The sequence below is a fragment of the Allobosea sp. P4_H5 genome (genome assembly GCF_056400825.1).
This window is the reverse complement of the sequence record NZ_JBFUKM010000014.1, coordinates 1-112,533: the sequence shown is the minus strand read 5'-3', so window position 1 is coordinate 112,533 and position 112,533 is coordinate 1. Positions and strand designations below refer to the sequence as shown.

General features: G+C 66.0%; 104 protein-coding genes and 2 pseudogenes (1 of these 106 only partly in view). 51 read left to right on the top strand and 55 right to left on the bottom strand.

The window, feature by feature from the left end:
* Positions 1-867, bottom strand: partial view of an ABC transporter permease gene (locus AC1DS0_RS25385; RefSeq protein WP_476816999.1) — the 5' portion only. The gene continues 204 nt to the left of window position 1, outside the view; only the first 867 of its 1,071 coding nucleotides appear in the window; the start codon lies at positions 865-867; its stop codon lies off the left edge, out of view.
* A 116-nt stretch (positions 868-983) separates the two neighbouring features.
* The gene (locus AC1DS0_RS25380) at positions 984-2,552 is read right to left on the bottom strand and encodes an ABC transporter substrate-binding protein (RefSeq protein ID WP_476816998.1); all 1,569 of its coding nucleotides are present in this window, start codon (positions 2,550-2,552) and stop codon (positions 984-986) included.
* Positions 2,553-2,830: 278 nt separating this feature from the next.
* Between AC1DS0_RS25380 and AC1DS0_RS25375 the strand changes: the two genes are divergently transcribed.
* Genes AC1DS0_RS25375 through AC1DS0_RS25360 form a run of 4 tightly spaced genes read left to right on the top strand, consistent with a single transcriptional unit; the run spans position 2,831 to position 10,341 of the window.
* Positions 2,831-6,214, top strand: a complete 3,384-nt coding sequence (locus tag AC1DS0_RS25375; protein WP_476816997.1) for a transglutaminase family protein — start codon at positions 2,831-2,833, stop codon at positions 6,212-6,214.
* Between the two features lie 8 nt (positions 6,215-6,222).
* Entirely contained in the window at positions 6,223-8,745 is a 2,523-nt protein-coding gene (locus tag AC1DS0_RS25370; protein ID WP_476816996.1) for a circularly permuted type 2 ATP-grasp protein, read from the top strand.
* A 10-nt stretch (positions 8,746-8,755) separates the two neighbouring features.
* Positions 8,756-9,634 (top strand): transglutaminase family protein, encoded by an 879-nt coding sequence (locus tag AC1DS0_RS25365; protein WP_476816995.1) that lies wholly within the window; start codon positions 8,756-8,758, stop codon positions 9,632-9,634.
* Entirely contained in the window at positions 9,634-10,341 is a 708-nt protein-coding gene (locus AC1DS0_RS25360) for an HAD family hydrolase (protein WP_476816994.1), read from the top strand. The genes AC1DS0_RS25365 and AC1DS0_RS25360 overlap by 1 nt, the downstream gene beginning before the upstream one ends.
* Positions 10,342-10,353: 12 nt before the next feature.
* Here AC1DS0_RS25360 and AC1DS0_RS25355 read toward each other — a convergent pair whose 3' ends face one another.
* Together AC1DS0_RS25355 and AC1DS0_RS25350 are read right to left on the bottom strand one after the other, a co-directional pair.
* Positions 10,354-11,283 carry a BMP family protein gene (locus tag AC1DS0_RS25355; protein ID WP_476816993.1) on the bottom strand — a complete coding sequence of 310 codons (930 nt, stop codon included), beginning with the start codon at positions 11,281-11,283 and terminating at the stop codon, positions 10,354-10,356.
* A 200-nt stretch (positions 11,284-11,483) separates the two neighbouring features.
* Positions 11,484-12,929, bottom strand: coding sequence for an aldehyde dehydrogenase family protein (locus AC1DS0_RS25350; RefSeq protein WP_476816992.1), 1,446 nt, complete (start codon positions 12,927-12,929; stop codon positions 11,484-11,486).
* A gap of 298 nt (positions 12,930-13,227) precedes the next feature.
* Here AC1DS0_RS25350 and AC1DS0_RS25345 point away from each other — a divergent pair, with 298 nt between their 5' ends.
* The gene (locus AC1DS0_RS25345; RefSeq protein ID WP_476816991.1) at positions 13,228-14,592 is read left to right on the top strand and encodes a GGDEF domain-containing protein; all 1,365 of its coding nucleotides are present in this window, start codon (positions 13,228-13,230) and stop codon (positions 14,590-14,592) included.
* Between the two features lie 12 nt (positions 14,593-14,604).
* Here the strand turns inward: AC1DS0_RS25345 and AC1DS0_RS25340 are convergent, their stop codons facing one another.
* Positions 14,605-15,261: a glutathione S-transferase family protein gene (locus AC1DS0_RS25340; RefSeq protein WP_476816990.1), complete on the bottom strand. Its 657-nt coding sequence runs from the start codon at positions 15,259-15,261 to the stop codon at positions 14,605-14,607.
* A 141-nt stretch (positions 15,262-15,402) separates the two neighbouring features.
* Here AC1DS0_RS25340 and AC1DS0_RS25335 point away from each other — a divergent pair, with 141 nt between their 5' ends.
* Positions 15,403-16,617 (top strand): polyhydroxyalkanoate depolymerase, encoded by a 1,215-nt coding sequence (locus AC1DS0_RS25335; RefSeq protein ID WP_476816989.1) that lies wholly within the window; start codon positions 15,403-15,405, stop codon positions 16,615-16,617.
* Positions 16,618-16,626: 9 nt separating this feature from the next.
* Here the strand turns inward: AC1DS0_RS25335 and AC1DS0_RS25330 are convergent, their stop codons facing one another.
* The 5 genes from AC1DS0_RS25330 to AC1DS0_RS25310 all read right to left on the bottom strand — a co-directional run bounded on the left by AC1DS0_RS25330 (position 16,627) and on the right by AC1DS0_RS25310 (position 20,032).
* Positions 16,627-16,779, bottom strand: coding sequence for a hypothetical protein (locus AC1DS0_RS25330; RefSeq protein WP_476816988.1), 153 nt, complete (start codon positions 16,777-16,779; stop codon positions 16,627-16,629).
* Between the two features lie 73 nt (positions 16,780-16,852).
* A complete protein-coding gene (locus AC1DS0_RS25325; RefSeq protein ID WP_476816987.1) occupies positions 16,853-17,548 on the bottom strand; it encodes a phosphatase PAP2 family protein in 696 nt (231 codons plus the stop codon).
* A gap of 8 nt (positions 17,549-17,556) precedes the next feature.
* Positions 17,557-18,540, bottom strand: a complete 984-nt coding sequence (locus AC1DS0_RS25320; RefSeq protein WP_476816986.1) for a diacylglycerol/lipid kinase family protein — start codon at positions 18,538-18,540, stop codon at positions 17,557-17,559.
* A gap of 1 nt (position 18,541) precedes the next feature.
* Complete coding sequence (locus AC1DS0_RS25315; RefSeq protein WP_476816985.1) at positions 18,542-19,429, bottom strand: transglutaminase-like domain-containing protein; 888 nt, start codon at positions 19,427-19,429, stop codon at positions 18,542-18,544.
* Between the two features lie 231 nt (positions 19,430-19,660).
* Complete coding sequence (locus AC1DS0_RS25310; RefSeq protein ID WP_476816984.1) at positions 19,661-20,032, bottom strand: PRC-barrel domain-containing protein; 372 nt, start codon at positions 20,030-20,032, stop codon at positions 19,661-19,663.
* A gap of 318 nt (positions 20,033-20,350) precedes the next feature.
* Here AC1DS0_RS25310 and AC1DS0_RS25305 point away from each other — a divergent pair, with 318 nt between their 5' ends.
* Positions 20,351-20,632 carry a glycine zipper domain-containing protein gene (locus tag AC1DS0_RS25305; RefSeq protein WP_193219587.1) on the top strand — a complete coding sequence of 94 codons (282 nt, stop codon included), beginning with the start codon at positions 20,351-20,353 and terminating at the stop codon, positions 20,630-20,632.
* Positions 20,633-20,740: 108 nt separating this feature from the next.
* Here AC1DS0_RS25305 and hutC read toward each other — a convergent pair whose 3' ends face one another.
* Both hutC and AC1DS0_RS25295 read right to left on the bottom strand, forming a co-directional pair.
* Positions 20,741-21,490, bottom strand: coding sequence for a histidine utilization repressor (hutC, locus tag AC1DS0_RS25300; protein WP_476816983.1), 750 nt, complete (start codon positions 21,488-21,490; stop codon positions 20,741-20,743).
* 125 nt (positions 21,491-21,615) lie between these two features.
* Positions 21,616-22,983 (bottom strand): formimidoylglutamate deiminase, encoded by a 1,368-nt coding sequence (locus AC1DS0_RS25295; protein WP_476816982.1) that lies wholly within the window; start codon positions 22,981-22,983, stop codon positions 21,616-21,618.
* Positions 22,984-23,143: 160 nt separating this feature from the next.
* On the opposite strand from AC1DS0_RS25295, the gene hutI reads away from it, so the two are divergent.
* The 5 genes from hutI to AC1DS0_RS25270 all read left to right on the top strand — a co-directional run bounded on the left by hutI (position 23,144) and on the right by AC1DS0_RS25270 (position 29,044).
* Positions 23,144-24,310 (top strand): imidazolonepropionase, encoded by a 1,167-nt coding sequence (gene hutI / locus AC1DS0_RS25290; RefSeq protein ID WP_476817068.1) that lies wholly within the window; start codon positions 23,144-23,146, stop codon positions 24,308-24,310.
* Positions 24,307-25,833 carry a histidine ammonia-lyase gene (hutH, locus tag AC1DS0_RS25285; RefSeq protein WP_476816981.1) on the top strand — a complete coding sequence of 509 codons (1,527 nt, stop codon included), beginning with the start codon at positions 24,307-24,309 and terminating at the stop codon, positions 25,831-25,833. The genes hutI and hutH overlap by 4 nt, the downstream gene beginning before the upstream one ends.
* Entirely contained in the window at positions 25,830-26,639 is an 810-nt protein-coding gene (hutG, locus tag AC1DS0_RS25280; RefSeq protein ID WP_476816980.1) for an N-formylglutamate deformylase, read from the top strand. Before hutH ends, hutG begins: the two co-directional genes overlap by 4 nt.
* Positions 26,636-28,303: a urocanate hydratase gene (hutU, locus tag AC1DS0_RS25275; protein WP_476816979.1), complete on the top strand. Its 1,668-nt coding sequence runs from the start codon at positions 26,636-26,638 to the stop codon at positions 28,301-28,303. Before hutG ends, hutU begins: the two co-directional genes overlap by 4 nt.
* A gap of 162 nt (positions 28,304-28,465) precedes the next feature.
* Positions 28,466-29,044: a HutD/Ves family protein gene (locus AC1DS0_RS25270; protein WP_476816978.1), complete on the top strand. Its 579-nt coding sequence runs from the start codon at positions 28,466-28,468 to the stop codon at positions 29,042-29,044.
* Positions 29,045-29,188: 144 nt separating this feature from the next.
* Here the strand turns inward: AC1DS0_RS25270 and AC1DS0_RS25265 are convergent, their stop codons facing one another.
* Positions 29,189-30,265, bottom strand: a complete 1,077-nt coding sequence (locus AC1DS0_RS25265) for a citrate synthase/methylcitrate synthase (RefSeq protein ID WP_476816977.1) — start codon at positions 30,263-30,265, stop codon at positions 29,189-29,191.
* Positions 30,266-30,362: 97 nt separating this feature from the next.
* On the opposite strand from AC1DS0_RS25265, the gene AC1DS0_RS25260 reads away from it, so the two are divergent.
* Both AC1DS0_RS25260 and AC1DS0_RS25255 read left to right on the top strand, forming a co-directional pair.
* Positions 30,363-31,502 carry a citrate synthase family protein gene (locus AC1DS0_RS25260; protein ID WP_476816976.1) on the top strand — a complete coding sequence of 380 codons (1,140 nt, stop codon included), beginning with the start codon at positions 30,363-30,365 and terminating at the stop codon, positions 31,500-31,502.
* 162 nt (positions 31,503-31,664) lie between these two features.
* Positions 31,665-32,186 carry a hypothetical protein gene (locus AC1DS0_RS25255; protein WP_476816975.1) on the top strand — a complete coding sequence of 174 codons (522 nt, stop codon included), beginning with the start codon at positions 31,665-31,667 and terminating at the stop codon, positions 32,184-32,186.
* A gap of 20 nt (positions 32,187-32,206) precedes the next feature.
* On the opposite strand, the gene AC1DS0_RS25250 is transcribed toward AC1DS0_RS25255, so the two are convergent.
* The 6 genes from AC1DS0_RS25250 to AC1DS0_RS25225 all read right to left on the bottom strand — a co-directional run bounded on the left by AC1DS0_RS25250 (position 32,207) and on the right by AC1DS0_RS25225 (position 38,995).
* Positions 32,207-33,670, bottom strand: coding sequence for a lyase family protein (locus tag AC1DS0_RS25250; RefSeq protein ID WP_476816974.1), 1,464 nt, complete (start codon positions 33,668-33,670; stop codon positions 32,207-32,209).
* 75 nt (positions 33,671-33,745) lie between these two features.
* A complete protein-coding gene (locus AC1DS0_RS25245; protein ID WP_476817067.1) occupies positions 33,746-34,981 on the bottom strand; it encodes a class I SAM-dependent methyltransferase in 1,236 nt (411 codons plus the stop codon).
* A 195-nt stretch (positions 34,982-35,176) separates the two neighbouring features.
* Positions 35,177-36,583, bottom strand: a complete 1,407-nt coding sequence (locus AC1DS0_RS25240) for a TRAP transporter large permease (protein WP_476816973.1) — start codon at positions 36,581-36,583, stop codon at positions 35,177-35,179.
* A 3-nt stretch (positions 36,584-36,586) separates the two neighbouring features.
* The gene (locus tag AC1DS0_RS25235; protein WP_476816972.1) at positions 36,587-37,165 is read right to left on the bottom strand and encodes a TRAP transporter small permease; all 579 of its coding nucleotides are present in this window, start codon (positions 37,163-37,165) and stop codon (positions 36,587-36,589) included.
* A 62-nt stretch (positions 37,166-37,227) separates the two neighbouring features.
* On the bottom strand, positions 37,228-38,199 hold the full coding sequence (locus tag AC1DS0_RS25230; RefSeq protein WP_476816971.1) for a sialic acid TRAP transporter substrate-binding protein SiaP: 972 nt from the start codon (positions 38,197-38,199) through the stop codon (positions 37,228-37,230).
* A 43-nt stretch (positions 38,200-38,242) separates the two neighbouring features.
* Positions 38,243-38,995: a FadR/GntR family transcriptional regulator gene (locus AC1DS0_RS25225; RefSeq protein ID WP_476816970.1), complete on the bottom strand. Its 753-nt coding sequence runs from the start codon at positions 38,993-38,995 to the stop codon at positions 38,243-38,245.
* Between the two features lie 309 nt (positions 38,996-39,304).
* On the opposite strand from AC1DS0_RS25225, the gene mntP reads away from it, so the two are divergent.
* Entirely contained in the window at positions 39,305-39,877 is a 573-nt protein-coding gene (gene mntP, locus AC1DS0_RS25220; protein ID WP_476816969.1) for a manganese efflux pump MntP, read from the top strand.
* 24 nt (positions 39,878-39,901) lie between these two features.
* Here mntP and AC1DS0_RS25215 read toward each other — a convergent pair whose 3' ends face one another.
* The 4 genes from AC1DS0_RS25215 to AC1DS0_RS25200 are packed head-to-tail and all read right to left on the bottom strand — an operon-like array spanning position 39,902 to position 42,910.
* On the bottom strand, positions 39,902-40,687 hold the full coding sequence (locus AC1DS0_RS25215; protein WP_476816968.1) for an ABC transporter ATP-binding protein: 786 nt from the start codon (positions 40,685-40,687) through the stop codon (positions 39,902-39,904).
* Complete coding sequence (locus AC1DS0_RS25210; RefSeq protein WP_476816967.1) at positions 40,684-41,457, bottom strand: ABC transporter permease; 774 nt, start codon at positions 41,455-41,457, stop codon at positions 40,684-40,686. Before AC1DS0_RS25210 ends, AC1DS0_RS25215 begins: the two co-directional genes overlap by 4 nt.
* Before the next feature lie 2 nt (positions 41,458-41,459).
* Entirely contained in the window at positions 41,460-41,975 is a 516-nt protein-coding gene (locus AC1DS0_RS25205; protein ID WP_476816966.1) for a mismatch-specific DNA-glycosylase, read from the bottom strand.
* Positions 41,972-42,910: an ABC transporter substrate-binding protein gene (locus AC1DS0_RS25200; protein WP_476817066.1), complete on the bottom strand. Its 939-nt coding sequence runs from the start codon at positions 42,908-42,910 to the stop codon at positions 41,972-41,974. The genes AC1DS0_RS25205 and AC1DS0_RS25200 overlap by 4 nt, the downstream gene beginning before the upstream one ends.
* Positions 42,911-43,239: 329 nt before the next feature.
* Here AC1DS0_RS25200 and AC1DS0_RS25195 point away from each other — a divergent pair, with 329 nt between their 5' ends.
* Entirely contained in the window at positions 43,240-44,796 is a 1,557-nt protein-coding gene (locus AC1DS0_RS25195; RefSeq protein ID WP_476816965.1) for an acetolactate synthase large subunit, read from the top strand.
* Positions 44,797-44,875: 79 nt separating this feature from the next.
* On the opposite strand, the gene AC1DS0_RS25190 is transcribed toward AC1DS0_RS25195, so the two are convergent.
* Positions 44,876-45,241, bottom strand: coding sequence for a hypothetical protein (locus AC1DS0_RS25190; RefSeq protein ID WP_476816964.1), 366 nt, complete (start codon positions 45,239-45,241; stop codon positions 44,876-44,878).
* Positions 45,242-45,433: 192 nt separating this feature from the next.
* On the opposite strand from AC1DS0_RS25190, the gene msrA reads away from it, so the two are divergent.
* The gene (msrA, locus tag AC1DS0_RS25185; protein ID WP_476816963.1) at positions 45,434-45,940 is read left to right on the top strand and encodes a peptide-methionine (S)-S-oxide reductase MsrA; all 507 of its coding nucleotides are present in this window, start codon (positions 45,434-45,436) and stop codon (positions 45,938-45,940) included.
* A gap of 148 nt (positions 45,941-46,088) precedes the next feature.
* Here msrA and AC1DS0_RS25180 read toward each other — a convergent pair whose 3' ends face one another.
* The 5 genes from AC1DS0_RS25180 to AC1DS0_RS25160 form a co-directional block, all read right to left on the bottom strand.
* Positions 46,089-47,132, bottom strand: a complete 1,044-nt coding sequence (locus AC1DS0_RS25180) for a histone deacetylase family protein (RefSeq protein ID WP_476816962.1) — start codon at positions 47,130-47,132, stop codon at positions 46,089-46,091.
* 71 nt (positions 47,133-47,203) lie between these two features.
* The gene (locus tag AC1DS0_RS25175) at positions 47,204-49,522 is read right to left on the bottom strand and encodes a putative bifunctional diguanylate cyclase/phosphodiesterase (protein WP_476816961.1); all 2,319 of its coding nucleotides are present in this window, start codon (positions 49,520-49,522) and stop codon (positions 47,204-47,206) included.
* A 59-nt stretch (positions 49,523-49,581) separates the two neighbouring features.
* Positions 49,582-50,181: a TetR/AcrR family transcriptional regulator gene (locus AC1DS0_RS25170; RefSeq protein ID WP_476816960.1), complete on the bottom strand. Its 600-nt coding sequence runs from the start codon at positions 50,179-50,181 to the stop codon at positions 49,582-49,584.
* The gene (locus AC1DS0_RS25165) at positions 50,178-51,353 is read right to left on the bottom strand and encodes an acyl-CoA dehydrogenase family protein (RefSeq protein ID WP_476816959.1); all 1,176 of its coding nucleotides are present in this window, start codon (positions 51,351-51,353) and stop codon (positions 50,178-50,180) included. The genes AC1DS0_RS25170 and AC1DS0_RS25165 overlap by 4 nt, the downstream gene beginning before the upstream one ends.
* A 146-nt stretch (positions 51,354-51,499) precedes the next feature.
* Entirely contained in the window at positions 51,500-51,772 is a 273-nt protein-coding gene (locus tag AC1DS0_RS25160; RefSeq protein ID WP_100961332.1) for a hypothetical protein, read from the bottom strand.
* Positions 51,773-52,115: 343 nt separating this feature from the next.
* On the opposite strand from AC1DS0_RS25160, the gene AC1DS0_RS25155 reads away from it, so the two are divergent.
* Entirely contained in the window at positions 52,116-53,204 is a 1,089-nt protein-coding gene (locus tag AC1DS0_RS25155; RefSeq protein ID WP_476816958.1) for a hypothetical protein, read from the top strand.
* 57 nt (positions 53,205-53,261) lie between these two features.
* Here AC1DS0_RS25155 and AC1DS0_RS25150 read toward each other — a convergent pair whose 3' ends face one another.
* The gene (locus tag AC1DS0_RS25150) at positions 53,262-54,275 is read right to left on the bottom strand and encodes a TRAP transporter substrate-binding protein (protein WP_476816957.1); all 1,014 of its coding nucleotides are present in this window, start codon (positions 54,273-54,275) and stop codon (positions 53,262-53,264) included.
* A gap of 145 nt (positions 54,276-54,420) precedes the next feature.
* Positions 54,421-56,319: a TRAP transporter large permease gene (locus AC1DS0_RS25145; protein WP_476816956.1), complete on the bottom strand. Its 1,899-nt coding sequence runs from the start codon at positions 56,317-56,319 to the stop codon at positions 54,421-54,423.
* A 190-nt stretch (positions 56,320-56,509) separates the two neighbouring features.
* Here AC1DS0_RS25145 and AC1DS0_RS25140 point away from each other — a divergent pair, with 190 nt between their 5' ends.
* The 7 genes from AC1DS0_RS25140 (at position 56,510) to AC1DS0_RS25110 (ending at position 63,305) form a co-directional block, all read left to right on the top strand.
* Positions 56,510-57,361, top strand: a complete 852-nt coding sequence (locus AC1DS0_RS25140) for an IclR family transcriptional regulator (protein ID WP_476816955.1) — start codon at positions 56,510-56,512, stop codon at positions 57,359-57,361.
* Positions 57,358-58,998 (top strand): acyl-CoA synthetase, encoded by a 1,641-nt coding sequence (locus AC1DS0_RS25135; protein WP_476816954.1) that lies wholly within the window; start codon positions 57,358-57,360, stop codon positions 58,996-58,998. Before AC1DS0_RS25140 ends, AC1DS0_RS25135 begins: the two co-directional genes overlap by 4 nt.
* A complete protein-coding gene (locus AC1DS0_RS25130; protein WP_476816953.1) occupies positions 58,995-59,852 on the top strand; it encodes a PCC domain-containing protein in 858 nt (285 codons plus the stop codon). The genes AC1DS0_RS25135 and AC1DS0_RS25130 overlap by 4 nt, the downstream gene beginning before the upstream one ends.
* A gap of 632 nt (positions 59,853-60,484) precedes the next feature.
* Complete coding sequence (locus AC1DS0_RS25125; RefSeq protein WP_476816952.1) at positions 60,485-60,802, top strand: hypothetical protein; 318 nt, start codon at positions 60,485-60,487, stop codon at positions 60,800-60,802.
* Between the two features lie 156 nt (positions 60,803-60,958).
* The gene (locus tag AC1DS0_RS25120; RefSeq protein ID WP_476816951.1) at positions 60,959-62,011 is read left to right on the top strand and encodes a hypothetical protein; all 1,053 of its coding nucleotides are present in this window, start codon (positions 60,959-60,961) and stop codon (positions 62,009-62,011) included.
* A gap of 11 nt (positions 62,012-62,022) precedes the next feature.
* Positions 62,023-62,721, top strand: coding sequence for a C39 family peptidase (locus tag AC1DS0_RS25115; protein ID WP_476816950.1), 699 nt, complete (start codon positions 62,023-62,025; stop codon positions 62,719-62,721).
* Positions 62,722-62,729: 8 nt separating this feature from the next.
* Positions 62,730-63,305 carry a hypothetical protein gene (locus AC1DS0_RS25110; protein WP_476816949.1) on the top strand — a complete coding sequence of 192 codons (576 nt, stop codon included), beginning with the start codon at positions 62,730-62,732 and terminating at the stop codon, positions 63,303-63,305.
* Between the two features lie 69 nt (positions 63,306-63,374).
* On the opposite strand, the gene AC1DS0_RS25105 is transcribed toward AC1DS0_RS25110, so the two are convergent.
* From AC1DS0_RS25105 to AC1DS0_RS25095, 3 genes are read right to left on the bottom strand one after another with little or no spacing between them, the layout of a single operon-like run.
* A complete protein-coding gene (locus AC1DS0_RS25105; RefSeq protein WP_476816948.1) occupies positions 63,375-63,737 on the bottom strand; it encodes a RidA family protein in 363 nt (120 codons plus the stop codon).
* A gap of 2 nt (positions 63,738-63,739) precedes the next feature.
* Positions 63,740-66,076 carry a molybdopterin-dependent oxidoreductase gene (locus AC1DS0_RS25100; protein ID WP_476816947.1) on the bottom strand — a complete coding sequence of 779 codons (2,337 nt, stop codon included), beginning with the start codon at positions 66,074-66,076 and terminating at the stop codon, positions 63,740-63,742.
* A gap of 14 nt (positions 66,077-66,090) precedes the next feature.
* Positions 66,091-66,816, bottom strand: coding sequence for a GntR family transcriptional regulator (locus tag AC1DS0_RS25095; RefSeq protein ID WP_476816946.1), 726 nt, complete (start codon positions 66,814-66,816; stop codon positions 66,091-66,093).
* 285 nt (positions 66,817-67,101) lie between these two features.
* Here AC1DS0_RS25095 and AC1DS0_RS25090 point away from each other — a divergent pair, with 285 nt between their 5' ends.
* The 10 genes from AC1DS0_RS25090 (at position 67,102) to AC1DS0_RS25045 (ending at position 75,271) form a co-directional block, all read left to right on the top strand.
* Entirely contained in the window at positions 67,102-69,027 is a 1,926-nt protein-coding gene (locus AC1DS0_RS25090) for a TRAP transporter permease (RefSeq protein WP_476816945.1), read from the top strand.
* A complete protein-coding gene (locus tag AC1DS0_RS25085) occupies positions 69,024-69,746 on the top strand; it encodes an aspartate/glutamate racemase family protein (protein WP_476816944.1) in 723 nt (240 codons plus the stop codon). Before AC1DS0_RS25090 ends, AC1DS0_RS25085 begins: the two co-directional genes overlap by 4 nt.
* 9 nt (positions 69,747-69,755) lie before the next feature.
* On the top strand, positions 69,756-70,880 hold the full coding sequence (locus AC1DS0_RS25080; protein ID WP_476816943.1) for an NAD(P)/FAD-dependent oxidoreductase: 1,125 nt from the start codon (positions 69,756-69,758) through the stop codon (positions 70,878-70,880).
* Positions 70,855-71,166 carry a (2Fe-2S)-binding protein gene (locus AC1DS0_RS25075; protein WP_476816942.1) on the top strand — a complete coding sequence of 104 codons (312 nt, stop codon included), beginning with the start codon at positions 70,855-70,857 and terminating at the stop codon, positions 71,164-71,166. The genes AC1DS0_RS25080 and AC1DS0_RS25075 overlap by 26 nt, the downstream gene beginning before the upstream one ends.
* Positions 71,163-72,557, top strand: a complete 1,395-nt coding sequence (locus tag AC1DS0_RS25070; protein WP_476816941.1) for an FAD/NAD(P)-dependent oxidoreductase — start codon at positions 71,163-71,165, stop codon at positions 72,555-72,557. The genes AC1DS0_RS25075 and AC1DS0_RS25070 overlap by 4 nt, the downstream gene beginning before the upstream one ends.
* Positions 72,554-72,949 carry a carboxymuconolactone decarboxylase family protein gene (locus tag AC1DS0_RS25065; RefSeq protein WP_476816940.1) on the top strand — a complete coding sequence of 132 codons (396 nt, stop codon included), beginning with the start codon at positions 72,554-72,556 and terminating at the stop codon, positions 72,947-72,949. The genes AC1DS0_RS25070 and AC1DS0_RS25065 overlap by 4 nt, the downstream gene beginning before the upstream one ends.
* Positions 72,950-72,957: 8 nt before the next feature.
* Entirely contained in the window at positions 72,958-73,659 is a 702-nt protein-coding gene (locus tag AC1DS0_RS25060) for an RraA family protein (RefSeq protein WP_476816939.1), read from the top strand.
* Positions 73,660-73,692: 33 nt separating this feature from the next.
* Positions 73,693-74,676 (top strand): TAXI family TRAP transporter solute-binding subunit, encoded by a 984-nt coding sequence (locus AC1DS0_RS25055; protein ID WP_476816938.1) that lies wholly within the window; start codon positions 73,693-73,695, stop codon positions 74,674-74,676.
* 119 nt (positions 74,677-74,795) lie between these two features.
* Positions 74,796-75,005: a hypothetical protein gene (locus AC1DS0_RS25050; protein ID WP_476816937.1), complete on the top strand. Its 210-nt coding sequence runs from the start codon at positions 74,796-74,798 to the stop codon at positions 75,003-75,005.
* A gap of 134 nt (positions 75,006-75,139) precedes the next feature.
* On the top strand, positions 75,140-75,271 hold the full coding sequence (locus tag AC1DS0_RS25045) for a hypothetical protein (RefSeq protein WP_476816936.1): 132 nt from the start codon (positions 75,140-75,142) through the stop codon (positions 75,269-75,271).
* Between the two features lie 219 nt (positions 75,272-75,490).
* Here AC1DS0_RS25045 and AC1DS0_RS25040 read toward each other — a convergent pair whose 3' ends face one another.
* Positions 75,491-75,898 (bottom strand): hypothetical protein, encoded by a 408-nt coding sequence (locus tag AC1DS0_RS25040; RefSeq protein ID WP_476817071.1) that lies wholly within the window; start codon positions 75,896-75,898, stop codon positions 75,491-75,493.
* Here AC1DS0_RS25040 and AC1DS0_RS25035 point away from each other — a divergent pair.
* Genes AC1DS0_RS25035 through AC1DS0_RS25025 form a run of 3 tightly spaced genes read left to right on the top strand, consistent with a single transcriptional unit; the run spans position 75,813 to position 79,755 of the window.
* Positions 75,813-77,186, top strand: a complete 1,374-nt coding sequence (locus AC1DS0_RS25035; RefSeq protein WP_476816935.1) for a glutamine synthetase family protein — start codon at positions 75,813-75,815, stop codon at positions 77,184-77,186. The genes AC1DS0_RS25040 and AC1DS0_RS25035 overlap by 86 nt on opposite strands.
* 16 nt (positions 77,187-77,202) lie before the next feature.
* On the top strand, positions 77,203-78,594 hold the full coding sequence (locus tag AC1DS0_RS25030; protein WP_476817065.1) for an aldehyde dehydrogenase family protein: 1,392 nt from the start codon (positions 77,203-77,205) through the stop codon (positions 78,592-78,594).
* 12 nt (positions 78,595-78,606) lie between these two features.
* Positions 78,607-79,755 (top strand): iron-containing alcohol dehydrogenase, encoded by a 1,149-nt coding sequence (locus AC1DS0_RS25025; RefSeq protein WP_476816934.1) that lies wholly within the window; start codon positions 78,607-78,609, stop codon positions 79,753-79,755.
* Positions 79,756-79,805: 50 nt separating this feature from the next.
* Here the strand turns inward: AC1DS0_RS25025 and AC1DS0_RS25020 are convergent, their stop codons facing one another.
* The 6 genes from AC1DS0_RS25020 to AC1DS0_RS24995 form a co-directional block, all read right to left on the bottom strand.
* Positions 79,806-80,288 (bottom strand): YHS domain-containing (seleno)protein, encoded by a 483-nt coding sequence (locus AC1DS0_RS25020; protein ID WP_476816933.1) that lies wholly within the window; start codon positions 80,286-80,288, stop codon positions 79,806-79,808.
* 17 nt (positions 80,289-80,305) lie between these two features.
* The gene (locus AC1DS0_RS25015) at positions 80,306-80,791 is read right to left on the bottom strand and encodes a hypothetical protein (RefSeq protein WP_476816932.1); all 486 of its coding nucleotides are present in this window, start codon (positions 80,789-80,791) and stop codon (positions 80,306-80,308) included.
* A 20-nt stretch (positions 80,792-80,811) separates the two neighbouring features.
* The gene (locus AC1DS0_RS25010) at positions 80,812-82,218 is read right to left on the bottom strand and encodes a tetratricopeptide repeat protein (protein WP_476816931.1); all 1,407 of its coding nucleotides are present in this window, start codon (positions 82,216-82,218) and stop codon (positions 80,812-80,814) included.
* 70 nt (positions 82,219-82,288) lie between these two features.
* On the bottom strand, positions 82,289-83,485 hold the full coding sequence (locus tag AC1DS0_RS25005; protein ID WP_476816930.1) for an OpgC family protein: 1,197 nt from the start codon (positions 83,483-83,485) through the stop codon (positions 82,289-82,291).
* Positions 83,485-85,131 carry a thiamine pyrophosphate-binding protein gene (locus AC1DS0_RS25000; RefSeq protein WP_476816929.1) on the bottom strand — a complete coding sequence of 549 codons (1,647 nt, stop codon included), beginning with the start codon at positions 85,129-85,131 and terminating at the stop codon, positions 83,485-83,487. Before AC1DS0_RS25000 ends, AC1DS0_RS25005 begins: the two co-directional genes overlap by 1 nt.
* Positions 85,132-85,203: 72 nt before the next feature.
* Complete coding sequence (locus AC1DS0_RS24995) at positions 85,204-86,094, bottom strand: CE1 family esterase (RefSeq protein WP_476816928.1); 891 nt, start codon at positions 86,092-86,094, stop codon at positions 85,204-85,206.
* Positions 86,095-86,242: 148 nt separating this feature from the next.
* Here AC1DS0_RS24995 and AC1DS0_RS24990 point away from each other — a divergent pair, with 148 nt between their 5' ends.
* Positions 86,243-86,818, top strand: a complete 576-nt coding sequence (locus AC1DS0_RS24990) for a sigma-70 family RNA polymerase sigma factor (RefSeq protein ID WP_476816927.1) — start codon at positions 86,243-86,245, stop codon at positions 86,816-86,818.
* A 68-nt stretch (positions 86,819-86,886) separates the two neighbouring features.
* Positions 86,887-87,528 carry an NrsF family protein gene (locus AC1DS0_RS24985; RefSeq protein ID WP_476816926.1) on the top strand — a complete coding sequence of 214 codons (642 nt, stop codon included), beginning with the start codon at positions 86,887-86,889 and terminating at the stop codon, positions 87,526-87,528.
* A gap of 70 nt (positions 87,529-87,598) precedes the next feature.
* Here the strand turns inward: AC1DS0_RS24985 and AC1DS0_RS24980 are convergent, their stop codons facing one another.
* The 4 genes from AC1DS0_RS24980 to AC1DS0_RS24965 form a co-directional block, all read right to left on the bottom strand.
* Positions 87,599-88,597 carry an extracellular solute-binding protein gene (locus AC1DS0_RS24980; RefSeq protein WP_476816925.1) on the bottom strand — a complete coding sequence of 333 codons (999 nt, stop codon included), beginning with the start codon at positions 88,595-88,597 and terminating at the stop codon, positions 87,599-87,601.
* 74 nt (positions 88,598-88,671) lie between these two features.
* Positions 88,672-90,312 (bottom strand): ABC transporter permease, encoded by a 1,641-nt coding sequence (locus AC1DS0_RS24975; protein WP_476816924.1) that lies wholly within the window; start codon positions 90,310-90,312, stop codon positions 88,672-88,674.
* A complete protein-coding gene (locus AC1DS0_RS24970; protein ID WP_476816923.1) occupies positions 90,309-91,367 on the bottom strand; it encodes an ABC transporter ATP-binding protein in 1,059 nt (352 codons plus the stop codon). Before AC1DS0_RS24970 ends, AC1DS0_RS24975 begins: the two co-directional genes overlap by 4 nt.
* Positions 91,368-91,433: 66 nt before the next feature.
* A complete protein-coding gene (locus tag AC1DS0_RS24965) occupies positions 91,434-92,228 on the bottom strand; it encodes an inositol monophosphatase family protein (RefSeq protein ID WP_476816922.1) in 795 nt (264 codons plus the stop codon).
* A gap of 155 nt (positions 92,229-92,383) precedes the next feature.
* On the opposite strand from AC1DS0_RS24965, the gene AC1DS0_RS24960 reads away from it, so the two are divergent.
* Entirely contained in the window at positions 92,384-93,160 is a 777-nt protein-coding gene (locus AC1DS0_RS24960) for a DeoR/GlpR family DNA-binding transcription regulator (RefSeq protein WP_152016702.1), read from the top strand.
* 553 nt (positions 93,161-93,713) lie between these two features.
* Here AC1DS0_RS24960 and AC1DS0_RS24955 read toward each other — a convergent pair.
* The 4 genes from AC1DS0_RS24955 to AC1DS0_RS24940 form a co-directional block, all read right to left on the bottom strand.
* Positions 93,714-94,817, bottom strand: coding sequence for a site-specific integrase (locus AC1DS0_RS24955; RefSeq protein WP_476816921.1), 1,104 nt, complete (start codon positions 94,815-94,817; stop codon positions 93,714-93,716).
* Between the two features lie 45 nt (positions 94,818-94,862).
* The gene (locus AC1DS0_RS24950; protein WP_476816920.1) at positions 94,863-95,297 is read right to left on the bottom strand and encodes a helix-turn-helix domain-containing protein; all 435 of its coding nucleotides are present in this window, start codon (positions 95,295-95,297) and stop codon (positions 94,863-94,865) included.
* Between the two features lie 3 nt (positions 95,298-95,300).
* A complete protein-coding gene (locus AC1DS0_RS24945) occupies positions 95,301-95,501 on the bottom strand; it encodes a hypothetical protein (protein WP_476816919.1) in 201 nt (66 codons plus the stop codon).
* 133 nt (positions 95,502-95,634) lie between these two features.
* Entirely contained in the window at positions 95,635-97,647 is a 2,013-nt protein-coding gene (locus tag AC1DS0_RS24940) for a hypothetical protein (protein ID WP_476816918.1), read from the bottom strand.
* 467 nt (positions 97,648-98,114) lie between these two features.
* Here AC1DS0_RS24940 and AC1DS0_RS24935 point away from each other — a divergent pair, with 467 nt between their 5' ends.
* The 4 genes and pseudogenes from AC1DS0_RS24935 to AC1DS0_RS24920 all read left to right on the top strand — a co-directional run.
* Positions 98,115-99,008 (top strand): hypothetical protein, encoded by an 894-nt coding sequence (locus AC1DS0_RS24935; RefSeq protein WP_476816917.1) that lies wholly within the window; start codon positions 98,115-98,117, stop codon positions 99,006-99,008.
* Between the two features lie 46 nt (positions 99,009-99,054).
* Positions 99,055-100,773, top strand: a complete 1,719-nt coding sequence (locus tag AC1DS0_RS24930) for a DUF4236 domain-containing protein (protein ID WP_476816916.1) — start codon at positions 99,055-99,057, stop codon at positions 100,771-100,773.
* A gap of 15 nt (positions 100,774-100,788) precedes the next feature.
* Positions 100,789-100,980, top strand: coding sequence for an AAA family ATPase (locus tag AC1DS0_RS24925; protein ID WP_476816915.1), 192 nt, complete (start codon positions 100,789-100,791; stop codon positions 100,978-100,980).
* Positions 100,913-101,740, top strand: a pseudogene (locus tag AC1DS0_RS24920) (AAA family ATPase); the annotation flags it as partial. The gene AC1DS0_RS24925 and the pseudogene AC1DS0_RS24920, both read left to right, overlap by 68 nt.
* A gap of 386 nt (positions 101,741-102,126) precedes the next feature.
* Here the strand turns inward: AC1DS0_RS24920 and AC1DS0_RS24915 are convergent.
* The gene (locus tag AC1DS0_RS24915) at positions 102,127-103,743 is read right to left on the bottom strand and encodes a GMC family oxidoreductase (protein WP_476816914.1); all 1,617 of its coding nucleotides are present in this window, start codon (positions 103,741-103,743) and stop codon (positions 102,127-102,129) included.
* A gap of 58 nt (positions 103,744-103,801) precedes the next feature.
* Positions 103,802-104,587: an alpha/beta fold hydrolase gene (locus AC1DS0_RS24910; RefSeq protein WP_476816913.1), complete on the bottom strand. Its 786-nt coding sequence runs from the start codon at positions 104,585-104,587 to the stop codon at positions 103,802-103,804.
* Positions 104,588-104,731: 144 nt separating this feature from the next.
* On the opposite strand from AC1DS0_RS24910, the gene AC1DS0_RS24905 reads away from it, so the two are divergent.
* Positions 104,732-105,229: a MarR family winged helix-turn-helix transcriptional regulator gene (locus tag AC1DS0_RS24905; protein ID WP_476816912.1), complete on the top strand. Its 498-nt coding sequence runs from the start codon at positions 104,732-104,734 to the stop codon at positions 105,227-105,229.
* A 19-nt stretch (positions 105,230-105,248) separates the two neighbouring features.
* Here the strand turns inward: AC1DS0_RS24905 and AC1DS0_RS24900 are convergent, their stop codons facing one another.
* Together AC1DS0_RS24900 and AC1DS0_RS24895 are read right to left on the bottom strand one after the other, a co-directional pair.
* Positions 105,249-106,028 carry an SDR family oxidoreductase gene (locus AC1DS0_RS24900; protein WP_476816911.1) on the bottom strand — a complete coding sequence of 260 codons (780 nt, stop codon included), beginning with the start codon at positions 106,026-106,028 and terminating at the stop codon, positions 105,249-105,251.
* Complete coding sequence (locus tag AC1DS0_RS24895; RefSeq protein ID WP_476816910.1) at positions 106,025-106,354, bottom strand: nuclear transport factor 2 family protein; 330 nt, start codon at positions 106,352-106,354, stop codon at positions 106,025-106,027. Before AC1DS0_RS24895 ends, AC1DS0_RS24900 begins: the two co-directional genes overlap by 4 nt.
* Before the next feature lie 157 nt (positions 106,355-106,511).
* On the opposite strand from AC1DS0_RS24895, the gene AC1DS0_RS24890 reads away from it, so the two are divergent.
* From AC1DS0_RS24890 to AC1DS0_RS24870, 5 genes and pseudogenes are all read left to right on the top strand, one after another.
* Positions 106,512-107,426, top strand: coding sequence for a LysR family transcriptional regulator (locus tag AC1DS0_RS24890; RefSeq protein ID WP_476816909.1), 915 nt, complete (start codon positions 106,512-106,514; stop codon positions 107,424-107,426).
* 607 nt (positions 107,427-108,033) lie between these two features.
* Positions 108,034-108,510, top strand: coding sequence for an HD domain-containing protein (locus AC1DS0_RS24885; protein ID WP_476816908.1), 477 nt, complete (start codon positions 108,034-108,036; stop codon positions 108,508-108,510).
* A 99-nt stretch (positions 108,511-108,609) separates the two neighbouring features.
* Positions 108,610-108,999 (top strand): annotated as a pseudogene (locus tag AC1DS0_RS24880) (NUDIX domain-containing protein); the annotation flags it as partial.
* Between the two features lie 486 nt (positions 109,000-109,485).
* On the top strand, positions 109,486-109,800 hold the full coding sequence (locus tag AC1DS0_RS24875; protein ID WP_476816907.1) for a DUF1236 domain-containing protein: 315 nt from the start codon (positions 109,486-109,488) through the stop codon (positions 109,798-109,800).
* A 474-nt stretch (positions 109,801-110,274) separates the two neighbouring features.
* The gene (locus AC1DS0_RS24870) at positions 110,275-110,625 is read left to right on the top strand and encodes a hypothetical protein (protein ID WP_476816906.1); all 351 of its coding nucleotides are present in this window, start codon (positions 110,275-110,277) and stop codon (positions 110,623-110,625) included.
* An 881-nt stretch (positions 110,626-111,506) separates the two neighbouring features.
* Here AC1DS0_RS24870 and AC1DS0_RS24865 read toward each other — a convergent pair.
* Together AC1DS0_RS24865 and AC1DS0_RS24860 are read right to left on the bottom strand one after the other, a co-directional pair.
* Positions 111,507-111,992, bottom strand: a complete 486-nt coding sequence (locus AC1DS0_RS24865; RefSeq protein ID WP_476816905.1) for a RidA family protein — start codon at positions 111,990-111,992, stop codon at positions 111,507-111,509.
* A gap of 255 nt (positions 111,993-112,247) precedes the next feature.
* The coding region (locus tag AC1DS0_RS24860; RefSeq protein ID WP_476816904.1) for an autotransporter domain-containing protein at positions 112,248-112,533 on the bottom strand (286 nt) is incomplete at its 5' end.

The window sequence follows — 112,533 nt, the reverse complement described above, 5'->3', positions numbered from 1 at the left end:
GAGTGCGATCACGGTGACGAGCGGCACGAGGGCGTTGCCGAGCGCGTGGCCGCAGACGACGCGCCATTCCGACAGCCCCTTCACCCGCGCCGCCACGACATATTGCTGCTGCAGCTCGGTGATCATGAAGCTGCGGGTCATGCGGCTGATATAGGCGACCGAGAGCAGGCCGAGCACGGAGGCCGGCAGGATCAGGTGCCAGAAGGCGTCCACGAACGCCTCCCACTCGCCCTGCATCGCGGCATCGAGCATGACGACGCCGGTCATCGGCGTGACGAAATCCTGATAGGCGATCGAAAGGCGGCCGGGGCCGGCGACCCAGCCAAGCTTGGCGTAGAACAGCAGCAGTCCCATCAGGCCGAGCCAGAAGACGGGGATTGAGTAGCCGATCAGGCCGATCACGCGGGCGATCTGGTCGATCCAGCGCCCCTGGTTGACGGCAGCAAGGATGCCGAGCGGGACGCCGAGCGCTATGCCGATCAGCGTGCCGAGCGTCGCCAGCTCCAGCGTCGCCGGGAACACCGTCTTGATGTCGTCGGTGACTTTCTGCGCGGTCAGCACCGAGGTGCCGAGATCACCGGTGAAGACCTTGCCGATATAGACGGCGAATTGCTGCCAGTACGGCTTGTCGAGGCCGAGGGCGAGCCTGGCCTTGTCGTAGACATCCGCGGGAGCGCGATCGCCGACCACGGCCAGAACCGGATCGATCGGCATGACGCGCGCGATCAGGAAGGTGACCAGCAGCAGGCCGAAGATCGTGATCGCGACCGTGGTCAGCTCGCGGCCGAGGATCTTAGCCCAGCGAACGACACCACTCTTGGCGCGTGGCGGCAGTGCGGGCGGGGTCGGTGCAGTGATGGAAACCATCGTCGGCTCCGTTCTTCTTGTTCTTGGAGGGCGTCGGCCAGATTAGGTCGGGGCCAATGGCGAGAACCCGCCGCAGCCTGATGATGGGCTACGGCGGGTCCTGCTGGGCAAACGCCTCAGTTCTTGGTGATCGGAGCGTAGAAATTGGTGTCGGAGGTCGGTCCGATCACCCAGCCGGCAATGCCCTTGCGGTCGGCAGAGACTTCGACCTGCTGGAACATGATGACGAAGGGCGAGACCTTCTGGTGGTCGCGCTGCAGCTCGCCATAGACGTTGGCGCGCTTGGTCGCGTCGCTCTCCAGGACGTTGGCCTGGGTGAGCTTGGTCATGTCCGGGATATCCCAGGCATTGCGCCAGGCCAGGGTCTTCGACTTGGCCTCCTCGCCATTGTCCTCGTTGATGGCGAAGGTCTCGGCATTGGTGTGCGGGTCGAGATAATCCGGCCCCCACTGGCCAATATAGATGTCGTGGGTGCGGGCGCGGTACTTGGTCAGCGTCTGCTTGCCGTCGCCCGGAAGGATCTCGAGCTTGATCCCGGCCTGGGCCCAGGTCGACTGGACCGCCTGGGCGATGTCGGTGATCGGGTTGACCGAGCGGGTGTCCATGGTGACGGTGAAGCCGTTCGGCAGGCCGGCCTTGGCGAGCAGTTCCTTGGCCTTGGCGACATCGAGCTTGTAGGGCCTGTCGGTGATCGCGCCGAGGAAGCCCTTGGGCAGGAAGCTCTCATGGCCCTTATAGGTGCCCTCGACGATGTTGCGCTCGATCGAGTCGTAGTCGACCAACCACTTCAGGGCTTCGCGTACCTCGGGCTTGGCGAGGTTCGGGTTCTTCTGGTTCAGGCCGAGATAGAGGATATAGCCCTTGTCGCCCTGGACGATCTCGACGTTGGCGTTGCTCTTGACCGCGGCGAGCTGGTCCTTGGAAAGGTTGCGGGCGATGTCGATGTCGCCCTTCTCCAGGAGCAGGCGCTGCGAGGCCGGCTCGGCGACGTGGCGGACGATGACGCGCTTGGTCTTCGGCGCACCCTTGTACCAGCCCTCGTTGGCATCGAGCGCATACTGCTCGTTCGGCCGATAGACGCGGACCTTGTAGGCGCCGGAGCCGGCCGAGGCGAGCTTGAGCCAGCCATTGCCCCAGTCGCCATCCTTCTCATTCGCCTTGACCAGCTTGGAGTCGACGATCGAGGCGACGCCCGAGGTCAGGCAGTTCAGGAAGAAGGTCGGCGCGAAGGGCTTGGAGACGGTGACGGTGACGGTCAGGTCGTCGGTCGCCTTGACTTTCTCCAGCACGGTGTCCTTGTTCAGGCCGAACTGGGTGAGGATGAAGCCCGGCGACTTGTTCAGCGTGACCGCACGCTGGAAGGAATAGACCACGTCGGCGGCGGTGAGCGGATTGCCGGAGTGGAACTTGACGCCCGGACGGAGCTTGAAGGTGTAGGTCAGGTTGTCGGGGCTGACGGTCCAGCTCTGGGCGAGCTCGCCGATCAGGGCGTTGTTGTTCTTGAGATCGACGCCGATCAGCTTGTCATAGAGATTGGCGCCAACCTCGACACCGGAGAACTCGAAGGCCTCGGCCGGATCGAGCGTGATGATGTCGTCAATCTGCTTGGCCATGACGATGGTGTCTTTGGGCGTCTGGGCCTGGGCGGCGCTCGCCAGCAGAGCGGCGAAAGCGGAAGCCGCCATCAATTTCGCAACATGACGCATGGAAAATCCCCGTTGTGCTGTCTGCGGGCACTCCCGGGCGCCCGTTGGCGCGCACTCTGTGGCCAGATCATGGCCTATGTCCAGCGGGGACGGAGCAGTGTTCGAGAGATGGCGTCCAGCATGCACGCTTGTTGCGCAACAGCCTGAATTGCCGGCGCATTCCTGCGCAGGAACGGACTTGCCCCGCTTGTCCGTGCCGCTATCGTAACGATAGCGGCCAGCCCCGGCCGGTTCATGGCACAGCAGGACCCCCGCTCTTGGCCATCATCGCCGCACTGCATCACCTGACCCATTATCGCTATGACCGCCCGGTCACGCTCGGCCCGCAGATCATCCGCCTGAGGCCGGCGCCCCATTGCCGCTCGGCGGTGAAGAGCTATTCGCTCAAGGTCACGCCAGCGGAGCATTTCGTGAACTGGCAGCAGGACCCGAACGGCAACTGGCTGGCGCGCTATGTCTTCCCCGAGCCGGTCACCGAATTCCGCATCGAGGTCGACCTCGTCACCGAGCTCTCGATCATCAATCCGTTCGACTTCTTCGTCGCGAGCGAAGCCGAGGAATTCCCGTTCGCCTATCCGGACGAATTGAGCGACGAGCTCGCGCCCTATCTGGTCAAGGAGGAGGCCGGGCCGCTGCTCGCCGCATTCCTCGCCACGATCCCGCGCGAGAAGACCAACACCGTCAACTTCGTCGTCGATCTCAACGCCCGTCTCCAGCAGATGATCGCTTATGGCATCCGGATGGAGCCGGGCGTGCAGGAGCCCGAGCAGACGCTGGCGATCAAATCCGGCTCCTGCCGCGACACCTCCTGGCTGCTCGTCCAGATACTCAGGCATATCGGCCTCGCCGCCCGCTTCGTCTCCGGCTACCTGATCCAGATGAAGGCGGACGTCGATCCGCTGGAAGGGCCGCGCGGCACCGACAAGGACTTCACCGACCTGCACGCCTGGGCCGAGGTCTATCTTCCCGGCGCCGGCTGGATCGGGATGGACCCGACCTCGGGCCTGCTCACCGGCGAGGGCCACCTGCCGTTGGCGGCGACGCCGCATTACCGCTCGGCCGCCCCCGTCAGCGGCGTCGCGAGCTATGCCGAGACGCAGTTCGCCTTCGACATGAGCGTGACGCGCGTGCACGAGGTGCCACGCATCACCCTGCCCTTCTCGGATGCCTCCTGGACCGAGCTCGACGCGCTCGGCGAGCAGGTCGAGGCCGATCTGCAAGCGCAGGACGTTCGCCTGACCATGGGAGGCGAGCCGACCTTCGTCTCGATCGACGACCAGACCGGCGAGGAATGGAACACCGCAGCCGTCGGCCCGACCAAGCGCGAGCGCGCCGACGTGCTGATCCGGCGACTGCGCGAGCGCTTCGCACCGGGCGGCATGCTGCATTACGGCCAGGGCAAATGGTATCCCGGCGAGAGCCTGCCGCGCTGGGCCTTTGCGCTCTACTGGCGCGAGGATGGCGAGCCGATCTGGCGCAATGCCGCCCTGATCGCGCGTGAGCCCGGCACCAAGACGGGCGGCGACCGCAAGCACGAGGTCGTGCCGACATCGGCTGCAGTCGAGACACTCGCCGCGGGCCTGTCCGACCGGCTCGGCCTCGGTGCCGACTACGTGCTGCCCGCCTACGAGGACACCGGGCACTGGCTGGTGAAGGAAGGCCAGCTGCCGGAGAATGTCGACCCGCTCGACCCGAAGCTGTCGGATCCTGAGGAGCGTGCCCGCATGCTCCGCGTCTTCGAGCGCGGGCTCGGCAAGCCGAGTGGCTATGTCATCCCGGTGCAACGCTGGCAGGCGGCGGCGGACGACCGGCGCTGGCGCTCGGAAAAATGGAAACTCCGGCGCGGCAAGCTCTTCCTGGTGCCGGGCGATTCACCCGTCGGCTTCCGGCTGCCGCTCGGATCGCTGCCGCATGTCCCGGCGAAATCCTATCCGCATATCCATCCGCAGGACCCGTTGGAGCCGCGCGGACCGCTGCCGCCGGCTACGGCCGGCTCTCCCGGCGCGCCACGTGCCGCCGATCCCCCTCCCGCCTTCGCCGGTTCGATCCAGCCGACGCGGCCGGCCGGGAGCAGCGAGCAGCAAGCCCAGCGCCAGGACGTCGTCGAGCAGGAGCTCGGCGCTGAGTCGGTGCGCACCGCGCTCAGCATCGAGGTGCGCGACGGCGTGCTCTGCGTCTTCCTGCCGCCGGTCGAGCGGCTGGAGGATTATCTCGACCTGATCGCCAGCATCGAGGCGACAGCGGAAGAGACAGGCCAGCCGGTCCATATCGAGGGCTACTCGCCACCACATGATCCGCGCCTCAACGTCATCAAGGTCACGCCCGATCCTGGCGTCATCGAGGTCAACATCCACCCGGCGAAGAGCTGGGCGGAAGCTGTCGCGATCACCCGCGGTGTCTATGAGGAAGCCCGCCAGTCGCGGCTCTGCGCCGAGAAGTTCATGGTCGATGGCCGTCACACCGGCACTGGTGGCGGCAACCATGTCGTGCTCGGCGGCATCACCCCCGCCGACAGCCCGTTCCTGCGCCGGCCGGACCTCCTGAAGAGCATCGTGCTCTACTGGCAGCGCCACCCTTCCCTGTCCTACCTGTTCTCCGGCCTGTTCATCGGCCCGACCAGCCAGGCGCCGCGCATCGACGAGGCCCGGCACGACCAGCTCTACGAGCTCGAGATCGCGCTGGCGCAGACACCCGGCCCGCACGATCCCGCCGTCCCGCTCTGGCTGGTCGACCGGCTCTACCGCAACCTCCTGGTCGATGTCTCCGGCAACACCCACCGCACCGAGATCTGCATCGACAAGCTCTATTCGCCGGATGGGCCGACGGGCCGGCTCGGGCTGATCGAGTTCCGCTCCTTCGAGATGCCGCCGGATGCGCGGATGTCGCTGGCGCAGCAACTCTTGATCCGAGCCCTGATCGCCTGGTTCTGGCGCGAGCCGCAACAAGGCAGGCTCGTGCGTTGGGGCACCAGCCTGCATGACCGCTTCATGCTGCCGGAGATCGTCTCGCAGGATTTCCGCGACGTGCTCGCCGATCTGGAACGGGCCGGCTACCGCTTCGATCCGGCCTGGTTTTCGGCGCAGCAGGAATTCCGCTTCCCCTTCTTTGGAAGAGTCAACCAGGGAGGCGTCGAACTGGAACTGCGCCAGGCGCTTGAGCCCTGGCACGTCATGGGCGAGGAGGGTGCGATCGGCGGCACGGTCCGCTATGTCGATTCCTCGGTCGAGCGGCTGCAGGTCAAGGCGAGCGGTCTCACGCCGGGCCGGCATGTCATCACCTGTAATGGCCGCGCATTGCCGATGACCGAGATCGCCGCCGGGACCAGCGTCGCCGGCCTGCGCTTCAAGGCCTGGCAGCCGGCCTCTGGACTGCATCCGACGATACCGGTGCATGCGCCGCTGACCTTCGACATCGTCGACACATGGGCTGGGCGCTCGCTCGGCGGTTGCGTCTATCATGTCGCGCATCCCGGCGGGCGCAATTACGAGACACCGCCTGTGAATTCCTACGAGGCGGAAGCCAGGAGGCTGGCCCGCTTCGAAGCGATCGGCCATAGTCCGGGACCGCTGGCGATTCCCGCAGAAGAGCGCAATCCGGAGTTCCCGATGACCCTCGACCTGCGCCGCCCGCCGGGGGTTTGAGGTCAAGGATGGCTTTGCAGCGCCGATCGAGTTCGACGCGGACGCGCAACGAGCGCCGCAATGCCCTGCTCGCGGGCTATCGGCCGCTGCCCGGCGCTTATGACGAGCTGATGGCGCCTGACGGCTCGATCCGGCCGCATTGGGAGCCGTTCCTGGCGGAATGGTCGGCGCTCTCCGGCGACGAGCTGCAGCGCCGTTTCGGCCTCGCCGACCGGCATGTGCGCGACACCGGCGTCTCCTATCGCGTCCATGGCGACCTCGACGAGAGCGATCCCCTCGCCGGCGAGCGCTCCTGGCCGCTCAATCACGCACCGCTCGTACTCACCGGGCAGGAGTGGAAGACGATCGCCGCCGGCGTCGCGCAGCGCGCTGAACTGCTCGATACCGTGCTCGGCGACATCTACGGACCCGGCCGATTGATCGCAGAAGGCGCGCTGCCGGCCGCCGCCATTACCGGCAGTCCCGACTATCTCAGGCCGGTGCAAGGCACGGCCGGCGCGGGACAACTGCAGATCTACGCCGCCGATCTCGGCCGCGGTCCGGACGGGCGCTGGTGGGTGCTGAACGACCGCACCCAGGCACCATCCGGTGCGGGCTATGCGCTGGAGAACCGGCTCGCCCTCGGCCGCGCCTTCCCGGACCTGTTCCGGACGATGAACGTCGAGCGGCTCGCCGGCTTCTTCCAGGGCTTCCGCGCCGGGCTCGTCTCGCGCGCCCGGCGGGTCGAGCCGCGCATCTGCCTGCTGACGCCGGGCCAGATGCACGAAAGCTATTTCGAGCAAGCCTATCTCGCCCGCTATCTCGGCTTCCTGCTAGTCGAGGGCGGCGACCTCGTCATGCGCGACGGGCTGGTGCATGTGCGCACCATCGCCGGCTTCAAGCGCGCCGACATCATCTGGCGGCGCATCGACGGCGATTTCGCCGACCCTCTTGAACTCAATGCCGCCTCGGCGCTCGGCGTGCCCGGACTGGTCGAGTCGGTGCGGGCCGAGAACGTCGTCGTCGCCAACGGGCTCGGCTCCGGCGTGGTCGAGGCGCGGGCGCTGATGGGCTTCATGCCCCGGCTGGCGCGGGACGTCCTCGGGGAGGATCTAATCCTGCCGAACGTCGCGACCTGGTGGTGCGGTCAACCGCGCGAGCGCGGGATCGTGCTCGACCGGCTGGACGAGATGAGCGTCTCCGCCGCTTTCCGCGCCCCTGGCGACGGGCTCGACGGCGGCACCGTGCTGGTCGCCGATCTCGACAAGGCCGAGCGCGAGGCTTTGCGGGCTCGCATCGCCGAGCGCGGGCTCGACTATGTCGGGCAGGAGGTGGTCAACCTCTCGACCATGCCGGTGATGCAGGGCGGGCGGCTGGAACCGCGACCGATGACGCTGCGCGTCTTCGCCGCCGCGACGCCCGATGGCTGGCAAGTGATGCCAGGCGGCTTCTGCCGCATCTCCGAGGAGTGCGATGCGCGCGCCGTGACGATGCGCTCGGGCGTGCGCTCCAGCGATGTCTGGGTCACTTCCGACCAGCCGGTCGAGCAGGTGACTTTGCTGCCGAGCCCGGACCGGATCGGCATCCGCCGCATCGTCGGCATCCTGCCGAGCCGCGCCGCCGACAACCTGTTCTGGCTCGGGCGCTATCTGGAGCGCAGCGAAGCGACGCTCAGGCTGGTGCGCGCCTTGCTCGGGCGCCTGATCAATGCCGACGACCAGGCGCCGGGCCATGCCGAGACGATCAAGCGGCTCGCCAATCTGCTGGTCGCCTGGGGCGCGGCGCCGGCGGGCAGCAAGGCTCGGTCCATCACGGCGCAGGCGCGCTCGGCCCTGCATGATCTCGACCAATACGGCTCCGCCGCCGCCTCCGTCCGCGAGGCACGCCGCACCGTCTCCGTCATCCGCGAGCGGCTCTCGATCGACGCCTGGCGGCTGTTCGGCGATCTGCAGCGCCAGCTCGCCGACCCCGGCAAGCCGACCAGCGCCGGCGAGGCCTTCGAGATCGCCGATACCGCCTTGAAGTCGCTCGCCGCCTTTTCCGGTCTCTCACAGGAGAACATGGTGCGCGGCGCCGGCTGGCGCTTCCTCGACATCGGCCGGCGGGTCGAGCGCGGCGTCACCACCTGCCGCTTCGCCCGGCATTTCGTCGAGAACGACGCTCCCGGCAACAGCCTCGACGCGCTGCTCGACCTGACGGACTCGCAGATCACCTATCGCTCGCGCTACATGCTCGGCGCCTCGCTGCAGCCGGTGCTCGATCTCGTCATGCTCGATCCCTACAATCCGCGCTCGGTCGCCTTCCAGATCGAACGTCTCGACGCCGAGATCGCGGCGCTGCCGTGCCTCAACGACGATGGCATGCTGGAGGAGCCGCGCCGGCTCGCGCTCAAGCTCGCTGCCGAATGCCGCACCGCGGAAGCCAGCCGCCTCGACCGCACCGGCATCCTCTATTTCGAGCAATTGCTGATGGGGCTCTCAAACGCAGTGGCCGAGCGCTATTTCCTGCAGAACTCCAGGCCGGAACGCTCGCGGATGACGCGATTGGCGTAATGGACGCAGCGTGATCTACGACATTCGCCATCTCACGGCTTACGCCTATAGCCGGCCGGTTCCGTTCGCGCGCTGCATCCTGCGCGTGCTGCCGCGCGACGGCGTCGGCCAGCGTGTCCTGACGAGCCAGCTCTCCGTGATGCCGCGCGGTGCCGAGCGACGCGACGGTGTCTGCTTCTTCGGCAATCGCACGACGACGCTGACCATCGCCAAGCCGCATCGCGAACTCAGGATCGAGATGACCTCGCGGGTCGAAGTGACGCGGACGGTCGCACCCTTCCCGGCGCTGACGCGAGGCTGGGAGGAGGTCGCCGAACTCGCATTGCGGGCGCAGAGCCTTTCTCCGGATTCCCCCGCCCAATATCTCTATCCCAGCCGGCTGGCGCCGACCGTGCCGGAGATCACCGGCTATGCCCGCAAGAGCTTTGCGGCGAAGCGGCCGGTCTTCGAGGCGGCGAGCGAGCTGATGGCCCGCATCCGCAAGGAGTTCGTCTACGATCCCGAGGCGACCGAGGTCTCGACCCCGATCCGCGAGGCTTTCGCCGCGCGCCACGGCGTCTGCCAGGACTTCGCCCACATCATGATCGCGGGCTTGAGGGGCCTTGGCCTGCCGGCTGCCTATGTCAGCGGCTATCTGCGCACCATCCCCCCGGCGGGCCAACCACGGCTCGAAGGCGCCGATGCGACCCATGCCTGGATCATGCTCTGGTGCGGGCCGGAGACCGGCTGGATCGGGCTAGACCCGACCAACGACCTAGTCGTCGCCGACGACCATATCGTCACCGCGACGGGACGCGACTATGCCGACGTCTCGCCGCTCGACGGCGTGCTGGTCGGGCCGGGCAACCAGAAGCTCGACGTCAAGGTCGACGTGATCCCGGTGACGTGATGACCCGGCCAGCCATAAGCGGCATCCTGTTCGACAAGGACGGCACGCTGATCGACTATCAGGCGAGCTGGGCGCCGACCAATCTCGGCGCCGGCCGGCTCGCAGCCCGGGGCGACGCCGAGCTGGCGGCGCGGCTCCTGACGGTCGCCGGCGTCGACCCCGCGACCGGCTATGCCACCTCCGACGGGCTGCTCGCCTCGGGCAATACCGAGGACGTGGCGCTGGCCTGGGTAGAGGCTGGCGCTCCGTTCGACATGCTGGAATTGACCGATCGGCTCGATACGCTTTTTCGGTCCGCGGTCGTCGCGGCCGTGCCGGTCTGCGATCTTGCCGCCCTGTTCACTGGTTTGACCGACCGCGGGCTGGTCCTCGGCATCGCCTCCAGCGACAGCGAGGCGGCGGTCGCAGCGACGGCAGAGCGCTTCGGCCTCGAACCGCATCTCGCCTTCCTCTGCGGCTATGATTCCGGCCATGGCCCCAAGCCGGAGCGCGGCATGGTCGATGGCTTCTGCAGGGCGACCGGCCTTTCGGCGGATGCCGTCGCCGTCGTCGGCGACTCCAGCCACGACATGCACATGGCGGCGGCGGCCGGCGCTGGCCTGCGGGTCGCAGTCCTGACCGGGGCCGGCAGCGCCGAGACCTTGCGTCCGCTCAGCCATTTGCTGCTGCCGAGCATCGCGACGCTGGAGCAGGCCCTGTTTGCTTGAGAGGGTGCCGGCTCAGGCCGGATTCTGGAATTCCTCACCCTGCCATTCGGTCGGAACCTCGAAGCGGCGCGCGGCGATCTCGGCCGCCATCGCCTCGACCTTGCTCCGGACATCGGCTGGCACGGATGGGACAATGATCAGGCGCACGGCTTCCGGCGACTCCAGACCGATCTGTCTGATCTGGCCCACGGCGAGACGCGCCTGAACCAGGTCCTCCGTCGCATTGAAGAGCGCCCGCCCAGCATCGGCAAAGGCCGAGGCGACAAAGACATCCGGCACCACCAGCGTCCAGTCGCGGACATTGCCGATCTGCTTGGCGCCGCCTTCGCGGCAGGCCTCGATCGCACCCACCCGGCCGGCGTTGAGCATGGTGAAGATGATGTCGGCCTTGGCCGCTATCATCGCGGCGGCGACCTTCTTCGACAGTGCATTGTCGTCCTGGTTACCGGAGAAATTGGTCAGGACCTTCGCATCGGGATTGGCGTGGCGCACGCCGGCGGCATAGGCCGCCCGGCCCTTCAATCCGGGCGTCACCCTGATGCCGGACATATGGCCGACGACGCCGGTCCGGGTGGTCAAACCGGCGAGCATGCCGGCGAGGAAGGCCGAGTGCTCCTGCAGCACCTCGTAACTCGCAAGATTGGGACCCGTGACATTGCCTTGAGTGACGACGAAACGGATGTCGGGAAACTCCGCTGCAACCGTCTTGGCCGCTGCATTGTTCTGCCCGCCATGCGCAATGACGAGATCGGGGCGGCTGCCCGCCAGCTTGCGCAGTGCTGCAGTCAGATCCTCCGGCTTGGGCGCAACGCCCTGCTCGAAAGCGACCGCAACGCCGAGCCGGCTCTCCGCCAGCTTCAAGCCCTCATAGCCCGCCTGCATGAAGCCGTTGTCATCGACCTTGCCGGCGAAGAGCGCGGCGACCTTCGGAGCCGCAGCCAAGGCTCGGCCTGACAACGACGTCATTGCCGCGAGAGCGAGAACGCTACGACGGTGAAGCGATCCTGGCATGGTCTTGTCTCCGAAAAGCCGATCGGCCAGCCGAGCAAGACATATACCAGAGCACTCCGCCACGAGCAGATGGATCATGAAAAAGGGCCGCGCTTGCGGCGCGGCCCCGATAGTCCCGGATGACGCCCGGCTCAGGCGAGCGTGTAGGCGGTCTTCACCGTGGTGTAGAACTCGCGGGCATAGGCGCCCTGCTCGCGCGGGCCGTAGCTGGAGCCCTTTCGGCCGCCGAACGGCACATGGTAGTCGACGCCCGCGGTGGCGAGGTTGACCATCACCATGCCGGCCTCGGCATTGCGCTTGAAGTGCGTGGCATGCTTCAGCGAGGTCGTGCAGATGCCCGAGGACAGGCCGAACTCGGTGTCGTTGGCGATGGCGAGCGCCTCCTCGTAATCCTTGACCCGGACGACGTTGGCGACCGGGCCGAAGACCTCCTCGCGCGAGATGCGCATGGCGTTGGTGGTCTCGGTGAACAGCGCCGGCTGCAAATAGAAGCCGGGGTTCTCGCGGTTGAGCAGCTCACCGCCCCAGGCGAGCTTGCCACCTTCGTCACGGGCGATCTGGATGTATTTCAGGTTCTGGTCGAGCTGGCTCTGATCGACCACCGGGCCGATCGTGGTGCCGGCCTTCAGCGCGTCATCGACGGTGACGCCCTTCAGCCGCTCGATGCAGGCCTCGACGAAGCGGTCATGGATGCCGGCCTGGACGATCAGGCGCGAGGAGGCCGTGCAGCGCTGGCCGGTCGAGAAGAAGGCGCCCTGCACCGCGCATTCGACGGCGACCTTGAGGTCGGCGTCGTCCAGCACGACGAGCGGGTTCTTGCCGCCCATCTCGAGCTGGACCTTCTTCATCGGGTTGCCGGCGATGCAGGCGGCCGCGACCTTGCGGCCGGTCGAGACCGAGCCGGTGAAGGAGATCGCGTGCACATCCTTGTGCTCGAGCAGCGCCTGGCCGACGACCGAGCCGCGGCCCATCACCAGGTTGAGCACGCCCTTGGGCAGGCCGGCGCGCTGGATGATGTCGACCAGCGCCCAGGCCGAGCCGGGCACGAGGTCGGCCGGCTTGATCACGACGCAATTGCCGTAGGCGAGAGCGGGGGCGACCTTCCAGGCCGGGATCGCGATCGGGAAGTTCCAGGGCGTGATCATGCCGATGATGCCGACCGGCTCGCGGGTGACCTCGACGCCGACGCCGGGGCGCACGGAGGGGATGCTCTCGCCGTTCAGACGCAGGCACTCGCCAGCGAAGAAGGCGAAGATCTGGCCGGCGCGGGTCGCCTCGCCGATGCCTTCCGGCAGGGTCTTGCCTTCCTCACGCGAGAGCAGCTTTCCGAGCTCCTCCTTGCGGGCGAGGATCTCGTCGGAGGCCTTCTTCAGGATCTCGTAGCGCTCCTGCGGGGTGGTGCGGCTCCAGGCCGGGAAGGCGGCCTTGGCGGCGGCGACCGCATTGTTCAGGTCCTCGACGGACCCTTGCGAATACTCACCGACGACGTCGTTGGTGTTGGAGGGGTTGATGTTGCGCGAAGCGTTCTGCGAGCCGGTCCATTCACCGGCGATCAGGTTCTTGAAGGGAGCATTCATCGCAAAGCCTCGTGCCTAACCGAATTGAAACCGAATTGAGGAGCCGGTCTTAACCGTTTTATGTCGGCAAGGCCATGCAGGATGGCCCGATGAATGGCGATGCGGGCCCCGCCGTGAGCGCATGCAGCAGGGCCGAAAGCTGGTCGTTGGCCGCAGTTTATGGCCGCCATTTCAGCTTGCTTTCACCTTTGTCTGCTTTGCTCCGACGGTAATGAAGCTTGCTCGCGCCTTTCTCTCCCCGCCCGCTCACAACCAGGAGCAAGCAGCACCATCTCGCCTGCGTCCCTGGCGTGCAGCGATGCTGGTCGCGGGCATCGTCTTCGCCGCTGCCCTGTTCGGCCATCTCACCCGTCCGCTCGGTTTCCTCTCCACCTTCTGGCCCGCCAATGCCCTGTTGATGGGCGTGATGGTACGCAATCCTGGCTGGGCTGGACCGCTCGGCTGGGCGGGCGCGGCAGTTGGGTATCTCGCCGCGGACTTCGCCATGGGCGGCAGCCTCGGCATCACGCTCTGGCTGACGGCGGGCAACCTGACCACCGCCAGCGTCGGATATCTGCTGTTCCAGCGCGTCGCCGGAGCGGATCGCCGGCTCGAACGGCCGCAATCGCTGCTGTTCCTGCTGCTGATCGCCTTCGCCGCCGCAGCTTCGGCCTCGGCCGTCGGCAGCGGCTGCCTCGTCGTCTATTTCGGCCAGTCGCCGATTCAGGCCTTCGAGTTCTTCCTGACCAGCGAGTTCTCCAGCAATCTCGTGGTCCTGCCGATGGTTCTGACGGCGCCGCCGCTCGCCGAACTGGCAAGACGGTTGAGCGCGCACGCAGCGCCAAGCAGATGGCGACCGAAGGCGGTCCTTCCGGGCGTCACTTTGCTGGCTTCGATTCTCGTCGCCACCGCGATCGGCGGCACGAGTGCCATCGCGATCCCGGTTCCGTCGATCCTCTGGTGCGCGCTGAGCTACGGCATCTTCCCGACCGCGCTGCTGACCTTCGGGCTCGGCCTCTGGCAAAGCACGGTGCTGCTGTCCGCGCTGGCGCCGGGCACCACCGAATATGCCACCGCCCTCACCTCCCACCGCTTCGGCGTCGCCCTGTTCTCGCTCGGGCCGATCATGGTGGCGGCGATCAATGCCGCCCGCTCTCGCCTGCTGCGCGAGCTCGATCTTGCCGCCAACCAGGACGCGCTCACCGGGGTGCTCTCGCGCCGCGCCTTCCTCCTGCGCAGCGAGGCGATCCTGACAGGAACGCCCGCTGCGTCCCGGCCGGTGGCGCTGCTGATGCTGGATGTCGACCGCTTCAAGCGGATCAATGACGATCACGGCCATGCAGCGGGAGACGAGGCCCTCGTCGCGCTCGCCGGGCACATCGCGACGCTGCTGCAGCCGGGCGACCTGTTCGGACGGCTGGGAGGCGAGGAGTTCGCGATCCTGCTGCCGGATCTGTCCCAGCCCGCCGCCCTCGCTCTGGCCGAGCGAGTGCGCGACGGCAGCGCCCGGCTGCGCATCCCGGTCGACAAGCACGCGCCGCTCGCACTGACCGTCAGCATCGGCCTGGCCTCGGGCGCGGCGGGGGGCTCCCTGCAGCACTTGCTGCAGGAAGCCGATGCCGCACTCTACCGGGCGAAGCAGGCCGGCCGCGACCGCGTCGTCTCAGCGCGCCTCGCAGCCTGATCTCCGACGTCCTCAAAATTCGGCGTCGAGCTCCTCGAGTTCCTCCGGCTCGGTCTTCGCAGCCGCGATCCAGCTCTGCAGCGCCGGCCAACCGAGGACAGTCTGGCAATAAGCCCGGCTGAGCGGGTCGAGTGCGACGTCATAGGTCAGGAAGCGCAGGCAGACCGGAGCATACATCGCATCCGCCATGGTGAGCCGTTCGCCGAAGAGATAGGGCCCGCCATAGCTCGCGATGCAGTCGCGCCAGATCTCAATGACGCGGTCGATATCGGCCTGGGCTCCGGCCCAGAGCTTGAAGCCGGGATAATGCGCCTTGAGGTTCATCGGCAGGGCCGAGCGCAGATTGGCGAAACCCGAATGCATCTCGCCGGAGATGGCGCGGCAATGGGCGCGCGCGCCGACCTCGGCCGGCAGCAGCCCGGCCTCGGGCTTCAGCTCGTCGAGATAGCCGGCGATGGCGAGCGTGTCCCAAACCGTCGTGCCGTCATGGCGCAGGCAAGGCACCAGGAAGGAGGGTGAGAGCAGCAGCAGTTCGGCCCGCGCCGAGGGATCGTCGACCGAGAGCATGATCTCCTCGACCTCGAGACCTGCGAGCTGGCAGAGCAGCCAGCCGCGCAGCGACCAGGACGAGTAGTTCTTGCTGCTGATGGTCAGCGTGGTGGCAGGCATGCTCGGCATCCTCGGCGTGCGAAGAACCGGCGTAGCAAGAGACGTTCCAGTGGCGCAGGCGCGGGCGCGGCGGCGCGGGCACGCCGATTGCACGGGCAAACCGCCTCATGCAGGCGCGGCACGATCGGGATCGCCAGACGGATGCTCTATCTCGCCTATCAGGCCCAGTCCGACCTGTTCGACCCGGCGCGCGCGCTCGCCCAGGCGGCGATCGTGACGCTCGGCAGCCGCGCTTTGCTCGGCGAGCCGCTGAGCCTGCGTGCCGCCGCCGCCGGCTACGAGATGGTGACGCGGGCCGGACTTACCCACGAACGCCCGCCCTATGGCATCGCCAGCGTCCGCACCGGCAATCGCGACGTGCCGGTGACCGAAGAGGCGGCACTGACCCTGCCCTTCGGCACCTTGCTGCATTTCCGCAAGGGCAGCGATCTCGCCCAGTCGAAGGTGCTGGTGGTCGCGCCGATGTCGGGGCATTTCGCCACCTTGCTGCGCAACACGGTCGCAACGCTGCTGCAGGATCACGACGTCTACATCACCGACTGGCACAATGCCCGCGAGGTGCCGCTGGAGGCCGGCCCCTTCGGCTATGACGACTATGTCGATTATCTGATCCGCTTCCTCGACGTGCTCGGTCCGCAGGCACATCTGGTCGCAGTCTGCCAGCCTTGTGTGCAGGTGCTCACCGCGGCGGCAGTGATGGCGCAGGCCGGGCATCGCGCCCAGGCCCGCAGCATGACGCTGATGGCCGGACCGGTCGACACCCGCATCAATCCCACCGCGGTCAACCGGCTCGCCAGCGACAAGCCGATCGATTGGTTCCGCAACAACCTGATCTCGACCGTGCCGCGGCGCTATGACGGCGGCGGCCGCCGGGTCTATCCCGGATTCGTCCAGCTCGGCGCCTTCCTGGCGATGAACATGAGCCGGCACGTCAACGCGCATATCGATCTCTTCACCCACCTCGCCGCCGGCGAGACCGAGAAGGCACAGACGATCAAGGCCTTCTACGACGAGTATTTCGCGGTGCTCGACCTGCCGGCCGAATTCTATCTGGAGACCGTGCAGTGGATCTTCCAGGAGGCGCGGTTGGCGGCTGGCACGCTGACCTATCGCGGCGAGCGCGTCGACTGCAGCGCGATCCGCAAGACGGCACTGCTCACAGTCGAGGGCGAGCGTGACGACATCTGCTCGCTCGGCCAGACCGCGGCGGCACACGACCTTTGCCGCGGGATCAAGCCCTTCCGCAAGCGCCACCACATGCAGGCCGGCGTCGGCCATTACGGCGTGTTCTCGGGCCGCAAATGGGAGAGCCAGATCTACCCGATCGTCCGCAACATGATCCTGGCGAACAGCTGAGCGGCCAGCCTATTTCTCCTTGATCGACAGGCCGTTCTCGCCGACGGAAATCTCGACGCCCTCCGGCTGCTTCTTCTCCTGGTAGAGCGCATAGCCGACGGCCCCCAGGCCGAGGACGAGCAAGCCGATCAGCAGGAAAAGCGTGTTGCGGGACAGCGTCATCAGGAACTCCGTTGCAGATGCGCAGGAACGGCGCCCCCATCAACGCTGACGCCAGCGCCCGGTTCCGATCTACTCAGCCCGCGGGCTCGCTGCGGGACGCGGCGACCTGGGCGAGATCGACCTCCGAGCGGGCTGCCAGACGCCCTATCAGGAAGGTGGCGAGGCTGGACCAGGCCACTCCGAGGCACCAGCCGCCGAGTACGTCGCTCGGCCAATGCACGCCGAGATAGATCCGGCTCACGCCGATCGCGATGATCAGCGCCCAGGCCACCCACAGGCAGAGCCGGGCGATATCGGCGCGGCGCGAAGCGATGCCGGCGAAGCTCGCTATGCTCAGCAGCACCACCGCGGCAAGGAAGGCATGACCGCTCGGGAAGCTCGCCGTGAAGGTCAACGCTGCGTGCTCGACGATATCCGGCCGATCGCGGCCGATGCCGATCTTGAGCAGGGTGCTCGCCACCACCGCTGCCAGGACGGTAAGCACCAGGCCGAATGCGAGCGTGCGATGGCCGCAGAGACGCAGCGTCAGGGTCGCGATCACGGTCGCGATGCCGAGCCCGATGAAGCTGCCGAGCGCCGTCAGGTCGCGCATCATCTCGCGGAACCAGGCCGGGCCGATCGGCAGCGACGGGTTGGCCGGATCGCGGAACAGCATGACAAGGGCGCTGTCGAGCGCCGCAGCGCCATCGGAGACGACATAGAAGGCCAGCCCGACGAAACCGAAGGCCGCCGCGACAGGCAGGAGGAAGCGCGGCTGGAGGAGGAACATCGAATGCCTCATGAGGGGAACATGTGCTCGGCCGGGTGCGGTTCGATCTTGGCCGGCCGCGCCGCGATCACGCGCAGCGCACCCGGCAACAGGCGATAGGTAAAGGGGCTGGCGCGACGCTCGACCTCGCCGTCGAAAGTGACATGGCCGCGGCGCTTGTCGCGACGGACGATCGTCACCGCCGTACCGATCAACGAAACCAGATGCTGCGAATTGCGCCAGCCGCCGGTCAGCATCGAGAAGGCCGCCTTGGCACGCGACAGCAAGCCGCCGGTGTCGAGGATGTGGACCTCGAACTCGCCGCCGTCGAGGCGGCTGCGGCGCCATTCGGCGCCGTCGAACTGGTTGACGGTGACGAGGACGGCATCGGCCTCGACCTGCCGGCGCTCGCCGGCGATCTCCATCTCGATGCGGATCGAGCGAGTGAACAGGATCGACCGCGTCGCTGCGAAGAGGAAGGCGACGAGACGGCTGAACGGGAAGCGCCGGCGCGCATATTCGCGCTCACGCGCCATCAGGCTGAAGAAGCCCATGCCCGAGATCGAATGGAACAGCCGGCCGTTGACGCTGCCGAGATCCATTGAGACCGGCTCGCCCGCACAGATCGCAGCGATCTGCTCTTCGAGCGGGCCGGTGAGGCCGAGATCGCGGCCAAGCACGTTGACGGTGCCGAGCGGCAGCACGCCGACGGGCCGCTTGCAGCCGACCAGGACCGGCAAGGCGCCGTTGATGCTCCCGTCGCCGCCGGCGACCACGGTCGTCACGGCCTCGTCGGCGACCGCGGCGCGCAGACGTTGCTGCAGCTGGCGTGGGGGGACGACCTCAACCTCAGCTCGGCAACCCGCCGCATCGAAGGCCGCCTCGATGCGGCGCGCGAAGCTCTCCGCGCCCGCCTCCAGCACCGCCCCGGCGCGCGCATTGGCGATGACGCGGAAGCAGCGCGGCTGCGCCTGCGTTTCGAGCTCCAGCAACGGGTCTGACGTTTTCGCCATGTCAGGCGGCGATATGGACGTCCCTTCTGGCGGGAACAAGGCGGGCCACGGCATGCAACGGCTCGTCCTCGACTTCCTCGGTGATCACCTCGAAACGCCGTAGCGAGTGCGGGCCGAAGGAGGTCAGCATCGGCACATCGGTGGCGTCGCGACCGCGAGCGATGACGATCCGGCCGACACGCCGCTGATTGTGGCGGGGGTCGAACGTGTGCCAGCGCCCGCCGAGCCAGACCTCGAACCAGGCGTTGAAATCCATCGGCGCCGGGTCGGGGGCGACGCCGATATCGCCGAGATAGCCGTTGCAATATCGCGCCGGGATATTGAGGCAGCGGCACAGGGCGATCGCAAGATGGGCGAAGTCTCGGCAGACCCCGATGCGCTCGTTGAACGCCTCGAACGCAGTGCGGGTGTTGCGGGCGAAGGCGTAGCCGAAGCTGATATGATTGTGGACGAACCGGGTCACGGCCTCGACGCGGGCCCAGCCGGGCTCGACCTGGCCGAACAGGGTCCAGGCGGTGTCGGCGAGCCGGTCGGTCTCGCAATAGCGGCTGCCGAGCAGATAGGGCAGGACTTCGTCCGGCAAGTCGGCCGGAGCGGCCTCTGTCGCGGTGAGGTCGACGCCGTCAGGCTCGCCCCTGTCATGGACGAGACCTTCGCAGGTGATCCGCACACCGCCCGCCGGCGCGACCAGACGGCGGCAGATGTTGCCGAACGGGTCGAGATGCTGGTTCAAGGCGATCGTCCTGCCCAGGCTGCGGAGCGGGGTGACCTGCATCTCGTCGGGGCGGATCAGATCTTGCCGGCGCGACGGGTGGACGTCGAGCAGCGTGAGCAAGGCGGTCGGCTGCTCGCAGACAAGCTCGATCCGGTAGCCGTAGCGGATGTGCATGATGACCTCGGCGCTGCAACAAGAGAGCTTCCCCACCGCGGCGGGAGCGCTTCCAGCCGGCGCTCAATGACGCGCGGGCCCGGCCGAAGTTCCCGGCTCCTCATCGGCCTGAGCGCAAAAAAAGGTGCGGGCCTTTCGACCCGCACCACGCAATCACGACGATCCGGCTGGGGGGATAGCGACCGCCGCGAGTTGCGCCTTTGTGTGGAACGCAGGCCCTGGAGCGCGCTCTCACATCATCCAATACGGCATCGTGCCGTAGTAATCGTGCACCCGCTTGCCGTATTCCTTGTCGTGCCAGTCGGGCTCGCCGTCGGCGCCGTACATCGGGGCAGCTTCGAGCTTCTCGCGGGTCAGCGGGACAACATAGCCGCCCTTATCGACGTCGTAGTCGAGCATGCTCCACGGAATCGGATGGTATTTCTCGCCGAGGCCGAGGAAGCCGCCGAAGGACATGATCGCATAGGCGACCTTGCCGGTCGCCTTGTCGAGCATGACGTCATAGATCGAGCCGAGATGTTCGCTGGCGGTGTTGTAGACATCGGTGCCGGCGACACGCGCACCGGCGATCAGCGGGTTGGCGGCGTGAGAGGCTGCGGTCATCGTAGCGCTCATCGGTCCCTCCATGCATATCTGACGAGCCGGCGTAGGCCGGCTCGCTCCATCAACCCCAAGGAAGCGGCCTGGTTCCCGGAGCGAGCGAAAAAAACACGTCATCCAGACAGCGCCGCGACGAGCCCTCCCTGCCATCCGGAACACTCAGCGGGCGGAGTGTCAGCCGGTGCACGGAACAAATGCGGACGGGTGCGGTTTGATAGCCGATCGAACGCGGCTTCAAGCAACGCGATTCGTGCGGCGGGTGAACGCTGGTGCGGTGCTGCCCGCGCCGTTGGCCCTCGCCCTCATATAAGGAAACGCCCGATGACCATCCCGATGACGATGAAGAAACTCCTCCTTGTCGCCACCGCCGTGACCGCGCTCGGCGCCTGCACGCCACGCGAGGAAAGGACCGCCACCGGCGCATTGATCGGCGCAGGTGCCGGCGCCCTGATCGGCGGCGCTGCGACCGGCCGCGCCGGCGGCGCACTGGCGGGCGCCGCGATCGGTGGTGCTGGCGGCGCGATCATCGGCAATGCGACCTCCCCGGACCGGATCTGCTATGATCGCGACGAATGGGGCCGGCGCATCCGCTACGCCTGCTGAGGTTCCCGCGCTGTTGCGAGGAGCGTGAGCGACAAAGCTATCCAGCGGCCACGGAACTCTGTGTCCGCCTGGATTGCTTTACTGCGCTCGCAATGACGACAGCAGTCTTCAGACCGCCCCATATGGCCCGAAGCGGCCGACGAAGCGGTGGCGGCCTCCGGGATAGAGCAGCCGCACGGCGGTGATCGGCTCGGACTGGTTCCAGGTCCGGCGCTCGACCAGCAGGCAGGGAGAGCCGGCCTCGATCTTGAGCAATTCCGCTTCGTCCGGCTCGGCCGCTATGGCGCTGATCGCGTGCTCGGCCTGCGTCCACAGGCTGTTCTGCAGCAGCCAGTCGCCCGGCGGCGTCTGCGCGAAGCTCTCATCCGCGACCTGCGGCATGGCCGAGGGGTGAATCACCCGATCCTCCAGCACATGCGGCGCGCCATCGGCGAAATGCAGCAGAGTGAGATGGGTGACGTTGGCCGAGCGCCCGAGCTCGAAGCGGGCGGCGAGCTCACGAGAGGCCTTGCCGTCGCGCCGCTGCAGGATGCGATAGCTGTAGGCTTGGCCGAGCTCTTCGACCTCTTCGGGGATCGAGAGGATGTCGAGCATGGCGTGGCTCGCCGGCGGGCTCGCCACCACCGTACCCGAGCGGCGCCGACGCAGGATCAGCCCCTCGCGGGCGAGCTGCGCCAGCGCCCGGTGCACGGTCATGCGCGAGGCGCCGAGCTTCTCCATCAGCGCATGCTCGGGCGGCACCGACGTCCCCGGCGGCCAGGTTCCGGCGACAATCAGATCGCGGACGGCACGGCGGATCTGGTCGTAGAGCGGCCCGGCTCCGTCCAGCGTCACGGCGTCGATCTGAGTGGTGGACATGGCTCCCTCTAAGCACGTTCCGCAAAAGTGGGAACCACTTTTGCGATCAGAACTTGCTTATCCTTTTGATTTTGCGCGAATTCTTTCCGTTCGGCCGAGGCCGGCAGAACGGAAAGCGCGCGGGTTCAGCTGAGGAGAGTGCGGATCACCTGGCCATAGCGGGCAGCGATGCGGGCGCGGTCAATGTGCCGGCCACCGCTGACCACAGGCTTTCCACCGACGATCACCTCCGCGACCGGCAAGGCCGCGGCGGCGAAGATCGCGCTGTCGAGCGCGAAGTCGCCGGCCTTGCCGACGATTGCGGGATGTTCGACATCGAGGGTGACGAGATCGGCGCAATGGCCGACGGCGATCGCGCCGATGCTGCGGCCGCAGGCCTGGGCGCCGCCGGCGCAGGCATCCTGCCAGAGCCTCAAGCCCGCCGAGATGCCAGGCTCTGCCCAGAGCGCGCGGCGCCGGTCGCGCAGGCGCTGCGAATATTCGAGCACGCGCAATTCGCCGCCGGCACCGATCTCGACATTGGAATCGCTGCCGACGCCGATGCGCCCACCCTTCGCCCGGTAGCGAACGCCGTCGAAGATGCCGTCGCCGAGATTGGCCTCGGTGATCGGGCAGAGACCCGCGACCGCACCGGAGAGGGCCATGGCGTCGCGCTCGGCATCGCTGAGATGCGTCGCATGGATCAGGCACCAGCGCTCGTTCACCGCGGTGTTCTGCATGAGAAGCTCGACCGGGCGGCGGCCGGTGATGGCGAGGCTGTCTTCGACCTCGCGGGTCTGCTCGGCGACGTGGATGTGCAAGGGCACATCCTTGCGCAGCTCCGCGACCCAGTTGAGGTCTTCGAGCGCCACCGCGCGCAGCGAATGGGGTGCCATGCCGACGCGGGCATCGGGGAGGCCGGCGACGGCCTTCTCGCTGCCTTCGATCAGGCGCGCATAGGCATCGCGGTCGTTGAGGAAGCGGCGCTGGCCGGGCGCGGCCGGCGCCTTGCCGAAATTGCCGTAGCGATAGAGCACCGGCAGCAAGGTCAGGCCGATGCCGGTTTCCTCAGCCGCCGCCGCGATCGCCCCGCCCATGGTGGCGATGTCGGCATAGGCGGTGCCGTCCTTGTCGTGATGGAGGTAGTGGAACTCGGCGAGCGCCGTGAAGCCGCCTTCCAGCATCTCGACCATGGCCTGCGCCGCCACCGCCTGAACATCGTCGGGGCTGAGCCGGTCGAGGAAGCGGTACATCACCTCGCGCCAGGTCCAGAATGAATCCTCGGAGGCGCCGCGACGCTCCGCCAGGCCGGCCATGCCGCGCTGGAAGGTGTGGCTGTGCAGGTTGGGCAGGCCCGGAAGCGCAAGCCCGGCGAGCCGTGTCGCGCCCGCAGGAGCCGCCTGCCCCGCTGCGACCGACATGATCACTCCATGATCGAGCGTCAGCGTAACGTTCTCGGCGAAGCCCTCGGGCAGGAGCGCCTGGGCGAGATGCAGGGTCGCGGTTCCGGTCACGCGGGCTGTCCTTTTTTCATTTGCATATGCAAATGGAGCTTGCTATTTGCATATGCAATTGTCTAGCATAATCTGAAAGCAGACGAAGTCGAGAGGAAGCGACGTGGCGGCGACTCCTTCCCCCAGCCACCGAGTGTGGACCAATGCCCGGCTCGCGACCATGGTGGCCGATACGGGCACACCCTATGGCGCGATCGAGGACGGCATCGTCATCGCCCGCAATGGCCGCATCGTCTTCGCAGGCCCGAGCAGTGAGGTCTCGAGCCTCGGCCAGGCCGAGGTGATCGACTGCGAGGGCCGCTGGATCACGCCCGGGCTGATCGATTGCCATACCCATCTTGTCTATGGCGGCGACCGCGCCAACGAGTTCGAACTGCGCCTGAAGGGCGCGAGCTATGAGGAGATCGCCCGCGCCGGTGGCGGCATCGTCTCCAGCGTCAAGGCGACGCGTGCGGCGAGCGAGGACGAGCTCTTCGCCAGCGCGGACAAGCGCTTGTCCGCCCTGATCGCCGAGGGCGTCACCACCGTCGAGATCAAGTCGGGCTACGGGCTCGATGTCGACAGCGAGGTGAAGGTCCTGGCAGTCGCCCGCCGCCTCGGGCGCGAGCGCCCGGTCGGCGTGCAGACCACCTTCCTCGGCGCCCATGCCGTACCGGCCGAGTTCAAGGGCCGTTCGGGCGATTATATCGACCTCGTCTGCGGCCCGATGCTCGATGCCATCGCCGAGCAGAACCTCGCCGACGCCGTCGACGTGTTCTGCGAGGGCATCGCCTTCTCGCCGGAGGAGACGGCCCGCGTCTTCACCGCGGCGAAAGCGAAGGGCCTGGCCGTCAAGATCCATGCCGAGCAGCTCTCGAATCTCGGCGGCGCGGCGCTGGCCGCCGGCTTCGGCGCGCTCTCGGCCGACCATCTCGAGCATCTCGACGAAGCCGGCGTGATCGCCATGGCCAAGGCCGGCACCGTCGCCGTCGTGCTGCCCGGCGCCTTCTACTTCCTGCGCGAGACGGTGAAGCCGCCGATCGAATTGCTGCGCCAGCATGGCGTGCCGATCGCGCTTGCCACCGATGCCAATCCCGGCACCTCGCCGCTGACCTCGCCACTGCTGACCATGAACATGGGCTGCACCCTGTTCCGGCTGACGCCGGAGGAGGCGCTGGCCGGAATGACCCGCAACGCCGCGCTGGCCCTCGGCCTTCAGGACGAGATCGGCACGCTGGAGGCCGGCAAGGCCTGCGATCTCGCGATCTGGGAGATCGAGCGCCCGGCCGAACTCGCCTACCGCATTGGCTTCAACCCGCTTTACACCCGCATCCGGAACGGACAATGACCACGCTCTCGCTCACCCCCGGCAAGGCCCGCCTCGCCGACTGGCGCCACGTCATCGACGGCGCCACCGTCGCCTTGACCGAGACCGGCGCGATCGCCGGCGCCCAGGCGATCGTCGACGACATCGTCGCCGCCGGCACCGTGACCTATGGCGTCAATACCGGCTTCGGCAAGCTCGCCAGCGTCCGCATCGCCGACAGCGATCTCGCCAAGTTGCAGCGCAATCTCATCCTCTCGCATGCGGTCGGCACCGGCCCTGCCTTGCCGGACGAGGTCGTCGCGCTGATCCTCGCGATGAAGGCGGCGAGCCTGGCGCGCGGCGCCTCCGGCGTACGCCCCGTCGTGGTCGAGGCGCTTGTCGGCGCGCTGAAAGCCGGCGCGCTGCCGGTGGTGCCGGCCAAGGGCTCGGTCGGCGCCTCCGGCGACCTCGCCCCGCTCGCCCATCTCACCGCCGCGCTGATGGGCGTCGGTGAAATCCGCCTCAAGGGCGAAGTCCTGCCGGCCGCCGAGGCCCTGAAGCGCATCGGCCAGGCGCCTCTGGCGCTCGGCGCCAAGGAAGGCCTCGCACTGATCAACGGCACGCAGGTCTCGGCCTCGCTGGCGCTGACCGGCCTCGCCAGCGTCGCCCGCGTCTTCGATGCGGCGCTGATCGCCGGCGCGCTCTCGGTCGATGCGCTGAAGGGTTCGGACACGCCGTTCGATCCGCGCATCCAGGCGCTGCGCGGCCAGCCTGGCCAGATCAAGGTCGCGGCGCTGCTCCTCGACCTCATCGCCAGCAGCGAGATCCGCGAGAGCCATCGCTTCGGCGACAGCAAGGTGCAGGACCCCTATTCGCTACGCTGCCAGCCGCAGGTGATGGGCGCGGTGCGCGATCTCCTCGGCAATGCAGCGGCGACGCTCGCGATCGAGGCCAATGCCGTCACCGACAACCCGCTGGTGCTGGGACCGGGCGAGATCGTCTCGGGCGGCAACTTCCACGCCGAACCGGTCGCCTTCGCCGCCGACATGCTGGCGATGGGCGTCTGCGAGATCGGCAACCTCGCCGAGCGCCGGATCGCCCTGCTGGTCGACCCCGTCATGAGCGGCCTGCCGCCCTTCCTCGCCCGCGATGCCGGCCTCAACTCCGGCTTCATGATCGCGCAGGTGACCGCCGCAGCGCTGGCCTCCGAGAACAAGCAGCGGGCCTATCCCGCTTCGGTCGACACCATCCCGACCTCGGCCAACCAGGAAGACCATGTCTCGATGGCGACGCATGGCGCCTTCCGCCTGATCGAGATGGCGAAGAACGCAGCGAGCATCATCGCGGTCGAGTTGATGGCGGCCGCCGAGGCGATCGAGCATCATCGCCCGCTGAAGACCTCGCCGCGCCTCGAGCCGGTGCTGGCGCTGATCCGGGGCAAGATCGCGCCGCTGACCGAGGACCGCTACCTCGCGCCCGATCTCGCAGCGGCGACAGAGCTGGTGCTCTCGGGCGCGCTCGGCAAGGCCGCCGGCGTCGACAGCTTCGCTGAGCTCTCGGCATGAGCACCAGGGTCGTCTCCATCACGCGCGGGTCCTCGCCGCTCGTCCTCTCGATGCCGCATCCCGGCACCGGCCTGCCGGCCGAAATCGCGGCGCAGCTCAATGCGCGCGGAAAGCTGGTCGAGGACACCGACTGGCATATGCGCCAGCTCTACGGCTTCGCCGAGCGCTTCCAGCCGACGATCGTCGAGGCCGGGCTCTCGCGCTTCGTCATCGATCTCAACCGCGACCCGGCCGGCGTCTCGCTCTATCCCGGCCAGGCGACGACCGAGCTGGTGCCGATCACCACCTTCGATGGCGCGCCGATCTGGCAGACCAATCCCGACGAAGCGGAGATCGCCCGCCGGCGTGAGGCTTACTTCCAGCCCTATCACGACGCCCTCGCCGCCGAGATCGCATATGCCACGGCCCAGTACGGCTTCTGCCTGCTCTGGGACTGCCATTCGATCAGATCGGTGATCCCGCGCCTGTTCCCGGGCACGCTGCCGACATTGAACCTCGGCACGAACTCCGGCGCGAGCGCCGCGCCCGCCGTCGAAGCCGCCGCGACCGCTGCGATGGCCGGCAGCGCCTTCACGCAGGTCGTCAACGGCCGCTTCAAGGGTGGCTGGATCACCCGGCATTACGGCCGCCCGGCCGAGCACGCGCACGCGCTCCAGATGGAGATCGCGCTCTCCGCCTATCTCGACGACGAAGCGGCGCCCTGGACCTTTGCCCCCGCCAAAGCCGCCAGCCTGCAAGCCACCCTTTCCGCCATGATCGAGGCCGCGCTCGCCGCCGCCGCCCAGCTCGAACGGAGCAAGCCATGACCCGCCTGGACAATACTCGCGTCATCCGCCCCGCCACCGGCACCGAGCTCAGTGCCAAGAGCTGGCTGACCGAAGCGCCGCTGCGCATGCTGATGAACAACCTGCATCCAGACGTCGCCGAGAACCCGCAGGAGCTCGTGGTCTATGGCGGCATCGGTCGCGCCGCACGCACCTGGGAGGATTTCGACCGCATCGTCGCGGCCCTGCGCCAGCTCGAGGCCGACGAGACCCTGCTTGTCCAGTCCGGCAAGCCGGTCGGCGTGTTCCGCACGCACAAGGATGCGCCGCGCGTCCTGATCGCCAATTCCAACCTCGTGCCGCACTGGGCGAACTGGGACCATTTCAACGAGCTCGATAAGAAGGGGCTCGCGATGTACGGCCAGATGACGGCCGGCTCCTGGATCTATATCGGCACGCAAGGCATCGTGCAGGGTACCTACGAGACCTTCGTCGAGGCCGGGCGCCAGCACTATGGCGGCAGCCTGAAGGGCAAATGGGTGCTGACCGGCGGCCTCGGCGGCATGGGCGGCGCCCAGCCTCTCGCCGCGGTGATGGCTGGGGCCTCCTGCCTCGCCGTCGAGTGCAACCCGGACTCGATCGATTTCCGCCTGCGCACCCGCTATCTCGACGAGAAGGCCGAGACGCTCGACGAGGCGTTGGCGATGATCGAGCGCTGGACGAAGAACGGCGAGGCGAAGTCGGTCGGCCTGCTCGGCAACTGCGCCGAGATCCTGCCCGAGATGGTCCGCCGCGGCATCCGTCCCGACATGGTCACCGACCAGACCTCAGCGCATGACCCGGTCAACGGCTACCTGCCGAAGGGCTGGACCATGGGCCAGTGGAGGCAGGCGCGCGAGGGCAATCCGAAGTCGGTGGAGAAGGCGGCCCGCGCCTCGATGCGCGAGCATGTCGAGGCGATGATCGCCTTCCAGGACATGGGCATCCCGACCTTCGACTACGGCAACAACATCCGCCAGATCGCCAAGGATGAGGGGCTGGAGAACGCCTTCGCCTTCCCGGGTTTCGTACCGGCCTATATCCGCCCGCTGTTCTGCCGCGGCATCGGCCCGTTCCGCTGGGCCGCCCTGTCGGGCGACCCGGAGGACATCTACAAGACCGACGCCAAGGTGAAGGAGCTGCTCCCAGACAACAAGCACCTGCACAACTGGCTCGACATGGCACGCGAGCGCATCTCGTTCCAGGGCGTGCCGGCGCGCATCTGCTGGGTCGGCCTCGGCGACCGCCACCGGCTCGGCCTCGCCTTCAATGAGATGGTCAGGAACGGCGAGCTCAAGGCGCCGGTCGTGATCGGCCGCGACCATCTCGATTCCGGCTCGGTCGCCTCGCCGAACCGCGAGACGGAAGCGATGAAGGACGGCTCGGACGCGGTCTCCGACTGGCCGCTGCTCAACGCCCTGCTCAACACGGCGTCCGGCGCGACCTGGGTCTCGCTGCATCATGGCGGCGGCGTCGGGATGGGCTTCTCGCAGCATTCGGGCGTCGTGATCTGCGCCGACGGCACCGATGACGCAGCCGCCCGCCTGTTGCGCGTGCTCTGGAACGACCCGGCGACCGGCGTGATGCGCCATGCCGATGCCGGCTACGACATCGCGCTCGACTGCGCCCGGGAGAAGGGGCTGAATCTGCCTGGCATCCTGGGCTGAACCCACGTGTCATTCCGGGGTTCCGCGCCAGCGGAGAACCCGGAACCCACGACTGGGAGAGCCCGACCGGACCCTCACGTTATACCCCGTCGTAGGTTCCAGGTTCGCCCTTCGGGCGCCCCGGAATGACAAGGTGGCCGCTTGAATTCGAAGGACCGTTCCATGCGCATCATTCGCGCCGCTGACTGCCTGGTCATGCCGTGGAAGAACGGCGGCGGCACGACCACCGAGATTGCGGTCGCGCCCGAAGGCGCCTCGCTTGATGCTTTCGACTGGCGCATCAGCATGGCCCATGTCGGGCAGGATGGGCCGTTCTCGTCCTTCCCCGGCATCGGCCGGACATTGTCGGTGCTGACCGGGGCCGGCATCACCCTGGCCTTCGGCGATGGTGAGCGCGCCAGGCTCGATCGCACGAGCGCGCCCTACCCCTTTGCCGCCGATCGGGCGGTCGACGGGCTGCTGGTGGACGGTCCGATCGACGATCTCAATGTGATGAGCCGGCGCGGCCGCTGGCGGCACCGGGTCGAGCGCTTGTCGGGCGCAGACTCACTCACTGCGAGCGAGGGCCTGCTGGTGCTGGTCGCCCGCAAAGGTGACTGGCTCGCGAACGGCGCGGCGCTGCCCGCCGGCGACAGCGCGGTCCTGGATGCGCCAGGGCGTGTCGAACTTACCGTGAGCGGTGGTGAAGCGCAGCTTTATGCCGTTTGGCTGGCGATGGAGGCGCGGGGAACCCTCTCCTGAAAGGAGAGGGCAGGGTGAGGTGTTCGGGAGAGATATCGCGAGCCCCCCGCCTAACCGCGCGGTCAGCGTTCGCGACGCTGGTCTGAGTGCCTACACCTCACCCCTACCCCTCTCCTTACAGGAGAGGGGATCCCGCCGTGACACTCAAGCCGCCTGCCTCGGCTGCGGGCCGACATAGACCGATTGCGGCCGGATCAGTCGGCCGGTCTCGATCTGTTCGCGGGCATGGGCGAGCCAGCCGGTGGTGCGGCCGAGCGCGAAGACGCAGGTGAAGGCCTCGGGCGGGAAGCCGAGCGCCTCCAGCAGCAGCGCCGTATAGAACTCGACATTGGTTTCGAGCGAGCGGCCGGGCTTGCGCTCGCGCAGGATGGCGAGCGCCGCCTGCTCGACCGCCTCGGCATGGCGCAGGCGCCCGGCATCGGCGCCGAGCTTGGCAATCGCCTGCTTCAGCGCATCGGCACGCGGGTCGCGGACACGATAGATGCGATGACCGAAACCCATCAACCGGTCGCCGCGATCCAGTGCCGCCTCCAGCCATGGGCGGGCATTGGCCGGCTCGCCGATCGCGTCGAGCATCTCGATCACCGGCCCCGGCGCGCCGCCATGCAGCGGGCCCTTGAGCGCACTGATGCCGGCGAGCACCGCCGAGACCAGCCCGGCCCGCGTCGAAGCGACGACGCGCGCGGCGAAGGTCGAGGCGTTGAGACCGTGATCGGCGACGGTGACGAGATAGGTGTCGAGCGCCGCGGCCTGGGCTGCGGTCGGCGCTTCGCCGTGCAGCATCCGCAGCGTGTCGGCCGCCTGTGACAGCGCCGGATCAGGGGCGATCGGAGCAAGCCCGCGGTGCTTGCGGACTGCGGCAGCGGTGAAGACGGCCGGAGCGGCGAGCAGCTTCAGCGCGGTGTCAGCTCCCTCGCCGTCAGCAATCTGTGCCGTCCAGGCGCGGATTACCTCGACCGGCCCGAGATCGGCCGAGAGCGCGGTGCGTTCGACGATGCCGAAGAGATCGGTGCGCGCCTTGCCGAGCGCGGCCGGCAATTCATTGCTTCGCGGCAGGCCGGGCAGCAAATCGTCGAACATCAGCGCCGCCATCTCCTCGAAGCTGGTACGGCCGGCGAGCTCGGCCAGGCTGTGGCCGCGGATCACCAGGCGGCCGGCAGCACCATCGACCTCGGAGAGCACGGTATGGGCGGCGACGACGTCATCGAGACCATCGGACATGTCAGGAACTCCTCAAAAGCGTTCGTCTCGAAAATCGGCTCCCGCATTGCAACAATCAATCTTGAACAATATAATCAATATATCTGAGGGAGAGGCGATGCAGGACTGGTTGACGGCACAGGAGGCGATGGCGCGACTCGGCCTTAAGCCGCAGACGCTCTACGCCTATGTCAGCCGCGGGCTGATCGAAGCGCGCGGCGACGGCGAGGATTCGCGCCGCAGCCTCTACCGGGCCGAGGACGTCGCCCGGCTGGAGCATCGCAAGGCGCGTGGCCGGCGCCCGGCCGCAATCGCCGAGGATGCCATCGCCTATGGCGAGCCGGTGCTGTCTTCCAGCATCACCACGATCGAGCGCGGCGGCCTCTGGTATCGGGGGCAGGATGCCACGCGCCTCGCCGAGAGCGCCAAACTCGAGGACGTCGCGCGCCTGCTCTGGGATTGCGGCACGCAGCGCTTCCCGCCTTTGGCGACGATCGTGCCGCCGGGCGAGCCATTGGCGCGCGTCTTCGCGGTGATCGCGGCGCGGACCGCGACCGACCGACCAATGGTCGGGCGTGCCAAGAAGGCGCTCTATCTCGAAGCCGCCGCCGTGCTCGACACGCTGGTCGACGCCATCGCCGGTGGGCCGGGCGAAGGGCCGATCCATGCCCGGTTGGCCCGGGCGTGGGGCTGCGAAGCCGAAGGCGCCGAGCCGATCCGGCGAGCCCTCGTCCTGCTCGCAGACCACGAGCTCAACGCCTCGACCTTCGCTGCCCGCGTCACCGCCTCGACCGGCGCCTCGCTCGCCGCCTGCGCGCTGGCGGGGCTCGCAACGCTCTCAGGGCCCTCGCATGGTGGTGTCGCGCCGCGTGTGCTCGCACTGATGCGGGACATCGAGCGCGATGGGCTGGAGGCTGCACTGGCGGCAAGGCTGGAGGCCGGCGCCAAGCTGCCCGGCTTCGGCCATCCACTCTATCCCAACGGTGACCCACGGGCGCGAGCCCTGTTCGCAGCCTTCGGGCCTCCGCCGACCTATCAACGTGCGCAGGCCGCCATCGCGATGTTGACGGGGGAAGAGCCGAACATCGACTTCGCGCTGTCGGCGCTGGCAGCCAAACTCGCCTTGCCGGAGACAGCCCCGTTCCAGATCTTCGCTGCGGCGCGCTGCACCGGCTGGCTCGCCCATGCGCTGGAGCAGAACGAGACCGGCCGGCTGATCCGCCCGCGCGCCCGCTATGTCGGGCCAGCGCCCGCCTGAGAGTGGCGTGCGAGCGACGAGACCGCGACCCGTTCGTGCCGCGCCTTGATCCAGGCGCCCTGCTCCGCGATCCGGCCTTGGCGGCCTCCAGCATCCGCCCCATCTCCGCCGGCCGCAAGCTGCTGGCGGTCGCGCGATTGCGACCTAAGGCGAGTGAAACAAATGGAAGATGCGACTTTGCTCCAGAACCTGCCAAAAATGTGTTCGGAACAATTCGAGGGATTTGCGGCTATGACTGTCCTGGCAGTAACCCGCCCTAGCCCGCCGAGGGTCGCTCAGCGCCTGTCCGATAGCTGCTGGGCCGCGTCGCTGGAAAGCTGGTCGCGCGCCGAGGGATCGTTTCCCAACCAGAGCCAGAATCCGCTGATACGCCGCTTCGGTGAAGGACCCACAGGCGGCATTACCCCCTGGGCCAAGATTCCGCTGTTCGCCCAAGTCTTTCAGCTGCATTGGGCGGGCGTCGAAAGCCGCAACGCGGTCACCTATCTCACGCAGAACCTGTCACGCAGCTATGTCTTCTGCGCGTATTCGGTCGGCACCTTCACTCATTCGATCCTGATCCACCGCCTCGATCTCGAGGCCGGCAATGTGCGGGTGATGGACCCGGATGGCGGGCACTACGTGGTGCGCACCACGCGCTGGTTCGAGACCATGCGCGGCGGCTTTATCATGATGCGCCGCTGACGGCACAAGACCAACGGCTCCTACGGCGCCTTGGCCTGCAGCGTCTCGAAATCCTTGTCGAGCCTGGCGAGCGAGGCCGCGATGCGCTCGCGCCGCTCCTTGATCCAGGCACCCTGTTCCGCGACCCGGGCCTTGGCCGTCGCCAGCATCCGCTCCATCTCGGCCGGCTGCGGGCCGCCGACGGTCGCACGGCTGCGCACGATCGCGACGGGGTCGAGTGCGGCGCGGAACTCGATCTCGCTGATCGGGAGCTCCGCCGGATAATCCGTACCCTTGACCGCCGCGGCATAGATCCGCTGCGCCTCGGCATAGGGGAAATCGAGCGGCCTGATGTCGTGATCCTTGGCGTGGGTGACGACCTCGGAGGCAAAGTGGTGGCCGACGCGGAAGGGCAGCCTGTATTTGCGCATCAGGAGGTCGGCTAGTTCCTGCGAAGCGGTCCAGTCGCTGTTGAGCTCCTCCAGCGCCCGCGCGGGGCTGATCACCAGCCCCTTCAGTATGCGATCCCAGTTGGCGAGCACGGTGACCGCGCTCTTCACCATCGCGCTGTTGGGTCTGACATCCTTCGGATCGCTCATGCCAGGGGTGATGTTGTGGGCCTGGATTGCTGCCCCCATTGCGAGCGAGAGCGCGGTCGAGGCCTGCTGGCGCGTGGTGTTGAGCAGGCCGGGATTGCGCTTCTGCGGCATGGCGCTGGAGACATAGGTATTGCCGTCGCCCTCCTGCAGCAGCATCCAGGGTCGCGCGAAAGCGTATTGCGTCATGACGTCCTCGACGAAGGCGCCGGCATGGAGGGCAATGCTGGTGACGATCGCGCCGGCCTCGACCGGGTGTTCGGCCGAAGAGATCTGGCCGGCGTCATAGGCGTTGTCGACGAGCGCCGCGAAGCCGAGATAATCGGCCATGCGCTTGCGGTTGAGCGGCCAGCTCGTGCCGTTGAGCACGGTCGTGCCCATCGCCGAGCGGTCGATCCGGGCATAGGCCTCGCGGATGCGCTGGGCGTCGCGCTCGAGGCCGGCGGCATGGCCGAGCAGGGTGTGGCCGAGGCTGTTCGGCTGGGCCGCGACGCCGTTGGTGTAGTTCGGCACGATCGTCGCCGCATGCGTCTCCGCCAGCGCGACCAGCGTCGCCGTGGTGCGATTGAGCTGGTCGGCGAGCGCCAACATGTCGTCGCGCAGGATCGCGGCACGGTAGGTCGCATGCATGTCCTGGCTGGAGCGGCCGGCGTGCAGGAGCGTGACTTCCTGCCCGCCAGCCGCGATCAGCAGCGGCTCGAAGCTGATCACGGTCGAAGGTCGCTTGCCTCCCGGCTTAGCGCCGTCGCTTAGAACCTTGGACAGACCGCCCGCGATGCGCGGCGCCAGCGCCTTGTCGAGCAGGCCCTCATCCGTGTTGATCACGGCCGTGGCCTTGTTGATCTCGCCGAGCCAGAAGAACTCGTCGTGTGACTGACGCTCCTGGGCAAGCGCCGGAAGAGTAGACATCTGCGCCGCCACCGCGAGCGCAATCATCGATGATCGCACGATCGACCTCCGCTGGCTCCCCCGCCGGGCCGAAGCCTAGCGGGGGCATTGCAGCAGCTCAATCGTGCTGTCAGGCAGCCGGTCGATCGCGCCGGGCACCTGCGCCTTCTCGCTCATATAGTCCCGTGTCATCGGCAGCGTGCCGAGGCGCTTGGCAAGCTGGAGCTGGAAGACAACCAGGCCGTCATGGCGGAAGCTCGCCTCAGACGCGGCGAGATAGAACTCCCACATCCGCGCGAAGCGCTCGTCATACATCGCGACCGCTTCCTGGCGATGAGCGAGGAAGCGCTCACGCCAGGCCTTCAGCGTCTCGGCATAGTGCAGGCGCAGCACCTCGACATCAGTGACGATCAGCCCTTCCTGCTCCACCGCCGCCGTGACTTCCGATAGCGCCGGAATATAGCCGCCGGGGAAGATGTACTTGGCAATGAACGGGTTGGTCGCGCCCGGCGGCGTGCTGCGGCCGATCGTGTGGATCAGCGCGACGCCGTCATCTTCGAGCAATTCGCGGACCTTGCGGAAGTAGTCGCGATAATAGCCGACGCCGACATGCTCGAACATGCCGACCGAGACGACGCGGTCGAAACGCTCGGGCACGGCACGGTAGTCTTGCAGGCGGAACTCGACCGGCAGCCCGGATTCCTCGGCCCGCTTGCTCGAAGCCGCCAGCTGCTCCTCCGAGAGGGTGATGCCGGTGACGTTCGCCCCAGTCTCGCGTGCAATCGAGAGGCCGAGCCCGCCCCAGCCGGAGCCGATGTCGAGCACGCGCTGGCCCGGCTTCAGCGCCAGCTTCGCCGTGATGCGGCGCTTCTTGGCGGCCTGCGCTTCTTCCAGCGTCGCGCCTGGATGCTCGAAGAAGGCACAGGAATACTGCTGATCGGCATCGAGGAAGAGCCGGAAGAACTCGCTCTTCAGGTCGTAATGGTGATGGACGTTGCGCTTGGCCCAGGCGGGAGTGTTGTGCTGCTTCAGCCGTCGCACAGCCGTGCGCAGCTTGGTCAGAGTTCCGGCGAAAGCCGACGGCGGCTGTCGCGACAGGCCACGGATCAGGGTTTCGAGCAATTGGTAGATCGTACCGCGCTCGACGATGACACGGCCATCCATCACCGCCTCGCCCAAGGCGAGCTCGGGATCGAGCGCCAACTTGAACTCGGTCTCACGGTCGGCAATACGCAACTTGATTGTGGGCGCCGACCCTCGCCCGGCCGAATGGAGCGTTCCATCGGCGAACACGACATCAACCCGCGGCTCGCAAATGAGCCGGGACAACATATTCATGATCAGACTGCGCATGGCGCCACCTCACGGCAGTGCCCCTTCGCCATCAAAGATGGCAATCACCCGCGGCAGCGTAACAGTGGGTTCGGCGCAGAGCCGATCCACGCCCGCCGCATGCGGCTGTCAGCCTCCTGACAGGAAAAATGGGGGCGGCGACCCATTTTTGCCAGCCCGCCCCCCGTCCGGGCCCTATCTGATCATGCCCATGGTACGCGGCAGCCAGAGCGTCAGCTCGGGGATGAAGGTGATCGCGATCAGCGCTGCGAAGAGCGGGATCAGCCAGGGCAGGATCGCCATGGTGGTGCGCTCGACCGAGAGCTTGGCGACGCGCGAGAGCACGAACAGCACCATGCCGAGCGGTGGGTGCAGCAATCCGATCATCAGGTTGAGCGTCAGGATCAGGCCGAAATGAATCGGGTCGATGCCGAGCTTGAGCGCGATCGGCAGCAGGATCGGCACGACGATGGTGATCGCTGCGATGGTGTCGAGGAAGCAGCCGATGAAGAGCAGCAGCAGATTGACCAGGATCAGGAACACCCATTTGTTCTGGGTGAAGCCGAGGATCAGGTCGGAGAGCAGTTGCGCTGTCTGCGACACCGTCAGCAGCCAGGCGAAGATCGAGGCGGCGGTGACGATGAACAGCACCGAGGCCGTGGTCTCGATCGTGTCGAAGGTCGCCTTGGTCAGGCTGCGCATGGTCATCGAGCGGTAGCGCACCAGGCCGAGGAAGAGCGACCAGATCACCGCCGCAGCGGCGGCCTCGGTCGGGGTGAACCAGCCCATGGTCATGCCGCCGATCAGGATGACCGGCGTCATCAGCGCCATCACTGCCGAGAAGTTGAAATAATAGTCCATGGCCAGCAGCACGGCGAGCGCGATGCCGATGGCGAGGTTGGGATCGAGCCCTGCGAAGACCAGGAGATAGGCCAGCAGCGGGAAGCCCATCACGACCAGCACCTCGATGCCGGCCGAGCCGAGCTCGCGCAGCGAGAACTTGGTGTCCGCGCCCCATTTGTAGATGCGGGCGAAGATCGCGACGGTGAGCATCATGAACAGCGTCATCACCACGCCGGGGATGACGCCGCCGAGGAAGAGCGCGCCGATCGAGGTGTTCGCCATCATGCCGTAGATCACGAACGGCAAGGATGGCGGGATGATCGGCCCGAGCGTGGCGGAAGCCGCGGTGACGCCAACGGCGACCTCGGCCGAATAGCCATGGTCCTTCATCGCCTTGATCTCGATCGTGCCGATACCGGCGGCGTCCGCGATCGCAGTGCCCGACATGCCGGAGAAGATCACCGAGCCGATGATGTTGACCTGGGCTAGACCGCCACGCATCCAGCCGACGAGGGCGACGGCGAAGGAATAGATCCGGCCGGTGACGCCGGCGATGTTCATCAGGTTGCCGGCAAGGATGAAGAACGGCACGGCGAGCAGCGGGAAGCTCTCGACGCCGGCGATCATGCGCTGCGCCAGGATCACGTCCGGCACGGTGCCAGAGACGATGATGAAGGCGAGCGAGGCAACGGCCATCGAGATGGCCACGGGCACGCCGAGCACCATCAGGCCAAGGAAGCTTCCGAGCAGGATCAGCATGGGTCAGGCCTCCGAGCCGTCGAAGGCCGAGGGACGCTCCAGCACGGAGTAGCCGCTCCGCCAGTTCTGCCAGGCGACCTGGATCGAGCGCAGCGTCATCAGCGCGAAGGCGATGACGACGGCGTAGAACACCGGCGATTTCGGGAACTGGATCGTCGTCATCATCTCGTCGGGGATGAGCTCGGCATAGCGATGCACCAGCACTGTGCCATAGGCGAAGAAGCCGATGCGGATGATGTCCACCACGGTCGAGAGCGCCCGGCCAGCGCCGTGCGAGAGATAGCGGTAAAGGAAGTCGACCTGGATGTGCCTGGAGGCACGTACGCAGAGCGAGGAACCGAGAAAGACGACGACGATCAGCGCGTAGATCGCGATCTCCTCGGTCCAGGCGAAGCTGTCATTGAGGACGTAGCGGGTGAAGAACTGCGCCACGACGCAGGCGACCATCAGCCAGAAGGCGGCGAGCGTCACCCAGTCCTCGATGCCGTAGCCGGAGAGATCGGCCGGCGGCGGCGCCTCGTCGAAGACGTGGGCGATCTCCTCGCTGGTGACTTGGGTATGGACTTCCGGCGTCGTGGTCATGGCTTCTTCCGCTCTGGCGAAGACAGGCGGACCGGCCGGCACGAGGCCGGCCCGCTGCGGCGTCACTTGATCGCCTGGATGCGCTCCCAGTCGGCCTTGCGGTAGCCGTACTGCTCGAAGCTGACGTTCTTCTGGACGGCGGCGAGGAAGTCGGCCTTGTCGATCTCGGTGACCGAGAGGCCCTTGTCCTTGAAGACCTGGACGAGCTTCACCTCGTCATCCTGGATCTTCTTGGTGGCGCGCGTCGCCGCCTCCTGGGCGACGTCGGTGAAGAGCTTGCGATCCTCGGGCGAGAGCTTGGCCCAGAGCTGCTTCGAGACGACCGTGTTGAGATGGTCGACGATGTGACCGGTCAGCACGATGTGCTTCTGCACCTCGTAGAACTTCTTGGCGTCGATGGTGTTGAGCGGGTTTTCCTGCGCCTCGACGGTACCGTTCTGCAGCGCGAGATAAACCTCGGCGAAAGCGATCGGCGTGGTGTTGGCGCCGCAGGCGCGCGGCATGGCGAGATAGGCCGGCACGTCGGGCACGCGGATCTTCAGGCCCTTCATGTCGGCGCAGGTCTTGATCGGCTTGTTCGAGGTGGTGTGGCGCGTGCCGTAATAGGTCACGGCCAGGATCTGGTGGCCGCTCTTCTCCTCATAGCCCTTGGCCATCTCCTTGAAGACGTCGCTCTTCACATAGGCGAGGAGATGATCCGGGCCACGGAAGATGAAGGGATAATAGGTCACGCCGATCGGCGGATAGGCGCGGGCGGCGAAGCTCGAGCCCGAGATGATCATGTCGACCGTCCCGAGCGTCAGGCCCTGGTTGATGTCGGTCTCCTTGCCGAGCTGCGAAGCCGGATAGACCGTGATCTCGTATTTGCCGTTGCTGCGCTTCTTGATCTCCTCGGCGGCCCAGACCGACTCGGTGTGGAAGGGCTCGGAGGTCTCGTAGACATGGGCCCATTTCAGCTTGATCTGGGCCTGCGCCGGGGCGCCGGCGAAGAGAGCGCCGGCGGCGAGCGCGGCAAGGGCGTAGTGCAATTTCATCGTCTGTCCTCCCTGAAGGTCACGAATAGGGTCTGGCCTTGCGTCATTTGATCGGGCGCGGCCGGCGCTGACGCTCGCCTGCCCGCTTGAGGTCGACGTCACCGAAGCTCTGCGAAAAGCGCTCCTGCGAGGCCTGGAGATGGGCGTACATCGCCGCGCGCGCCGCATCGCGATCGCCGCTGGCGAGTGCCGCGTGGATGGCGCGGTGCTCGCGCGCCGCCGAGCGCCACGATTCCTCGTTCTCGAAATACTGCGCGAGCTGACGGAAATACGGGCTCATGCGCTGGTCGAAGAGCTCGCCGACGCAGCGCACCAGCACGGTGTTCCCCAGCATCGCGGCGATCTCGACATGGAAGGCGCGGTCGAGCGCGATCAGTTGCTCCGCCGGCAGCCTGGGCTGCTCCATCTGGTCGAGAATGCCGGCAAGCCCGGCCAGTTGCGCGGGCGTCGCCTGCCCTGCTGCCTCGGCGGCGAGCGCGCCCTCGACCAGGCGGCGCGCCGCCAGAACCTCGAACGGCCCCTCGACGGGAAAGCTGGCCCCGGCAAGATGCGCGGCGGCCTGTGCGGGATCGACGACATAGACGCCCGAGCCCATGCGGATGCGCACGCGCCCCTCGACTTCGAGCGCGATCAGCGCCTCGCGCACGGACGGGCGGGAGACGCCGAGCTTCTCCGCGAGCTCGCGCTCGGGCGGCAGGCGGCTGCCGACCGGGAATTCGTGCTGGTCGATGAGATGGCGCAACTGATCGGCGATCTGCCGATACAGACGTGGCGACTCGACGACTGCGAGCGGCATCAGCTCCCGGACCCTTCCCTGCACCGCCCATTTTGCGCGGCATCGATTTGGCCATGTGGTCAGGCCAATTTTCTCGACATCAACCACCATACCGGTCTGGTGTCAACGGGTTAGAACGAGTCGAAACACAGTGCGGCTGGTAGTTCGCAAGGTCGCCACCTCCTTCACGCTATTGCTTCTCATTTATAATATATTGAAATTAAATGACTTTCTTGACTTGTTGATTGTCAATAAACTAGGAGCAGCCTCGTGAGGCGGCTGCAGCGCAGCAAGCCCGGCACACCAGATACCCAAGATACGGAAACAGCCATGTCGCCCGCCGCCATCGTCATTCTCGCCGTCGGCATGTCGATCGACGCCTTCATCGCCTCGATCGGGCGCGGTGCAAGACTGCGCCAGGCACGCCTCGCGGAAGCCATGCGCACCGGGCTGGTCTTCGGCGCGATCGAGTCGCTGACACCGGTGATCGGCTGGGCCCTGGGACTGGCGGCAAGCCGCTATGTCGCGGCGGTCGACCACTGGATCGCCTTCTTGCTGCTCGCCTTCGTCGGCGGCCGGATGGTCATCCACGCGATCCGGTCATCGGGCGCCGGGACGGACGCGGAAGCGCAGCCCGAGCGCGGCCTCGCCACGCTGCTCGCCACCGCGATCGGCACCAGCATCGATGCAATGGCGGTCGGCGTCTCGCTCGCCTTCCTGGAGGTGAACATCGCCATCGTCGCGGCCGCGATCGGGCTCGCGACCTTCCTGATGTCGACCGGCGGCATGCTGATGGGCCGCTTCGTCGGCGCGCGCTTCGGACGCTGGGCCGAGATCGCAGGTGGCCTCGCTTTGATCGGGCTCGGCCTCTCGATCTTGCACACGCATCTGACCGCGGGCTGAAGCCCGCAGTCGGTCTTCAGGCCGTCAGTGCCCCTCGGCCGCGAGCACCGCCTCGACCCGGATCTCCTCGACCAGCCGCTCCTTCAGGGCGACGAACTCCGGCGTGGTCTTGATCGTGTAGGGCCGGGGATGCGGCAGCTCGACCGGGATGTCGGCCTTGATCCGGCCGGGCCGGGCGCTCATCACCACGACGCGCGAGCCGACGAAGATCGCCTCCTCGATGTCGTGGGTGACGAAGAGCACGGTCTTCTGCTCGCGCTCCCAGATGCCGAGCAGCATTTCCTGCATCAGCGCCCGGGTCTGGTTGTCGAGCGCACCGAAAGGCTCGTCGAGCAGCAGGATCTTGGGATCGTTGGCGAGGGCGCGGGCGATCGCGGTGCGCTGCTGCATGCCCCCGGAAAGCTGCTTGGGGAAATGGTCGACGAAGCCGGCAAGGCCGACGCGCTCGGCCCACTTGCGAGCGATGTCGAGCCGCTCGCGCTCCGCCACGCCCTTCTCGCGCAGGCCGAAGGCGATGTTCTGCACCACGCTCAGCCAGGGGAAGAGCGTATAGCTCTGGAAGACGAAGCCGCGATCGGCGCCCGGCCCGGTGACGGGGGCGCCATCGAGCAGGATCTTGCCTTCGCTCGCCGTCTCCAGCCCGCCGATGATGCGCAGCAGCGTCGACTTCCCGCAGCCGGAGGGGCCGAGGATGGTGATGAAGTCGTTGTCGGCGACATTCAGCGAGGTCGGCATCAGCGCGCGCGTCGGCTGGCCCTTGCCTCTGGCCGGGAAGACCTTGCCGACCTGGTCGATCAGAAGCTTGCTCATGCTTGCGCCCACGGAAACAGGCGCTGATTGATCGCCTTGAAGAGGAAATCCGAGACCAGCCCGATCAGGCCGATGACGATGATGCCGAAGATGATCTGCCCGGTGTTCAGCAACGCCTGGCTGTCGGTGATCATGTGGCCGATGCCGGAGGAGGAGCCGATCAATTCCGCGACGATGACATAGGTCCAAGCCCAGCCGAGGACGAGACGGAAGATCTCGGCGATCTCCGGCGCGGCATTGGGCAGGAGCACGCGACGCACCACGGAGGAATCGCTGGCGCCCAGCGTATAGGCGGCATCGACCAGATCGCGCCGGATGCCGCCGACGGCGACCGCGATCATCAGCACGAGCTGGAAGAACGAGCCGATGAAGATGACGAGCAGCTTCTGCGTCTCACCGATGCCGGCCCAGAGGATCAGCAGCGGGATGAAGGCCGAGGCCGGCAGGTAGCGCGCAAAGGAGACGAAGGGCTCGAGGAAGGCCTCGACCGGCTTGTAGGCGCCCATCAGGATGCCGAGCGGCAGCGCGAAGATGACGGCGAGGATGAAGCCGCCCAGCACGCGCCAGATCGTCATGCCGATATCGAACAGGAAGCCGTGATTGACGAGCAGGTTCCAGCCTTCGCCGACCATGGTCAGCGGATCGGCGAGGAAGAGCTTCTGCACATAGCCGCCGAAGGTCGCGATCGACCAGACGACGACGAAGAGCGCGAAGAAGGCGATGCCGTAGCCGACGCGGGCGCCGGCGGAGACAGGCTGGAGTGGTTTCATCGTCAGAAACTTGTTTCCTTCACGAGGACGGCGAGTTCACGCCAGGGCTCGATAGACCAAAAGCCGGAGGCCGACCCGGAGGTAGAGGGCAGGATGAAGACGCAGCTGCCTGCAAGGGGAGACGGCTGGAGGCCATAGGCGAGCCTGTGTCCCCTCTCCTCTTCCAGCACAGCCTGGGCAGCACGCTTGCCGTTGAACGCGACGATCGCCGGAGCGTACTTGCGAATCTTGGCCAGGAAGCCGGCGCTATCGACATGGTGCCGCATCAGCGCCGTGTCGGGTCCGGACGTCCCCTTCGCGACATCGGTGAAGCCGATGCCGTATCGCGGCAGTTCCCGAAAATCCGTTGAGCCGAGGGGCTTGGAGATCAGCCCGGTCTCGAACAGGGTCTTCCAGAACTTGTTGCCGGGGCCGGCATAATAGGCGCCCCGCCGGGCGGAGACCGTCCCGGCCTGCGTGCCGCAGAACACGACATGCAGGCCGGTGGTCAGCACATCCGGCAGGACGTCATCAATCACTTGCCGGCGACGTACTTGGTCTCGACCAGCGTGGCGATGTCGGGCTTGGCCTTGATCAGGCCGATCTCCAGCAGCAGCTCGGCCGCCTTGGTGGTGAAGGCCTGCCATTCGCCGGAGAAGAACGCCTTGTTGCCGGCAGAGTCCGACCAGCGCAGATAGCCGGCCGACTTGCCGAACTGCTCGCCGGTCTGCTTCACATCGGCGCCCATGATGCCATAGGCCTTGGCCTGATCGGCCTTGATCAGCTCCAGCGCCTCGAAATAGCTCTTGGTGAGTGCTACGGCGGCCGCGTCGTTCTCGGCCAGGAATTTCGGCGTGCAGCCGAAGGTGTCCATCACCATCGGATAGTCGAGCGTGGTGGCGATGATCTTGCCGGCCTCGGGCTTCTCGCGCACGGCCGAGAGGTAGGGCTCATAGGTCATGGCGGCGTCGTTCTGGCCGGCGATGAAGGCCTGCGCGGCCGGGCCCGGCTCCATGTTGACGACGCTGACGTCCTTCACCGACATGCCGTTCTCCTTGAGGATCCAGGCGAGGGCGAAATAGGGCGAGGTGCCGGGCGCAGAGGCCGCGACCGTCTTGCCCTTGAGGTCCTTGATCGAGCTGGTCGAGCCGCGCACGGCCATGCCGTCGGCGCCATAGCTCTTGTCGAGCTGGAAGATCTGCTTGGTCTTGATCCCGGCGGCATCCCAGACGATCCAGGTCTCGACCGTGGTCGCGGCGCACTGGATGGCTCCGGAGGCCATGGCGAGATGGCGGTCCTTCTGCGGGATCTTCTGGATCGTGACGTCGAGGCCGTTCTTGGCGAAGATGCCGGCTTCCTTGGCGAGCACCAGCGGCGCAAAGCCGGTCCAGCCGGAAATGCCGATGGCGACCTTGGTCTGCGCCTGCGCGCCACTGGCGATCATGAGGGCAGCAAGGCCGATCCCGGCCAGCATCCCGATACGCTTCAAACCAGTCATGACGAACCCTTCCCCACTTGTTCCCGCCTGCAGCGGACACCCCGGCCAACGCAGCCCGATCGCGCCCATAAAGCAAGCTTCGTTCCAAATCACGTTAAATGCATATGCAATTCCGTCAAGGCGCTGCGCTTGTTGGTTCTGCGCGAACTCTGCTCACCCGGCCGACCCCGACCGGGCGGAGCACGCGCTGATCACCGCCGCTTGGGAAAGCAATGACATTCTCTTGTTTGACACTCCCGCGGCGATCCCGTCCCCTCGGCATGACAGGCGCGAAGCGCCTTTGGCTATGGAAGAGGTTTTCCCGGATGAATGGCGCCGACCGCCTGTGCGACACGCTGCTGGTCAACGATGTCGATGTCTGCTTCGCCAATCCCGGCACCTCCGAAATGCACTTCGTCGCGGCGCTCGACCGCAAGCCGCAGATGCGCTGCGTGCTCGGCCTGTTCGAGGGCGTGGTCACCGGCGCGGCCGACGGCTATGCCCGCATGGCCGACAAGCCGGCGGCGACGCTGCTGCATTGCGGGCCCGGCATGGCGAACGCGCTCGCCAACATGCACAATGCCAGGCGCGCCTATACGCCGATGATCAACGTGGTCGGCGACCATGCGACCTATCATCTCCAGCACGATGCGCCGCTGACCAGCGACATCGAGAGCCTGGCCCGGCCGATGTCGCAGTTCGTGCGCCGCATCACCTCGCCTGAGGATGTCGGCCCGGCGATCGGCGAGGCCTATGCCGCCTCGCTCTCTTTGCCTGGCGTCACCACCGTGATCCTGCCGGCCGATTGCGCCTGGGGCAGCGTCGAGCCGGCGGAGCTGAAGCGGACGCCAGTGCCCGCGCCCAAGCCGGTCGATGCGGCCCAGATCCGCGCGGTTGCTGGCCTGCTGCGCAAGCACGGCTCGCGCGGGGCGATCATGCTGACCGGTTCGGCGCTACGCGAGGGGCCGATGAACATGGCCGCGCGCGTCTGCGCCGCGACCGGCGCGCAGATCTTCTCGCAGATGTCGAACGGGCGGATCGAGCGCGGCGCCGGCCGTGTCGCGATCCCGAAGGTGTTCTATCCGATCGACATGGCGCTGCAGCAGCTCAAGGACATCGACCTGCTGGTGCTGATCGGTGCCCAGGTGCCGGTCGGCTTTTTCGCCTATCCCGGCAAGCCCGGCCGGCTGGTGCACGAGAACTGCCAGGTCGAGCAATTGGCCGTGCAGGGCGACGACCTGCCGGGTGCGATCGAGGCACTGGTCGACGAACTCTCCGCACGGACGACGCCGCCCGCCTTCATCGCCGCACCGCAGAAAACCGACAGCGCGCTGCCGACCGGCACGCTCGACGCCGACAAGGTCTGCACCATCGTCGCGCGGCTCCTGCCGGAGAACGCGATCATCTGCGACGAGTCGGTCTCGTCGGGCCGCAGCTTCTACTATGACTGCCATGGCGCGCCGCAGCACGACTACATCCAGCTCACCGGCGGCTCGATCGGCGAAGGCATTCCACTTTGTGTCGGCGCGGCGGTCGCCTGCCCCGATCGCAAGGTCATCGGCATGCAGGCCGACGGCTCCGGCATGTACACAGTGCAGGGCCTGTGGACGCAGGCGCGCGAGAATCTCGACGTCGTCACCGTGGTCTTCGCCAACCGGACCTATGCGATCCTGCATGGCGAGATGCGCAATGTCGGCGTCAACGATTTCGGCCGCAACGCCAAGCTGATGCTCAATATCGACAAGCCGGCGCTCGACTGGGTCTCGATGGCGAAGGGCATGGGCGTCGAAGCCGGCCGCGCCACGACGGCCGAGGAGTTCGCCAGGCTGTTCAAGGGGGCGCTTGGGCGGAAAGGACCGTTCCTGATCGAGGCCGTGATCTGAAGGTCAGCCACGTCGGCACCTGCGCCCAGTTAGAACGCCGGGCGCAAGCAACGCGAACTCGCCACATCCGGCGGCGATTTTATTCGATTGTGGTTTGATAGTTGATTGTCGAGCAACCTGATCCGCCGCGGTTCGTCCCGCAGACTTTGACAGCGTATGTATCTAGCCCTTTGAAACCGGATTTTGGCGTGTAGCTGAAATTGAAGGCACCAGTTTGCACGAACTTTCCGTTTCTCGGAAAGGAAACAATGCTTGCACTCGTAAAGGCTGCCTGGCCTCCCGAGCGAAAGAAGTGTCCACAACCCTTGGAATCCGCGACCTGAACATAGGTCACAGTATCGTTCTGATCCAGGAAAAATGGATAGCCCGCAGGCGGTGAACATTTGGCTTCGGCCGCAGCGAAGGCAAAGACTGAAAAACAACCAGCCAAAATCAGAACTCTCATTTTTCTCCCCGGAGAGTTTCAACGGAGGAGAGATACCTTACCCTCACGCTAGGTCAACGGGAAAACACAACCCAGCGTCGCATAGTTGGTAGCCTGCCGCGAGCCGCGATTCGCGCAGCCCCTAAGGCCAATGCAATGATGTGGCGAACTCAGGCTTCGATGCTTATCTCGCCGGGATCAAGGAGGTTTGACATGACAGAACGTGCTGTACTCGCAGGCGGTTGCTTCTGGGGCATGCAGGACCTGATCCGCAAGCTCCCCGGCGTCGAGACGACCCGGGTCGGCTACACCGGCGGCGACGTGAAGAATGCGACCTATCGCAATCACGGGACCCATGCCGAGGGCATCGAGATCACCTTCGATCCCGCCAAGATCGGCTACCGGCAGCTGGTGGAGTTCTTCTTCCAGATCCACGATCCGACGACGCTGAACCGCCAGGGCAACGACCTCGGCACCAGCTATCGCTCTGGCATCTACTATGTCGACGAGACGCAGAAGCAGATCGCCGAGGAGGTAATCGCCGAGGTGAACGCCTCCGGACGTTGGCCCGGCCGCGTGACCACCGAGGTGAAGCCCGAAGGCGATTTCTGGGAGGCCGAGCCGGAGCACCAGGATTATCTGGAGCGCTATCCGGCCGGCTATACCTGCCACTGGGTCCGCCCGGACTGGGTGCTGCCGCGTCGCGAGGCCGCAGAGTAGCTAGGCCCCTTCTCGCCTCGGGGGAGAAGGTCCCGGCAGGGGGATGAAGGCAGAATGACTGGGTGAACGAAAAGGGTCGCTTACGCGGCCCTTCCCTCATCCGACCCGGCTGCGCCGGGCCACCTTCTCCCCCGAGGGGAGAAGGAAGCTATCCCTTGAACCCACCCAAGAACGCATCGAGGCAATCGCCGATCGCCTCGATCGCATAGCCGCCTTCCTGCACCACCAGCGTCGGCAGGCCGAGCGCCTTCACCTTCGCGCCGATCGTGCCGAAATCGGCGGCGTCGAGCTTGAGCACGCCGATCGGATCGTCCTTGTGGGCGTCGTAGCCGAGCGCGATCACCAGGGCTTCCGCACCGAACTCGCGGATGGCGCGGCCGGCGCGGTCGACCGCCGCTTCCATCTCGGCGCCGCCGGCACCATGGGCGAGCGGCAGGTTGAGGTTGAAGCCCTCGCCCGGCCCGTTACCGCGCTCGTCTGCATAGCCGGTGAAGAAGGGGTAGTAGTCTGCCGGATCGGCATGGACCGAGATCGTCAGCACGTCGTTGCGGCGATAGAAGATCTGCTGGGTGCCGTCGCCGTGATGGGCGTCGACATCGAGGATCGCGACCTTGCCGAACTTCGAGCGCAGGCGCTGCGCGGCGATCGCGCTGTTGTTCAGATAGCAGAAGCCGGTGGCGCGATCTGCGCGGGCGTGATGGCCGGAGGGACGGCAGAGCGAATAGACGGCCCGCTCGCCCGCGAGAACCGCGTCGGCGCCGGAGACCGCCGTCTCGGCCGAGCGCAGGGTCGAGAGCCAGCAATGCTCGCCGACCGGCACGGAGAGATCGCCGAGATACCAGCCGAGCTGACCCATGATCCCGGTCGGCCGGCAGGGCGGACGGACATTCTCGTCGGTGCGGCCACTCCAATAGGGGAAGGTGTTGGGCCAGGCCTCGGGTCCACGCTCGGGCAGAGCGAGCCAGCGCTGCCAAAGCCCCTCCAGAAAACGGACGAAGCCTTCGTCATGAACGGCAAGGATCGGCGCCGTGCCATGCTCGGCCGGGCGCTCGGCCGCGACGCCGTGCTTGGCGAGCGCGCCGAGCAGCCGCTCGGTCCGTTCCGGCAGGTCCTTGGGCGCCACGATCTTGCCGAAGCGCATATATTGCTGCGGATCATGCTTGGACTGGTCGGGATGATAGAAGGCGCGCATGCAGGGCTCTCGGCATCGACAGTGAGACCGGCATAGCGCCACGAAAATCGTGCTGCGACCAGTGCGCCAGATCAGGCGGCGGCACTATCCCCGTGCATGGCGTCGCCCTTGGGCAGCAGGTCCGGCAGCTGCAGCAGCCAGGGCACGCGGCCGGCGGGAGCAGGTCTGGCGTAACGATAGCCCTGTGCGAAGCGGCAACCCTGCTCCTTCAGGAAGGCCTCCTGCTCGGCGGTCTCGACACCCTCGGCAATGACGTCGAGGCGCAGATCGGCGGCGAGCCGAAGCAGCGCCCGCACGATCGCGGCATCGCCGCCATTCTCGGTGACGTGACTGACGAAGCCGCGGTCGATCTTGAGCGCATCGACCTGGAAGCGCTTGAGATGGGTGAGCGAGGCGTAGCCGGTGCCGAAATCGTCGAGCGCAACGCGCAGGCCCGCAGCGCGCAGGGTCTTCAGCGTGCGCTCGGCCTCGTCGGCATTGCGGGTGAGCAGCACCGTCTCGGTGACCTCGACACCGAAATAGCTGGCCGGCACGCCGGCCGCGGCGAGCTGGCTGAGCAGGCGCTCCGGCAGCGCCGGGTCGCGGAAGACGCTCGCCGCGAGGTTGACGCAGACATGGCCGACATCGAGCCCGGCATCGAGCCAGCGGCGTAGATCGCTCACCACGGCCGCGATGATCGCGTCGCTGATCCCAGCGGCGATCTCGGGATCCTGGAAGCCTTCCTGAAAGGCGGCGGCCGGGATGATCCCGCGCTCGGAATGACGCCAGCGCGCCAGAGCCTCGAAGCCGACGACCCGGCCGGTGTCGACCGCGACCTGCGGCTGATAGTAGGGCAGGATGCGCTCGTCCTTCAGCGCGCCGGCCAGCCCCTGGCAGACCGCGACGCGGCGCGCCATCGCGGCCCGCATCGCCGGCTCGTAGACGATCGCCATGTTGCGGCCGTTCGCCTTGGCCCGGTAGAGCGCGAGATCGGCGTCTTTCATCAATTCGACGCCGTCGCGATCATGCTCGGGCGCGAGCGCGATGCCGAGACTCGCCCGCGTCGCGATCATCTGGCCGGCATGCTCGCAGGGCTGGCGCAGCACCTCGATCAGCGCCTCGCCCCGGGTCAGCGCCTGGAACCCAGTCAGCCGCTGCGTCGAGAGCACGACGAACTCGTCGCCGCCGAGCCGCGCGACCAACTCGTCCGGGCCGATCGCCGCAGCGAGCCGCTTCGCCGCCTCGATCAGCAGCGCATCGCCCGCATCGTGACCGAGCGTGTCGTTGATCGATTTGAAGTCGTCGAGATCGATCAGGAAGAGCGCGACCGCCCCGCCCTTGCTCGCCATCCGCGCCAGGGCCTGCTGCATCCGCTCGTGGAACAACAAACGATTGGGCAGGCCGGTCAACGCGTCATGTGTCGCCTGGCGGCGGGTCCGAGCCTCGGCCGCCTTGCGATCGGTGATGTCGACGATCCCTGCGACGACGGCCGGGTTCTCGCCGATCGGCAATGTCGTGGCGGTGATCAGCACGTCGCGGACGGCCCCGCTGCCATCGCGGACCTGCGCCTCATGGCTCTCGATCTGGTCATGGTCCTTCAGCAGGCGGGCGATGACGCGACGATTGCCGCCGTCGAGCAGGATGTCCTGGACCTGCGCCTGCGTGACCTCGTCGCCGAAATAGCGCTTGGCGGCATCGTTGCCGCGCAGAAAACGGCCATCGCCGCGCGAGGTGACGATGAGCGGGATCGGCACTGCCATGAAGACGCGTTCGATCATCGCCTGGCTGGCGCCGAGCTCGTCCTTGGCCTGGCGCTCGGCCTGTGTCGCCGCCCATTCGAGCCGGCGCAGCCGGTTGCCGTGGACGACGACCAGCCCGAGCGCGAAGTTGAGCATGACGAGGACGAGGATCAGGCCGGGAAGCGTCGAGGGCAGTGGCCCATTGCCGAGATATCCGGCGAGCATCAGCGCGCTGCAGCCGAGCCCCAGGACAAGCGTCCAGCGGAAGGCCGTCGGCGCGACCAGATAGAAGATCGACGGCAGCATCAGCACGACGAAGAGGGCAAGATCGCTCCGCGACGACACCAGCAGCGCGACCATCAGCGCGGTCGAGACCTCCCAGCCGATCAGCACTCCTTGCGCCTGCGAGAAGCGCGTCGCCTTGCGCACCAGCGCAAAGCAGAGAAGCGAGGCGAAGACGACCATCAGGCGCGCTGGCACGGCGACGAAGAAATGCGGCGTGCCGTGGAAGCGCCAGTCGCTGGCGAGAAAGAGCGTGTTGAGGACCGCCGAGATCAGGAAGATCAACCGGCATTGCCGCAGCGTCTCGCCAAAGCGCGCATCGCGGAACGCCGCCTCGCGGATGGAATCCCGGAATTCGCCACCAAATCGAAACAGGCCGTCGCGTGTCATGCCGTACACTCGTTCGGCAGCGGTCAAGGCCAGGTTAAAGCGAACCGGCGATCAGTGTCCTAAGGCGCGACGAGTGCCGCGAGCTCGCCGGCAAGTTGTGCGATGTCGAAACGCCCCTCGCGATACCAATCGACCGAGCCGTTCATGGCGCCGAGCAGGAAGAGCCGCAACCGCTCCGGTACGACGCCGGGCGCGAGCACGCCCGCGCCGGCAAGCTCCTCGACCAGCCTTCGCCAGAGATCGTCATAGGCGCGGCGGGTGGCGCGCACGCTCTCGGGTGTCGGATTCTCGCCGAAGCTGAAGACCTTGATGCTGGCGCAGGTGTAGTCGGAATGGCCGTGCAGGGCGGCGAGATGCGCTGCGATCGCCGCCTCGAGCCGGCGACGCATATCGGCCTTGTCGGTCGCGTCCAGAGCGGCGAGCACAGCTTCATGGACGAAGCCGACACCGTCATTGACGACAGCCTCGACGATCTCCTCCTTCGAACGGAAGTGATAATAGAGGCTGGCCTTGCGGATCCCGACCGCCTCGGCGATCTCGCGCAGGCTGGTCTGGTGATAGCCATTGCTGCGCAGCAGGCGCGCCGCATGGTCGAGGATCAGGCGGCGTGCGCCGCCCTCCAGCTCTGCCCGTTCGGCGCGTCCGGTCACGACCGTCACAGCCGCTTCGCCACCTCTTCGAGCATGACCTCGGTGGCGCCGCCACCGATCGCCTGGACGCGCGCGTCCCGGGCCATGCGCTCGATCGCGCTCTCGCGCATGAAGCCCATGCCGCCATGGAACTGGACGCAGGCATACATGACTTCGTTGACCAGTTCACCGCAGTAGGCCTTGACCATCGAGACCTCGCGCGTCGCATCGAAGCCCTTGGCGTCGAGCCAGGCGGCGTGATGGACGAGCTGGCGCCCGGCCTCGACCTTGCCTGCGAGCATGGCGAGCTTCTGGCGGATCGCCTGCTTCTGCCAGAGCGGGGCGCCGAAGGCCATGCGCGTGCGGACATAATCGACCGTCAGTTCGATCGCGGCCTGCGCCTCGCCCATCGCCATGGCGCCGATCACGGTGCGCTCATTCTGGAAATTGCGCATGATCGCGTAGAAGCCGCGCCCCTCGCCGCCGAGCAGGTTCTGCGCCGGAATCCGGCAATCCTCGAAGACCAGCTCGGCCGTGTCGGAGGAACGCCAGCCATGCTTGTCGAGGGCGCGGCTGACGCGGAAGCCGGGCGTGTCCTTCTCGATCAGGAACATCGAGACCGACTGCGACGGCTTGCCCGAGGGATCGGTCTTGGCGGCGACGCAATAGAGATCGGCATGCACGCCATTGGTGATGAACATCTTGGCACCGTTCAGCACATAGGAATCGCCGTCGCGCCGGGCCGTGGTGCGAATGCCCTTCACGTCGGAGCCGGCATCAGGCTCGGTGACGGCGATGGCACAGATCACCTTGCCGGCGACGATATCGGGCATCCAGCGATCGCGCTGCGCCTTGCTGCCGGCATTGAAGACATGGACCGAGGCCATGTCGGTATGAACGAGCGCGGTGATGGCGAAGCCCGAGAAGGTCGAACGGCCGAGCTCCTCGGCCAGCACCACGGTCGCGAGCGTGTCGAGCTCGGAGCCGCCATATTCGGCGGGATAGCGGATACCGAGGAAGCCGAGCTCGCCCATGCGGGCCAGCACCTGCCGCGGTACCATGCCGGCCTCTTCCCAGGCGAGCCCGTGCGGCTTGACTTCGTTCGTGACGAAGCGGCGCAGCTGGTCGCGCAGCGCCTCGTGCTCCTCGCCGAAATAGGGCGAACGGAGTGTTCCGCCGCCGACCGCATCGAAACTGTCCATTGCCGCCATCATGCTCCGCTATTCCTGCATGAATCTAACCTACCGTCTGGCAGGTAGGCAATATTCCGAGTACACAGATGAAAAGAGGGGCTCCGAGGCCCCTCTTCCTCCATGCCGGTGTGATCGCCAGTCGTCAGATCGCAGGATCAGTTGCAGCCGCAGCCATGCCCGCCATTGCCGATCCCGATACCGCCGCGGCCGACGCTGACCTTGTTGCCGTTGAGGATGCCGTTGCCGCTCAGCACCGAGACGTTGTTGAGCACCTTGACGTTGGAGACGGCTGTCGTGACCGAAGCAACCGACGCCACGACGTTGCCGAGGAGCCCGCCGCCGCGGCTGCCGGAGCCGCCATGGCCGCCGGCGAAGGCGGGGCTGACCGAGAAGGCGGCGATCGAGGCAAGAACAAATGCGTATTTCATCTTTCTCTCCCTGCACTCGCTCCGGGTGTCGAAGCGATATGCACGTTTTGGTTGTATTTTATCTTTGGCGCAACCTGAACACATTGTTAACCATACTTGCTAGCGTTAACCTCCATGCACTCGAATACAATCTGACGCATCCTAAATATAAAAATATATTTTATCAGATCTATTCTTAGTATACAATCAGGATCTTGACTATATTAACTGACGATTAGGCATGATCATCCACCTTCGCTTGAAAGGGGTGATGATCATGTGTGCTATCAGTTCAGTCTTCGCGTTCTTTTGCATTGCGGCCAGCGCCTTTCCTGCAGCTGCGGGAGAGGATGCGACAGAGACTGTGACTTCGACAGCAGTGGCCGGACTGCGCGGCGGCTTCGACTCGAGCCCGACCAACAGCAAGGGCGAAAAGGGCAGTCCGACGCTCACCGGCTTCGCGAGCTGGAATTATCTGCGCGGCACGCTGCAGGACAGCTACGGGCTCGACCTTCTCCTGGTCGACACCCAGTACGACCCCCGCCAGCTCGCCGCCAGCCGGTCGCATGCGCTGACGCTGAAGCACGCAACCGGGATCGGCGAGAACCTCACCCTGCAATCCTCGCTTGCGATCGAGAACGAGCAGAGCTGGTCGCGTCGCCGCAATGCGCTGACCTGGCGCGAACGGCTCAATCTCAGCCTCGGCTCCTTCAGGCTCTTCGCCAATGCCGAGGCGCGGCTCGCCGCGCTGAACGAGCGCAATGTCTTCGCCGATGGCGATTTCCTGCCGCAGGACGAGAACCTCGCCATGCTCGGCATCACGCCGGGCATCGCCTGGCGCCAGGGTGAGACCGAGATCGGCGTCTCCTTTACGACGTCGAGCACGCGCTTCACCAACGGCATCGATTATCTCGGCATGCGCCGCGACAACTACCGGCTGCAGCCCAATCTCTTCGTCTCGACCGCGCTGAAGGGCGCGAGCTTCGAGGCCTCGCTCTCGCCGCTGCAGGTCATCTTCCCGGACAAGGAATTCGAGAACGAGAAGAAGCTGCTCTACACGGCCAAGCTCCGCGTTCCCTATGAATGGCTGACGCTCGACCTGTCGTCCGGCCGCACCGTCGAGGACACCACCCTGCCCTTCGCCGTGATCAACCTCGTGACCCAGCACGAGGGCAAGCTCACGGCGCGCTTCAACGACACAAACGCGCTTTCGCTCACCGTCCGGCAGAAGCTGGAGGATTATCTCGGGCTCGACTCGACGACGCGCACCTCCAGCATCGGCCTCGATTATGCGCGCGGCCTCGGCAACGGTATGACCGCGACCGCCTCGGCCGCCTGGCGCAAGACCAAGGATACCGGGCTGGAAGCGGTACCCGCCTTCGTGGTCCAGCTCGGGCTGCAGAAGCAGCTCGATTTCAGCGAGCCGGGCAAGGCGGTGAAGAAGGGCGGCTGAAACAGTGACGGCGCACCTCGAAAGGCGCGCCGCAACGAAGCATCGAAAGTGATGCGATCAGGCCAGCTTGCCGCCGACCGCCTTCTCCAGGATCGCCCAGGCCTCGTCGCCGTACTTGCCCTTCCACTCGCCGTAGAAGCCGGCCTTCTGCAGCGCAGCGCGGAATTCGTCGGCCTTGGTCTGGTTGATGACCATGCCCTTCGAGGTCAATTCGGCCTGCAGGCCGGCATTGAGCTTGGCGACGTCGGCGCGCTCCAGCAAAGCGGCAGCGTCGATGTTCTTGGCGACGATCGTCCGCAGGTCCTGCGGCAGCCGATCCCAGGCGCGGCGATTGGCCAGGAACCAGAAGCCGTCCCACATGTGGTTGGTGAGCGAGAGGTACTTCTGCACCTCGAACAGCTTGGCGGTCGCGATGATCGCGAGCGGGTTCTCCTGGCCGTCGACGATCTTGGTCTGCAGCGCCGTATAGACCTCGGCGAAGTTGATGCTGGCCGGGGCCGAGTCGAAGGCCTTGAACATCGAGGTCCAGAGCGGCGAGACCGGCACGCGAATCTTGAAGCCCTTGAGGTCGGCGGGGCTCGTGATCGCACCCTTGGATGAGGTCATCTGGCGGAAGCCATTGTCCCAGATCTTGTCGAGGACGTGCAGGTTCGCCTTGGCGATCTGCCCGCGGACATAAGCACCGAGCTCGCCATCCATCGCCTTCCAGACGGAGTCATAGTCCGGGAACGCGAAGCCGATGCCGCTGACCGAGGCGTTCGGCACCAGCGTCGACAGGATCAGCGGCGACAGCGTGAAGAACTCGACGCCGCCGGAGCGGACCTGGTTCAGCATGTCGGTGTCGGAGCCGAGCTGGTTGTTCGGGAAGATCTGGATGACGACCCGGCCATTGGTCTCGGCCTTGATCTTCTCCATCGCTTCGGCGGCGCGCACATTCATCGGATGCGCCAACGGCAGGTTGTTGGCGTATTTGTAGGTGAATTCCGGCGTCTGGGCGCGGGCGATCGAGAAGGTCCCGATCGTGGCGGCGGCAGTGGCGCCCTGCAGGATCGTGCGGCGTGAGATGGACATGGTCTTTCCTCCCTGAAGGTTCTTCATTGGTCAGCGCAGCCTCGTTCGGACACGCCAAGGCGTTTCGGTCATGCTGGCGCGGGTTTTCGCCATCCGGCAATCGACGGCCGCGACGGGTGGCCATGATGGAACGACATGGCGTGCCTCACAGGAACATCGTCGAGAAGGACGGCACATAGGCGATGATGGCGAGGCCGGCGAGCAGCGCGAGCAGATAGGGCCAGATCGCGCCCATCGCCTCGTCCGGTTCGACATTGCCAATCTTGCAGGCGATGTAGAAACCGATGCCGACCGGCGGCGTCATCAGGCCGATGTTCATCGCGGTGACCACCACCATCGAATAGTGGATGTCGTTGATGCCGAGACTCTTGGCGATCGGGAACATCAAGGGCGCCATCAGGACGATCGCTGGCAGGCCCTCGAGCACGCAGCCGAGGATCATGAAGACAACGATCGTCACCGCCATGAAGCTGATCCAGCCGCCGGGCAGATGCGACATCGCGGTCGCAAGATCACGGGCGAAGCCCGTCTGGGTCAGCGCCCAGGCCATGGCCGAGGCGGTGCCAAGGATCATCAGGATCGCACCCGAGAGCGCCGCGGTCTCGACCAGCATGCCGTAGAAGGTACGCCAGCTGATGCCGCCATAGAGCACGATGCCGACGATCAGCGCATAGAGCACGGCGATGGTCGAAACCTCGGTCGCGGTAGCGACGCCGCCGCCGACGGCACTGCGGATCAGGAAGGGCAGGACGAGGGCCGGCGCCGCGACCAGCGCCGTCTTCCAGATCACAGTGAAAGGCGCGCGGCGCACACCCTTCAGCATCTCGCCACGCGCTTTCCAGCGCGCCAGGATAGCGAGCACGAGCAGCAGCACGGTCGCGACGACGAGGCCGTTGGTGAAGAGCCCTGCGATCGAGACCCCGGCGACCGAGCCGAGCACGATCAGCACGATCGAGGGCGGCACGGTCTCGGCCATGGCAGCGCCGGTCGAGAGCAGCGCGATCAGCTCCTTCGGCTGGTAGCCGCGCCGCTTCATCTCCGGGAACAGCGCGGGCGCCACCGTGGCCATGTCGGAGACCTTGGAGCCGGAAATGCCCGAGACCAGGAAGAGCGAGCCGAGCAGCACATAGGACATGCCGGCGCGGACGTGCCCCAGCAGTGAAGCGAGGAAGTCGACGATCGCCTTGCCCATGCCGGTGGCGTCGAGCACGCAGCCGAGCAGCACGAAGATCGGCACCGAAAGCAGGATCAGGCTCGACATGCCCTCGTCCATGCGCCCGATCATCACGAAGATCGGCACGCTGGTGCTGAAGGAGAGGAAGCAGAGCGCGCCCAGCCCAAAGCAGAAGGCGATCGGAATGCCGGCGACGAGGCAGAGCCCGACAACGCCGAGCAGGAAGATCGCGATGTTGACGTAGCCCAGCGTCTTGAACACCGGCGTCAGCAGGAAGAAGGCTGCCGCGACGAGGCCGATCACCACGGCGGAGATCAGGAGGTCGCGCAGGGTGCAGGTCCTGATCGCATAGGTCAGCACCAGCGCCAGCATGGCGATGATGCCGAAGGCGATGGCCGAAACGCGATAGCTCGAGGGTATGTTGAGCGCCGCCGAGGTGACGTAGGATTCTTCGATGACGTAGTCGATCGCCGGCCAGGTCATCACCGCGAGGAAAGTCGCGACCGCGAGCAGGCCGAAGGCATGGACGAAACCGCCCAAACGCTCCGGCAGCATGCCGACGAACAGAGTCAGGCGTAAGTGCTCGTTGCGGTCGATCGCGATGGCAGCGCCGAGCATGGCGAGCCAGAGGAAGCAGATCGAGGCAGCCTCGTCGATCCAGACCACCGGGATCGACAGGACATAGCGCGAGGTCACGCCAGCAAGCAGCAAAGTGACGATGGCGACGAGCAGGATCGCGGCGATGACCTCGAGCGGGCGCACCAGCGCCGAGCCGACACGCTTCGGGGTATGGTCGAGGCTCTCCAGGACCGCGGCGACGCCATCGCTGGCATGCGCGCCGGCGGCTGCGCTCGTGCTTGTTTCGGCCATAAGGGCCGCTCCTCCCATCCGCCCATCGCATCGGCATCGCCGATCACATGGGTCCACATTATGGCGATTTAGCTCGCTCGTTCCGCCTGAAACATACACGGATCGGCTGTTGTTGCAATCGTAGGCGCCGCCATCTACATCTTTAAAGCAGAAGAGAGGTCCGCATCATGGACCCAATACGGCAGAGGAAATGCAGCCCGAGTCCGTGCCGACGCCCGATCTGTCAGGCTCGCAAAGCGTCGATCGCGCCTTGCGACTGCTGGCGCTCGTCGGCCGCGAGAGCGCCTCCGGCCTGCCGCTCAGCGAGATCGTCGAGGAGAGTGGGCTGAACAAGCCGACCGTCCGGCGCCTGCTGCTGGCGCTGATGCGGGCTGGGCTGGTCGAGCAGGACGCGCGGACGCGGCGCTATCATCTCGGCGAGGAGGCCTTCGTGCTCGGCCTGCTCTCGGGCCAGCGTCATGGCCTGCTCGACCTCGCCATGGAAAGCCTTCACGCACTCTCCGACACGACGCAGGACACCAGCTTCTTCTCGATCCGGCGCGACCGCTTCGCCATCTGCCTGCATCGCGAGGAAGGCACCTGGCCGGTGCGCACCCATGCCCTCCAGGCCGGCGACCAGCATCCGCTCGGGGTCGGCGCCGGCTCGCTCGCCATGCTGGCGCTGATGCCGGACGCCGAATCCAGCGCGATGATCGAGGCCAACCGCGCCGTGCTCGCCGCGCGCTACCCGGCCTATGCGCCGGCCCAGCTCATCACCGATATCGCCCTGGCGCGTGCGCAGGGTTTCGCTCTCAATCCGGGGCGCATCGTCGCGAATTCCTGGGGCATAGGCGTCGGCGTGCGCTACCCGGACGGGCGCATCGCCGGGGCGCTCAGTATCGCCGCAATCGATTCGCGCATGCAGCCGCAGCGGCAGGAGGAACTCGGGGCGCTGCTACGCCACGAGGCACGGCAGGTCGAGACGCGGATCGCCAACATGCTCGACCGGCGGCAGGTCAAGCCGGCGCAAGACGAGATCAGAACAGTGGAGACGACGCCATGACGACGAGCGCAGCCGACGCTGAGCCCGCTGGCGGGTTGAAGCCCGTGACGACGCGGGTGATGAACCTCGCGCATTTCCTGACGCGCAATGCCCGCCGCTTCGCCGATCGACCCGGGTTGATCTGGGGCGAGCGGCAATGGAGCTGGGGCGAGCTCGACGCGGCCGCGCACGCGCTCTGCACCGCGCTGGCGGCGCGCGGCATCGGCAAGGGCGACCGCATCCTCGTCCACTCGAAGAACTGCGACGAGATGTTCGTCTCGATGTTCGCCGCCTTCCGGCTGGGGGCCGTCTGGGTGCCGACCAATTTCCGGCTGATGCCGGACGAGGTCGCCTATCTCGCGACCTCCTCGGGCGCCAAGGCCTTCCTCTGCCATGGCGATTTCCCCGATCATGCCGCAGCGGTCGCCAAGGAGAGCAAGGCGCTCGCGTTCACCTGGCGGATCGGCGCGGGCGCCTTCGGCGAGACGACGCTGACCGAGGCGATCGCCGCGCACCAGGGCAGCCACGTCCCCGATGCGGTTGTCGACCGCGACGATCCCTGCTGGTTCTTCTTCACCTCCGGCACGACCGGCCGCTCCAAGGCCGCGGTGCTGACCCATGGCCAGATGGGTTTCGTCGTCACCAACCACCTCGCCGACCTCGTGCCAGGCTCGACGGAAGCAGACGCCTCGCTCGTCGTGGCCCCGCTCTCGCATGGTGCCGGCGTGCATCAACTCGTGCTGTCGGCCCGCGGGGCGCCGACGATCCTCTTGCCGACCGAGCGCTTCGACATCGACGAGGCCTTCCGGCTGATCGCGAAGCACCGCGTGACCAACATCTTCACCGTGCCGACCATCCTGAAGATGCTGGTCGAGCACCCGGCCGTCGACCAGCACGATCACTCCAGCCTGCGCCATGTCATCTATGCCGGCGCGCCGATGTATCGCGAGGACCAGAAGACGGCGCTGGCCAAGCTCGGCAAGGTGCTGGTGCAGTATTTTGGCCTCGGCGAGGTCACCGGCAACATCACCGTGCTGCCGACCTATCTGCACGAGGAAGAGGATGGGCCGCAGGCGCGCATCGGCAGCTGCGGCGTCGAGCGCACCGGCATTCAGGTCGCGATCCAGAACGACGAAGGCGCGGAGCTCAAGCCCTTCGAGACCGGCGAGATCTGCGTGATCGGCCCGGCGGTGTTCGCCGGCTATTACGAGAATCCCGAAGCCAATGCGAAGTCCTTCCGCGATGGCTGGTTCCGCACCGGCGATCTCGGTCATATGGACGAGCAGGGCTTCGTCTATATCACCGGCCGCGCCTCGGACATGTACATCTCCGGCGGCTCGAACATCTATCCGCGCGAGATCGAGGAGAAGATCCTGACCCATCCGGCGATTGCGGAAGCCGCCGTGCTCGGCGTGCCCGACGCGGTCTGGGGCGAGATCGGCATCGCCGTCTGCGTCGCGCGCAGTCCTGTCGACGAAAACGAATTGGCCGGCTACCTCGCCGAGAAGATCCCGCGCTACAAGATGCCGAAGCGCTTCTTCTTCTTCGAGGAACTGCCGAAATCCGGCTATGGCAAGGTGCCCAAGCGCCTGGTGCGCGACGAGCTGGAGAAGCGCGGCCTGCTTGATTTCATCCGTGCGCCGGGAGCCTCGGCGTGAGGACGATCCAGCAGCCGGGACCGGCGGAGCCCGAGCGGGTGCAATGGGTCGAGGCGCGCGGCCGCAAGCTCACGCTGGAGCTGAAGCCCGGCCTGCTGCTCGATGCGATCGCTGAGGCCTTCGCCGCGCAGGGTTTCTCCAGCGGCGTGCTGCGCCTGCCGACCGGGCTCCCGCTCGCGCCCTTCGCCTATGTGATGCCGGCGCTGTCGCAGACGCCGGAGCATGCCGCCTTCTATAGCGAGACCTTCCGGCCTGATGGCGTGACGCGGATCGAGACGGGAGCGTTAACCTTCGGCGAGCGCGACGGTGCCCCGTTCTTCCACGGCCATGCGCTCTGGCGCGAGGCGGATGGCAAGCGCAGTGGCGGCCATATCCTGCCGGACCAGAGTTTCCTGGCCGAGCCGATCACCGTCGACGCAATCGGACTGGACGGCGCCGGCTTCGTCGCTGGCCATGATCCGGAGACCAATTTCAAGCTGTTCATGCCGGCAGCGCGGCCGGGCGGCGGCGCGGATGCCGGCGGCCGCTTCTTCGTGCTGCGGCTGCGGCCGAACCGCGATGTCTTCACCGCGCTGGAAGCGTTCTGCGCCGAGCGCGGCATCGCGCAGGCGATCATCCATGGCGGCGTCGGCTCGACCATCGGCGCGCGATTCACCGACCGCCGCTCGATCGAGCCTTTCGCCACCGAGATCGCCATCACGGCCGGACACATCGCACCCGGTGCCGACGGCAAACCGGAAGCGGCACTCGCCATCGCGCTGGTCGACTATACGGGCGGCATGGCCAAGGGCGCGCTCGCGCGCGGTGACAATCCAGTGCTGATGACGCTGGAGCTGGTGCTGGAGGCGCAGTAGCACTCCCTGCCCCCTGGACATGGTCGCCGCCGCAGGGGAACACGGACTCTCGTCGAGGGTTGCAGCTCGCTCCGAGCAGCTCGGGGGGGGCTCGCAGTTGGTGCGGCCTGCCGGACCGGACAATCCCGTCCGCCCAAACCCACTCGAATCCCAGAGGCTGCCGAGGATCTTTTCCATGAGCGGAACAAGCGGACCGACCAACGCCGAGATTGAGCCGGAAGAAGGGTAAGAAGGCACGCTGTTCGCCGTGTCGCGCCGTGGCCCGCATGATTGGCATGGCCCGATACACAACGTTTCAGCTCAAAACATGAGCCGCGCCCGAAAATAAGAATATGCCTAGGTTTATAATTTCATGCCCTAAGGGCACGTTTATCCAATTTAGTAATAAAAAAATCGAATTGACCTTGATTTAATATCACTTTTGCAAAAGGAATTATTGGTAGTTTAATTTTTAAATCATAAGACTTCGGTGAATTCAATTTTTATAGCTCATTCTTTTTCCAAAATAACGATAAACTCACTGAAGTCTTTCTCATATCAGATTCATTGCTTGACGCCGCAACGTCAGCAGTGTACCCAGTTATTGCAAGGTGGAACCATTCTCGCCTGTCGTGACCGCAAGGGGACCCTCGATGAAAAAGTTGTTGCTCGCCTCCGCCGCAGCGCTCGCGTTCAGCGCCGCTCCAGCCGCCGCCGACACTGCCCAGATCTTCGGCAATGCCAGCGCCAAGGTGCTGACTCCCGACGCCAACAAGAAGGTCGTCGGCAAGGGTTATTACGCTGACTACTACGGTTACTATGGCTACTACTATTCATACTACGCCAACTATTATGCGTATTATGGATACATCTACTCGAATGCGAGCTACTACTACACCGCTTATTCCTATTCTTACTACGCAACCCAGTATCTCTACAACGCCTACTACTATCAGTACTACAATTCCTGATAACTCCACCGACAGGCCGGATCGCTTCGGCTGATCCGGCTTGTTGCAATCGGTTCCGGCCTGCCCGGTGGATAGGGATTAGGATTGTTGCGTAGAACATCAGTTAGCACGGCGTGCCTTGCGGCGCGTTCAGTCGGTGTTTCGCTGGCGGTTCTGATGACCGCCAGCGTTTCTGCCTTTGCCCAGTCGAAGGAAGAGTTGCTTGAGCGGCGTATTCAGCAGCTTGAAGCACGCCTGAAACTGCTCGAGGGCGAGGTCAGCAAGCGCGAGAAGGCCAAGCCGGCCGGATCGCGGGATCGCAGCGCCGACCGGCAGCAGGCTGCGGCGAGCACGCCGGCGACCGAAGGTGCGCAGAGTGGTGGCGCGCAGCTGCCGCCCGGCCAGCAGAAGAGCACCGTCGCTCAGGAGGCATTCCTGGCGCGCGACAACATCCCGACCCTGCAGAGCAACAAGTTCGAGGTCTCGCAGAGCTTCGATTACGGCCGCGCCACCAGCTTCGTCCAGAACGATCGCAGCTTCCGCGCCACCACGACATTCCGCTACGGCATCAGCAACGATGTCGAGCTCGCCTTGTCGGTGCCGTATTTCGCCTCGCAGCGCCGAACCAACGCCTTCAGCCAGACCATCGTCCGCAATCGCTCCGGGCTCGGCGACGTCTCGGTCCAGGCCTCCGCCAATCTCTGGCGCGAAGGCGAGTGGTATCCGGGCGCCGCGCTCAGCCTTGGCCTGTCGATTCCGACCGGTGATGCGCCCTACGACCTGGTGAACCTGCGGACGGGGAACATTCCAACCGACCCGTTGGCGCTCAACCAATCGAGCGGCCATTGGGTGCCGCGCGGTTCGGTCCAGTTCTTCAAGACGGTCGATCCGCTGATCCTGTTCTTCGGTGTCGGCGCCGACTATGCCATCCCCAAGACCTTCAACGGCACCAAGATCGAGCCCGGCTACCGCATCACCTACAATATGGGCTTCGGCTTCGCGGTTTCGGAGCGGACGACGCTGGGCCTGTCCTTCAACGGCGCCTTGTCCGAGCGGCTGAAGGTCGGCGGCGTACCGGTCGCCAATTCGGTCAACGAGCTCCTGACGGCGCGCTTCACGCTGATCCAGCGGCTCGGGCAGGATTTCTGGCTCGAACCCGCAGTGACGCTCGGCCTGACCGACGACGCCCCGGACGCCGCGTTCACGCTGTCGCTGCGCAAGCGCTTCTGAGGCCGGCAGCCATGCCGCGCCCTGCCCTGACACGACGTCGCTTCCTCGGTAGCGGCGCCGCCTTGTGCGCCTCGCTCGCGGGAGGCCTCCCAGTGTGGGCCGAGGAGGCTCCGGCCCAGGAGAGCTCGGTCCGCCGGCCGAAATCCTTCCTTGACCGCCGGTTCGACGGCGTCGTCGGCCAGACCGCCGACTTCACCTGCGGCGCCGCTTCGATCGCCACCATCCTGACCTACTACTGGAACCGACCGACCACCGAAATCGAGGCGCTCGAGATCATCCGCTCGCGCTACACCGCCGAGCAGTGGAAGAATCGCGAAGGCAACGGCGTCTCCTTCGACGATCTGATCTTTGCGGCGAAGAAACTGGGCTTCCAGGCCGCCGGCGCGGAGATCGCGCTGGAGGATTTGCCGAAGTTGGCGGCGCCGGTGATCCTGCATCTCGACAAGGGCAAGTTCCAGCACTTCAGCGTGCTGCGCCGGGCCGTCTCGGAGGTCTATTACATGGCCGATTCGATCGTCGGCCAGACCGTGCTGACGCAGGCCGATCTTCGGTCACAATATACCGGCAAAGCATTGGCGATCGCGAAGCGGAAGGCCGACCTGCCGACGGGCACCGCCTTGTCGGCCGTCCGGGACGGCACCTCTGTCTCGCGAATCGTCGGAGACGTCATGCTGCGGGGCTTCGAGCGCCTGCCCCCAGCCCTGCGATGAGGACAGCCATGATTGCAAAACACATTCCCGCACTTGCTGCCGTGCTGGCGCTGTGCAGCACGGTTGCCTTCGCTGATGCCGCGGCCGCCAATGAATGCGTCAAGGTCGCGCCCGGCTCCTACAGCGCCGATCGCAGCATTTCCGGCCCGGACGCTTCCCTGCGGGCCAAGATCTTCGTCTCCGGCGGCAAGCTCCGCGAGGAAAGCTCGGGCCAGGTCGGGCCCGAGGTCAAGATCATGAACGGGCCAGGCCAAGGTACCGTGCTGTTCAATCCGGAGACCAAGGTCGGCTCGCGGCTCCCCGCCCCTCCCCATAACCGCCGCCGCGACATCAAGGTGAACTCCCAGGATCGCGGCGACGGCACCGTCGTCGTCACCATCACCGCCGACGTCAACGGCCAATTGCAGCAGATTTCGCAGATGACCTGCCGCAAGGACGGCGTCCTGATCGAGGCCCGGCATACCATTCCCGACGAGCAGGGCAATCCGAAAGGCACGCTGGTGATCCGCGACAGCAATGTCGTGGTCGGGCCGCAGCCTGCGTCGCTCTTCGCCGTGCCGGCCGGTATCAAGTTCCTCCGTTGAGGAACGACTAGCGCTCGTCGCTGGCATGAGCGGTCGGCATCCGAAGGCCGGGTGCCGAACCGGCGCCGGTCACTGCGCGGCCGTCAGGATGATCTCGACCCTGATGCCCGGATCGGCCATTTCGACCACGCCGCAGCAACGAGCCGGGGCGTTGTCGGGATCGATCCAGCGGTCCCAGACCGCGTTCATCCCGGCATAGTCGGCCATGTCCTTGAGCCAGATCGTGGCGCTGAGGACTTTGCGGCGCTCGCTGCCGCCTTCGGCCAGCAGCTTGTCAATGCGGGCGAGTGCTTCCTGCGTCTGCTGGCCGATGTCGCCGCTGAAATCGTCGGCGACCTGACCGGCGAAATGCAGCGTGCCGTTATGGACGACGACGCGGCTGCGGCGACCGTTGGAATCGATGCGGCGGATCTCGGTGGTCGACACGGCCATCCTCATTCGGCGGGTTTGACGCCAACCGGCAGGATCGCCGGCGGCGCATAACTGGTGATCTCGGGCAGCGGCCCGCGATAGACTTCGATCTCGACGAGGCAGGAATGGGCACTCGGCCCCTGCCCCAGGCGCGACGTGCCGCGATCGGGCGTCAGCACGTTCGGATTGCCATGCTTGTCGAGCGTTCCCGGCCGACCCGGCTCTAGCGGGTCGAACCAGGCACCGGTCGAGAGCTGGACCACGCCGGGCCGTAGCGCATCCGAGATGCGCAGACCGGCGAGACAGGCGCCGCGCTCGTTGAAGATCTGGACGATGTCTCCATCCTTCAAGCCGCGATTCGCGGCGTCCTGTGGGTTCATGCGCACCGGCTCGCGCCCGGCGATCTTGCTGTCGCGGGCGTGACTGCCATGGTCGTACTGGCTGTGCAGTTTGGTCACCGGCTGGTTCGAGATCAGGTGGAGCGGGAAGCGCTCCGCCGCCGGCGCACCGAGCCATTCCTGCGAGGGCAGCCAGGCGGCGTGGCCCAGGCAATCCGCGTAGCCGAAGCCGGCGATCCGCTCGGAGAAGAGCTCGATCAGTCCGGATGGTGTCGCGAGCCGGTGAGCCTGCGGGTCGGCGCGGAAATCGGCCAGCAGTGGCTTCACCACCTCCGGCTCCGGCAGTAGCGTCACGCCCTGGCGCCAGAAGCTGTCGAAATCGGGGATATCGAGATTGGCCGCAGCGATGCGCTGGCGAGCCAGCCCGTAGAGTTGGCGCAGCCAGCTCTCCTCGTCGCGTCCCTCGGTGAAGGCTTCTTCGACACCGAGCCGCGCGGCGAGGCCGGAGAAGATCGCATAGTCGTCGCGCGCCTCACCGGCCGGCTCGACCACCTTGTGCGAGGCCGCCAGCATCAGGTCGCGATTGGCGCAGACAATGTCGTTGCGTTCGAGCTGGGTGGTGGCGGGCAGGACGATGTCGGCATGGCGGGCGGTCGCCGTCCACCAGGGCTCATGCACGATGATCGTCTGCGGCCGCTGCCAGGCTTCAACCAGGCGGTTCAGGTCCTGATGATGGTGAAACGGGTTGCCGCCGGCCCAGTAGACCAGCTTGATGTCGGGATAGCTCCGGCGTTCGCCGTTGAAATCATAGGCGCCGCCGGGATCGAGCAGCATATCGGCGATGCGCGCGACAGGAATGAAGTCGGCGATCGGGTTGTCACCCTGCGACAGCGACGGCCAGGTGATCTCCTGCGCGGCATTGCCGACGCCGTTGACCGAGCCGTAGCCGAAGCCGAAGCCGCCTCCGGGCAAACCGATCTGGCCGAGCATGGCGGCAAGGGTGATCGCCATCCAATAAGGCTGCTCGCCATGGTCGGCCCGCTGCAGCGACCAGGACATCATGATGAAGGTCCGCTTTGCCGCCATGCTGCGGGCGAGTGTGCAGATCTCATCGGCCGGAATCTCGCAGAGCGCCGCAGCCCAGTCCGCCGTCTTCGGCGTGCCGTCGGCCTCGCCGGTCAGATAGGCCTCGATCCTCTCGAAGCCGGTCGTGCAGCGCGCCAGGAAGTCGCGGTCGTGCAGGCCTTCGCTCAGCAGCGTGTGGCAGAGGCCGAGCATCAGCGCGACATCCGATTGCGGGCGCGGCGCCCACCATTGCGCGCCAGCCTCCAGCGCGGTGTCATCGCGGATCGGGCTGATCGAGACCAGCTCCGCGCCTTTGTCCCGGCAGGCCAGGATGCCCTCGCGCAGCGCGTGGCGGCTGAGCCCGCCAGAGGAGACCTGCGCGTTCTTCGGCGAGGCACCGCCGAACATCACGATCAGCTCGGCATGGCCGGCCAGCAGCCGCCAGGGCGTATGGCCGCTGGCGAGCCCCCTGCGATCGCCGATCACATGCGGCAGGATCGTGTCGGCGGCGGCGAAGGAGTAATTCTGGACCGAGCGCGTATAGCCGCCGATCGTGTTGAGGAAGCGGTGGACCTGGCTCTGCGCATGGTGGAAGCGCCCGGCGCTGGCCCAGCCATAGGAACCGCCATAGATCGCGGCATTGCCGTGATGGCTGCGCACCCGGTCGAGTTCGCCTGCGACCAGCGCCAGCGCCTCGTCCCAGCCCACTTCGACGAAGGGCTCGCCGCCGCGCCCTTCCCCGCCGGCGGCATGGCCGCGCTCGAGGAAAGAGCGTCGCACCGCCGGCCGCAGGATGCGGGCCGGGGCGGTGCGCGCTTCCAGCATCGCGGAGGCGATCGGCGAAGGATCGGGATCGGCCTCGAATGGGTCGAGCGCGACGGGGCGGCCCGCCTCCATTCGCACCCGATAGGTGCCCCAATGCGTCGCCAGCGTCTGTCGTTCGGGCCGCGGCAGCATCTCGTCCTCCCGCGCTAGAGCTCGGCCACGGCGGGCGCGGCGGCGCTCTCCTGCTGCGCCTCGAGCAGGTCCAGCGCGCGCCAGGCGCTGGAGAAATGCTCGACCAGCAGCCGCCCGAGCAGCGCGCCGTCACGCTTGTCGAGCGCGTCGATGATCGCCTCGTGCTGGTTGCTGACGAAGGTCCAGTCCTTCTGCTGCATGATCGCGAGATACCGCACCCGGTGCAGGCGCAGATTGAGCTGGCCGTGAACCTCGATCAGCGAGGCATTGCGCGAGGCTGCGATGATGCGCAGGTGGAAAGCCTGGTTGGCCCGGAAATAGGCGAGCTTGTCACGCCGCTCGAAGGCCCCGACCATCTCCTGCTGCCAACGATGGACAGCATCGATGTCGCCCTGCTCCGCACGCTCGCAAGCCATCTGGCCGGCCAGGCCCTCGAGCGTCGAATAGACCCGCAGCAGGTCGCGCAGTTCCACCACGCTCGGATTGGCGACGGTCGCTCCACGGTTCGGGTGCAGGTCGACCAGCCGCTCGACCGCAAGGATCTTGAGGGCGTCGCGCAAGGGCGTGCGCGACACGGCGAGCTCCAGCGAGAGCGGCTGCTCGCGGACCCGCTCGCCCGGCTTCAATTCGTCATGGATGATCAGCTCGCGCAGATGGGCGGCGATCTGCTGGGGCAGCGGCTGAGCCGCGACCCGTCGCGCTGAGGCTTCCAGCATCGGCATGCTGAACGGCACCGTCACGTTCCCGCCTCCATTCCTGCGCCGCTCCCGGCATCCGCGATTCCCTGCAAGATCATACTCGCTCTCCAGGCAACCGGGAGTTGTCCGCAAGAACGGACGATCCGTTCGGTGCGGAGAAATTTTTTCCGAAAATTGCGCGTCAAAGAGAATTGACGACACGAAACTTAGCTGTCTTGATTATTGCATGCAATCGACAAAATCAGAGGCGCGTCAAGTCCGACGTCCTTCCTCAGGTTTCGGTCGGTGCATGTCCGGCATGGCGGCTGCGCTCGGGGGCAACGAACGATGCGGCGGATAGACGGAATTCCAGGCGTCCTTCTCGGCCTGTGGTCGGTGGCTGCGGTACTGGTCCATCTCTACTTCGCCGGTCGCGGCTATCCGGAACCGCTCGAGCTTGCGGCGATCCATCTGGCGCTGTTCGTGCCGCCGGTCTTCCTGCTGTTTCCGGCGACCGAGCACTCGCCGAAGAACCGGCCGAGCGTTCTTGACCTCGTATTGGCGGTCTGCGCCTTCGTGCCGAACGTCTACATCTACCTGAACCAGGAGCAGATCTACGAGCGCACCAGCTTCATCGATCCGCTGACGCCAGTGCAGTACGTGCTCGGCACGGTGATGGTCGCGACCGTGGTCGAGGCGACGCGCCGCTCGATCTCCTACACGCTCGCCAGCCTCGTCGTGGCGGTGATCGGCTACATGGCGATCTGCCATCTGCTGCCGGGCGCCTGGTATTACCGCGAGCTTCCTTTCGCCCACATCACCGAGATCAACTTCCTATCTGTGGGCAGCGGCCTCTACGGCTCGCTGACGGTGATGAGCGCGACCATCGTCGCCTCCTTCCTGATCTTCGGCTCGCTGATGCAGGCGAGCGGCATGAGCCGGCTCTTCGGCAATTTCGGCGCTCTCACCGGCGGGCGCTTCACCGGCGGGCCGGCCAAGGTCGCGGTGATCTCCTCGGCCCTGTTCGGCACGATGAGCGGCTCATCCGTGGCCAATGTCGTGGTCACCGGCTCGATGTCGATCCCGCTGATGAAGCGGCTCGGCTTCCGCCCGGTCTTCGCCGCCGGTATCGAGGCGGCGGCGAGCGTCGGAGGGCCGCTGGTGCCGCCGGTGATGGGGGCTGCCGCCTTCATCATGTCGGAGATGATCGCCGTGCCCTATTCGGCGATCATCGTCGCGGCGGCGATGGGCGCAGCGCTCTACTACATCAACATCCTCGCCGCCGTTCACTATGAGTCGAAGAAGCTCGGCATCGGCGCGATCCCGCGCCACATGCTGCCCAGCCTGTCCGACCTCGGGCGCGACGCCCATCTCATCCTGCCTCTCGCCGTGCTGGTGACGCTGATGATGATGCGCTTCTCGCCTTATCTCGCCGCCTTCTGGGGAACGATCGCAACGGTCGTAGTCGCAGCGCTGCGCAGCCACACTCGCATGGGGCCGCGAGCGCTCTTCATCGCCCTGCGCGATGGCGGCTTCCTGATCTCGATGATCGCGGTCGCCGTGACCTCGGCCGGCATCATCACCGCGGCGCTGACCGCGACCGGCCTGCTGCTCGCCTTCACCGGCATGATCAAGGCGGCGGCTGGCGGCTCGCTGCTGCTGCTGGCCGTGCTGATCGCCGGCACCTGCCTGTTCCTCGGCGTCGGCATCCCGACCACGCCGGCCTACATCATCACCGCCGCGATCGGCGCGCCGCTGATCGCCGAGCATGGCGTGCCGCTGATCGCGATCCATCTCTTCATCTTCTACTTCGCCGTTCTCGCCGACGCCTCGCCGCCGGTCGCGCCCGTGGCCGACGCCGCCGCGACCATCGCCGGCGCCCCGCCGATGACGACCGGCTGGTATGCCTGCCGCTTCGCGCTCGGCGGCTTCGTCACCGGCATGGCCTATATCTACGAGCCCGGCCTGATCCTTGAGGGCTCGCTCTTCAACATCATCTCGACGGCGATCGCGCTCGCGACCGGGCTGGTGCTGATCTCGGCCGGCCTCGTCGGCTACACCTGGGGGCCGCTGCCGGCCTGGCTCCGGCTCGCCTATGTCACCGCCGGCAGCCTGTGCTCGCTCGCCTACGTCGTGCCGGTCTGGCAGCGCGGGCTCGCGGGCATCGCTTTGGTCGGCGCCACCATCCTGATGAGCCGCATCGCGAGCGCGCGCGGCACTGCGCCCGAACTCAAGCCGGCGCTGGTCAGCCATGCCGAAGGAGAACTGCGTTGAACGAGCGGAAGAAGACCTATTACGGGGTCAGCGTCGGCATCCTGATGGTGCGCTCCTATTTCGAGCGCTTCCTCGGCGATATCGGCCATGCCGGCACCTGGAACTTCCCGGTGCAGTACCGCATCGTCCATGACGCTATCCCCGCGCGGATGACCGACCTGCACAATGTCGACCTGCTCGACAAGTTCAAGGCGGCGGCGCAAGAGCTGATCGACGCCGGCGTCGACGGCATCACCACCACTTGCGGCTTCCTCTCGATCTACCAGCGCGAGCTCGCCGAGTTCTGTTCCGTGCCGGTCGCGACCAGCGCCCTGCTGCAGGTGCCGATGGTCGAGCGCTTGATCCCGGCCTCGAAGCGCGTCGGCGTCCTCACCTACAACGCGGCCTCGCTGAGCGGGCGCTATTTCGAGGGCGTCGGCGTCGCCGCCGACACGCCGGTCGTCGGCATGCCGCAAGATAGCGAGTTCGTCCGCTCGATCCGCGACGGCGACAACAGCGTGCCCTTCGAGACCCTGCGGGCCGAGGTGCTGGGGGCGGCCGGCCGGCTGCTGCGCGAGAATCCGAACATCGGCGCGATCGTGTCCGAATGCACCAATCTCACCCCTTACAGCGCCGATATCGTCGAGACGTTCGGCGTGCCGGTCTATGACGCGGTGTCGCTGGTGAACTGGTTCCATGCCGGCTTGCGGCCGCGCCGCTTCCGGCAGGACGAGCGCTGAGGCGCTGGCATGGCGGCGGGAACCGAGATCGCGATCGTCGGAGGCGGGCTGGTTGGCGCCGCGATCGGGCTCGGGCTCGTGCGCGGCGGGGCAAGCGTGACGCTCTATGACGAGGGTGACATCGCGCATCGCGCCGCCCGCGGCAATCTCGGCAATGTCTGGGTACAGGGCAAAGGGCTGACGAACCCGCCCTATGCCGAGCTTACCCGCCGCGCCGCCCTGGCCTGGCGCGACTTCGCCGCGGCACTGACAGACGAGACCGGGATCGACCTGCGCTTCCGGCAGGACGGTGCCTTCTTCTGCTGCTTCACGCCGGAGGAGCTCGACAAACGCGCGGGCCAGCTCGAAGCGGCCGAGGCGCGTTCGCAGATCCCGAGCGGCTATGCGCGGGCGAGCCTTTCCGACATGCGGGCCGACTTTCCGATGCTCGGCGACGGCGTCGCCGGGGCGACCTTCTGCAAGCTCGACGGCATGGTCGATCCGCTGCGCCTGCTGCGCGCTCTGCTCGCCGCCTTCCAGAAGCGCGGCGGCCGCTATCTGCCGCGGGCCCGCGTCGAGACCATCGCATCAGAGGCAGGTGGCTTCCGTGTCACCTCCGCCGCCAGCGCAGGCCATGCCGACCGCATCGTGCTTGCTGCCGGGCTCAGCAATGCGCGCCTGGCGCCGCAGCTCGGGCTGGAGGCGCCGGTGCGGCCGGTGCGTGGCCAGATCCTGATCACCGAGAAGCTGCGCCCGTTCATGCCGCGCGGCATCAGCTTCATCCGCCAGACCGCCGATGGCGGGCTGATCTGCGGCGAATCCTCGGAGGAAGCCGGCTTCGAGGAGGCGACAACGCGCACCATCCTGCAGGACACGGCGCGGCGCGCCACCACCGTCTTCCCCTTCCTGCGCGATGTCCGGGCCGTGCGCGCCTGGGGGGCGCTGCGCGTGATGAGCCCGGACGGGCAGCCGATCTATCAGCGCTCGGCCAAGCATCCGCAGGCCTTCCTGACCTCGGTCCATAGCGGGGTGACGCTCGCGCCTTTCCATGCCGGCCCCCTCGCCGACGCCATCCACGCCGGCGCCTTGCCCGACGATATCGCCCTGCCCTTTTCCCCGGCCCGCTTCCATGTTCACGCAACTCGAGCAGCCTGACCGCCCTCTGGTCGGCATCGTCCTGTCCGGCCGCGCCGTCAGCGCGCCCGAGGGCGAGATGCTGGCCGCCGTGCTGCTGCGCGAGGGCTTCGGGCCGTTCCGCACCACGCCGGCGGGCGGGCGCGAGCGCGCCGCCTATTGCATGATGGGCGTCTGCTTCGACTGCCTCGTCACCATCGACGGCCGGCCGAACCGCCAGGCCTGCCAGGAGCGCGTCCGCGCCGGCATCTCAGTCGAGCCGCAGCAGGGTGCGGCCCTTCTCCCCACGATCGGGAGCAAGGCATGAGCGGAACCGCCGATCTCGCCATCATCGGCGCGGGGCCGGCCGGCATGGCCGCCGCGATCACCGCGCGCCGGCATGGACTCAGCGTCACGGTTATCGACGAGCAGCCGGCTCCGGGCGGCCAGATCTTCCGGGCCGTCACCGAGCCGGCGCCACTCCCCGCTTCGGTGCTCGGCCCTGACTATCATGCCGGTCGGACGCTGGCAGAGCGCTTCCTCGCCTGCGGTGCCGACTATCGGCCGGGCTCGCTGGTCTGGCAGGAGCAGAAAGGCGCGCTCGACCTGACCGGACCGGATGGACCGCAAAGCCTCCAGGCGAAGCGGATCATCGTCGCGGGCGGGGCCATGGAGCGGCCGTTCCCGGTTCCCGGCTGGACGCTGCCGGGCGTGATGACCGCCGGCGCCGCCCAGATCCTGCTCAAGACCGCGGCCAGCGCGGCGCCGGGCGCCGTCTTCGCCGGCAGCGGGCCGCTGATCTATCTCATCGTCGCGCAATATACCCGCGCTGGTATCCCGGTCGCCGCCTTGCTCGACACGACACCGCGCGGGGCGCGATTGAAGGCGCTGCGGCATCTGCCGGGCGCGCTGATGGCGCCGTCCTATCTGCGCAAGGGGCTTGGCCTGCTGACGGAGATCAGACGGGCTGGCATCAAGGTCGTCAGCCATGTCGAGGCGCTGCGGATCGAGGGCGAGAGGGCCGTCCGCAGCGTGCGCTGGCAAGTCGGCGCCGAGCATGGCGAGATCGCGACAGGGACGGTCTTCCTGCATCAGGGTGTCATCCCCAACGTCAATCTCGCCATGGCGCTCAGCTGTCGTCATGTCTTCGACGAGAGTCAGCGCTGCTGGCGGCCTGAGCGCGATCGCTGGGGCCGGTCGAGCCGCGACGACATCCTGATCGCCGGCGATGCTGGCGGCATCCTCGGCGCATCCTGCGCCGAGCTCACCGGCGAGATCGCAGCGCTGGCCGCTTGCGCCGATCTCGGCCGCCTGTCGCAGGAAGCCGCGGAGCACGCCGCCGCCCCCGCCTTCGCCAGATTGCGCCGAGAAAGCGCTGCCCGCCCCTTCCTCGAAGCGCTCTACCGGCCGGCGCCGCAATTCCTGGCGCCCCGCGACGACGACACGCTCGTCTGCCGCTGCGAAGAGGTGACGCGCGGGGCGATTGCCGCCGCTGTCGCCGAGCAATGCCAGGGGCCGAACCAGCTGAAAGCCTTCACACGCGCTGGTATGGGGCCCTGCCAGGGACGGATGTGCGGCCACAGCCTCACCGAGACGATGGCGGCCCTGACCGGACGGTCGCCGGCCGAGATCGGCTATCTGCGCATCCGCATGCCGGTGAAACCGGTGACGCTCGGCGACATTGCCGGGCCGATCGAACAAGGGAGGAATGCAGCATGAGCAGCAGGCCGAAGCCGGTTTCCTACGAGGAGGCGTCGCCCGAAGCGCGCGCCGTGATCGACGACATCAAGCGCAGCCGTAACTTTCCTGATGTCAACGACTTCTGGAAATACCTCGCCCGCGATCCCAAGACGCTGAAGCGGACCTGGGAGAGCATCAAGGAGGTGATGGCGCCGGGCGCGCTTGATCCGCTGACCAAGGAGCTGGTCTATCTCGCGGTCAGCGTCACCAACAACTGCACCTATTGCATCGCCAGCCACACCGCCGCCGCCCGCAAGGCCGGGATGAGCGAGGAGATGTTCGCTGAGCTCGTCGCCGTGATCGGCATGGCCAACGAGACCAACCGGCTGGTCACGGCCTATCGCGTCCCGGTCGATCCGGCCTTCGACTGAGCGCTGCCATGGCGAACGACATCCAGGCCCGCCTCGCCGCGATCGGGACGCCGACCCTGTCGAGCCAGTTGATCAAGCACGGCTTGCGCCAGAGCTATCTTGCCGGCCCACGTCGCCTCGTCGGCGAGAGTGCGCTCTGCGGCCCCGCCTTCACCCTGCGCTTCGTACCGGCGCGCGACGACAAGGCTGTGCCGGCGAGCTATGGCTGGCCCGGCGCATTGCCGGCCGCGATTGATGCGGCACCGCCCGGCAGCATCGTCGTCATCGATGCGCGCGGCCATCCTGCTGCAGGCACGGTCGGCGACATCTTTGCCGATCGCCTCCGGCTCAAGAGCGTCAAGGCGATCGTCAGTGACGGCGTCGTGCGCGACCTGCCGGGCCTGCGCCAGGTCGGCCTGCCGATCTGGGCGAGCGGCACGGCCTCGCCGCCCTCGATCGGCGGGCTCAGCTTCGCCGGCTGGAGCGAGCCGATCGGCTGCGGCGACGCCGCGATCTGGCCGGGAGACCTGATCGTCGCCGACGAGGACGGCGTCCTCGTCATTCCGCCCGAACTCGCCGAGGTGATCGCCACCGGCGGCGAGAAGCAGAACCGGTTCGAACTCTGGGTGCAGAAGCGCGTCGCCGCCGGCGCGCAGCTCGTCGGGCTTTACCCCGCCGACGAGACAACGCTCGCCGAGTTCGAAGCAGAAGACGCCGCCCGAACCGCCTGAACCACAACCCTCACCATGATCGGAGCCTCACGGATGTCACGCTTCCTCCCGCGCCTTTCGCTGCTGGCGCTCCTTGGCGCCGCCCTCGCCGCCCCGTTGCCGGCCGCGGCCCAGAGCAAGAACCTCGAATGGACCTCCGGCTCGCCCGGCGGCGCCTGGTTCACCCAGACCACCGGCGTCTCGACCCTGGTCATGGAGGCGACGCCGGGGGTGAACATCCGGATCGTCCCGGGCGGCGGCAAGGACAATCCGAGCCGTATCCAGGCCGGGCTCAGCCAGATCGGCATGGGCATCGACTTCCTTAGCGCCGCGGCGCTGAAGGGCGAGGAGCCCTATAAGCAGAAGCACGACAAGCTGCGCACGCTCGGCTCGACCGGCGTCGACGTGTATTTCATGGTCTATGTGCCGGTGGAGGAGAAACGCTCGCTCGCCGAGATCCTCGCCGACCCCAAGCTCACCATCGGCGTGACCTCGGCCGCGACCTCCGAGCACCTGACATTGCAGCGCGCGCTCGAGCACTACGGCAGTTCCTTCGCCAAGATCCGCGCCGGCGGCGGCAAGGTGGTGATCTCGGCCTATGGCGAATTGATCCAGGGCTTCAACGACAACCAGTTCAGCGTGCTCTGGACGGCGGGCGAGATCCCCTCGGGCCTGGCGAGCCAGATCGTCGACGGCCGCCGCAAGGTGAAGTTCGCCGCCTTCCCGGCGGAGCTGCAGAACGCCCTGACCGAGAAGTTCGGCTACTCCAAGGGCACCATCCCGGCCGGCACCTTCCCCGAGCTGCAGAGCGCGGATGTCTCCGTCTCGTCGATGGGCAACATCTACCTGGTCTCCTCCGAGCTTCCGGACGACTTCGTCTACGCGATGACCAAGGCGATCATCGCGAACAAGCCGCGCCTGGCGAACATCTACCAGGCGATGAGCCGCTACGACCCCGCCACCGCCTGGAAGACGCAGCCGGTGCCACTGCACCCGGGCGCCGAGAAGGCCTTCCGCGAGGCTGGTTTCCTGAAATAGGGACTTGCCGCCTGCACTTTTACGCCGCCAAAATCGGGCTCGCGCATCCCTGCGCGGGCCCGATCAAATTATCGCCCCATGCACCTGCTCGACTTGACCGCTCGAAAGGAGAGACAACCATGCGCATCGCACTCGCGGCAATCGCCATCGCTCTCGCCGGCTGCAGCGGGGGCGACAGCTCGCGCGGCGTCGCCAGGAATCTGACCATCGGCACCGAGCAATGCTCGAAATTCAAATGGGGCACGCCGGAGATGGCCGCCTGTCTCGACCGCGCCGCGGAACAACAATCGGCGACCGTCGCCAGTCCGAAGGATGCCGGCAGCAGCTGATCTCGCGGCGGTTTTGATTTTGTTCCATGCACAGCGGTTATCCCGCACTCGCTCAGAAAACTTGTGCAGTGCAGCAATAGTTCATATCTAATCCGTGCCGAAGCAACCTCCCCACGTTTCGAAAGGAGCGATCCATGCTGGAACGGCACGATTGTGATTGTGTGCTCGAGACCGAGCACGACCACGAGGAGAACCAGGAAGCGCAACAGCAGGACGTCAGCGAAACGTTCTCTCCGCGCGACCACCAGGCAGGCTTCTGGAGCTAGCCAGACAAGGCAAGGCGGAGGGCGCGGCGCCCTCCGCCGGCCAGGTTCTTCCTACCAAACCTTCAGTTGCACGACGCCGCCACCTGAATGGCGGCTGAGGCGGCTCCGCGTTATTCGCCCCCCTACTCCCCGTCCATCACCTGCTGGCCATGCGAAACGCTGGGCCGCGCGCTTGGGCGCAGATGGCCAAGTTTGCGCGTCGGTCAGAACATTTCACGCTCACACCGAAGTGCCATTCCGGCGCTCTTTTTCGCTCCCGCCGGACTGACGAGAGGTGGGTTGGAAACGGCTCCCCGGGGGAGCGGGTCGCGGCGTTGCATCCATCCGGCATCGTGCCTTCCCCTGCTCGGTCCCAAGCACAAGCCCGGCCGTCCAGGCCGCGGTGAGGTCGGCGACGACACCGTCGATCCGATAGCCGGCAACAAATCTGTTCTCGATCGCTGCGAACACCCTGCAGAACAGTTGCAAGACCTGGCCGAACTGGGCTTCTCTTGGTCGTTCGACGATTGCGCTTCCGCTGCTCCAGCCTTCAGGGATGCCGATGCCCGCTGCGTTTTCCTTCGAGGCCCTGAAGGCTGCAGTTGCAGCCGGGGAGATCGATACCGTGATCGTCGCGATGGTCGACATGGCTGGGCAATTGATCGGCAAGCGTTTCCACGCCGAGCATTTCGTTGCGAGCGCGCATGACGAGACCCATGCCTGCAATTATCTGCTGGCCAGCGACATCGACATGGAACCGGTCCCCGGCTACGCCGCCGCCAACTGGTCGAAGGGCTATGGCGATTTCGTCCTGAAGCCGGACATAGCGACGCTGCGGCGCATCGCCTGGCTGCCCGGCACGGCGCTGGTCATCGCCGACGTGCTCGACCATCACAGCCATGAGGACGTGCCGCATTCACCGCGCGGGACGCTGAAGAAGCAGCTCGCTCGCCTGAATGCCATGGGCATCAAGGCCTATTTCGCCACCGAGCTCGAATTCTACCTGTTCGACGAGAGCTATGAGGCGATCCACGCCAAGGGCTATCGCGATCCGAAAACCGCCGGCTACTACATCGAGGATTACCACATCTTCCAGACCACCAAGGAAGAGCCGGTGATGCGGGCGATCCGCAACGGGCTGCATGAGAGCGGCATACCCGTCGAGAATTCCAAGGGCGAATGGGGTCCGGGCCAGGCCGAGATCAATGTCCGCTACGCCGACGCTCTCGACATGGCCGACCGCCATGTCGTGATCAAGAACGGCATCAAGGAGATCGCCCACGCCCAGGGCAAGGCCGTCACCTTCATGTCGAAATGGCGCTACGATCTCGCCGGCTCCTCCAGCCATGTCCACGCCTCGCTCTGGGATGCGAAGGGGGTGAAGCCACTCTTCGCCGACCCGAACGGCGAGCGCGGCATGTCGGAGCTGATGCGCCAATACGTGGCCGGACAGCTCGCCCATGCACGCGAGATCACCTATTTCCTCGCGCCTTACATCAATTCCTACAAGCGCTTCCAGCAGGTCGGCACCTTCGCGCCCACACGCGCCGTCTGGAGCGACGACAACCGCACCGCCGGCTTCAGGCTCTGCGGCGCCGGCACAAAGGGCATCCGCATCGAGTGCCGGATCGGCGGCTCCGATCTGAATCCGTACCTTGCCTTTGCGGCGCTGATCGCGGCCGGCCTCTCCGGCATCGAGCAGAAGCTCGAACTGGAGCCGGCCTTCGTCGGCGACGCCTATGGCGGGGCAGAGCTACGCCAGATCCCCAACACGCTGCGCGAGGCGACCCAGACGCTCGACGGCTCGGCGATGCTGCGGGCCGCTTTGGGCGATGCGGTGGTCGACCATTACGTCCACACCGCCCGCTGGGAGCAGCTCGAATACGACCGCCGCATCACCGACTGGGAACTGAAGCGCGGCTTCGAACGCTACTGAGACAGGCTGATTGACGATGACTGACGTGCTGCGCTGCGTGTCGCCCGTGGACGGGCGCATCTATGCCGAGAGATCCGTCGCCAGCGATGCTGCGATCGCCGCGGCGCTGAGCGCCGCCCGCGCGGCTCAGCGCGACTGGCGCAGAGTCCCGATCGCCCGCCGGGCCGAACTCTGCTCCGCCTTCGTCGATGCGATGCTGGCGATGAAGGACGAGATCGTCCCTGAGCTCGCCTGGCAGATGGGCCGGCCGATTCGCTACGGCGCCGGCGAATTGCGCGGCTTCGAGGAGCGCGCGCGCCATATGATCGGAATCGCCGAGGGCGCGCTCGCGCCCTTGCGGCCGGAGCCCAAGGACAAATTCGAGCGCTGGATCGCGCGCGAGCCGCTCGGCCTGGTCATGGTCGTCGCGCCCTGGAACTACCCCTACCTGACCGCGGTCAACACGGTCGTGCCGGCGCTGATGGCGGGCAATGCCGTCATCCTGAAGCATGCGGCCCAGACCCTTCTGGTCGGCGAGCGCTTCCAGAAGGCGGCCGACGCTGCCGGGCTGCCGGCCGGGCTGTTCCAGAACCTCGTGCTCAGCCATGCCCAGACCGGCGGGATCATCGCCGGCCGCGGCGTCGACCAGGTCAACTTCACCGGCTCGGTCACTGGGGGCAAGGCGATGGAGGCGGCGGCAAGCGGCACCTTCATCGGCCTCGGGCTCGAGCTCGGCGGCAAGGACCCGGCCTATGTCCGGGCCGATGCCGATCTTGCGCAGGCGGTCGAGAACCTCGTCGACGGCGCCTTTTTCAACTCCGGCCAGTCCTGCTGCGGCATCGAGCGCATCTATGTCCACCGCGACCTCTATTCGAAGTTCGTCGACGGCTTCATCGCGCTGACGAAGACCTATCTGCTTGGCGATCCGCTCGACGAGGCGACGACCCTGGGGCCGATGGTGAAGGCGGAAGCTGCGGCCTTCGCTCGCGGCCAGGTCGCGGAGGCCGTGCGGGCGGGGGCAAAAGCGCTCATCGACCCCGGCCTGTTTGCCCGCGATCGCTCGGGCACGCCCTATATGGCGCCGCAGGTCGTAGTCGACGTGAACCACCAGATGGGCCTGATGCGCGAGGAGAGCTTCGCGCCGACCGTCGGCATCATGGCGGTCGCTGATGATGACGAGGCGGTCGCGCTGATGAACGACAGCCCCTATGGGCTGACCGCCTCGCTCTGGACCGGCGATCCGGAGGCCGCCGCGCGCCTCGGCGCCGACATAGAGACCGGCACGGTCTTCATGAACCGCTGCGACTATCTCGATCCGGCTCTGGCCTGGACCGGCGTCAAGGACACCGGCCGCGGCGCAACGCTGTCGCGCATCGGCTACGAGACGCTGACCCGGCCGAAATCCTTCCATCTCCGTACTGCGTTCTGAAAGAGGCGACCCGTGACGCTGAAGGCCAACTGGAACTACCCGACCGCGGTCCGCTTCGGACCAGGGAGGATCAGCGAACTGGCGCAGGCCTGCCGCGCCGCCAGCATCGAACGCCCGCTGCTCGTCACCGATTCCGGCCTGTCCGGCCTGCCGATGGTCAAGGACGCCATGGCGCAGCTCGGCGCCGACGGGCTCAAGGTCACGCTGTTCGACCGCGTCCAGGCCAATCCGGTCGCGGGCAATGTCGAGGACGGCCTGAAGGTCCTGCGGGACAGCGGCAGCGACGGCGTCATCGCCTTCGGCGGCGGCTCGGCGCTCGATTGCGGCAAGGTCGTCGCCTTCATGGCCGGGCAGAGCCGGCCGATGTGGGATTTCGAGGATATCGGCGACTGGTGGACCCGCGCCGACCCCAGCGGCATCGCCCCGATCATCGCCGTCCCGACCACGGCCGGCACCGGCTCCGAGGTCGGCCGCGCCGGCGTGATCACCGACGAGACAACCCAGACCAAGAAGGTGATCTTCCACCCGAAGATGATGCCGCAGATCGTGATCTGCGATCCCGAGCTCACCGTCGGCCTGCCGGCGAAGGTGACGGTCGGCGCCGGCATGGATGCGCTGGCCCATTGCCTCGAAGCCTATTGCGCGCCCGGCTTCCACCCGCTGGCCGACGGAATCGCGGTCGAGGGGATCCGGCTCTGCAAGGTCTTCCTGCCGCGCGCGGTCGCTGACAGCGCCGACATCGAGGCACGGGCCCAGATGATGGCCGCCGCCGCCATGGGCGCGACCGCCTTCCAGAAGGGCCTCGGCGCCATCCACGCGCTGTCGCATCCGATCGGTTCGGTGCACCACACCCATCACGGCATGACCAATGCCGTGTTCATGCCCTATGTCCTCACCTTCAACCGTCCGGCGATCGAGGAGAAAATCGCGCGGCTCGCCGCCTATCTCGGGCTGGAGCCGAGCTTCGAGGCCTTCTACGACTGGATCGTGACCTTACGCCGCGATCTTGGCGTGCCCGAGACGCTCAAAGCCTTCGGCGTGACAGGGATCGACTATGGCAGGCTGGCGAAGATGGCGATCGTCGACCCGACCGCCGGCGGCAATCCCGTGCCGTTGACCGAGGCCGCTGCCGAGGCACTGTTCCGAGAGGCGACCGGCTGATTCAGGGAGGTGGGTGCGCATAGGCTCGACCAGGCGCACCCACCGCATCCTCAACGAATGTCCTTTGGCGTGAGCCTCGGCCAGTTGCCGTCGGCCCGGGCGATATAGGTCTTCGTCCGGCGCGCCCAGGTCTCGCGTACGCCGAGGTCGTAGTTGAGATAGAGCCTGCCATCGACGATCGACCAGGCCTCCGGCTCGATCTTGACGAGATAGCCGCGCGACGTGCCGTAGGCGCAGAAGCCGCCATAGGCCGGCAGATATCGTTCCGGGTTCGTCTCGAACAGCGCCTTGTGCTCGGCGCTGGCGAAGCGCCAGACGACGCCGCTATGCCGAACCGAGAACTCCGGCTTGCCGAGCCGCGGGCCGCCATCGCGGAAATAGGCGACGGGATCATAGCCGCGGATCGCGACGCCGTCCGAGGAGCCGAGCGTGTTGACCGGCTGGGGTGTATCCGCTTGCGCCCCGGCCCTGGCGCCGCCCGCTGCGACGAGCGCTGCGGCCGTAAGATGGATGAATGCGCGTCTATCGAGCATGGCGTCGCCTCCTTCGCTCAGGTCCGGCGCGCTTCGAGTGCTTCGAAGACATAGGCCGCGAGGTAGCCGTAGATCGCGTGCCCGAGGAGGCTCATGGCAGATAGGCGCGGCACGTCGTTCAGGAGGAAGTGCTGCCCGGCCAGAGGCGCGAAGAAGGCTAGCGCGATGAAATAGGTGATCACGCCCCAGATCCAGCCATCGGCCGGCATGCCGAAGCTCTTCACCCAGCGGGTCAGCAGCCAGTAGCCGAGCGGATAGAACAGGAAGCCGGTGACGAAATGCACCAGCTTGGCGGTCGGCGTCGACAGGGTCAGGCCGAGCTGGTGCGAAAACAGCGACTTCACCAGCTCCGGCGGCTCCAGCGGGTACTCGGCGAACCAGGCGGTGGGCACGGCCGAGAACAACTCCCAGAAGCCGAGGCCGGCGAAGCCACCAATGGCAAGGTTGAGCACTGTGCGGGCGGACGGCAAGGCGAGTCCTTGGGTCATGGTCGCGGTGGTCATGGCGTATCCTTTCCGTCGGATCAGTGGGCGATGGCGAGCGGGGTGGAGGCGACGGCGAGCGCGGCGACGAGACCGCTCGCCGTCTTTCCGAGCCGCCCGAGCTTTTCGAGCCGGCGGCTGGCGAAGCGGTTGTGACCCTTGCGCCGCGCCAGGCGCTCGAGCAGGACGACTGCGGCGCGATCGTGCTCGCCGGACCGGATCAGGCTCTCGGCATAGGCCTGCTCGAACAGGTCGCGCTGAGCATGGCTGCCTCCGACGGTGAGCAGGCCGTCGCGGGCGGCGCCGAGCAGGCGGGCTGCCTCGCCATAATGGCGCTCGTGGAAGGCGATCAGCCCGAAGGCGGCCAGTGCCCCATTTCGGGCTGCGTCACGCCGCTCGCCACTGGGATGGGCCTTCGCATCCGCGATCAAGCCATGGGCGATCGCATCGGCCCCCGCGGCATGTCCGGCCCCGAGCAGCGACAGGGCATAATGCAGGTCGGCGAAGACGAGGCAGCCATCATGGATGCGGCCTTCTGCCCTGGCGGCGAGTTCCTCCCAGCGCTGGCCGACATCGACACCGGCGAATTCGAGCCTTGCCAGCAGCGAGGCGCCATTGGCGATGTCGCGGTAATCGTCGGTCGACTCGGTCCGGATCTCCTCGTCATAGAGCCGCAGCACCTCGCCGGTCTCGCCACGCTCCAGCCGGAACAGAGCGAGATGCCAGAAAATGTGGAAGCGCAGATTGTTGGCGTGGGCGATGTCGCGGCCATCGCCGAGCCAAACGATGCCTTCGTCGACGCGGCCGGTCATCTCCAGCACATGAGCGACAGCATGACGGCCCCAGGCGTCGCGCGGGCTCAAGGCGACGGCGCGCCGCCCTACTCGCTCGGCCTCGACATAGAAGCCACGCTCCTCGAGCGCGAAGGCATGGCAGCCATGGACATAGCCGGCGAGCGGATGGCTCTCGCCGAAGCCGGGCGCGACGCGGCGCAAGGTCGACAGCATCTCGACCTGGTCGCCGAGCATGAAGCGGATGCCGTGCGAGAGCTTGAGCGCCAGCACATCGAAGGGATGGGCCAGGAGAATCGCCTCAAGCCGCTCCGCCGCCCGGCGCGGAGCGGCGTCGAGCCAGAGCGCCAGCGCCTCGGCGACCATCGTCTCGCGCCGCGTGACCGGCCGCAGGCGCGCTGCCGCGCGAGCCCTGGCGAGGCAATCGCGGGCCGGACCGAGCAATTCGCTGCGCGCCAGCGAGAGCAGCATCATTCCCTTGGCGGCATGCGCCAGGGCGAAATCCGGATCGGCGGCGAGCGTGCGGGCAAGATGGTCGGGCGTGGCGGCGGCATGGGCGAGCAGCGCTTCGAGCGTATCGTTCCAGGCGAGCCGCGCGGCATCGTTCGTAGCGGTGATGCGGTCGCCGGAGAGGTCGTGATGCAAGGCGTAGGACATGGGCTGCTCCATTGCCGCGCCGCGAGGGGGCGCTCTTCAGGGAGTTCGCAGCAGGTCGATCAAGCGGCGTTCAACTCGCTTCACGGACCCGTGTTGTCGGCGGGGCGGCCGCGGCCGGCTCGTGCTGCCGCTCCGCCGCAGGGTTGGGCCGCGGACCAGACCAGGGCGCGCTCTTGAACCAGCCGACCACGACAGCGACGGCGAGGATCAGCGCGAAACCAACGAGGTTGAGCAGCGCCACCACCGGCTCGCTGCGCCCGGCCATGTCGGCAACGGTGCCCAGCAGCCGCGCCAACACGACGCTGGCAAGGAAGGCCGCGAGCGATTGCCGTCCGATCAGGATGAGGAGACGGCCAGCGCCACGGTCGAGCCGGTCGCGCCAGGGCTCGATCAGGCTCAGAACGAGATAGGCGAGCGCCAGGAAGTGCAGCACCCGCAGGATATGCAGGTCGGTCTTCTCGCTGGCGGGGATGATCAGGTCGCGGATCGCCTGCGCCAGCGGCCAATGCTCCAGGATGCCCCAGAAGGACAGCGGCACCGATAGCAGGATGAAGAGCGCGGCCGCGAGCATCAGGCGCCGGTCGCCGAGCCGGGGCAGCGGCAGCCAGTTCATCCTGATGAAGAAGCCGATGAAGAAGATCAGCTGCCAGGCGAAGGGGTTGAGGAACCAGCCAGCATCGTTCCAGGGGTTGCCGGGCAGGTTGAGCCCCCACCCCCAGACCGCCCCATAGAGCCCGACCGCGATCAGGAAGGGCAGCGCAACGTGCAGGCGCCGACCCAGCATCATCACCGGCACCAGCGCCAGGATGACGAGATACATCGGCAGGATGTCGAGATAGTCCGGCTGCCAGGTGAGCGTGGCGAGGCCGAGCAGCGCGCGTTCCGGATCAGCCAGCAGCGGCGAAAATTGCTGGGCGAGAACGGAGAGGCCGAAACTCCGGTCCAGCAGAGCGGCGAGCGCGATCAGCGCCAGAACGAGGCCGATCTGCGCCCAGTAGACCTGCCAGATCCGGTAGCCGATGCGCGCCGTCCCCAGCCAGAGGCCGCGCCGGGTGAAGATGCCGCCGAAGGCGAGCGCGCTGGCGAGGCCGGAGCAGAAGACGAAGAGCTCGGCGCCCGAGGAGAAGCCGAAGCGTGCGGGAATCCAGGCGTTCCAGCTGTTCGCCGGCAGATGAGCGACGAAGATGAACAGCATGGTCAGGCCGCGAAAGAGATCGAGCCGCTCGTCGCGCGGCCGCTTCGCCGGTGTGGCGGGGAGCGCCGCCATCAGAAGGCTCCCTCATAGCTGCCGGCCTCGATGCGGCAGGCCAGCAGCGTGAAGCCGTCGCGCCGGAAGGCGGCTTGCGCTTCGCGCGCCAGTGTCGCGCGGTCCTCGATCGTCACGCCGTGCCCGCCCATCGCCCGGGCGACGGCGGCGAAATCGGTCTCGCCGATGTCGACGCCGGCTCTGGTCAGGCCGAGCTGGCGCTGCTTCAGCGCGATCAGCCCGAGCGCCCGATCGACGAGCACGACGACGATCACCGGCAGGCCCAGATCACGCAAAGTCGCCAGCTCGCCCAGCACCATCTCGAGCCCGGCATCGCCGACGAAGCAGAGGGTCGGGCGGCCGGAGCCGAGCGCGGCGCCAGTCGCCAGCGGCAGGGCGCAGCCCATGGTGCACAGCCCGCTCGACTGCAGCAGGGTACACGCACCATCGCAGTCCCAGATCTGGCTGAGCAGGATGCGATGCGCGCCGGAATCGGCGGTTGCAACCGTGCCGGCCGGAGCGATCTCGCGCAGCGTCGCGAAGACGGCATGCGGCCCCCATTCGGCAGGAACGGCGAAGGCGGCACTGAAGTCCCCGCGGATCCTGGCGGGCTCGCCTTCCGGCCAGGCGGCTTTTGCCGGGAGCCCGTCCGCGAGCCGAATCAGGATTTCGCCGACATCGCCTTCGAGCAGCAGGCTCGACGTGTGCATGCCGTGCTGGACCGGCTCGGCGACGATGTCGATGACCGGCTTGCCGGCGGGCCAGGGATTGCGCCAGCCCTGGCGCATCTCGATCGGGTCGTAGCCGGCAAGCACGATCAGGTCAGCGGCCTCGATCAGCGGCCGGACGATCGCGTCGGCCCTGGGCGAGAGGCCGACGGCGCCGATCACACGCGCATCGTCCTCCGGCACCAGGCCCTTGGCCTTGTAGGTGGTGAGCAGCGGTGCGCCGGTCGCGGCGAGGAAGCGATCGAGCGCCGCCGCACCGCTCGCGTTGACGAAATCCAGCCCGGCGATGACCAGAGGCCTTTGCGCTGCGGCGATCAGCGCTTGTGCCGGCCGCAGATCGGCGGGGATAGCGGGCGCGGCGGACGTCATCACAAGCGCTACACGGGGGATCGCGCGGGCCTCGGCGACGGAGATCGGCAGGTCGATATGGACCGGCCCCGGCCGGCCGCGTCGGGCGATGGCCACGGCCTTGGCGACGACGAGATCTTCGGTTCCGGGCGCGGCCCGGAAGCTCGCCTTGACCAGGGGGCGCAGCACGGCCTGATGGTCGAAGACCTGATGCGTATAGCTCTCGGCCAGCGCCTGGTCGACGCAGCCGGTCACAAAGATCAGCGGCACCCGATCCTGCTGCGCATTGGCGACGACGTTGACCGCATTGGCGACGCCGGGGCCGAGTGTCGCGACCAGCACGGGCAGCGCGCCGGTCGCATGCCAGAGCCCTTCGGCCATGAAGCCGGCGGCATTCTCATGCCGCGCGAGCTCGAAACGGATACCGGTGCGCCCGAGCGCATCGACCAGCGCCAGCACCTCGCCACCCGGGATGCCGAAGGCATGGGTGGCGCCGGCAGCGGCCAGCTGAGCCGCCAGGAGATCGGCGCCCGTGACGGGCTGATCGAGGCCGGGGCCAGCCGGCTCCGCCGCTATCCGTTCATGGCGCATTCTCTCTCTCCGCTTTGCCGCCGCGGCGGCCATGCGAGAGAGATCGTGCGGAAGGCCAGTCTGGTTACAGGATCACGGAGACGTGAGCCGGCCCTGCGCTGCGGAGACAGGTTCGCCTGCCGGCATCGCCAGCCGCCAGGCGCGCTCGACCCAGGCCGGAACGGCCCTATGGCCGCCGGCATGCAGGCAAAGCTCCAGCCTGCCATCTCCGCCGCAACCGGTCGCGGTGCGGCAGGTGAGCTCTTCGGTCTCGGAAGTGGTGCGGGCGGTTTGCGCCCAGGCGGCTGTGCAGCCGCCCGGCGCGATGATCGCGAAGCTCCTGAAGACATCGCCCTGCCGCGCTCCGGAGCGCAACGCGCGGCCGGCGAGCGGCACCGTCGCATCGCTCGTGCCGTGGACGTGGATCAGCGGCGGGCGCGGAGCGTCGCAGCGTTCCGGCAAGGGCTCCCAGAAGGCACCGGCGATCGGCGCGAACGCGGCCAAGCGCGTCGGCATCCGGCAGGCGAGATACCAGACCATCGAGCCGCCCTGCGAGAACCCACTCGCCAGGATACGGCGGGAATCGATCGGAAAGCGCGCCACGACATCGTCCAGCACCTGTCCGACGAAGGCGAACTCGTCGCGGCGCTGCGCGGGCGAGCCCGGATAAGACCAGCTGCGCCCGGCTCCGTCGGGCGCGATCAGCGCGACGCCGAGGCGCCGGGCGACGGCGAGCAGGCCAGGATCGGCAATGACCTCCGCAGCCGAGCCTTGATAGCCATGGAAATACATGATCGCCCCGACCGGCCGTTCCCTGGCTGCATGCGGCGGCAGGACGATGCGATAGCTGCCGCTCGCCACGATGCAGCCAGTGCCCACCGGACAGGCATCGCCAGATTGCGGCGGGCCGGGCTCCTGAGCGCCGCCCGAGGCGACCGTGACGAAGCCGGCCAACGCGCCTGCGAGCCATCGCCTTCTGGCCATCTGCGTTCCCCGGAGAGCAAGGGCTGGTACCCCCTCGCGCGAGCGTAACGGACGAGCGCAAGTGCTTCACCGGGTCCTCGCAGGCTTGTGAGCCCGCCCCTGCCATGCGACGGACACGCACAGTGTCCTCGTGCGAGAAGCGCAAGACGTGTCGCTGCAAGAGCTCGAAACCCAGCTCCGGCCGATCTTCCTCGCGGCCCTTGCCGGCGATGCCGCGGCCTATCGTCTGTTTCTCGACACGATCAGCCTGCGGCTGCGTGGCTATCTCAGGCAGATGCTGGCTCGTGCCGGCCGCAGCGAGGCGAGCGAGGCGGAGGATGTGCTGCAGGAGACCCTGCTGGCGCTGCATCTGTCGCGCCACACCTACGATGCCACGAGCCCGGTGACGGCCTGGGCGCACGCGATCGCACGCTACAAGCTCGTCGATCATCTGCGTCGCTCCGGCCGCCATGTCGCCAACCTGCCGCTCGACGACGAGGCCTACCAGCTCGCCGGGCAGGCCGATGGTGCGGCGTCGGAGGCGAAGCTCGATCTGGAGCGCGCCATGGCGGCACTGCCGGGGCGCACGCGCGCCCTGATCGACAAGGTCAAGCTCCAGGGGGCAAGCGTGGCCGAAGCCGCCCGCGCCGCAGGCATGACCGAGACGGCGGCCAAGGTCGCGATCCATCGCGGATTGCAGGCCATGGCCAAGTTCCTCTCCCGGCGCGGGGAGCGGCCGGGATGAGCGACACTGCGGTGCGTAACCTTTCGACGATCCCGAGCGAATTCCCTGCCGAACGGACCTAGCCAACCATGCAGACCGATGAGCTGATCGCCATGATGACCGCGGGCCACCGCCCGGTGGACACCGGTTGGCTGCGCCGGGCCACCTGGCTCTGCGCGCTGGCGGCGCTGGCGCTCACCGTCCTGCTCGTCCTGATCGTCCTGGGGCCGCGCCCGGATCTCGCCGGCGCCTGGTCGACGTCTCCCGTGATTGCCAAGGCGCTGCTCGGCGCCAGCGTCGCCGGCATCGCGCTCGTGCTGTTCCAGCGCAGCCTGCGGCCGGGGCTGAAGCCGGGCCCAAAGCTGCCGCTGGTTGTTCTCCCGGTCGCGTTGGTCGCGGCCTGGGCGCTGGCCACGCTCGCCCAGGCGCCCGCTGAGCAGTGGAGCGCGCTGATCTTCGGCCGCTATTGGCGCGCCTGCCTCATTGCGGTGCCGCTCTACGCGCTGGGCCCGCTCGTCGTCCTCTACGGGCTCGCACGCCGCGGTGCGCCTGTCGACGGGCGGCTGACGGGAGCCTGCGCCGGCCTCGCTTCCGCCGGACTTGCAACCCTCGCCTACAGCCTGCATTGCCCGGACGACACGGCGCCGTTCCTGGCGACCTGGTACACGATCGCGATCGCGGCGGTCACCGGGACCGGTGCGCTGACCTTCCCGCGGCTCCTGCGCTGGTAGACGAGGCGCCCAGCCGCAAGCAGAAGGCGACTTCGGGCCGATGGGCGGCCGGACCGTTCCGGAAGGCGAGCTACTTCGCGGCGGTAGCGTAGGACTGCCAGCGCTTGAGGAATTCGTCGCGCTTGGCGGCCGCCTCGTCCTCGTCGATGGCGAAGACCTTGACGCTTTCCATAGCGGGCAGCTCGACATGCTTGGAGACGTCGATGTCACTGCGGCTCGGCCGGCGGAAGGCGTTCTCCAGCAGCGCGATCTGGGCTTCCTTCGACAGCATCAGGTCATAGGCGGCCCTGGCTGCAGCGCCCGCCGGCGCGCTCTTGACCAGCACCTGGAACTCCGGCGTCGAGAAGGTACCTTCAGCTGGGTAGAGCAGCGAGATCTCGCGCTGGCCGCCGGCGACATAGGCATAGGCGTTCGACTCGAAGGTGAGGCCGATGGCATATTCGCCCTGGCCAACGGCGCGCAGCACGGTCGAGGCGGCGCTTGAGACGGTCAGGTTGGCGGCGAGCGCCTTGAGCCCGTCCGACCCCATCAGCTTGTCAACGCCCCAGAGGATGGTGAAGGCGGTCGAGCTGTTGGTGGGGTCGGCGATGATGATCTTGCCCTTGAAGGCCGGATCGACCAGGTCCTTCCAGGTCTTGGGCGCCGGCTTGCCGCCGAGCTGGTTCTTGTTGACCATCGCAACGACGAGATGGACGTTCGAGGCGGTCCAGAGGTTCTCGGGATGGCGCAGCGCGGCCGGAATGGCGGCTGCGGCCGGCGAGGCATAGGCTTCGAACAGCTGCTTGAAGGCCCCCAGCGTGTTGGCGCTGGAGCTCCAGAAGATGTCGGCCTGCGGCTTGGCGGACTCGGCTTCGATGCGGCGCAGGAGCTGGCCCGAGCCGCCGGTGATCGTGCTGATCTTGAGGTTCGGCTGCTTGTCCTTGGCGACGCCGAGCACGGCATCGACCGACTGGGCGTTGTTGGAGGTGTAGAGCACGACGGTGCCCGACGCGCTCTGGGCGAAAGCGGGAGCCACCGCCATGCCGGCAAGGCCTGCGAGCACGGCGCGGCGATCGATGAGATGGGTCATGGTCGTTCCTTTCCTTTCGCCTTCCTTGGGAGATCCGGGCGACGAGGCGATGCCGGCCCGGCTTGGCTGTCCGTTCAGGCCTTCGACGAGAACAGGTCGATCTTGAAGACGCGGGTCGCGACGATGATCGGGATCAGGATCACCGCGACCAGCACCAGGCCGTAAGCCGAAGCCGATGCCATCAGGTTGGAGTCGATCAGCTTGTAGATCTGGATCGGCATGGTCTCTCGCCCGCCGGAATAGACGATGATCGAGGCCGAGAGCTCGGCGACCGTGGTCGTCCAGGTCAGGACCGCCGCGGCGGCGACGGCCGGCAGCATCAGCGGCAGCACGACCTTGAAGAAGGTCGCCACCGGCGGCACGCCGAGGCTGATCGAGGCTTCCTCGATCGAATTGGGGATGTTGTAGAGCGTCGAGGACGAGTTACGGATGCCGAAGGGCAGCCGGCGCACGACATAGGCGAGCACGATGATGCTGGCGGTGCCGGTCAGTGGCAGGAAGCCGGTGTTGAAGGACATGATCAGGCCGATGCCGATGATCGTGCCGGACAAGGCCAGCGGCAGCGCCGTCAGATAGTCGAGCGCCGGCGTCAGGATGTTGCGCTTCTTGACGATCAGATAGCTGACGATGGCGCTGAAGGTGATGCCGATCGCGGTCGCCGCGGCCGAATAGAGCAGCGTGTTGATCACGGGATCGGGCGCGATCCTGACGAGCCGCTCGACATGGGCCGTGGTCCACTCGCCCCAGCGCATCACCGGGCCGCGCGAGACTGTGAAGGCGCCGACGACGATCGAGCCGAGCGGCAGCAGCGAGACGATGACCAGCACCGCGGCGGACAGGCCGATGGCGAGGCCGGGCAGGCCGCGCAGCCTCTCGGCGCGGGCGCCGCGTCCTTGCGTGACCTCATGGCGGCCGCGCGCCACGATCCAGCGCTGGACGAAGAGCACGATCATGACCAGCGCGATCGAGACGGTGGCCAGCGTCGACTGCATCACCGGATCGGAGCCACCCTCGGCGACGGCGGCCTGGTAGGTCAGCACCGAGAGCAGCGGCACGCGGCTGCCGAGAATGGTGGCGGTGGCGAAGTTGCCGACGACCAGGGTGAAGACCAGCAGCGCGCTCGCCAGCACCGAGGGCAACACCACCGGCAGCATCACCTTCAGACGCGACTGAGCCGGCGAGGTGCCGAGGCTCTGCGCGGCTTCCTCGAGCTGGACGTCGAAGCCGCGGATGGCGGCGAGCGTGCCGATATAGGTGTAGGTGTAGTAGGTGAAGGTCATCACCGTGATCAGGCCGGGCCAGCCGTAGAAGCTCGGCATGTCGATGCCGTGGCCGCCGAGCCAGCGGGTGATGAAGCCGTTGTTGCCGAGCATCATCAGCCAGGTCTGGGCGGCGATGACCTCGGGAATGACGAGCGTGATCAGCGGCAGCACCGCGACGATGCCCTTGCCCGGGAAATCGAAGCGCGCCGTGAAATAGGCGAGCGGCACGCCGATCAGCGTCGTGGTGAGGGTCACCGCGATGCCGAGCACGACGGTGTTGACGATGGCGGCGAAGTACTTGGGATCGCCGGCCAGCGTCACCCAGCCGTTGCGGCCGCCGCTGCCGATGGAGCCGGTCAGCACGTTCAGCAGCGGATAGAGCAGGAAGACGGCCAGGATCGCCAGCGCCAGCGCGGAGAACCAGAACCAGATCGAGCGGAACTGCGTGCTCATGACGCGAGCACCAGCGTGCGGGCGGGATCGAGGCCGAGGCCGACAGCGGCGCCGGGCTCGAAACGGTCATGCGCACCACTCTGCAGGTCGACAGCCAGCACGCGGCCGCTGTCGAGCGCGACCTTGTAGCTGGTCTTGCCGCCGAGATATTGCCGGTGCGCGACCCTGCCGGGCAGCGTGCCCGCCGTCCCGGGTTCGGCCAGCAGGATGTCTTCCGGACGGGCGACCAGCATGGCGCGGCCGGCTGCAACCGCTGCCGGGGCACGCGCCGCGATGGTGACGCCGTCGAGCGCGAGCGGACTGGTCTCGCCGGCCTGGCGCGCCGCCGTCTCGATCTCGACGAGATTGGCGCCGCCGACGAAATCCGCGACATAGCCGGTGCGCGGCTCGCGGTAGATCTGGGCGGGGGTGCCGACCTGCTCGAGCCGGCCCTGCTTCATCACGCCGATCCGGTCGGACATGGCGAGCGCCTCTTCCCGGTCATGGGTGACGAAGACCGTGGTGATCTTGGCCTCGCGCTGGAGCTCGACGATGGTCTCGCGCACCTGGAGGCGCAGCTTGGCGTCGAGATTGGAGAGCGGCTCGTCCATCAGCAGCACTTTCGGCTGGATGACGAGGGCGCGGGCCAGCGCGACGCGCTGGCGCTGGCCGCCGGAGAGCGCGGCGGGATGGCGGGCGCCGAGATGGCCGAGACCAACGCGCTCCAGCGCCGCCTCGACCTTGGGCTTGATCGCGCTTTCCGACTGTTTGCGGGCACGCAGGCCGTAGGCGACGTTGTCGAACACGGTCTTGTCGGGAAACAACGCATAATCCTGGAAGACCATGCCGATATCGCGCCGGTGCGGCGGCAAATGCGTCACTTCCGTGCCGCCGAAGCGCATGTGCCCCCGCTCGGCCGGCACGAAGCCGGCGATGGTGCGCAGCAGCGTGGTCTTGCCGCAGCCGGAAGGACCGAGCAGCGTGAAGAAACTGCCCGGCTCGATCGTCAGCTCGAGCCCGTCGATCACCCGTTGGCCACCATAGGAGACGGCCAGATTCTCGATCGCGATTCCCATCTCGTCATCCCCTCTCAACTGAAAGCTCCGGCGGATCGGCGCCGTCTCGGAGCGGATATGATCGGCTCAGCGCCCCATGGCGCTCTCGACGAGGCGCAGCATCTCGCGATGGCGGGCCGGATCGCCGGCAGCCATGATCCGCTTGCCCGTCCTGTGGTCGATCGGCTGGCCTTCCCAATCGGTGACGACGCCGCCGGCGCCCTCGATGATCGGGCGGAAGGGCGCGAAGTCCCAGAGCTTCAGGCGCGTGTCGAAGGCCGCGTCGGTGCGCCCGCTCGCCAGCAGGCCGAAGCTCATGCAGGCTCCGCCCCAGATCCGCCAGGCCGTGGCCGCGCGCATGGCGTCCAGGGCCGCGAGCTCCTCCGCCTCGAAGAAATCGGGATTGCTGGCGGACAGGATGGCATTGCGGAGCGCTCCGCAGTTGCGCGTGCGGCAAGGGCGGCCGTTATGCGTGGTCGAGCTGCCCTTGACGCCGATCCAACGGTCGCCGGTGATCGGATGGTCGATGATGCCGAGGATCGGCTCGCCTTCCCGCATCAGCGCGATCAGCGTGCCGTAGACCGGCAGGCCGGCGATGAAGGCGGCGGTGCCGTCGATCGGATCAAGTACCCAGACCAGATCGGCATCGAGATCGGTGGGAGCCTCCTCCTCGCCGATGATGCCGTGGCTGGGAAAACGATCGGCGAGCATCTCGCGCATGCGCCGCTCGATGCGGGCGTCGAGCGCCGTGACGAAGCTCCTGTCGGATTTGACCTCGACATCCGGGCGAACAGAAGCCGTCTCACGCAGGATCGCCCCGCTTTCCGTCGCGAGCCGCAGCGCAAACGCCAACCACTCCGCCTGATTGTCTTCGGCACGCATCCGCCATCCCCCGAATTTTCTGGAGACGGCTTAGCATTTGTGGATATATGTGGCAATGTGGATTTTTGACCGATTTGTTACTCTCGGTATTGCGCCGCTCTTGCCAGCGGTCTTGCCAGAGATGAAATGAACCGGTTCGCAGGAGACGGCAGCGCATGTGGCAGGGCGAGAGAAAGCAGCGGATCCGCGCGCTTCTCGACACGTTCGGCGGCGTCTCGGTCGAGAGGCTCGCCCACGAGTTCGGCGTTTCCAACGAGTCGATCCGCCGCGATCTGGTGGCGATGGAGCAGGACGGCAGCCTGCGGCGTGTCCATGGCGGAGCGGTCAGCATGCCTGCGGAGCAGGACGCGTCCTATGGCGCCCGCTCCACCGTCCGCCTGAAGGAAAAGCGCGCGATCGCCCTGGCGGCGATGACCTTGATCAAGAGTGGCCAGACCCTGTTCCTGGACGGGGGCACGACGACGGCGGCGCTGGCCGAGGAGCTGAAGAGCGTTCCCGAGCTGAATATCCTGACGAATTCCCTGCAGGTTGCGACGACCATGGCATCGACGCAGCAGAGGACCGGCAGCCGCGTCTTTCTTCTCGGCGGAACGATCGTCCATGAACCGCCGGAGACCGGCGGCGCATCGACGATCAACGACATCTACCGCTACAAGGCCGACCTGGCGCTGCTGTCGCCCTTCGGGGTCGACATGAAAGGCGCGGCGACCAATTTCTTCGAGCACACCGCCGAGATCGCCCGGGCCATGGTCATCAACTCGGCCGGCGTCGTCCTGATCGCCGATCACTCGAAGATCGGTGTGACCAGCCGCTTCCGCTTCTGCGAGCTCGATCGGATTTCCGCCATCGTCACGGACAAGAAGGCGAAGACCTTGCCGGCGTTGGCTGCACTTTCGAGCGTGGTCGGACGCGTTATCGTCGCCGACGCCTAGAGCAATTCCAGCAAGAGTGCATCGCGGTCCTGCCCGAGGATTTGGCGCCTCTGACAGCGATGCCGAGCCATCTGCCGGTCTCGAATCTGTCAGCTTTGCTCAGAGGACCAACGGGAAAGCGAGCGTTCTTTGCGGCTCTCCGCAGCCACAAGGAAGAGCAGCGGCTGCCGAACACGAAAAAACCGGCCGTCTTGGCCGGTTTGCAGACGTCAGCGAATTCTGGCTGGGAAATGGTGCGCAAGAGGGAGCCAAATAATCTTACCAACCAACGGACTTCAATGAATTATTTTTCGTTTGATTTTACCAAAGGCCAACGATAAGGCCAACATTCTGCGCGGCTGTTGACAGCCATCGGCAGGAAAATAGGCAACGCGCCGCCTTTTCCGATCGCGACGCTACGTCGCATCCAGATAGGGCGAGCGGAACCATCGCAGCGTTGCACGGCAAAAATGAAGTCCGGATAGATCCGATGTCGCTTCCAGCCTTGGATCAAATATTGCGGGTGCCGACCAAGCCGGACTGAAGGGGTGGCTATCAGCGCGAGCGTCGGCTTTTAGGACACGCGACGCCGCAAAATTTCCGCCGCCGCCGTCATGATCTGATCTTCCGACATTCCGCCGGGATTACGAGCCCCACCGGGGCGCAGCCCGGCGAAGATTTCGGCTTGGCGACGCCTCGGCACTTCGCCGTAATAGGTGAAGGTGGTGTCGAGTTTCTCGTGCCCCAGGTTCTGGCTCCAGGCCTTATGCTGCTCCAGCGTCGCGCAGACCTCATGCTGATAGGCCGCCAGCGTCTTCCGCAGTGAATGTGGGTTGCAGTAGGGTAAGCCGGCCGCCGCGAACGCTTGGCGGAAGATGCGACGGATCGGCTCGGCCGATGCCCAGCCCTGGCGGCTCAGGCCAGCGGGTCGGAAGCCGCCATCGGCCCCGATACCCAACTCCGTCGCCGGAAATAGCGGATCGTCCGGCCCGAAAAGAAGCACCGTCCGCAGATGGGCGTGCCAGCCGGCAATGATCGATTCAAGATCGCCGCCGACCGGGAAAAACCATGTCGTGTAGGTCTTGCTGAACTTGGTCCGCACGCCGTCGCGCGGCTCGTGCGCGATCGTCCGCGCCACCAGGTCCACATGCTTCAGGCGGAAGCTGGCGATGGCGTTGTCACGCGCTCCGCTCACGAGCGCGAAGGCGATCAGCGCACGGTCGCGCTGCTGGATGTCGGTCTCTGCCGGCATTTCGTCCACGACACGCAGGACCACGGCGACGCTCGGCGCAGCCCGCTCGCGCTTGGCCGTGGCGATGCGGGCGTCCTTCGTCGAGGGATTGAAATACTCGACATCGCCATAACTCAGGCGGCGATAACCCTGCCGTCCGACAAGCCAGTAAAAGAACGCCTTCACGGCCATCAGCCGGGCATGGATCGTCGCCGTCGCCAGCGGCGCTTTGGTTTCGGGATGGCGCAGTTCGGAGAACTGGCGTTTGAACCCGCGCGCCTGCTCGATATGGAACAGTGCGAAGTCCTTGTGCCCGGTCGAGGTTTCGAAGGCGGCGATGGCGGCCATCGCCTGATCCTGCGTCGCCCGCGACCGGCCCTGCGCTTCGGACAGATAGATCAGGTAATCGCGCTTGATGCGCTCGTTTTTCGGGTTGCGCTTTCGCATCGGTGTTCCTTTCGCCGGGAATGCGACATTCGGACAGGGCACGCTTCACTCACCTATGCGCGCGGGAGCCTGCCTGATCGCCACGTCCAGAACGGCGCGAAGCTCGTCCAATCTCGTCAGGGATACCCGTTTGTGCATCGGCCCCAGGCACACACAGCACAGGGCATGGAGGTTGCCGGTGGATCCCGAACCAACATGGAGGTCCGCCACTCCGCCGGCCGGCTCGCGAGGCTTTCGGCAAGGGAAACAGTAGCATTCGGGCAGGCGGCATTTCTGCTTCACCGCCCTCCGCGCGGCATGGAACGCAATCACGTCGGCGCCATGCACCAGATGCGGCTTTTTCTCCGCCATGACCGGAAGCCCGGCCTTGATCCAGCGTTCCACCGTGCCCCGACACTTGTGCAGCGCGCGCGCCACTTCCGGGATCGAATAGGATTGGTATTTGCTGATGCCGCGTAGCGTAGCGCCGCGACGGGACATCGATCAGCGCCCTTGCTGCGGCATGATGGCGGCAGCCAGGTTGTCGATATAGCGCTGCACCTCGCTGGCGCGGATGAAGGTGCGGCGGCCGTTGCGGATGACGGCTAGCCGGCCTGCGGTCACCTCGGCATAACCCTTGGTGCGGCGCATGCCGACCATGGCGAAGGCATCGGTGACGGGGATCAGGCGATCGATGTCGGGCATTGGTGTTTCTCCATTCGCATCCGCATGAGCACCGGCGGACGTGAATGGAGCGATGCGACGAACCGGCTGTTGGCGGAACCGTTTGACGAATAATGACGCCGTTTGACGCCTAATAACGCGATTTGATGATAATCTAACGGGTTGTGCGCAATGCGCGTTGGATGGTGCTGGACGAGAACTTGCGGCCAAGGCCATGGGCTCGCGCCCAATCGTTGATCTTCCCATCCCTAACTTTGTTGGTCATGCCAGCAGGGACACCGTCCGGCCAAAGCTCCTTGACCGCCAGGCGCACCGCTCGCTCACCATCGGTTCCCTGCTCGTCGTCAGCTGCAGCTTCAGCGGCGCGCTTCACCGACTTGTTTGGCAGCAGTGACGCAATGTCGGTCGAATTGACGGTCACGTTCTCGAAAGTGGTTTCATGAGGCCAGCCAGACTCCGACCGGCCCAACTCCAGGGCGCTTCGCAGCAGGTCAAACCAGACGCCTTTCTCGCCGAGGATATAGGCTAGCGGTGTGGCACGGCCGTCGACATCGAAAATGATCGGCAGGTCGCGAAACCATCGCGGCTCCAGTCGCTGCGGCGCCCGCCCCCTTTTCGAGCCGAAAGCGTCGAGCGAACCAATGGCGATCCTGTCTAATAAGCTGGCGGCGGTCGTCCTTAGCGCCTCCACCATAGCCCTTTCGAGGTAATCGATGGGCGGTTCCTTTCCGCCCCATGCCAGCCAGGCGGCTGCGTCCGCTATCGCTATTGGGCCGGGAGCACCTGTTATTCGCTTGGCCGCACCAGCGATGAATTCCCGCACGATATCGGACGCCCAGGGCATAGCCACAGGCGCATAGTCGCGGTGCAGGCGCGCTATAGCTGGATATTCGTTCCCCAGCCATCTGAGGAAGCCCAGCCGCTCGACGGTGACGCTTTCCCAGTGTTGTTGGCGACGGGCGCCTTCCGCCATGCCGCCAATCGTCGGATTATGGACCGGGATAGGCCCAAAAATCCGCATCTCGACAAAGTAGCTTGACGGTATGTCCCGGATATCCGTGGCGACGCCGCCGCAGGGGACGCCACGAAATCTGACGCGCTCTTCAAGGCCAGCGCGCGTGAGCGCCATGTTGAACAGATCAATGACAGGGTCGTCATAATTACTTGTGCCGAGCGGCTGGTGCGCCAGCAACGCCCCTTTTCGTCGCCACTCGCCATCTTCGCCGCTGGGCACCACAAACTCGCTCAACGCCGTATTTGAGGGATGCAGCGCCCATCCGTCCTGCACAAAGCTCAAAACGACTTCCAGCGGAAGCCATGGCGCAAGCGGCAAAGAGGCAAACCGGTGCCAATTCTCTACCTGCGACTTCTCCTGCGGAGCTTCGTTAGGACTAGGCGGCCACTCCCGCAGGACGTCATCTCGGCTGACGGTCACATCGTCCCATCTCGGCCCACGAGAGCCCTCCCGCAGATACTCCGGTGCTTCGCGGCCATCTTGAAAGGGCAGAAGATCTTGCCATAGAAAAGCGGAGATAGGCTTACGCGCCCCGTCCTGGCGACCGGATGCCGTCAGCCGCTGTTCCTGAAGCGCGCGCCACAATGCACGCTTCGCCTCCGGCGCGGTCATCACCCTGGCGCGGTGGACTGACTGCACGGTGTCGAAGCTGTCTCCTAACAGCAACCGGTCGATCGCGGCCGGCCCCAAATTTCTGATCTGCCAGCTCGCATCGATGATGTATCCGTTCAACCGCCCGTCCTTCGGCAGTCCAACATTCGACTCGCAATACCAATCTTCGTGAGCCGTCCTGTAGTCCAACTTTTGCTGCGCAACCTGTTTCCAATCGAGGGACATCACCCAAGCCATCGCCATAGGCAGAGACCAATACGCGTCATCACGGGGGTCGAATTTGGCGATGTCGGGTTTGCCTGCCAGGGGCTTGCAATTGAGCTCGGCCGCCAGCCGTTCGGCGGCTGCCGCGTCCAGCAAGCCCAATGAGGCTGCGTGCAAGAGCGCATTCTTGATTGTTATAGGCGCGCTGTATTGAAGCCCATGAAGCCGATCGGAAGCTATTTCCGTTTGCCATTTTTCAAACAGGTCGCTGCGATGGGGTATTGCCGCCGCGATCTTGGCCAGTGCCGCCGAGACATCCGTTCCACCTGCAGTCAAAGGCCTCTCCTAGCTTTCGCTTTGAGCCAGGAAAACAACCTACATTCGATCATGCCAAGCCGCAGCCGCAGGGATGCCTTTTCTCGACCGCTTACGGACATTGGCCGCTGGCCGTCGCACGGTCCGCTCCCCACCCATCTCGGACATACAAGCCGGGAGGTACCGGCGGCCGGAGTTGGCCCCTTGCCGACATCCGGAGTGTCCGGTTTCGGGCTGTCTAGCTAGCCCTTTTACCGCCAAACTAGCCCTTTGATCGCTAGAGCGGGACTGGCCCATCGGCCGACGTAGGGAATGTCCTAATCGGAAAATTCCGCTTGAGGACGTGTCGGCGTACCCGGTTCGAACCAAGCGCTCACGGCCGCCCGGAACGCTCCACCGAGATCATTCCGACGGTCTTAACCGAAGCCAAAGGTCCGACTCGACTTGCAGTTAAGGATTGGTAAAACACACGCTCTGGGGGAAGGTCTATGCGTACGTTTCTTGTGATCGGTGTATTGGTGGTATCGGCTTTGCCGGCCTCGGCACAGACCCCAGCGCAGTCAGAAGCACAAAAGCGTAAGCAGCACGTCCCTTATGTTCGTGCAGCCACAGATTGCGTAGCCGCGGTTGTCCGCCGTGACGATGGATTTGACGGTGCGGTCGCATACGACAGCTTTCAGCCGCTTATCAATCGCGCGCTGTCGACTTGCTCGCAGTCGATTTCAGTGATGATTTCGACCCACGACGCGATCTATGGCTTCGGCGGTCAAGCCTTCTATACCGGTCCATACCTCACCGATCTGGAGCGGGCCGTGCGTGTGCGGCTGGCCAGCCAGATCGCCACCTCCCGAGCGGACGCTGAGCGCAGGACCGCTGAGCGGCATGCCCATGAGGAGCGGGAACGCGCAGATCGGCAGGCAAGGCTGGAGAAGGAAAAAGCCGACCGAGAAGCTGCGACTGCGCGTGCTGAAGCCGAACGGATCGAGGCCGAGACCCGTGCCAAGGCAGCTCGTGCCGAACGGACCGAACTCCTGGAAAGGACCCGGGAGCTTATTCGGTCGAAGACGCTCGCCTGCATCGGCAAGGAAGGAGCGACTATGCTCCTAACCGATGAGAAGGCGGAGGTTGTCGCGAAGGCGGCCATGATCTTCTGCCAAAACGACATCGATGCGCTGGTGAAAGTCACCACCGAACTGGTGGAGAACGAGTCGGGTGGGCCGTCTGATCGCTCGCTGGTACGAAAGATCGCGGAGGATCGTGTCCGCGACGTGGTCACGGCTTACGTAATACGGTCACGCGGCGATCTGATCGGGAAGAACCTGAAGGAGCAGCAGGCGCCTTCGAAGCCAGCCGAGAATTCCAGAAATTCCCCAACCCTCTAGCTCGGCTGCCGCGGCGGCCTGATCGGGACGGCGAAAAGGGGGCATCATGGGATTCAGGTTTCGGCGTTCCGTTCGTCTCTTTCCCGGCGTCAGGGTGAACTTCAGCCTCAGCGGCGTGAGCGTAAGCGCAGGTGTGCCGGGAGCGATGATCAACATCGGTCCGCGCGGCAGCCGTCTGACCATGGGCCTGCCCGGCACCGGCATTTCCTACTCTCACAATCTAAGTTCACCGCGCCCCGCCAAACGTACGTCGCCCCACGCTGAAATCTATCTGGACCCAGCGGCACCATCCGAGCCGACGCGTCCCGAGACTGAGACGCAGCCAGGGCCATTGGTCGGGGAGATCAAGAGCGCCGAGGTGGCAAGCCTGACCAGTCCTGACCTCGAGGGCCTCAAGAAGCTGATCAACGATGCCGCGCACCAGAAGGCTTTGCTCCAGGCGGATATGACCGAGGCGGTTGCAGATCGACGCCGCGCGTGGCGGAAACTGCGACGCCGCGAACAGCTGCCGCTTCGCGTAATGATGAAGTCCTCGATCCCGGCGGTGCGCGCTGCTTTCGAGGAAGCGGAAGAGGAAGCCTTGAAGGTCGCCGCAGCGATCATGGCGACAGAGATCAAGGTGGAGATCGATCTCGACCACCAGACCTGGTCGGCGTGGGCGGAAGTGAGAAAGACGTTCGATCGGCTCTCGCAGACCGCGAAATTCTGGGACGTCACATCATCCGTCGCTGTCGATCGCTTCCGTACCCGGTCCGCCGCTCACGAATCCATCACGCGCACGTCTGTCGGTTTGAGGACAGTCATCGACGGCATCGTCGCAACTCCTGGCGGCGGGCACCGTTTTGAAAACGCCAACGGTGGCGATCTCGACATCTTTCCTGGCTTCATGCTCATCAGGGACAAGGCGAGCAGCGATTACGCCCTCATCGACCTTCGCGACCTCACCGTCGAGACCTACGGCTGCCGCTTTATCGAGCGTGAAACAGTCCCGCCTGACGCCGAGATAGTCGGGCACGCGTGGCACAGGTCGAACAAGGACGGATCGCCCGACCGCCGGTTTTCACAGAACTTCCAGATCCCGATCGCTCTCTACGGCGAGATCAGATTCAAAACCAGGAACGGGGTCGAAGAAGCGTACAATGCCAGCCACTGCGGCTCGGCTCTGGCATTCGGGAATGCGATTTCTAGCTTCCAAGACGCACTTCGACGTCAGGCAAAGGGCTCGAAATCGGTCGTTGGGTCAGCGGCTACGAGTGAGGGGCCGCAGAAGGATGCTCGCGCATTGCTGCCGGCCTTGCCGAAGGTGTTGGGCGCCTACGAAGTGATTGCTATCCCGGCGCTGCTTGCCGGACTGATCGCTTACGGCCCAGTCTCAAATCTTGTCCGGCCGAAGCCAACTTCTGCCCCGCTGGCCGTAATGTCGTCGGCGCCGGCTGCGTCGACAATAAGTGCCGAACGGCCGAGCATCAGTTCAGCGCCTGTCTCCACGCCGCCCCAGGTTGCTCTAATTCCGTCGGCAGGGGCGCCTGCGCCCATACCAGTTTCAGAACCCGCTCCCGCTCCGACAGCGCCGACCGCAATCGAGAAGATGGTAGTCAAGCAGACCGCGAACGTCCGAGCTGGCCCGGATCGATCCGCCGCATCATTGAAGGTCGTGCCAACTGGAACCACTGTCAGCGTGTTCGAGAAACGCGGCGGCTGGATCAAGATTGGCGACACTGCTGCCTGGGGTTGGACACACGCCAGCCTATTGCAGCAACCGTAGTTGGGTGGAGAGGCGATGGCTCGGATTCGGCGGGTTGAGACTGATAACTTCCGTTGCGTGCAGAAGTTGCGTTGGAATCCCTCCCACGGGATAAATTGTCTCATCGGCCCAGGAGACGCTGGCAAGTCGTCGATTCTGGATGCGATCGATTACTGCATTGGGGTTCGTCGTTCTCCAGGTCACAGACGCCGATTTCCATCTTCTTGATGTATCCAAACCTATCACCATCACGGTGACGGTGGGCGAGCTGGATGATTCCCTCAAAAGCCTAGAGACCTATGGCAGCTATCTGCGCGGATTCACTGCGAAGGGAATCGTTGAGGACGAGCCGGAGACGCAATCTGAAACCGTCCTCAGTGTGCGATTGACTGTACAGAGCGACTTGGACCCGGTTTGGACGCTGTTTTCGGAAAGGGCAGAGGCGGCTGGCCAGTCACGGTTCCTGACCTGGTCCGACCGCGCTCGAATTGCTCCGACGAGGGTGGGGGCTCTCGCTGATCACAATTTGGCTTGGCGCCGCGGTTCCATCCTGAATCGGTTGTCCGACGAACGCCCCGATATGACTGCCGCGTTGGCGGAGGCTGCGCGCACAGCTCGTTCCGTATTTGGAGATGTTGCTGACAGCCAGCTGGGAGGGACGCTTCGCCTAGTCGAAGAGACAGCGAAGGAGCTCGGCATTTCTCTGAGCGACGGCATCAAGGCGACGCTGGATGCCCACTCGGTCTCGTTCACTGGGGGAACGATCGCGCTTCACGACGCAGACGGGGTGCCTTTGCGTGCTCTTGGAACCGGATCGACGCCCCTATTACTGGCGGGGCTTCAACGTCGGGCGTCAGCACAGTCGAGCATCCTTTTGATTGATGAACTCGAACATGGGCTCGAACCACACCGGATCGTCCGCCTTCTCGGCTCTATTGGCGCGAAGGAGGAGCAACCTCCTATCCAGGCATTCATCACCACGCATTCGCCGGTTACGCTCCGCGAGTTGCGTGGCGATCAGCTCCATGTCGTTCGCAAACTCGAAAAGGAGCACTTGATCGCGGTCGTTGGATCCGATGAAGGCGTCCAGGGTACGATGCGGCTTTATCCTGAGGCCTTCCTCGCCCCCACAGTAGTAGTCTGTGAGGGCGCGAGCGAAGCCGGCCTTCTCCGAGGCCTGGATTTGTTTCTTGGCGACGAAAAGGTCAAAACGCTCACGGCAAGCGGCATAGCTCTGGTGGATGCGAAGGGCGTGAGCCAGAATTACGCTCGCGCCCGCGCATTCCAGTCACTCGGCTATGCGCCTCACCGCCATGCAGTGATTGCTGAAGCGCGGTCAGCGCGCTTCAGCATGTATGGGTTAGAAGGCTTGGCTTACAGCCGGTACTGCCGTCGTATGAGATCGGCGGCTCGCTCGCCAACGATGGCGCAAGGAGCCTGGGTGTTGCCGGTCGTGACACGCGGCAGCACCGAGCCATCGGCGATCCGCAGGCCGGCGATCCCGTGCACCGCGAGCTTGGCATCGACCACCGACATGTCATCCGAGCCCATTTTTGCGGTGCCGCACTGATGCCAGTAGGTCACCGCCGCATCTCGGATGAACGCATCGTCGATCTGACGACCGGTTCCAGGGATACGTTCGGCGCTGACGAACGGCCTGAATGCGTCGCTGCTGCCAATCTCGCGGCAAAGCTTCACACAAGCCCGAGCCGCTTCCAGGTCGCGCGGATCCGACAGCATGTTGGCGTCAACGACAGGCTTGTCAGTTGGATCTGCCGACGTCAGGCATATCCGACCGCGACTATGGGGCTGGGCGAGCCCCGCAAACATCGTCCAGCCATGGGCTGGCACGCCCAGTTGCGCCGTCCGCTCGCTCGGAACCGGGAACTCCACCTGGCAGAAGAGCAGATCCGGCGCGGTGAGGTCGGGCCAGCTCTTCCAGTAGAGCGTCGCCTCGCTGCCGCTGTTGCGCGGCGCAAGCGGCTCACGGTACTCCCACGTACATCCGAACGAGACGTGATCCTGCAGATTGCGGCCGACGCCGGGAAGGTGCTGGACGACGGGTATGCCGAGCCGTGCCAGTTCGTCACGATCGCCCACCCCGGACAGCATCAGCAGCTTGGGCGTATTGATCGCGCCCGTCGAGATCACGACCTCGGTGCTTGCCTTGATCGATGAGATCGAGCCGGCTCGTTCGATCTCCACACCGATGGCGCGGCGCCCGTCGAACAGCACGCGTCGAACGCTCGTTCCAGTGAGGATCGTCAGGTTCGCACGATCGGCAATCGGCCGAACATAGGCTCGGTACAGGGAGTGTCTTCGTCCCTCGCGAACGAGCATGTCGGCATAGGCAACCCCGCCGATGCCTTCCATCATCTCACCATTGGGATGATCGAAGCGGGGGATACCAAGACCCTCCGCTGCATCCAGGAGGGCGCCGGCGATGGGGCTTGGGTCCTTTGCGGGCTGAACCCAGACCGGGCCGGTAGTGCCGCGGTATTTGGCATCCGGCTGGCCCTGCCAGTTCTCGATCCGACGATAAATGTCGAGCACCGAGGCGTAGTTCCAAGCTGGATCGCCTGTCTCCGCCGCAAAATGGTCCCAGTCGCTGCGGTGGCCGCGGGCCCAGACCATGACGTTCACGCTGGAACCGCCTCCGAGGCCCTTGCCCATCGACATCGAGAGGGCTCGACCATCGAGATGCGGATTCGGCTCGGCCTGGAATCCCCAGTCGCGATCGGTGCCGAGATTGGTGGGCCACAGAGCGGGATCCAGCACGGACTCCGCTTCGTCGTCGGGCCCGGCCTCGATCAGAAGGACGCTACAAGCCGGGTTTTCGGCCAGGCGGCGCGCAACCACCGATCCCGACGAACCGGCGCCGCAGACGATGAAGTCGTAGGTGGTCTTGAGGTTGGCTCTGCGCTCCGCCTCGTTTTGGCGTGCGCGTCGTTCGAAGCCCCCGGCATGGCCGGGGGCTGAGGTGTCAGTCATCGTTCGATCTTTCCAGTTCGGCGCTGGGCCGTTTCGGGAGCCGCGATACGGCTGGCCGTTACTTCGCGGCGGACGCTGCCTGGCGAGCGGCCTGGTCGATAACATCGGCCACGACCTTGGGCTGGGTCATGAAGAGGGCATGGCTGGCCGAGACCTTTGTGACCTTGGCGCCCATGCGCTTGGCCATGTGATCAAGCATCGCCTGATCGAAGGCCTTGTCCTCGCTGGCGATGACGGACCAGCTCGGCTTAGTGCGCCAGGCGGCGTTCTTCAGCTTGGTGCCGAAGGCCGACAGGTTGATCGGCACCTGCGAGTCCCGCATGAAGGCGACATCCGCATCGGAGACATCGTGTGCGAAACCAGCCTTGAACTTGGCGCGGTCGACGAAGGCGAAACCATCCTGCGCCTTGTCGAGGACGAACTCGGTCGCCGGGGCAAACCCCTCATACTGCTGGGCCGTGGTCTCGCCGGCATCCGGAGACAAAGCCGAGACGTAGACAAGACCGGTGACCTTCGGATCGACGCCCGCTTCGGTGATGACGGTGCCGCCCCAGGAATGGCCGACGAGGATCGTGGGGCCGTCCTGCCGGTCGAGTGCCCGCTTGGTGGCCGCGACGTCGTCTTCGAGCGAGGTCAGCGGGTTCTGGACGATCGTCACGCGGTAGCCGCGAGCCGTCAGCAGGTCGTAGACGCCGCGCCATCCCGATCCGTCGGCAAAAGCGCCGTGGACCAGAACGACATTCTTGGCAGGCTGCGCCGTGTTCGCCGGCTGGGCGAGAGCGGCCTGCGACATGGCGCCGATGGCGGCTGCGCCGAGAAGGGTGTTGCGAATGGACTTGTTCATGACAGCGTTCCTTCGTTTAATATCGCAATAACTGTTATTGTGATAATAGATGTGCCGGTTATGGCCGTGCTTGTCAATCTAACATTTGTCGCGATATATGTTTTCGAGATCACGGTTCCGTGAGCCGCAGTGAAAGGCCTGCCGATGACCGACGCCACCACAGCCCCGCCAGTGCCGCTGGAGGACCAGCTCTGCTTCTCGATCTACTCCGCGGAGATCGCGATCCAGCGGGCCTATAAGCCCTTGCTGGATGGTCTGGGGCTGACCTATCCGCAGTATCTCGTGCTCAATGTCCTCTGGCGTGAGGACGCTCAGACCGTCGGCGGCATCGCGCAGCAGCTGGCCCTGGAATCCAGCACGCTGACGCCACTACTGAAGAGAATGGAAGCGGCCGGGCTGTTGCGCCGCACCCGCAATCCCGAGAATGAGCGCCAGGTCATTATCGCGCTCACTCCGGAAGGTGACGCTCTTCGCTTTCGTGCCGGCTGCCTGAACGCAAATCTGCTCGAAGCGTCCGGCCAGACGGTCAGCGACCTTGGGAGGCTCAACCAGCTGGTCCGGCAACTTCGCGATGCGATCTACGCCCATACCGGCGCCTTAGGCGTGGGAGATCCGGGAATGGACCCCGACCCCAAGGGCTGACGGTGAGCGCGGAGGCCTCTTAGACCGTCGGCACCGTCCCGCCATCGATGACGTATTCGGTCCCGGTGATGCTTCCCGCTCGGTCCGAGGCGACGAAAGCGATCAGGCTCGCGACTTCGTCGGTGCTGGCCGGGCGGCCGATCGGAATGCCGCCGAGGGAATCCATGATCATCTTCGTGCTCGCCTCGACGCTGACGCCCTGTTGCTCCGCGAGGCGCTCGGCGAAGTGAACAGAGCCCTCAGTAGCAATCCACCCGGGCGAGACACGGACGACCCGCACCCCTTTGGGAGAGACCAGCTTCGAAAGGCTCTTACTGTAAGAAGCGAGTGCGGCCTTCGCGGCGGCATAACCGATTGTCGCTTCCGGCAGCGGCATAACGCGCTGGATCGAGGTGACGTGGACGACGACACCGCTGCCTTGTGCCGTCATCGCCGGCACCAGTTCGCGATCGAGGCGAATAGCCGGCATCAGGTTGAGGTCGAGCTCCTTCCGCCATTCCTCGTCCGTGAGGGCCTCATACCCTCCTGCCGGGGCGGAGGAGCCGCCTAGCATGTGCACGATGATGTCGATGCCGCCCAAACGCTCCCGAACGGCCTGTGCCAGCTGCGCGCAGCCCTCCGGCGTCGTGAGATCGACACCGACGAAAATCTCGGCCGGCAGATCCTCCGGCTTCGACCTGGCGCTGGTCAGGACCTTCGCGCCCAACTCGCTAAAGAGCTTGACGGTCGCGGCGCCTGCGCCACGTGTACCGGACGTCACAAGCGCCCGCTTGCCTTCGAGGCTGATGAACGGATTCACAGGGTGATCTCCAGCTCGCCGATCTCGTCGCCTTCCAGGCGGAAGAAATACCGCAGGTCGATCGGGCTGCCCGGGAAGTTTCCCTCGACGTGGCACGTCACGACGGTGCGGCCGCGCTCACGTTCGATCGCGATCGGCGTCGACGTCGCGGTGAATTTCTTCGAGTAGTCCACTTTCCACTGACGGATTTCGTCCCGGCCAGTGTGGACGTGGTTCTCGTCCCGGACAGTAGCGGCGTCCGAAAAGCAATCGGCCATCGCTTGAGGATTCGGATCGAGGTCTGCGGTAAAGTACCGCGCGATCGGTGAAGGCAGTTCAAAAGACATTCTTACCATCCTCATATATTGAAGTCGGCAGATCTGGCACCGGCTGATCTGTTGAGATCTTTCCTATGCGGTTGCTTCCACGGACATCAACTTAGCGATGGACAACGAAGTTGATAATCGGGATAAAACGGGATGAAACGTCGCGAAATCCGGGACAATGATCGGCCATAACCTCATCGAGCTCGACGCCGTCATGGCCGTTGCGCGCCGCAAATCGTTCCGGGCAGCGGCCGTCGAACTGCAGATTTCCACGACGGCTTTGAGCAACCTCATTGCGAAGTTCGAGAAGCAACTCGGCGTGCGCTTGTTCAATCGCACGACCCGAAGCGTTTCGCTCACGGATGCGGGGCGGAACTTCGTCGAGCAGATTGGTCCCGCGTTGGTCGATATCCACAGCGCCATGGACAGCGCGATGTCTCAACAGGAGGTGCCGTCCGGGACGATCAGGATCAATGCCTTCCCGACAGCAGCTCGGGAGATCCTAGAGCCGCTCGTATTGGAGTATCTGCGCCGATATCCGCAGGTTCACATCGACCTTGTGACCGAGGGGCGCTTGCTCGATGTGGTGGCCGACGGCTTTGATCTCGGCGTCAGAAGCGCGGATTTCGTGCCCAGCGACATGATCGCTGTTCCGATTGGTCAGGCACGATCCTACGTCGTTGTGGCTTCACCAACGTATCTCGAAGCGCACGGCAGACCACAGGTGCCGCTCGATCTGCTCAATCACACCTGCATCCGCATACGGCTGCCAAATGGCGGCATCTACAAGTGGCACTTCGAGAAAGACGGCGAGCCTGTCCAGATCGACGTGCAAGGCCCCATCACCCTCGACGAGGCCAGCCTTTCGCGGACCGCCGTCCTGCGCGGGATCGGCCTGGGTCTATTCATGGAGTCGGACGTCCGTGAAGACATCACAACCTGCCGCCTGATCCGCGTCCTCGAAGACTGGATGAAGCCCGTGGCGCCCTTGTGCCTCTATTATCCCGGGCGCAAGAATCCGTCCGCCGCGTTCAAGGAATTTATCAGCCTCGCACGCGAGTTCACCTCGGCTTTGAATGCCGATCGCAGGTGACGCGGCAGCCAGATCGCGATGAAAGTCCGCTTGTGGGCAAGTGCCGAGAGTCAGCTTGTGGCGCAACCCAGGCTTCAAATTTGCCCAGCTTGAGTGACCGGCTCGGGTGTAGATTCGCCGATATGGTCCGCCATCCCTGCTGCGTCTTTCCGTCCCCGTCTCGAACGCGAGCCAATCTTTGGACGGTCTTCCACTCTGAAGGGAACTGAGGAACGGGCACTCCAGTTGATTGCTGCGAACGCTGGCCTAACCAGCCGCTTTGGAGCTGTCCATGCCTGCCCTGCGAAAGTTCTCCCGGACGATAGTCAATCTGGTCGCATATGCCGTTGTCCTTCACTGGGCATTCCAAGCGGATCGGGACGCGAGCGCATAGGCCGACGCTCTACAATCTGACCAGGAGGCGAGCGATGCGTGATCGGGGCACCGTCAGCGCCACTACTTGCGAGAGATTGGTACGCGAAGCGCGAATGTTCGGCCGACTCGAAGGCCTGCGTGCAGCCCTTGCAACCTCTGACGTAGAAGAGCTGATCACCATCTGGATACGAAGGCCGAAAGCAGAAACGGCTGAAGGCAGGGCTTGGAATGCCGGAGCACGGCAGGCTTTCGAATGGAAGTCAGCGGCTATCCTCGCGCTCATCGAAGGCGACAGGGGAAGAGCACTCTAGAACGCGCGATCGAAATCGCGGCCGAGGCCCACGCTGGGCAGACGGACAAGGCTGGGTCGCCGTATATTTCACACTCGCTCCGCGTTGCTCTCGGATTCATCCGCGGTGGGGACGAAGACCGCGCCGTTATCGCCGTGCTTCACGATGTCATCGAAGACAGCGCTGTGACCGCTGATGACCCGCGCGATCAGGGGTTTTCGGCCCCGATCGTGGCGGCGATCGAAGCGCTCCCCCGCAATGACGGCGAGCCCTACAGCGACTTCATATTGCGGGCCGTGGCGAACGAACTTGCCCGGCCGGTCAAGATTGCTGACCTTCAGGACAACTTGGACCGTACACGCATGGCCAAGCTGCCGCCGCGCAAGCGCGAAAAGCTTCTGGCCAAGTATGAAGGCGCTTTGAACATTCTAGGCGCGTAAGCCCCCTTGCTACCGGCAATGCGATTTCTCGAAACCGATGGAACCAGCTATGCCCGATCCCGCATATGAGGCTCGCTATGGCAAGGGCCTCACCTCACCGCCGACGCGGTCGTGGTGCGAGGGAATGAAATCGCGCTCGCCCAACGCACGTCGAGTGGTATGTGGGCACTTCCGGGCGGATTTTTGGACCCTGGTGAAACCTTCCTGAAGTGCGCGCTGCGCGAGTTCAAAGAGGAGGCCGGCGTCGATTTGGTTGCCGCCGACCTGATCCAATCGGTCGAGCGACCGGTTGCCTTCGACGCTCCCGAGCGCGATCCGCGGAGCAGAATTGTTAGCGGAGCTGTCGTGATCAGGATCTGGGTTTCCGGCAATCGACCTCAGCTTGTTGCTGGCGACGACGCAGCTGACGCGCGTTGGTTCGATCGCCGCCAGCTACCTCGGCTTTACGCCGACCACAACGAGATCATCGAGGCACTGGTGAAGGCATGAGCCTGGTCATCCTCCCGGTTGACGAGGACCGCGGCGACTGGCGGGCGGGGCTCGCTTGCAGATCGAGCCTGATGGAACGATCACCCTGTCGCTGGTCCGTGAGTGGCGCACCGATGGCGTCGAGTCGGACTACTTCTCAGAGCAGCCCGAACAGCCAAAGCCCTATTGCCACTGGCGCGACCCAGCAAAGCGCGGTGAAGGCCGCGTCAGCGTGGCTATGGAGCTCCCGCCGCCAGCGCGGCCATTTGGCCCGACGCTCGCGCCACTTGCGGTTTTCGACGCCGGTTTGCTCCCAGTGGCCCATCAGAGAAGCGTCGCCTGCGTAGATTTTTCGGCCAGATCGGTGAGCACATCCGACGCTGCCGCCACGTGAGCGGGCCTGGAGCCCTACCTTGCTACTTTATAATTAGAATAATTTGGAACGCTGATCTTCACCGGACGTTGTTTTCCATGGCGCCGGCAAGGTGCCCAACCAGGAGAATAACAATGAACCGCACACTTCTCGGCCTCGTCGCCGCGTCCGCTCTCGTGGCGAGCTCTGCCGCCTTCGCGCAAACCACCATCATGATCGGCCAGCCCGAGCAGACCCGTATCAAGGAGTACGTGGTCAAGGAGAAGATGAAGCCGGTGACCATCAAGGAGAAGGTCACGGTAGGCGCCATGCTTCCCGCCGATGTCGAGCTTCAGACCGCGCCCAACGATTGGGGCCCCAGCGTCACCAAGTACCGCTACGTCTACACCGACAACCATGTCGTGCTGGTCGAGCCGTCCAGCCGGCGCGTCGTCCAGATCATTCAGTGATGATCTGAAGTACCCCTCTTGGGGTGCTGCGCGGGCCTCGTCAGCACTTGCTGGCGAGGTTCGGGCAGTTCTCGGGAGCCGAACGATATGCGGACATTGGCGGCAATCGCTGCCCTCATGGTATTTTTGGGAGGTTACTTCGCGGCCGTGTGGTGGGCGACAAGTTCATCCGGCTCGGTCGCTGGGAAGCGAATGGAGGCCAAAGGGCCACCTGAACCCGAGGAAGCTCGCTCGCTCGACGGGCGGGAATAGGTGGCATCAGGCGAGTTGCCGCCGGAGTAGTCAAATGCTGGATGGCCATGATCGGCGGGGCGACACCCAGAAGAACGCGTTCCTTATCCTGCTCTGCATAGCGGGATTGCTGATCCTGATGATCCTAGTGTTCGCGTGGCTGACGTAAAATGTCTACCGCTCTACTCATGTGGGCCGCGATGGTGCAATCCCGGAGGAGTTCGAAGAGCAGATCAGGGCGCTGTGACGCTCAATCTAACGCTGCGCCGAACCTACAACGATCACCCGCGCTCCGAGGACGACGACAAGTTCTGGTCAGTCGACTGCGAGGGCGTTCGCGTCGGGGCAATCGTGCTTCATCAAGGTCGAGCCGACAGCCAGCCCGACTGGCATTGGGTGGTACACACCCACGCCGGCCGGTTTAGCAATGGCCTGTCGCTCCAGGACGGGTCGGAGAAGACGAGAGATGCCGCTATTGCCGCGTTTCGCAAGGCTTTCGAGCGCTGCCGCGAGCATATCGGCGCCGAAGGCTGGCAGCACCATCTCGAACACATGGCGCGGCTTAGGGCGCGACAGGGTCCGAAGTGCTATTGACCGCCTTGGTGCCTTGGTCGCCGCCGCACTTAGCAATCACGTTAGTTTCGCGAAACTCGGAACTCGCAAGGTGCTCTGCATATCTGCGTCGCATGTCCAGCGTGTTCTCAGCGCCATTTAGCCAGGTGACATAAGCGGCCGGCTTGATCGTTACAAAGCCGACGGCTTTACCGGCGCGAAGGAGGTCGTCGACGGACTACATCACGCTCCGGTACTCTGCCCAAAAAAGCCCCGCTAGCGGGTGCCAGCGGGGCCATAAATACACGGGCTGGGGCGCAACACCCAGCTTGCAAGCAGACGCTGAGGTGTCAGCATTCTGGTATCTCGGCTCGGCCAAAGGCCGCCGCGCGAGCGGTAGAGTAAGATCGCTCCGGTGGGCTAGGATAGTCCGAAAGGTCTAATCCTGTGGGATGGCGGCCATGCATCGGGCGCACCTCGGAACGTTCCCGACCTCCCTCCCGGGTGTCCGACGGGGCCTCCTCAAGATGCTTGTGCTCGTCGGAACCGCTCGATGGCGCGTCGGGTCAGATCGTCTTCATCTTCCGCAATGGCCGCCAGACTAGCGACAATGTAAGCGAGGCGCGTTCGCTCTCGCTCGTCATATGGGTCGGAAAGGTCCAACTGGATTTCACTCCAGGCTGCRTCGAGCGCTGCGCTTGCCCGKGCAAGATCAACCGGGTCCTTCAGTGATGAAAATGGCATCTCCTCTCTCCGGAATGCATCACCAACGACGGCAATTTATGCCGCGGGCGCTGGCCGGCAATATCAAAAGACAAAAAGCCCGGCCCCGCGTGAGCGAGGCCGGGCCAGTCTAGGGAGGAAACGCCCAAGGAGGGCAGCCGGTTACGCCGGCCAGACGATCGCGACGCGGTTGAGGCCTATCACGAGCGGACCAGCACCTCTGCCTCAACCTCGACGGCTAGGTTGAATGGCAGAGCGCTCACACCGACCGCCGAGCGCGCATGAGCCCCAACCTCGGGCCCAAAAACGTCCAGAATCACTTCCGAGAACCCGTTAATGACGGCCGGTGGCTTGTCGAAGCCTGGAGCGGCATTCACCATGCCGAACACGCGACACCAGGCCTCGACCCGATCAAGGTCGCCCAACGCAATTTTGAGGCTAGTCAGCACTGACAAGGCAACTTTGCGGGCCAGCATCTTGCCATCTTCAAGAGAAACATCTCTGCCAACGGCGCCGAAGGGACCTGCCAAAGAGCCGTCAGCCTCCTGCGGAGCATGGCCCGATATCAAGGCCCGGTTTCCACGAATATTGACCCATGGGAAAGGCAGGAGAACCCCAGGCGGGACCCGAAGCGGCTGAGGCAGAACAAGGCTCAGATCTGCAAGACGCTTTTCGATTTCGGGCATCGATTGCTCCTTGGGTTAAGACAAGTTGCAGGCGATCTCTCGGTGCCGTGGCTGCGCGGCTTCGATCCTGGTGATGGTGGCCCTGCCTCTCAGGGTGCTCACCGCTTCCTTCCCTCCTGCATGGGCAGAATGATCTGATCACGTTTAGTGGGCATCTGCCACTCGCACAGCCGACTACGCCGACCATGCGATCGCCGGGCATCGGCCCGGCAATTCGATCAGGGCGGCCTCGGGGCCCGCTCCATGATCTCCTGTTCAGAACCGCATCTCGACGCGTCCCTTGAGGGCGTGGTCTCTGGAGCGCTCGCCGATTGTCGCGGAGTAGGTCAGGCCGAGCGCGGTGGCCTGCGAGATGCGCCAGTCGAGGCCGGCTCCCGCCACAAGTGCCTCGCGATCGATCCTGGCGGCGAAGACAGTGGCCGGGGTGGTGCCGGCGACGAAGGCGGTCCGGGCTTGCGGGGTGAGCTCGCCAAAACCGTGGCGCCAGCCGAGCATGGCCCGGGCGAACAGCGGCATCGCCCCGATCTGCGCCTCGGCCCGC

Excerpts from the sequence above, each read along its gene's own strand:
- msrA (WP_476816963.1), top strand. The coding sequence starts at position 45,434 with ATGACAGAACGTGCTGTACTCGCAGGCGGTTGCTTCTGGGGCATGCAG.
- AC1DS0_RS24970 (WP_476816923.1), bottom strand. The coding sequence starts at position 91,367 with ATGGGAATCGCGATCGAGAATCTGGCCGTCTCCTATGGTGGCCAACGG.
- AC1DS0_RS25060 (WP_476816939.1), top strand. The coding sequence starts at position 72,958 with ATGGCGAACGACATCCAGGCCCGCCTCGCCGCGATCGGGACGCCGACC.
- AC1DS0_RS25260 (WP_476816976.1), top strand. The coding sequence starts at position 30,363 with ATGCAGGACTGGTTGACGGCACAGGAGGCGATGGCGCGACTCGGCCTT.
- AC1DS0_RS24865 (WP_476816905.1), bottom strand. The coding sequence starts at position 111,992 with ATGCCCGAAATCGAAAAGCGTCTTGCAGATCTGAGCCTTGTTCTGCCT.
- AC1DS0_RS25045 (WP_476816936.1), top strand. The coding sequence starts at position 75,140 with ATGCTGGAACGGCACGATTGTGATTGTGTGCTCGAGACCGAGCACGAC.
- AC1DS0_RS25370 (WP_476816996.1), top strand. The coding sequence starts at position 6,223 with ATGGCTTTGCAGCGCCGATCGAGTTCGACGCGGACGCGCAACGAGCGC.
- AC1DS0_RS25010 (WP_476816931.1), bottom strand. The coding sequence starts at position 82,218 with ATGTCCTACGCCTTGCATCACGACCTCTCCGGCGACCGCATCACCGCT.
- AC1DS0_RS25080 (WP_476816943.1), top strand. The coding sequence starts at position 69,756 with ATGGCGGCGGGAACCGAGATCGCGATCGTCGGAGGCGGGCTGGTTGGC.
- AC1DS0_RS25015 (WP_476816932.1), bottom strand. The coding sequence starts at position 80,791 with ATGACCACCGCGACCATGACCCAAGGACTCGCCTTGCCGTCCGCCCGC.
- AC1DS0_RS25055 (WP_476816938.1), top strand. The coding sequence starts at position 73,693 with ATGTCACGCTTCCTCCCGCGCCTTTCGCTGCTGGCGCTCCTTGGCGCC.
- AC1DS0_RS25210 (WP_476816967.1), bottom strand. The coding sequence starts at position 41,457 with ATGAAACCACTCCAGCCTGTCTCCGCCGGCGCCCGCGTCGGCTACGGC.
- hutG (WP_476816980.1), top strand. The coding sequence starts at position 25,830 with ATGAGCACCAGGGTCGTCTCCATCACGCGCGGGTCCTCGCCGCTCGTC.
- AC1DS0_RS25215 (WP_476816968.1), bottom strand. The coding sequence starts at position 40,687 with ATGAGCAAGCTTCTGATCGACCAGGTCGGCAAGGTCTTCCCGGCCAGA.
- AC1DS0_RS25190 (WP_476816964.1), bottom strand. The coding sequence starts at position 45,241 with ATGAGAGTTCTGATTTTGGCTGGTTGTTTTTCAGTCTTTGCCTTCGCT.
- AC1DS0_RS25270 (WP_476816978.1), top strand. The coding sequence starts at position 28,466 with ATGCGCATCATTCGCGCCGCTGACTGCCTGGTCATGCCGTGGAAGAAC.
- AC1DS0_RS25240 (WP_476816973.1), bottom strand. The coding sequence starts at position 36,583 with ATGCTGATCCTGCTCGGAAGCTTCCTTGGCCTGATGGTGCTCGGCGTG.
- AC1DS0_RS25255 (WP_476816975.1), top strand. The coding sequence starts at position 31,665 with ATGGAAGATGCGACTTTGCTCCAGAACCTGCCAAAAATGTGTTCGGAA.
- hutI (WP_476817068.1), top strand. The coding sequence starts at position 23,144 with ATGGTGGCCGATACGGGCACACCCTATGGCGCGATCGAGGACGGCATC.
- AC1DS0_RS25180 (WP_476816962.1), bottom strand. The coding sequence starts at position 47,132 with ATGCGCGCCTTCTATCATCCCGACCAGTCCAAGCATGATCCGCAGCAA.
- AC1DS0_RS24915 (WP_476816914.1), bottom strand. The coding sequence starts at position 103,743 with ATGACTGACACCTCAGCCCCCGGCCATGCCGGGGGCTTCGAACGACGC.
- AC1DS0_RS24930 (WP_476816916.1), top strand. The coding sequence starts at position 99,055 with ATGGGATTCAGGTTTCGGCGTTCCGTTCGTCTCTTTCCCGGCGTCAGG.
- AC1DS0_RS25000 (WP_476816929.1), bottom strand. The coding sequence starts at position 85,131 with ATGCGCCATGAACGGATAGCGGCGGAGCCGGCTGGCCCCGGCCTCGAT.
- AC1DS0_RS25225 (WP_476816970.1), bottom strand. The coding sequence starts at position 38,995 with ATGCCGCTCGCAGTCGTCGAGTCGCCACGTCTGTATCGGCAGATCGCC.
- AC1DS0_RS25335 (WP_476816989.1), top strand. The coding sequence starts at position 15,403 with ATGCTCTATCTCGCCTATCAGGCCCAGTCCGACCTGTTCGACCCGGCG.
- AC1DS0_RS24905 (WP_476816912.1), top strand. The coding sequence starts at position 104,732 with ATGACCGACGCCACCACAGCCCCGCCAGTGCCGCTGGAGGACCAGCTC.
- AC1DS0_RS24985 (WP_476816926.1), top strand. The coding sequence starts at position 86,887 with ATGCAGACCGATGAGCTGATCGCCATGATGACCGCGGGCCACCGCCCG.
- AC1DS0_RS25345 (WP_476816991.1), top strand. The coding sequence starts at position 13,228 with ATGCTGGTCGCGGGCATCGTCTTCGCCGCTGCCCTGTTCGGCCATCTC.
- AC1DS0_RS25175 (WP_476816961.1), bottom strand. The coding sequence starts at position 49,522 with ATGACACGCGACGGCCTGTTTCGATTTGGTGGCGAATTCCGGGATTCC.
- AC1DS0_RS25315 (WP_476816985.1), bottom strand. The coding sequence starts at position 19,429 with ATGCACATCCGCTACGGCTACCGGATCGAGCTTGTCTGCGAGCAGCCG.
- AC1DS0_RS24965 (WP_476816922.1), bottom strand. The coding sequence starts at position 92,228 with ATGCGTGCCGAAGACAATCAGGCGGAGTGGTTGGCGTTTGCGCTGCGG.
- AC1DS0_RS25160 (WP_100961332.1), bottom strand. The coding sequence starts at position 51,772 with ATGAAATACGCATTTGTTCTTGCCTCGATCGCCGCCTTCTCGGTCAGC.
- AC1DS0_RS25320 (WP_476816986.1), bottom strand. The coding sequence starts at position 18,540 with ATGGCGAAAACGTCAGACCCGTTGCTGGAGCTCGAAACGCAGGCGCAG.
- AC1DS0_RS25110 (WP_476816949.1), top strand. The coding sequence starts at position 62,730 with ATGATTGCAAAACACATTCCCGCACTTGCTGCCGTGCTGGCGCTGTGC.
- AC1DS0_RS24975 (WP_476816924.1), bottom strand. The coding sequence starts at position 90,312 with ATGAGCACGCAGTTCCGCTCGATCTGGTTCTGGTTCTCCGCGCTGGCG.
- AC1DS0_RS25030 (WP_476817065.1), top strand. The coding sequence starts at position 77,203 with ATGACTGACGTGCTGCGCTGCGTGTCGCCCGTGGACGGGCGCATCTAT.
- AC1DS0_RS25195 (WP_476816965.1), top strand. The coding sequence starts at position 43,240 with ATGAATGGCGCCGACCGCCTGTGCGACACGCTGCTGGTCAACGATGTC.
- AC1DS0_RS25140 (WP_476816955.1), top strand. The coding sequence starts at position 56,510 with ATGCAGCCCGAGTCCGTGCCGACGCCCGATCTGTCAGGCTCGCAAAGC.
- AC1DS0_RS24890 (WP_476816909.1), top strand. The coding sequence starts at position 106,512 with ATGATCGGCCATAACCTCATCGAGCTCGACGCCGTCATGGCCGTTGCG.
- AC1DS0_RS24945 (WP_476816919.1), bottom strand. The coding sequence starts at position 95,501 with ATGCCCGACATCGATCGCCTGATCCCCGTCACCGATGCCTTCGCCATG.
- AC1DS0_RS25020 (WP_476816933.1), bottom strand. The coding sequence starts at position 80,288 with ATGCTCGATAGACGCGCATTCATCCATCTTACGGCCGCAGCGCTCGTC.
- AC1DS0_RS25065 (WP_476816940.1), top strand. The coding sequence starts at position 72,554 with ATGAGCAGCAGGCCGAAGCCGGTTTCCTACGAGGAGGCGTCGCCCGAA.
- AC1DS0_RS24885 (WP_476816908.1), top strand. The coding sequence starts at position 108,034 with ATGGAAGTCAGCGGCTATCCTCGCGCTCATCGAAGGCGACAGGGGAAG.
- AC1DS0_RS25250 (WP_476816974.1), bottom strand. The coding sequence starts at position 33,670 with ATGTCTACTCTTCCGGCGCTTGCCCAGGAGCGTCAGTCACACGACGAG.
- AC1DS0_RS25340 (WP_476816990.1), bottom strand. The coding sequence starts at position 15,261 with ATGCCTGCCACCACGCTGACCATCAGCAGCAAGAACTACTCGTCCTGG.
- AC1DS0_RS25235 (WP_476816972.1), bottom strand. The coding sequence starts at position 37,165 with ATGACCACGACGCCGGAAGTCCATACCCAAGTCACCAGCGAGGAGATC.
- AC1DS0_RS25120 (WP_476816951.1), top strand. The coding sequence starts at position 60,959 with ATGACCGCCAGCGTTTCTGCCTTTGCCCAGTCGAAGGAAGAGTTGCTT.
- AC1DS0_RS25265 (WP_476816977.1), bottom strand. The coding sequence starts at position 30,265 with ATGTCCGATGGTCTCGATGACGTCGTCGCCGCCCATACCGTGCTCTCC.
- AC1DS0_RS24955 (WP_476816921.1), bottom strand. The coding sequence starts at position 94,817 with ATGCGAAAGCGCAACCCGAAAAACGAGCGCATCAAGCGCGATTACCTG.
- AC1DS0_RS25090 (WP_476816945.1), top strand. The coding sequence starts at position 67,102 with ATGCGGCGGATAGACGGAATTCCAGGCGTCCTTCTCGGCCTGTGGTCG.
- AC1DS0_RS25360 (WP_476816994.1), top strand. The coding sequence starts at position 9,634 with ATGACCCGGCCAGCCATAAGCGGCATCCTGTTCGACAAGGACGGCACG.
- AC1DS0_RS24925 (WP_476816915.1), top strand. The coding sequence starts at position 100,789 with ATGGCTCGGATTCGGCGGGTTGAGACTGATAACTTCCGTTGCGTGCAG.
- hutU (WP_476816979.1), top strand. The coding sequence starts at position 26,636 with ATGACCCGCCTGGACAATACTCGCGTCATCCGCCCCGCCACCGGCACC.
- AC1DS0_RS25050 (WP_476816937.1), top strand. The coding sequence starts at position 74,796 with ATGCGCATCGCACTCGCGGCAATCGCCATCGCTCTCGCCGGCTGCAGC.
- AC1DS0_RS25350 (WP_476816992.1), bottom strand. The coding sequence starts at position 12,929 with ATGAATGCTCCCTTCAAGAACCTGATCGCCGGTGAATGGACCGGCTCG.
- AC1DS0_RS25070 (WP_476816941.1), top strand. The coding sequence starts at position 71,163 with ATGAGCGGAACCGCCGATCTCGCCATCATCGGCGCGGGGCCGGCCGGC.
- AC1DS0_RS25035 (WP_476816935.1), top strand. The coding sequence starts at position 75,813 with ATGCCCGCTGCGTTTTCCTTCGAGGCCCTGAAGGCTGCAGTTGCAGCC.
- AC1DS0_RS25245 (WP_476817067.1), bottom strand. The coding sequence starts at position 34,981 with ATGTTGTCCCGGCTCATTTGCGAGCCGCGGGTTGATGTCGTGTTCGCC.
- AC1DS0_RS24980 (WP_476816925.1), bottom strand. The coding sequence starts at position 88,597 with ATGACCCATCTCATCGATCGCCGCGCCGTGCTCGCAGGCCTTGCCGGC.
- mntP (WP_476816969.1), top strand. The coding sequence starts at position 39,305 with ATGTCGCCCGCCGCCATCGTCATTCTCGCCGTCGGCATGTCGATCGAC.
- AC1DS0_RS25165 (WP_476816959.1), bottom strand. The coding sequence starts at position 51,353 with ATGGACAGTTTCGATGCGGTCGGCGGCGGAACACTCCGTTCGCCCTAT.
- AC1DS0_RS24910 (WP_476816913.1), bottom strand. The coding sequence starts at position 104,587 with ATGAACAAGTCCATTCGCAACACCCTTCTCGGCGCAGCCGCCATCGGC.
- AC1DS0_RS25105 (WP_476816948.1), bottom strand. The coding sequence starts at position 63,737 with ATGGCCGTGTCGACCACCGAGATCCGCCGCATCGATTCCAACGGTCGC.
- AC1DS0_RS25145 (WP_476816956.1), bottom strand. The coding sequence starts at position 56,319 with ATGGCCGAAACAAGCACGAGCGCAGCCGCCGGCGCGCATGCCAGCGAT.
- AC1DS0_RS25150 (WP_476816957.1), bottom strand. The coding sequence starts at position 54,275 with ATGTCCATCTCACGCCGCACGATCCTGCAGGGCGCCACTGCCGCCGCC.
- AC1DS0_RS24895 (WP_476816910.1), bottom strand. The coding sequence starts at position 106,354 with ATGTCTTTTGAACTGCCTTCACCGATCGCGCGGTACTTTACCGCAGAC.
- AC1DS0_RS25230 (WP_476816971.1), bottom strand. The coding sequence starts at position 38,199 with ATGAAATTGCACTACGCCCTTGCCGCGCTCGCCGCCGGCGCTCTCTTC.
- AC1DS0_RS24960 (WP_152016702.1), top strand. The coding sequence starts at position 92,384 with ATGTGGCAGGGCGAGAGAAAGCAGCGGATCCGCGCGCTTCTCGACACG.
- AC1DS0_RS25040 (WP_476817071.1), bottom strand. The coding sequence starts at position 75,898 with ATGTCGACCATCGCGACGATCACGGTATCGATCTCCCCGGCTGCAACT.
- AC1DS0_RS25125 (WP_476816952.1), top strand. The coding sequence starts at position 60,485 with ATGAAAAAGTTGTTGCTCGCCTCCGCCGCAGCGCTCGCGTTCAGCGCC.
- hutC (WP_476816983.1), bottom strand. The coding sequence starts at position 21,490 with ATGTCCACCACTCAGATCGACGCCGTGACGCTGGACGGAGCCGGGCCG.
- AC1DS0_RS25325 (WP_476816987.1), bottom strand. The coding sequence starts at position 17,548 with ATGTTCCTCCTCCAGCCGCGCTTCCTCCTGCCTGTCGCGGCGGCCTTC.
- AC1DS0_RS25005 (WP_476816930.1), bottom strand. The coding sequence starts at position 83,485 with ATGGCGGCGCTCCCCGCCACACCGGCGAAGCGGCCGCGCGACGAGCGG.
- AC1DS0_RS25200 (WP_476817066.1), bottom strand. The coding sequence starts at position 42,910 with ATGCTGGCCGGGATCGGCCTTGCTGCCCTCATGATCGCCAGTGGCGCG.
- AC1DS0_RS24950 (WP_476816920.1), bottom strand. The coding sequence starts at position 95,297 with ATGTCCCGTCGCGGCGCTACGCTACGCGGCATCAGCAAATACCAATCC.
- AC1DS0_RS25380 (WP_476816998.1), bottom strand. The coding sequence starts at position 2,552 with ATGGCGGCTTCCGCTTTCGCCGCTCTGCTGGCGAGCGCCGCCCAGGCC.
- AC1DS0_RS24995 (WP_476816928.1), bottom strand. The coding sequence starts at position 86,094 with ATGGCCAGAAGGCGATGGCTCGCAGGCGCGTTGGCCGGCTTCGTCACG.
- AC1DS0_RS25115 (WP_476816950.1), top strand. The coding sequence starts at position 62,023 with ATGCCGCGCCCTGCCCTGACACGACGTCGCTTCCTCGGTAGCGGCGCC.
- AC1DS0_RS25330 (WP_476816988.1), bottom strand. The coding sequence starts at position 16,779 with ATGACGCTGTCCCGCAACACGCTTTTCCTGCTGATCGGCTTGCTCGTC.
- hutH (WP_476816981.1), top strand. The coding sequence starts at position 24,307 with ATGACCACGCTCTCGCTCACCCCCGGCAAGGCCCGCCTCGCCGACTGG.
- AC1DS0_RS25305 (WP_193219587.1), top strand. The coding sequence starts at position 20,351 with ATGACCATCCCGATGACGATGAAGAAACTCCTCCTTGTCGCCACCGCC.
- AC1DS0_RS25135 (WP_476816954.1), top strand. The coding sequence starts at position 57,358 with ATGACGACGAGCGCAGCCGACGCTGAGCCCGCTGGCGGGTTGAAGCCC.
- AC1DS0_RS25100 (WP_476816947.1), bottom strand. The coding sequence starts at position 66,076 with ATGCTGCCGCGGCCCGAACGACAGACGCTGGCGACGCATTGGGGCACC.
- AC1DS0_RS25075 (WP_476816942.1), top strand. The coding sequence starts at position 70,855 with ATGTTCACGCAACTCGAGCAGCCTGACCGCCCTCTGGTCGGCATCGTC.
- AC1DS0_RS24875 (WP_476816907.1), top strand. The coding sequence starts at position 109,486 with ATGAACCGCACACTTCTCGGCCTCGTCGCCGCGTCCGCTCTCGTGGCG.
- AC1DS0_RS24935 (WP_476816917.1), top strand. The coding sequence starts at position 98,115 with ATGCGTACGTTTCTTGTGATCGGTGTATTGGTGGTATCGGCTTTGCCG.
- AC1DS0_RS25310 (WP_476816984.1), bottom strand. The coding sequence starts at position 20,032 with ATGACCGCAGCCTCTCACGCCGCCAACCCGCTGATCGCCGGTGCGCGT.